The sequence below is a fragment of the Streptococcus sp. 17.1 genome (assembly GCF_016648655.1).
GTDB lineage: Bacteria > Bacillota > Bacilli > Lactobacillales > Streptococcaceae > Streptococcus > Streptococcus salivarius_E.
In genome coordinates this window covers 64444-160539 of record NZ_JACLQM010000003.1, presented here as the reverse complement: position 1 = coordinate 160539, position 96096 = coordinate 64444, and the positions used below count along the sequence as shown (strand labels likewise).

The window sequence follows — 96096 nt, the reverse complement described above, 5'->3', positions numbered from 1 at the left end:
GTTTAGCTTACAGAACTGCTTGTGAAGCTCTAGAGGATGAGTTCGAGTAAATGTTGCACTTATTCTTGCAATTTATCTTATAAAAAAAATTCTTTAAAAATAAATCCACAATATACAGCAAAACAAAAATGGGATACACATTACAACGCCATTTTAATTAGCGAAGATGGGAAGCTAAAACCCAAAAAATTACTTGAACACTTAATTGAACATAAAGTTTTAGATCCAAAGGAAAAAATTACTGAAAATAGTTGGGGTAATGAAAAATTTAGGAATTTTTGTATTGAAAATATGAATTTTATTTATCGGATAGTTAATTCAATTTCAGAAAGCTTAAAACAAGAAAGCTTAAAACAAAAAGATACCGTTATTGTAAAAAATAATGATGGAGATATTACTTATGCCTTGAATGGAAAACGCCTTTCAACATTAAATAAAACTATCTTAAATATGAATGGAAAAATGGAGTTAGTACAATTATTAGGTGATTTATGGGGCGATATAGATTTTCAAAATACTCAAAATGAAGGTGGTGTCAGTTTTCCAACAGGAAAAAAACCAGAAGCCTTGTTGCGCCGAATAATTGATATGACAACAAAAGAGGGTGACGTTGTCCTAGATTACCATTTAGGTAGCGGTACAACCGCTGCCGTTGCCCACAAAATGAATCGCCAATATATCGGTATTGAACAAATGAGTTATATTGAAACGCTCGCTGTTGAACGCTTAAAAAAAGTGATTGAAGGCGAGCGAGGTGGTATTTCCAAAGCTGTGAGTTGGACTGGTGGCGGTAGTTTTGTTTACGCTGAACTTAAAAATGACGCCCAAGACTTCAAAAATGCTATTTCCGAAGCGACAACAACAGAAGAACTTCTGGAGTTATTTGAAATGGCGAAAAAGTCATCCTTCTTGTCTTATCGTATTGACCCTAAAAAATTAAAACAGACTGACTTTGAACTACTTTCATTAGCAGAACAAAAGCAAATACTATCTGAAATTATAGATAACAATAATCTCTACGTGAATTACTCTGATATTGATGATAGGGACTATGGGATTTCAGATGAGGATAAAAAGCTCAATCACGCTTTCTACGGAAAGGAACAGTAAGCCATGCCTTTCATTTACGAAACCTATGACACCGTCAGTCGCTCTGGCTTCAAAAACTTTCGAGTAGATTTGCCAGATTACATTACTAATAACCTGAAGCACTCTTTACGTCCTTATCAAGAGGAAGCAATTGGACGGTATTTATATTATAAAACCGATGAAAATCGTGCTATTCCAGAGCAAGTTCTCTACAATATGGCGACTGGTTCTGGAAAGACACTTTTGATGGCAGCAGTCATTTTGGAAAAGTATCACCAAGGCGAGCGGAATTTCATCTTCTTTGTCAATAACGACAATATTCTGACGAAAACTAAGGATAATTTCTTGGAGAGTGCTTCTGGAAAGTATCTCTTTGCGGAGAAGATTGTCATGGACGGGCAAATCGTGACAGTTCGTGAAGTGACGGATCTTTCAGATAGCTGTGGCGACAGCATCAATATCGTTTTTACCACCATCCAAAAACTTCACCAAGATTTGAACACCCCTCGAGAAAATTGCCTTTCATATGAACAGTTCAAGGATATTTCCGTAGTTATGCTGGCAGATGAAGCCCATCACTTGAACGCTGGACTGAATACAAACGAGAAAAAAGACAACACTAGCTGGACGGCTACCATTGAAGCTATCCAGGAAACCGCTAAAAAATCCAGTATTTTTGAGTTTACGGCAACGATTGATCTAACCAATCCAACCCTAGCTCAAAAGTACGAAAAATCCTTGCTTTTCAAATATGATTTGAAGGAGTTTCGACTGGACAAGTATTCGAAAGACGTTCTCTTTCATCTGGTGGATGGCGAAGTCAAAAATCGCATGCTGCAGGCTATTATTATCAGCCAATACCGCAAGAAAATAGCGCTAAAAAATGGCATCAATCTGAAACCTTTGGTCATGTTCAAATCGCAGAAGATTGCTGAGAGCCAAGAAAATTTGGACGAATTTTTGAATTTGCTGGAAAATCTTGTACCTGCTGATATTCTAGCCCAGCGAAAACTAGTTTCAGAAATGGATGAAAAATCCAGTATCTTAAAAAAAGCGTTTGCTTTCTTCGAAACAGCTAGTATTTCTGATGCTGACTTGATTGCAGAGCTTCAGGAAGATTTTCGACAAGAACGCTTGCTATTAGTGGACGGAAAAAACAAGAACAAAGACAGCCTCACTCTCCTCAATACATTGGAACAACCGACAAATGAAATCCGTGCGATTTTTGCCGTGGATATGTTGAATGAAGGCTGGGACGTTCTCAATCTTTTCGATATTGTCCGACTTTATGACACCCGTGATGGAAAGACCACAAGAAACGGATTTATTGCTGGAAAAACCACCAATACCGAGAAGCAGTTGATTGGCCGTGGTGCCCGTTATTATCCTTTTGTGATTGGAGATAATTTTGATGAAAAATACACTCGAAAGTTTGATGAGAATGAAAACAACGAACTTCGAGTGATTGAACAACTTCATTATCATTCTGCGAACAACCCTCGCTATATTTCAGAACTCAAGCAAGTCTTGCGTGAATCTGGGATTTATGATGACCAAAATCTGGAAGAACGTGAGCTCAAGCTTAAGGACTCTTTCAAAAAAACTCGAACCTATACAGATGGCGTCGTTTGGATGAATAAACGCCTCTCTTATGAGCAACTACTTGAACAACGTCAAGGAAGTCTGTTTGATACAAATTTCATTCCTAAATCTTTCGAAGTTAAACTCCCAACCAACGGAGTGCGAGATATCGAGGCATTTGATGAAGGAAATTATGTTTCAGATTCATTAGAGGCAATTACCTTCAAATTTGGCAAAGTTATCAGCAACAATATTGTCAGAACGGCTATCAATCGCAATAGAAAGTTCTCGTTCGATAATCTACAGAAAGCTTTTGTAGGATTGCCAAATGTTGCTGGATTTATCGATATGCTTTCAGATATTGATATTCGAGTGGAGTCAAAGTATAAACGAGTGAATGATTTAACTCCAGACAACAAACTTTATATTACTGAAAAGCTTCTCCATTATATTGAAAAAGATTTGATTGCGACCGAGGAGCGTTTCTTTGGTTCAGAGAAATTTGAACAGTACAAAATTAAGGATCTCTTTGAAGATAATATTTTGCGGAAATATACTATTAATCACCAAAGTCAGGCAGAGTTCGGTTTGTCCCAGAAAAATTCAGCCGAGACACAATATTTCGAGGACTTGGATAATCTAAATTGGTATGCTTACAACGACAACTTTGGTACAAGCGAAGAAAAACTTCTCGTTCGCCTGGTTAAGGATTTAATGGTTGAACTTGAGGAAAAATGGACGGATATTTACTTGCTTCGAAACGAAAAAGCTGTGAGAATTTATAGTTTTGACAAAGGACAGGCTTTTGAACCAGATTTTCTCATGTTTGCTAACGACAAGAAAACGGGTAATGTTTCTTGGCAGATTTTCATTGAACCAAAAGGTAGTCAATTCTTGGATTCGAATAATACTTTCAAAAATAGTAAGGAAGGCTGGAAACAAGAGTTCTTGCGTCAAATCTCTGAGCGAGACGAGGCAAGAACCTTGGTTGATGATGACCGTTATCGCATTGTTGGCTTGCCGTTCTTTAATGATGCGGTAAGTAAGGATGAGGTTAAGGAAACTCTGAGAATCTTATAGAACTATGTATAGAGGTTATTATGACAGTTAATAGAGGTTCGGAATTTAGAAAATGGGACTTACATATACATTCACCATATACGATATTGAATAATAATTTTGAACATTTGGCAGATGGTAGTCCCGATATTAAACAGTTTATCAAGAAACTTAAGGATGAGGGGATTTCAGCAGTTGGTTTAACTAATTATTTCAATTTTAAAGATGAAGATTTTATATTGAAGGATAAGCTAAATTCTGAAGGTATTGTTACATTTTTAAACCTTGAGGTTAGACTCACTAATACGAATAATTCAAATCAGTTTTTTGATTATCATGTTATTTTTGACAATAGTATAGAAAATCAAATTATCAAAAATTTGTTAGCCAATTTAAAGGCAAAAATTGGTAACACTGATAAATCCTTTAATAGGTTGACCAAGAGTGAAATCGATAATTCGGCAAGTGTCCCTTTTAATAGCCTTATATCTACTCTGGAAGGTGATGAAGAATTAAATGGCAGATATTTAAAAGGATTTTTGTCGAGGGGACACGGGAATGCGAGAGTGAAACTTAGTTCTATCTATGAAGATGTTTGTCGAAATTCAGACTTCATACTTCATTCTAGCTGTGATAATCCTGACGACTGTCAAGATACTAATTGTTCTCATGATAATACTTTCAAAGATAGAAAGTACTGGCTGAATCATTCAAAATATGTTAAACCCTTACTCCAATCTTCAGACGCTCATTCATTAGAGCAAATAGGAACGAAATATTCTTGGATCAAGGCTGATTTAACCTTTGATGGATTAAGACAGATAAAATATGAACCTAAATATCGTATTAGTTTATCAAAAGAAAAGCCATTACTTGAAAAAGATGAGCTTGTGATTGATAGAATTGGTTATCCAGGAGAAGAAATTTATCTATCTGAAAATCTAAATGCTATTATCGGAGGTCGGTCTACGGGAAAATCAACATTATTAAATTCGATTGCTAAAAAATTAGGGAATAGTATAGATGAGGGAAGCTATTATTTTGAAGACTTAGCAAATTTTCATGTTGTTTGGAGAGATGGCAAAGAGGATGATTCTAGAAAAATTCATTACATACCTCAAGAGTTTATGTTTTCTCTAGCTAAAGATAATAGCAAACTGAAGGAGTTGGTTAGAGATATAATACAATCCAAGGGAATGGATTCGCCAATAAAAGAATATGACCAAAAGTGTAGTAACTTACAAAGTGAAATTCGACATTTATTCCATGAGTATAGGGAGACTAAGCGTTCACAGAATGAATTAGTTAAGCCTGAAGAAGAAAAACAGTCGACTTTAGATAGAATTAAAATCTACGAAGACAAAAAGCAAAAATTATTAAAAAATGGTTCTATAACCGATATTGAGCGAGAATCATTCGATAAAATGAATGAGGAGTTAAAAATAAATGTATTGAAAAAAACTTCTCATCAGTCTGATTTGAATTATATAGGTGAATTATTTATATCGGATGTAGAGCTTTGTTATGATAGATTTGATGAACCTTCTGAATTTCTCCAAAATGAGTTGGACATTATTGTTGAATCTTTGAATAAAAATATACAGAAAGAATTCAAAGATAAAATAGAAAAACTTAAGTCTAACGTAGCTGAAACAATTCATAGTATTGAGGAAAAGATAGATACTATAAAAAATGACAAGTTATTTCAGAAGTGTACTCAATATTTAGAGAGTAATAAGGAAGTTGTCAAGCTAGATGCGTCAATTAAGTCGGAAAATGAAATTCTATCTAAGATTGATAAATTTAATAGTAGATTAAAATCCCTTACTGATAAAGAAAATAGAATTAAAAATGATATTATCCTAAAGTATAAACAATATTCAATTTTTAGAACAGAACTGCAAGATTCTTTTGATATATCAGAGAAAGATGATTTAAAGATAACTATCAATTTTTCATTAAATGATTTACATTCTGAGTTTGATTATATCAATGCTAGAGGCCACGCTAAACAGGATTTTATTGATAATTTGGAAGAGAATTTTGATACCGTAGTTGATAAGATTTTTGAAGACGACACCTTAACTTTTAATGGTAATAGAGATAAGTTATCTCATATTGAGTATTTTTTCGGCAAAAATTTTTATTCTTATCGTTTTGACATAGAGTATCAGAAGGATAAATTTGAACAAATGTCACCCGGCAAGAAAGCATTTATTGTTCTGAAACTGATTTTAGATTTCTCAGATAGTAAAATTCCAGTCTTAATCGACCAGCCAGAAGATAGTTTGGATAACCGTGCTATTTATAATGAACTGACGGCATATATAAAAAAGACGAAATTAAATCGTCAGATTATTCTTGTTACTCATAATCCTAATATTGTTGTTGCAGGAGATTGTGAGAATGTTATTGTTGCAAATCAAGAATCGGATGTTTCCAAAAATAAAAACGGTAAAGTCTTCGATTATGTAAGTGGTGCCTTGGAAAGTATAGTCAAGGACGAGAAAAGCCAATTTTTACTGCAGAGATATAGCATCAAAGAACACGTTTGTGATATTCTCGAAGGAGGTCGAATAGCTTTCCTTAAAAGAGAAAGTAAATATGACTTACAAGAAGAGTTATAATCTATCAAAGTTAAAACGCCCTTTTATAGGGCGTTTTAATGAGTTATAGGTATAGTTTATAATGGTTATTTGGACTGCTGTCTGCTCTGTGATATAATGTTTCTATGGAAAAACGAATGAAAGAGCTGGTTGTTAAACTTAATCAGTATGCAAAAGAGTATTATACGGAAGATAATCCATCAGTGTCAGATGCCGAGTATGATAAACTTTATCGTGAGCTTGTAGCTTTGGAGGCTGAATATCCAGAACTTGTTCAAGCAGATAGTCCAACACATCGTGTGGGAGGGCTAGTACTTGATGGTTTTGAAAAATATCAATATGAGTATCCGCTTTATAGTTTGCAGGATGCTTTTTCACGAGAAGAGCTAGATGCCTTTGATAAGAGGGTTAAGGACGAATTTCCTAATGCTGATTATATGGCTGAACTCAAAATCGATGGGCTTTCTATCTCGTTGACCTATGTGGATGGTATTCTTCAGGTAGGTGCGACACGTGGTGATGGTTCTGTAGGTGAGAATATCACTGAAAATGTCAAGCGTATCTCAGATATTCCTTTGAAGTTGGACCAACCTCTTAATATTACGGTGCGTGGGGAGTGTTACCTGCCACGGGCTGAGTTTGAACGCATCAACATCCAACGCCAGGAAAATGGTGAGGCCGAATTTGCCAATCCACGTAATGCTGCAGCAGGAACTCTTCGTCAATTAGATACCAAAGTGGTTGCAGAGCGTCGTTTGGCGACTTTCCTTTATCAGGAAGCTAGTCCAACGGAGCGTCTAACACAAAATGATGTCTTAAATGAAGTGGCAGAACTCGGTTTCTCTGTTAATCCACGACGCATTGTCACATCATCGATGGATGAGATTTGGGACTTTATTCAAGCTGTTGGAGAAGATCGTGATCACTTGGCCTATGACATTGATGGTGTTGTCATCAAAGTCAATAGTTTGGCTATGCAAGAAGAACTCGGTTTTACAGTCAAGGCGCCACGTTGGGCTATTGCTTATAAATTCCCGGCTGAGGAAAAGGAAGCAGAGCTTCTCTCAGTGGACTGGCAGGTAGGTCGTACGGGTGTAGTAACGCCGACTGCTAATTTGACTCCAGTGCAATTAGCGGGGACAACGGTTAGTCGAGCTACCCTTCATAATGTGGATTATATTGCTGAAAAAGACATTCGTATCGGGGATACCGTTATTGTCTACAAAGCTGGTGATATTATCCCTGCAGTACTTCGTGTAGTAGAAAGCAAGCGTACAACGCAAGAACCGATGGAAGTACCGACGCAATGTCCATCTTGTGGCAGTGGTCTCTTACATTTTGAAGATGAAGTTGCCCTACGTTGTATTAATCCTTCTTGTCCTGCTCAGATTAAGGAAGGCCTCATCCATTTTGCCTCTCGTGATGCCATGAACATCGCAGGTATGGGACCTTCAGTGGTTGAAAAGCTCTTTAAAGCTGAATTGGTTAAAGATGTGGCTGATATCTATGGCTTGAACAGTCAGGATTTCCTTCAATTGGAAGGTTTCAAGGAAAAGTCGGCTGAAAAACTTTACGCAGCCATTCAAGCATCAAAAGAAAATTCTGCAGAGAAATTGCTCTATGGCTTGGGTATTCGTCATGTTGGCGCCAAAGTTAGTAAGCAGTTGCTAGAAGCTTTTAGCAGTATACAAGAGTTAGCCAGTGCAGATGTCGAGGCTATTGCTGCTGTAGATGGTTTAGGAGAGGTTATTGCCAAGTCCATCCAGCGCTATTTTGCTAAGGAGGAGGCTCAGGTTCTTATGAAAGAACTGGAATCCTATGGCGTTAATTTGTCCTATCTTGGACAAAAGGTGGCAGATGATGCTATCTTATCTGGTAAGACAGTTGTTTTGACAGGAAAATTGGAGCATCTTAAACGTAGTGAAGCAAAGGCAAAACTAGAAGCTCTGGGTGCTAAGGTGACAGGTTCTGTCTCTAAGAAAACAGATTTAGTAGTTGCTGGTAGTGATGCCGGAAGTAAGTTGGAAAAAGCACAAAGCCTAGGAATTGAAGTAAAAGATGAGGCTTGGTTGCTGGATTTATAGGAGTTCAATATGAAACAAAAACGTGCCCGCTTAATTTATAATCCAACATCTGGACAAGAAATTATGAAAAAAAATGTTGCCGAGGTCTTGGATATTCTGGAAGGTGCTGGCTTTGAAGCGTCAGCCTTTCAAACAACACCAGATGAGAACTCAGCAAAAAATGAGGCCACTCGTGCGGCCAAAGCAGGCTTTGACTTAGTTATTGCTGCTGGTGGCGATGGTACAATCAATGAGGTTGTTTCTGGGGTTGCCCCGCTTAAAAAACGCCCACAAATGGCGGTTATTCCAACGGGAACGACAAATGACTTTGCACGCGCCTTGAAGATTCCAAGAGGAAATCCTGTTGAAGCAGCCAAGGTTATCGCTAAAAATCAGACCCTTCAGATGGATATTGGCCGTGCCTATGATGACAAATACTTCATCAATATTGCGGCTGCTGGTTCCTTTACGGAACTAACCTATAGTGTACCTAGTCGCTTAAAGACAGTACTTGGTTATTTGGCCTACCTTGTTAAGGGGGCAGAGTTGCTACCACAAGTTAAGAAGGTTCCTGTTCGTATTACGCATGATGAGGGTGTCTTTGAAGGTGGTCTTTCCATGATTTTCGTTGCCTTGACCAATTCAGTTGGTGGCTTTGAAACGATTGCCCCAGATGCTAAACTGGATGATGGTAAATTTACTCTAATCATGGTTAAGACAGCTAACCTCTTTGAATTGGTTGACCTCATTCGTCAAATTCTCCAAGGTGGTAAACACATCTATGACAAGAGAATTTCCTATATCAAAACGAGCTCGCTGTATATTGAGCCTTTAAGTGATGATCGTATGATGATTAACCTCGATGGCGAATACGGTGGTGATGCACCAATTCATCTCCAAAATCTGAAGAATCATATTGAATTTTATGCAAATATTGATGAGATTTCTGATGATGCCATCACTCTTCCAGATACAGATGAATTAGCTCTTGAAGCAATCGCACAAAAATTCAGTACAGAAGCTGAAAAAATTGAGAATGACTAATGTTAAACCTTTAAGCAACCTAAGATAGGTTGCTTTTTTAGTATATTTGTAGAAAATGACGCTTTCATTTGTTACAATAGAAAAAACTGGGAAATTGTTATATAGAATATTTAGAGGAGTAGAGGTTTAATAAAGAGAATGAACATTATTTAAGTGATGATCATCTAAAGAATGGTGATCAGGCTTTCGAGTCGGCTTTTAGTAATAAAGGGCCAGAGTTTGAATCTGCTTTTCAGGAGGAAAAAGCTGAGAAGCGATATTTCTTTTTGACTCTTGCTCTACCACTGATACTCTTAAGTGTGAGCTGAGGCTCGGTCTTGTTATCTTGGAAGTATAAGCCTATAATTGTGTATCTGGCTGTAATTGTGGCATGTTTTGTCCTTGCTATCATTCTCTTTAGAATGGGACAGAAGCTGGGTAGATTTCTCTTCACCGCAATCGTGGTTGGCTTGATTGTGCTATCCTTCTTTGCTACTTTAGGTGGTTCTGTCTATTGAGAAGCTAAGAAGAAATATAGGATAATTCAGCAGGTGTCTCAGTCAGATCTTGATGAGGATAAACCTGATAGCGATGATCCCAAAGACTACGCAGATGAGTCTGCGATTTATAACTGGACGGAAGAAGATTTTGAAAATCTGAAACCCAAGGCGGATACCTTACGTTCGATTATTAAAAGTCATGGTAAGGGCAATTATGTCGAGATGGAGTCTAGTAGTCTCAAGGTGAGATATGACCGTGGAGATGGCAATGAGTATAGTGATCTCTCTTTTGTGAAGGACGAAAAGGGACGCTTTGTCTATGATGGTGGAATAGCGACTTATCCCCTTGATGGCGTCACTGAGGTTGATAATTATAGCAGTAATTGGACGGAAGAGCAGATAAATAGCTTACGTACTAAAGACCAAGACTATCTGGGTCCAGCAACATCCTTGTCTGAGGTAGTGAGGGAACATTCTCAGGCAAAAAGGGCCTGGAGAAGTATCAACGTCCATTCATCAGGAATCATACATAAGTCAGTTGATCTTGATTATACTGATCAGAATAGTCCTATTGAGAAAGCACAATTGTTAAGACTATCTTTTGAGTACAACGAAAAGAAAAAGGACTATTATTTGAGCTATAATTCTGTGGCTCGTCGCCATTGGTAATGGATCATCTATGATAATGAATAACTAGACAGCAATTTTTTAGTAATAAGAGGTTTGATTATAAAGGGGGATTTTATAATGACAGCATCAAAAACCAAACGTCTCTTGTACTTTATGTCCGAATTGGAAAAGGGAAATGACATTTCAAAAACGGATTACCTCGCTCGCTTTGGCATAAGTGAGCGTACGCTTAAAGAGGATGTGAGTGAGCTCAAGGAGAATTTGACTGAACTCCGGCCAAATATGAAGGTTAAGTATTCCAGAAAATACGGTTCCTACCATGCCCAGTATGAACAAGGCTATGGTAACCTTAAATACAATCAGGCAGTTATCCTATCTAAGATTCTTTTAGAGAGTCGAGCTCTTCGAAAGGATGAAGTAGCAGAGATAATCAACATCTTTGTTGAGAGGGCTGTAGACGACAAGGAGCGCAGACGTATCAAGCGATTGACTGAGCTAGAACTGGATAGTTATCAAGAACTTAAGATTTATCAGGAACAAGATAAGTCACTCTTACCAGCTATTTCAGCCATTTTCGATGCCATTGTGGACCAACGTCCATTGTCATTTAGTTACCGTAAGCCAGGAGAAAAAGTGGAGGAATATAAGGTCTTTCCAATTTCAGTCATTTTTGACAACCATTATTTCTACTGTATTTCTTACAAACTGGATGATAACTTTACTTGTGATTATCAGTTCTCTGAAATCCGTTATTTCCGTGTGGATCGTTTCCAGACCATTCATAAATCCGAAAATGATTTGGCTTTCACGCTCAGTCCAGAACAAAAAGACTGTCTTATTACAGATGAGCAGGTGCGTTATCAGGCTTTCTCAATGCTTTCTGGTAACGAGTGGGCTCGAATTACCTTTGAGTATAAAGGACTTTACCGTGATGTCTTGGAATCCGATATTCCAAAACTAAAATTGCTTGAGGAAAGCACTAGTGAGGGTATTGATCAGGTCCGCTATGAGATTGAAACTTTTAGTTTATTAGGTTTTCAAAAGTATATTCAACGCTTTGATGGGGATTTTGTGTTCCTCAAGATTGAAGCAATAGATAACAAATGAAAAAGGCCTTCGGTTATCCGAATGCCTTTTTAAATCTGACAAAAATAGTACAATTGTGTTAAAATAGGAGTACGGAAACGTTATCATTTCCATAAGGAGGGAAAATATGAAAGAAAAGAAAAAAGAAATGCAAAAACAAGTCTTAAGTCTTTTAGGAATCTTGATTTTTGCTTTTGTCAATGTGTTTATCTTTGATAATAAGATGGGCGCTGGTTTTTCTGCCTTCTCAACTATCACCCTGATGAGTATTGGACTTTTGTCTAAGCGCACCAGTCTGCGAGTTTTGGCCATTATTTCCTATCTCATCAATGTGGTAGCAGCCGTTTTTGGCTTCAACTACGTTGGTTTTCTAACAGCAGTTCAAGCCATTGAACTTATCTTCGTTATCTGGTATCTTTACCCACGTGACACGTTTTTGAGGCGAGATACAACTGATAAATACACTTACCGCTATCGTTGGATTCATTTGCTCTTGACGGTTTTAATCTCAATTGGAGGTTATATCGTTTTTACAGTTGTTTCTAGTATTTGGAATGGTTCCTTCCTAGAATATGGTGGGAACACAGCTCTCATCTTTGCCATGCAATATTTACTCTTTTTGAGTATTACCAAGTCAAGGGAAGATGAACCGACCAAGGTTGCTCATTTGTTCCAAAAGGAACGCCGTACTAAGGAAATGAAAGCGGCAATAGAGGCTGAACGCCAAGCCAAAGAAAGAGCACTTGCACAAGCCTTCGAGGTACCTTTAAAGGCACCTAGTCAAACGGCTGCAAAATTTGGTAACAATATGATCAAATTTGCATCTGTCTGGCTTTTGGTGATGGATATGTCCATCTTGGCTTATTTCTTCCGTCCAAATGATGTTGGTTTCGGTTTTGGCGCCTTCTTTGTACTCTTGACCATTGTCTTGTCCTTGATTTTCAAATCTGAGGAAGACAAGGAGGATGTTTTCTCTATCATCTATCACAAGGTCCGTCCGATCCAACCTATTTTCTTCATTTTACTTTTGATTGCCCATGCGCATAAGTTCAGCTACGGTGCTGCTTACGCTCTCTTGTTCTCAGCTGCTTATTTCTTCTGGGCTATTAACAAGATTAATATGAAGACCCTCTTGACCTTTACAGTCATCATTTATTTCTTCCCAGTCTTTGGTTACCTTTCTAACCCATACCGTCTGGGTGCTGAAAACCTTAAGATGGTGGGTGAACTGGTGACAGATCGTGAGAAGTCTAATACCTTCTATCTCGGTCATTATTGGTCACTTCTAGGTCTACAGAGTGATGGTGAATATGAAGGAGTCCCTGCTTCTTGGCAGGCTGCGAAGTTCGCTGATATTCAAACATTATCTGATGATAGTGACATCACTTCAGGTGTCTTCCAAGTGAATAGTCACAATGATTATGATTATGATTTACATTTAACAAATAATAAGGGCACCATTGAGGTCACAACTGGCTCTGGAAAAGATAAGAAAGAATACCAGTTCACTGACTTTGCCAGAACTTATTATCGATATGAAAAATTGAAAAAAACAGATAACCAAAAGCGTTATAAAGATTTTTACAAGGTAGGTACTGTTTCAACTGAGTTGGGAACTTATAATCTTTACCTCGAAATGAATCAAGATTGGGTTGATGAGTATCAAAAAGATCCTACTAATGTTGACTACCGTTTGCTTATCTCTGGTGACAAATTGACACCAAGAGAAGCTTACAAAAAAGCTTTTGATTACTAAAAAATATCTCTGCAATGTGCAGAGATATTTTTGTTTGTCAGTCTTTATATCCTCGTTTAGCCAATTCTCGTACAAGGACAGCTCCCAAAATCGCAGGAACTAATTGTCCCAGGAGAAGATTAATAACGAGAGCAAAATAAGGAAGTTTGAGCAAGGCACTAAGCCAGATTGGTACCACTAAAGCAGGAACGAGTAGGATTGGAAGGATGATGAACCAGCTAGATAACTTGGCTTTACGGATGAGGTAGATGCTATCAGTTGTTAAAAAGCTAGCACAGAAACCACCAACCACGTCAATCAATCCCAAACCTCCAAAAGAGTTTGCGATGGCATTAGCCAGACTAATTGGGAATACCAAAAATGGGAAGATGTAGGTTAATCCATATAAAGCGGTGGCCAGACGCATCTGAACCGCACCAAAGGAAATGGCTTGAGACACAAAGAGGATAGCGATGTAAAGAGCCATCATAATAGCTGACAGAACGAGCTTTTGAGTGGTATTAAGTTTGGTTTTCATAATTTCTCCTTAATTGGGCATAGTAAAAGAGTAGCAGTTCTACTCTTTTTGTGATTTAGGTCTAGAGTTATTTTATAAATCAATCTCTAAGACAATAGGTGTGTGGTCTTGGCGATCACCAGAGTCAATCATGTCTGATTTTGTGACCTTATCGGCAATACGGTTTGAAGTCAACCAGTAGTCGATTCTCCAGCCTGTATTGTTGATTTTAGATGTTTTACTACGTTGGGCCCACCATGTGTAGGCTCCTGTAACGTCGCCATTGAGGTGACGGTAGGTATCGGTGAAACCTTTTGCAAGGAGGTTAGTGAAACCAGCACGTTCTTCATCTGTAAATCCTGGTGAACGACGATTACTTGAAGGATTAGCCAAGTCGATTTCCTTGTGGGCAACATTGTAGTCACCAGTCGCAAGAACTGGTTTCTGAGCGTCCAATTCAGCTAGGTAATCCGCATATTTTTCGTCCCAGATTTGACGTTCAAGCAGACGTTTGAGGCCATCACCAGCATTTGGTGTGTAGACCTGTGTCACAAAGAAATTGTCAAATTCGAGAGTGATGATACGCCCTTCACAGTCCATGGTTGAAGGTGCTCCGATTTCAGGATAGGTAATGACTGGATTCAGTTCTTTTTTATACAAGAACATGGTTCCAGCATAACCTTTACGGGCAGGTTCAACAGATGAACGCCAAGTATTGTCATAGTCAGGGAAGTAGTCTTCCAAGATTTGCAAATGCTTTTTAGTCGGACCTTTAGCAGACAGTTTTGTCTCTTGAATAGCAATGATGTCTGCATTTTCAGCGACCAAGGTGTCGATAACAGCGCGTGATAATTGAGCGCGTGCAGAATCACTAGTAAGGGCGGCATTTAGGGAATCAATATTCCAAGAAATTAATTTCATGTGTACAGTTTCCTTTTTTGAATCTTTCCTTTCTATTGTAGCAGAAAATAAGGTGTCAGGCGAGTTATGGGTTTGATAAGGGAAGCTAGGAGGAGTATACTTATCTTAGATTGAGAGGTACATATTAATGAAAAAGCAATCCTACATTTATTACATGTTTTGGGCTCTCTTGTTGATACAAATCATGCTTACCATCATGACTAGTCTGTCACGGGGAATTATTCTTCCCCTTGCCATTCTTCCAGGGATGAGTCTCTTCTTTCTATTTTACTTAAGGTATCTCTTAGGCTACAACCTTAAGCAATCTCCCTCAGAACCTTTATTTGTTCTTCGTAGATTTGGTCTTGGAACTAGTTTAAATCCTCAAAATCCTCTGGGTTATAAGCTTAGTCTCCTAGTGGTCATGGGTGTTTTAGTTCTTCTTTTCTGCCTAACCCTATTAGCCTTTCTTGGAAAATAGAGTCTTAGGCTTTTTTATTTGTAATTATCACTAATTAGTGATATCGTTATTCTCATAACAAATAAAAGAATCACTGGAGGAATGATTTATGACGATTGAACTTGGCATTTCAACTTTTGGAGAAACAACCCTCCTAGAATCGACTGGAAAAGCTATCTCTCATGACCAACGTATTCGAGAACTCGTTGAAGAGATTGAATTGGCGGATCAAGTTGGACTAGACATTTATGCGATTGGAGAGCATCACCGTGAAGATTTTGCGGTATCGGCACCGGAAATTGTTCTTGCAGCAGGTGCTGTGAATACCAAGAAGATTCGTTTATCTAGTGCAGTAACCATTTTGTCATCTATTGACCCGGTTCGTGTCTATCAGCAGTATGCAACCATTGATGCTCTGTCAAATGGTCGTGCAGAAATCATGGCGGGTAGAGGTTCTTTTGTTGAGAGTTTTCCACTTTTTGGCTATGGTCTTTCAGACTATGATGAACTTTTCAATGAAAAACTAGATATGCTTCTGGAAGTGAAAAAACAAACGAATTTAACTTGGCAAGGTAAGCATACTCAATCTGTTGACAATCGTCCTGTGTATCCGCGAGCAGTCCAAGATGATTTTCCAATATGGGTAGCGACAGGTGGTCACATTGAGTCGACCATTCAAATTGCGGAAAAAGGTCTGCCAATTGCCTATGCTACAATTGGAGGAAATCCAAAGGCCTTTGCAAAATTAGTTGAGGTTTATAAGGAGATAGGTGCTCGAAATGGTTATTCGGATGAACAACTTAAGGTGGCTGCTCATTCTTGGGGTTGGATTGAAGAAAATAATTTCCAAGCGATAGAGAATTATTTTTATCCAACAAAACAAACAGTGGATAACATTGCTAAGGATCGCCCACACTGGTCTGAAATGACTAAAGAGCAGTACTATGCTAGTGTTGGACCAAACGGAGCCATGTTCGTTGGGGACCCTGCTCACGTTGCTCAAAAAATCATTCGTATTATTGAGGATTTACAGCTAAATCGCTTCATGCTTCATCTCCCAATTGGTTCTATGCCGCATGAAGACGTTCTAAAGGCTATTAAACTTTATGGTGAAGAAGTGGCGCCGATTGTTCGTCGTTATTTTGAAAATAAAGGATAATAGGTTGAAGGTAAACCTCAAGTTCTCTCTACTATTGTCATCATCACTGTTCTATGATAGGATGGAAGATAATTGATAAAGAGAAGAGGAAAATTATGCGAAAGCTGTCAGAAGCAGAATGGATAAGTCGTTTTGAGCAAGTTCAAGGGCGGAAACCCAAACCTGATGAACTGCAATTAGCTTATCAGTCTGGCCTTATTGGAATCTCGAAAAATTATAATTATATCTATATTCTTCTGGGAGCTCTAGTAGCAATCGTCGTTGGTATTGGCTTGACTCTAGTCTCTAGTTCAATGAAGAACGTCAAACAGACCAAGTCATCTGCCACAGTGGCTAGCTCGATATTTTCATCGACAGAGAAGGCTAGTGCCACATCAAGTACTTCATTGGCCGGAAATACGAAGACAAGTGAATCTAGCAGTGCAAGTATTGACACACCTGATGCTAACCATGCTAAGGAAGCCTATACTGAAAATCCACGTTGGACCAATGACAAAGCTAGTCAACTTGCTAGTTTGATGGTTTCTTGGGGTAATCAGATGAATCAGCCTGGATACAAAGAAATCACCAATGAGGCTTCTTCTTTGCCTATCCGTTGGATGTCGGACCATAACCAGACTGTGGATGCTACTTATGCTGCAAATGGTAATAGCAGTTCTGAGTATACTATTGTTTCCGTTTACGAGAGATGGGAAAATGTATCAGTTCACCGTTATTTCTTTACCATCAAAAAAGATGGGACTCCCTTTGTTCTTTATTCACCAACTACCAATGGTGGTGTCTATTATGTCAAAGAAACAGAAAATGCAGACCTTAAATCAGGATATGCAGATATTGTAAACAATTAAAAACTAGGAATCCGACTGGGTTCCTACTTTTTACTTTGAAGACAAGTCAAGCTGTGCTCAGCTTGTCTACAGTTATTCGCTCTTATTTAACCTTCTTAGCTAACATGGTTGCAAATTGAAGGGCGATGGGATTGCCATATTCATCCAAACGGTGAAGGTGACCAAGATTTTCATTATACTTGACTAACTCCCAGTCACTATAATAATTTTTCAACTCCCCCTCTTCAAATGTAAATGGGAAAGGCATGGTACAAGGGTGTTCCTCGGTATCCATGGCACAGACAATCAGATTGTAACCACCTACGACAGTACGCTCTTGCATATTCTTGATAATAGCCGGAATTTGATCCGGATCAAGGAACATAAAGACTACTGTTGAGAGGATGAAATCAAAGGTTTCAGACTCAGGAAGAGCAGCAGCATTGATATCGTAGTAGCCAGCTCTAACATTGTAATTTTCCTCATCTGCAATCATTTGGATGCGTTGTGTAGCTTCGTTATTAACATCAACGGCTGTAACATCATGCCCAAGAGATGCCAAATAAAGAGCGTTACGACCGTGACCACAGCCTAGGTCAAGGGTACGACCAGGTTTGATATGGCCAGATTGGACTGCTTCAAGAACCTCGGAGTGGGCCTTAGTATCATACTTTTTAGCCATGTAGTCTTCGGGTTTACAGTAAAAAGAAAGATAGCATTCCAAATCATCTGAAGCAGCAGCGATGCGATGCCAAGCTTGTGGTTCAACAAAAGGAATCTCTGTCTCGGAGGTAAAGAGGTGCTCTGCAGTAACCTCTCCCTCTTCGTCTAATTCGTAGAAGTGAAGAGATCCCGATAGAATGGTCAATTTAGCCCAAGTTCCCACCTTAGTATTGTGTTTTTGCGTCACCATTTCCGGAAGTGTTGTAGCTGTCCAGTTTGGTAAACGTTTGTAGCAAAGAAGTTGCTGATCTATAGTCATTTTATGAGTTCCTTTCAAACGGTATGGCTCTATTATAGCAAAAGTATGGAAAAAGAAAAAAGGCCTAGCCGGGTGAGCTAGACGCTTTTCTTGTGAGAGATCTGATAATCTAGGAATGGGGAAAAGTGTTTGGGGAAGATAGGTATAAATGCTAAGAAGGGTTCCTAGACTATTTAGAAAATGTTTATGAGAACAATAAGTTTTAAATGATAAAACATTTATCTATAACTCATTAGGTCTCTCTTTACATTATCTATTGTACCAAAAAAAATCAGAGAAAATTTACATATTTTTAAAATATGTAAGAAAAAATCATGAACAGTCATTTTCTGATCTTGAATGGTAATTTTGTGAGAATTATTTTGAACGATTACTAATCTACTAGGTTAATATCAAGGCCTATGTGCTTTAGATACAATAAAAAACGCCTAGCTGCTGTTGCTAGACGTTCTTTATTAGGAGAGATCTGGAAATCTAGGAATGGGGGAAAAGTGTTTGGGGAAGATAGGTATAAATGTTAAGAAGGGTTCCTAGACTATTTTTATTCTGTTTATGAGAATAATGAGCTAAAACTAACAAAGTTGAGTTTTCTAACTCATCCGGTCTCTCTTTACATTTTCTATTTTACCAAAAAAAATGGAGAAAACTTTACACATTTTTAAAATATGTAAGAAAAAATCATGAACAGTCATTTTCTGGTCTTGAATGGTCATCTCACTTGTATAAAAAAAACAGAACCTGATAGGTCTGCTTATAAATTATAGTGATGGTGTAAGAACTTAAATCTTGCTATAGAGCTTCTTAACATTGTTAATATCAACTGGTTGGATACTTGTCTTACCACCTTTAGGTTCCATTACAGAGGCAACAGCACTGTTGTGCTCAAGTCCAATTGAGTGGCCTAATTCGTGTTGCGCAGTGTTAAGGAGTTTTCCACCATTCTTTTGATAATAATTGTTTTGAACATGGAAGGTGTTCAAGTAAACAGTAGCATTACTATATTGCTTAGTTGGGAGGTAGTAAGTAGAGTAGGTAACCCCAAGAGGAGCTGCTACATTACCTTCATAACGTTCATCAGCAATGATGTTAGCTTTTTGTTTATCGTTAGTGAGCAAGAAATTAAAGGCACCAGTGTTATTCCAAGAAGTGATAGCTTGTTTGTAGGCATTCACGATTTCAGGATTTTTAGCATTGATGAAGACTGTTGCTTCCTTAGTTGACCAGTGAGGAGTGTCGTAATTCTCTTTTACCAGTTCGTTATTCTTTTGCCATACTTGAGCAATTCGGTCCACTGGTTTAGCAGGTTGGATAGGAGTAGCTTTAGGAGCTGTAGGTTTAGTGACAGTCGTTGTTGGCTTCTTAGGTTGTGTCGTTGTAGAAGGCACTGGCTTGTTTACAACAGTTGTTGGTTTCTTAGGTTGAGTTGTAGATGTTGTAGGTTTGTTAGCGACTGTGGCTGGTTTTTTAGGTTGACTAACAGCAGGAGTTGATTGTTTAGGTTTTGTTGTAGCTGTTGTCGTGGGCTTTGTAGAAGGTGTTAATGGTTTTGGAATATAAGTAGATAGAATCTTATGAACGTTACCATTATTAATTTCTGTTGACACCCATGTAGCACCATCTTTTGACCAGGTTTGTGCTTGAGCGACAGTTTCGGTTTTTGGTTCAGAGTGATTTTCTACAGCCTTATGATTGCTATCTGTATTTGTCGGAATTCTAGTCTCATAGGTTTTGCTACCAGTCTGGCTGTCGACAGTACTGCTAGCTGTTTGACTATCTTGTTTCAATTCCTCAAAAGTCGGAGTATTTGTGGGCGTTTGTTCATAGTCATTTTCATGTGTATGAAGATCATCTACAGAGGTATGTGACACAGTAGTCACAGTAGTAGGTGTTTCACTAGATACACCTGTTTGAGTGATGGTATTGGTATTTGTAGTTGTTTCAAGTTCAGAAAATGTCATAGCCTGGTTAGGATCTGAAACATAGGTTTGATCCGCAGAGGCATGCTGAGGATTTCCCACAAGAAAAGCACTAATGATACCGACAGTTGCAAGGGTTAAGATGGTCTTTGTCTTAGTCCCTTGCGTTTTAAAAGAACGTAACATAACTTTCTCCTTTTTAATATAAAACAAAAACAGTTCTCATGATAACATCTAAAAATGAAGACAAAGTGACAAGTAGATAACAATTGTTTTATAAATGAAATGAGGTGAGTTAAAAAGACTTTATGCTGTAAAAAAAGGAATAATATCCGATTAATTATGATAAAATGTTAAATAGGTATATTAAAGTATATTAGAAAGAAAGAGGGAAATAAGATGCTTTCTATTATCGTCCTTGAAGATGATGCCTTGCAGCGTCATCGTGTTAGCCGTTTATTGGACGAAGCAGTTGAGGAGTCGAAGGCCGTTGTTGATGGGATTACCTTTTATGAGCAGGGTCAGGAATTGTTAGATGCTGATAGAGGTTCGGGTAAATCCATGGTTTATCTTTTGGATATTGACCTTAAAAATCAAACGAAGCAGGGACTAGATATTGGGCTTGAAATCCGTAAGGAGGATTTGAAAGCACAAATCGCTTTTGTTACAGCCTACTCTGAGTTTATGCCCTTGACCTTCCGTTATAAGATTCAAGCTTTGGACTTTGTTGATAAGTCTATGGAAGATACAGATCTTAAGAGAGCCTTGGTAGAACTTTTAGATTTTGCGTATTCGCAGGTTGAGCAAGAAACCAAGGCACAGAGTCTGACGGTAAAAACGGATAAAAATGATGTTAACATTCCTTATGATGACATTTTATACATTGAAACAGCCCCTGTGCCACATAAGTTGATCGCTCACACCAAGTCAAACCTAGTAGAATTCTATGGAAAAATTGCAGAAGTAGCGAAATTGGATGATATTTTCTTCCAAACGCATCGCTCTTTTGTTGTCAATGTGAGTAATGTGACAAGTGTGGATCGTACGGCTAATATGGTCTTCTTTGAGGGAGACGAGTCCTGCCTCCTATCGCGGACACGTAAAAAAGAACTTTTGGAACGATTGAAAAATCGTTAAGGCTCAGATTTTCCCCTTCTTCTCTAATCATTATTGAAAGTTTTCTGAAAATCGAGATAATTATTTAATTTTATCTCATATAATAGCAGGAAGTGTGATAAAATAGTAATGTGGCTTTTTACTGCTTATTTAAGATTACTAGAAGGAGGTGGCTAACCATTAAATGATGCTCAATTTGCAAATTGCATTAGAATATCTTTTGCATTTCATCGTCATACAGTGGATTTACGAAAAGACCAGCTTGGTCAAGATACCACGTATGATTCTTCCTATTGCGTTCTTAGTTGAATGTATAGGGGGGATACTGGGGATGTCATATAATGTCGGTTTGTCCTTTATGACACCGTTCTACCTTCTTTTTTATGCATATTTCTATGGCAAGGAAAGAACCACCAATATGTTGGCATTTTATGCCTTCTATCCTCTTGTTCTTTATCTTTTGATTTTTAATGGTTATGCCTACTTTTTGATGCCGGGATTTGGTATCACATCGGATTTCCTTAATAAAAGTTATCTTTATTTCATTTTCTTTGACCTTTTAATTATTCCAACATTTGTCGCTCTTTCCAAACTTCTTAATATTGATTTTAAATATTTGAGGGTTTTGGAGCGAGATCGCAAATTTGGTCGGATAATGTTTTTCACTAACTTTGTTTTGATTAGTTATGTGATTATGAACTATTCCGTAGTTGTGGCTTCGCGTTTCTTTGATTTGTACTATGCTGGCCATATTATAACCTTGATTGGCTATATAGCGATTCTTTATGCTGTTTACAGTGTCAATAGATACGCAGATGAGTACTTTGAAAATGAGCGAAGAAAAGAAAATCGTCGTCACTTGGATGACCTAGAGAAGTATTCTGAACAAGTCGAAAGTCTTTACGAAACGTTACGCAGTTTCCGTCACGACTATACTAATGTTATGATTTCGCTTAATGAAGCCATTCAGATGAAAGACATCGACCAAATCAAGATGATTTATGATAGTGTCTTGAAAGATTCGGCATCAGATTTGAAGCAGCAAAAGTTTGATTTGGCAAAATTAACTCGTGTGACCAACATGCCGCTTAAGAGTCTGTTGTCATCTAAAGTAGCCGAAGCTTTTGATAAAGGTATTCAATGTCATGTTGAGGTTGAAGAGGGCGTCTTCTTCACAGATATGCGTCCACTCGACTTGATTACAATTATATCCATTCTTTGTGATAATGCTATAGAAGCTACTGTATTAGCAGATGAACCAAAATTATCTATCGCTATCTTTAAGATGGAAAATCAATCAGTTATTGTTGTTGAGAATTCAACTAAGGAAGCTTCTATTGATGTAGCTCCTTTGAAACAAAGAGGATTTTCAACAAAAGGAACAGGTCGTGGATTGGGCTTGGCAAATATCGAAGAGATTCTCTTTAGATACGATAATGTCACGCTTGAAACGGAATCAGCACAACACCGTTTTGTCCAATTATTGTCTATTACACCAAAAGAAGATTAATGGGGATTTAATAAGAATTTTTAGAATTCTTATTAATCCCTATTTTTATGTTAAAAAGTATGGTAAAATAGGGAAGTTAATCATGTGTTTTTTAATTCAGGGGGATTTATTATGTTGAAAGACGAATGGTTAGAGTACTTTGAGGCTGTGAATGGCCGAAAACCAAGACCAATCGACTTTAAAGAAGCCTTGGAACGAGGAGAGTTTGTTCTCTCTGAAGGTGCAGAGGCTCACCAAGTAGCTGATCAAGGAGAATCATCAGCTGACCAACAGTTTGAAGAAGGAACCGCAACTGCCAGAGCACTAGCCCAGTCTCAGAAAGAGCGTGACAACGCGCAAGAGGCTATGGCAAATGCGGCCCAAGAAAAGAGAAAGGCCCTATCTCAAGAGACTGTTGGTCAAGTAAGAACCATTCAGTCGGGCCGTCAGGCTGAGGATATTCAAAAAGAAGAGGAACAACGCAAACGCGTCGCAGAGGCTAAGGAGCGTTTGGCAAGCTATGCGCCAACCCGTCCAGATGCAGGAAATCATTCTGTTAATACCTCGAGTGAGCCTAATCAATCTATTCCAGTTTTCAGTAACCAAGCACAGCATCTTGGATTGTCTGAGGATTTGACAAAACTTGATCATAAGGAAGAAAAAGCAGCTAAGAAGCTTGCTCGTCAAGCTACTCGTGATAAGAAAAAGGCTGAAAAATTAGCTGCTAAAGCTAAATCTAAGGAAGAACAGACAGTTGCCAGACTAGAAAAGAGATTGGAAAGTCAGGTTCGTCTTCTAGAAACGATTCAAAACGCTAATCAAAAATCGCAAAAGGCCAAAAATTGGGGCAAAGGAGCCTTGATTTCTAGTCTTGTTGCTGTTGTTTTGATGTTGCTTGTTGGTGGTGTATACGGTTTTTGGCGTAATGCTTCGGGGAACATTGAGGGGACTTGGGAATTAAAATCGTCTAAGGTATTGGACGAAAATTCTGGAAAGTTAACCAATGCTCTGAAAGAACATGAAGATAAAGATGAAATTTACGTCTCTTTCCTTAAAGTTGATCAGTCTAATAATTTACAAACACATTCTTACTTTTATAAAAAAGGTGAGGAGGATCAGCCTACTTTTACAGCTTCAGATTATTTGAAGGAATATCAAGTTGTTGATCAGTGGAATAAATCGATTACCTATACTAAAGAAGTTTCAGAATTTAAGCGTGAGTTGACTAAAGTTGTCTCGCAACTTTATCCAAATGCAGATAAGAATCTAGTAGATTACTATATTTCGGATAATGTAGATAACTATCGACTCTACCGTAAAGGGAAACGCACCAAGTCTTATACTGTAAATAAAGATACCTTGGTTGTTTCTACCTACAACGAGGATGGCAAGTTGACCAGTCGTGATACTTACGAGAAAGTGTCGAAGGCAGCTGCTAAGGGTTTAGAAGCTGAATATGCTGAAGCAAAGGTAGCTTATGAAAAAAATCACAAGACTACAACTAAGAAATAGTCGAAAAGGAAGTTAGAGTTTGACTCTAACTTTTTTTGTAGAAATTTTAAGTCTGTCAAGTTTTTTTCTTGACACATAAAAATGATATGGTATACTAGTTAAGGTCGAGGGGCGATAAGTGCCCCCACCATAATAAAAAACTAAAGAAAAGAGATATTAAAAATGGCAGTAAAAATCCGTTTGACTCGTATGGGTTCTAAGAAAAAACCTTTCTACCGTATTAACGTTGCAGATTCACGTGCTCCACGTGATGGACGTTTCATCGAAACAGTTGGTACTTACAACCCACTCGTTGAAGAAAACCAAGTAACACTTAAAGAAGAACGTGTTCTTGAGTGGTTGTCTAAAGGTGCACAACCTTCAGATACAGTTCGTAACATCCTTTCAAAAGAAGGCGTTATGAAGAAATTCCACGAATCAAAATTCTCAAAATAATTTTTTAGCCTATGGATACCATTGAAAATCTTATTATCGCTATCGTTAAACCTTTAATTGCTTCACCAGATCAGTTGACCATCAAAATTATTGACGGTCCTGAGTTTTTGGAGTACCATCTTGACCTTGCCCCAGCCGATATTGGGCGCGTTATCGGGAAAAAAGGACGTACTATTACGGCGATAAGAGCGATTGTCTATTCGGTACCTACTCAAGGTAAAAAAGTTCGTCTTGTTATTGACGAAAAAGAGAAAGCTTAAGAGGTGACCCTAGGGTTGCCTTTTTTGCATATTTTGGTTATACCTAGGAGTCTTTGGTATAATAAGAGCGTCAAAGCATTAAGCTCAGGGAAAAACTAGAAATCTAGTTTAGAGGTCAGCTTAATGACTAAGTTGAAGCATTAGCCAAAAAAGGAGTAATTATGACTTATCAGGAAGCGTTGGATTGGATTCATGGACAATTAAAATTTGGCATCAAGCCTGGCTTGGAGCGTATGGCTTGGATGCTTAAAGAGTTGGGAAATCCACAAGATAATCTCAAGGCTGTGCATATCGTGGGAACAAACGGCAAAGGGTCTACAGTCAATGCCCTCCAAACCATTTTCACCCAAGCGGGTTATGAGGTTGGAACCTTTACTTCACCCTATATTATTGACTTCAAGGAACGAATTTCTCTTAACGGTCAGATGATTTCAGAAGAGGACTTACTTGACCTGGTTAATCGAGTGAAGCCTGTGGTTGAACGGCTGCCAAAAGAGACAGAGCATGAAAATGCGACAGAGTTTGAAATTATCACAGTTTTGATGTTCCTCTATTTTGGTCAGGTCCATCCTGTTGATATCGCATTCATTGAAGCTGGAATGGGTGGTCTTCATGATTCGACTAATCTCTTTAAGCCCTTGGCAGTCCTGTGTCCATCGATTGGTTTGGATCATCAGGCTATTTTGGGAAATACCCATGCTGAAATTGCTGCTGAGAAGGCTGGTGTTTTGAAGAATGAGGCTCCCTTTATTTATGCGACTGACCGTACTGATGTTCGAGATGTTTTCGAGAAGAAGGCGCGAGAAGAAGGTTCTAAGACCTATGAGCTGGGGAGAGATTTCACAGCTGAAGGGTCAAGCCTTTCCTTTGATTTTACCTATGGAGAGCAAAGGTTAGATGATATAGCCTTGGCTATGGCCGGTCAACACCAAGTAGCAAATGCTAGCTTGGCTATCATGGCTTCTTTATTGCTTCAAAAAGATTATCCTAAAGTAACGCCTGAACTCATAAAGGATGCACTGGCTCATGCCAATTGGCGAGGTCGAACAGAATTTTTAAGACCTAATCTCATGATTGATGGTGCTCATAATAATGAGAGTGTTAAAGTTTTGATTGACTTGTTGCAATCAGAATATGCAGATAAGGAGATTGAACTTCTCTTTGCGGCGATTGACACCAAGCCTATTGATGGCATGCTTGCCCAACTAAAATCGGTTGGTGACTTGACTGTAACGAGTTTTGACTATCCAAATAGTGTTAAATTAGATAAATACCCAGAGGCTTATAATCAGGTACCAGACTTCAAAACATGGATTAAAGGACATGTGACGACTGACAATAAGAAACTTTATGTGATTACGGGATCTCTATACTTCATTTCTCAGGTCAGAAAATGGGTTTTAGAGCAGGCAAGTGATGGTTAAGACTTGAAAGATGACATTTAGGGGCGTATAATAGCCCTCGTATGTTTTAAAAGTAAGGAGATCACAATGTTTCAACGTCTGAAAAACATTTTAATCGGTGAACCTTTAACTCATGATGATAGTGGTGATGAACACTTATTGTCCAAGATTCAGGCCTTGGCCATGTTGTCGAGTGATGCGCTATCATCTATCGCCTATGGTCCAGAGCAAGTCGTTTTGGTTCTGACAGCTGTATCTAGTGCGGCTATTTGGTGGTCAATCCCTATTGGACTTTTGGTTCTCGTTCTTTTGGCCAGTCTTACCATCTCTTATAGACAGGTTATCAAAGCCTATCCTCAAGGTGGTGGCGCCTATATGGTAACGACGGAAAATCTGTCTCCTAAGTTTGGCTTGATAGCTGGTGGTAGTCTTTTGGTCGATTACATGTTGACGGTTGCTGTTTCAGTGGCCTCAGGTGCAGATGCCATTACTTCAGCCCTTCCCTTCCTGCATCCTTTCAATCTTGAAATATCAATGATTTTGGTGCTTGTTTTGATGGTTATGAACCTTAGGGGAATGCGTGAATCGGCAAAATCTTTGATGATACCAGTTTATCTCTTCATTGTTTCGACGCTCTTCTTGTTGGGATTTGGTTTCTTTCAAATTTTAACGGGTCATATGCCTTACGCAGCCACAGCACATTTAGGACAACCAATTACAGGTGTATCATTGATTCTTATTTTAAGGGCCTTTACTTCAGGTTCTGCCTCATTGACAGGGGTAGAAGCTATCTCTAATGCGGTGCCTTTCTTTAAGAAACCTAAGGCCAAAAATGCAGCTTCAACCCTCTTTATTATGTCTAGCATTTTGGGGGCTATGTTTGCGGGAATCACCTTCCTCAACTGGTGGACTGGTATTACGCCTCATGCAGGAGTAACTATCTTGTCACAAATGGCTAGAGAAATTCTCGGTCAGTCATGGATTGGTAGTATTCTATTTTACGTTTTCCAATTCTCTACTGCCATGATTCTTGCAGTAGCGGCTAACACAGGTTTTTCAGCCTTTCCGATGTTGTCCTTTAATATGGCGAAAAATAAATACATGCCTCATATGTACCTTGAAAAAGGGGCACGTATGGGATACTCTAATGGGATCTTGACACTTGCAATTGGTGCCATTACCCTTTTGTTTATTTTCCGAGGAAATACGGAACGGTTGATTCCGCTTTATACCATCGGTGTATTCATTCCATTTGCTCTTTCTCAAACGGGGATGGTTATCCATTGGATTCGTGAATATGGTAAGGGATTCTGGAAACACTCTTTAGCTAATATCTTGGGTGCCCTCATTTGTTATGCTATCGTTCTCATTCTCTTCCTTTTCCGTTTAGGAGATATCTGGCCATTCTTCCCAATTATTGCAATCTTGATGTGGATGTTCCTTAAGATTAAAAAACACTATAATGGTGTTGCTCAACAGTTGCGTATTGATGGAGCGGTAGAAGAACACCATTATCAAGGAAATATTGTTCTTATCCTCGTTGGGAATGTTACCAAGGCTAATATCGGAGCTATTTCCTATGCGCGTTCTATTGGTGACAAGGTTATCGCCATGCATGTATCTACTAAGGATACTGAGAACAAGGACAAGGAAACTGAACAAGAGTTTAAAAAATATTTCCCTGAAATTGAGATGGTTCATATCCAATCACCGTACAGCTCAATCACTCAGTCAACCATTCAGTATGTGGACGAGGTCGCCACTCAAGCTGAGAAGGATAATGCGACTCTGACAGTCATGATTCCTCAGTTTGTACCTAAAAAATCATGGCAAACCATGCTTCACAACCAAATGAGTTTACGATTGAAATATTATCTCAAATGGCGTGAGAATATTGTGGTTTCATCCTATTCTTACCACTTGAAAGACTAAAAAATATAAGCGAAGACAACCTCTATATGAAAGGTGGTCTTCGCTTTTTTTGAGGTTTAGGTAGTTAGGAAATCTTATTTTTTGCAAGAAAAATCCAGCAAAATAAGGTATAATAGATAGTATTATAACGTTGCAAGAGGAAATTATGGCAAATCAAGAAAAAGTAGAACAAGCAGTCTATCAACTATTGGAAGCTCTAGGTGAAAATCCTGAGCGTGAGGGACTTTTGGACACACCAAAACGTGTGGCTAAGATGTATGCTGAAATGTTTTCAGGTCTAAATGAAGACCCTAAGGATCAATTTACAGCTGTCTTTTCAGAAGTCCATGACGAAGTTGTCCTTGTCAAGGATATTCCTTTTTACTCTATGTGTGAGCACCATTTGGTTCCATTTTATGGTAAGGCCCACGTGGCTTATTTGCCAAGTGGAGACAAGGTGACAGGACTTTCCAAATTAGCGCGTGCGGTTGAAGTAGCTGCTCGTCGTCCGCAGTTGCAAGAACGTCTTACAGATCAAGTTGCTACAGCACTTGAAGAAGCTCTCAATCCTCGAGGAGTTTTTGTCATGGTTGAAGCAGAGCACATGTGCATGACCATGCGAGGCATTAAGAAACCAGGAAGTAAGACAATCACAACTGTCGCTAAGGGCCTTTATAAAGAAGACCGTGAAGAACGCAAGGAAATTCTTTCATTGATGCGTGATTTTTAGGAGTTAAGATGTTTATTGGCAAACATGAGATTGCAGGTAAGGCCTGTATTATGGGAATCTTGAATGTCACCCCTGATTCTTTCTCAGATGGTGGCGATTTTGACACTGTAGAGGATGCGTTAGCTCAGGTTGAGCGTATGATTGCCCAGGGAGCAGCCGTTATCGATGTAGGTGGCGAATCTACAAGACCAGGAGCAGAATTTGTGACTGAGGAAGAAGAGATTGCTCGTATCGTGCCAGTTATTCAGGCTATCAAGGCAAAATATGATGTGCTCATCAGTATTGATACCTATAAGACAGCTACTGCCAGAGCTGCTCTTGAAGCAGGGGCAGATATTCTAAATGACGTCTGGGCTGGACTCTATGATGGTCAGATGCTAGCTTTAGCAGCTGAAAAGAATGTGCCGATTATTCTCATGCATAATCAAAAAGAAGAAGTATACAATGATGTCACAGAAGATGTCTGTACATTCCTCAGTCAACGTGCCCAGGCCGCCTTGGAAGCAGGTGTGGCCAAGGACAATATCTGGATTGATCCAGGCTTTGGCTTTGCGAAAAATGTCCAACACAATATTGACCTGCTAAAAGGCTTGGACAAGGTCGTTGCCTTGGGCTATCCTGTTCTTTTTGGGATTTCTCGTAAGCGTGTTGTGGACTACCTACTAGGTGGAAATACCCAAGCTAAGGACCGCGATCAGGGAACGGCTGCTCTATCTGGCTATGCTGTTAGCAAGGGCTGTCAGATTGTTCGTGTGCATAATGTTGATGTCAATCGTGATATTGTTAAGACCATTTCAGGGATTTTATGATACTAAAAAAAGCTCGATTGAGCTTTTTTTTCTTAGTCTTGAATTGTCCAAACGCTGACAGATTTTTCAGAAACTGGGAAGTCTCCCCATCCGTCTTCGTCAATGGTTACAGTATCAGAGCAGTTTCCAAGAATGTCATAGAAGGTTTGGCCGGCCCAATCACTACCAATTTCCATAGACTTGCTGTTAGCAGCATCATTAGAGATTGTTACAGCTAATGGAGTGCCATCTTCGTTGCCAGAGCGTGTCCATCCAATACAGTTTGGATCATCAAAGTAGTCTGTTTGCTCTCCGTAAGCTAGGTCTTTACGAGCGTAGAGCAAGGTATCTAGAATCTCTTGGAAATTTTCTTGGGCAAATTCACCTTCAATGCCATAGTAGTCACCATAAAATAGGCAAGGAAGACCGTCTTCACGGAGAAGAATGAGAGCATAAGCAGCTGGTTTAAACCATTCTTCAACAGTAGATTCTAGAGCTTGTCCGCGTTGAGTGTCGTGGTTGTCTACGAAGGTCACGGCATGTTCAGGATGATTTTTGACCAAAGAATGATCGAAAATTGTTGTTAAATCATAATCAGCTCCAGCTTTGCTAGCGTTGTGTAGATTGTTGTGAAGGGGAACATCAACGAGGTCAAAACGTTTTTCAATCTTTTCAAGATAGGTATTGTTATCCTCTTCGTTACCATTCCAAAATTCACCAAAGACATAGAAATCCTGCCCTTGTTTTTCTTTGACATCACGGATAAAGTTACGCATGAAGAATGAATCGATGTGCTTGATTGCATCCATGCGGAATCCTTGAACACCTGTTGTTTCAACGAACCAATCTGCCCATTCGTAAATGTTTTCAATAACTTCAGGGTGTTTATAGTCTAGGTTAGCATACATAAGGTAGTCAAAGTTACCATTCTCATTGTCAACCAAGTCGTTGTCTGCCCAACCTTTGTTGTCACCTTGGATAAGATAGATGCCACTTTTATTACGTTTGGCATCGAAGTCAGTTCCGTTAAAGTGGTACCAGTGCCATTCAAAATCGTTGTAGGCCTTATTGCGTCCGTCAAAGGTGAAGTGTGTCCAACCTTCGATCTCAAATGGTTCGCTGATCTCTTGGGTACGGTCCTCTGGGTCAACTTCGACCACTTCGAAGGTCTCGAGTTTATCAGCTGCTGCCTTGTGGTTAAGCACAACGTCGGCCATAGGTACGATACCAACTTCTTTGAGTTGGCTGATAGCATTGAGATACTCTTCTTTGAGGCCATATTTGGTGCGAACAGTTCCTTTTTGGTCGAACTCCCCAAGGTCAAAGAGGTCGTAGACACCGTAACCAACGTCATCTTTGTTTGTAGCCTTAAAAGCAGGTGGCATCCAAACGTGGCTGATGCCTAGGTCTGCCAAATGTTGGGCATCTTCAGCCAAATTGTTCCAGTGTTGACCGTCGCTTGGGAGATACCACTCAAAGTACTGCATTGCGGTTTGATTTGTCATAGTTTTTTTCCTTATTAGTTGAGATAGTCTTGCTTATAATTAGGAGTTTTTTAAACTCCTGTGCCTATATTTTACCAAATCAGAAGAATTACGCAACCGATTGCATAAGCGTAAACACAATAACTTCAGATCTGTCTAAAATATCATACTAATAAGAGTCCAACTTTTCAACTGTTTTGTGCTAGAATAAAGAGGAGTCTAGTCGTCTGAAGGAGAAATTATGGATAAAATTATTTTAAATGGTTGCCGTTTTTATGGCTATCACGGGGCTTTTGCTGAGGAACAGACCCTAGGGCAAATTTTTGTGGTAGATTTGGAATTGGCTGTCGATTTGACCAAGGCATCACAAAGTGACAATCTAGAAGATACGGTTCACTATGGTTTGGTTTTTGAAGCCGTGCAAAAACAAGTGGAAGATAAAAAGTATATTTTGATTGAGCGTTTGGCTGGTGTGATTTGTGAGGATTTATTTGCACAATTTCCACCAATTCAATCTATTAAAGTTCGAATTACCAAGGAAAATCCACCAATTAATGGGCATTATAAGAGTGTTGGTATCGAATTGGAGCGTAGCCGATGACAAGAGTTTATTTGAGTTTGGGATCTAATATGGGAGACCGTCAAGGCTATCTTCAAAAAGCTGTGAAGGCCTTGAATGACTTACCTGAGACGGAGGTTAAAGCGGTATCCTCTTATTATGAAACGGCTGCTTGGGGACTGACAGATCAGGCTGATTTTTTGAATCTTGCCTTGGCTTTAGAGACGAAGTTGCCAGCAGAGACCTTACTAAGGTCATGTCAGCAAATTGAAAAAGACCTTGATCGCGTTCGTCATGAACATTGGGGGCCTCGGACGGTAGATATAGATATTCTTCTATATGGGCAGGAAATCTGGGAGACTGAGCACCTTAAAGTGCCTCACCCATATATGAGTCAGAGAGCTTTTGTTCTGGTGCCCTTAGTAGAAATAGCAGATGATTTGGTTGATCCTAAAACTGGCCAAGCCTACAAAAATTATTTGAGTCAATTAAACACTAGTGATGTCCGTAAATTGGAGCTTATGGACTAGCTTTGCGTGAAATTCCTTGTCGTCAAGATGGGGAATTTTTGCTATAATTAAACTTGGCTTTTTGCTGTATTTTTCTTTTAATTTTTAGGGAAAAATACTAACTCATTTATAGGTAGTGATAGTAATATGGGGAAGTCTATCACGATACCTATAAAGGAATCAATGTATAGAAAAAGTATGGAAAATAACATGTTAGATAAACTTAAAGAAGATTTAGTGGGGATTGATATTCGTTTCGACGAACCCTTAAAACGTTATACATATACCAAGGTTGGTGGTCCAGCTGATTATTTGGCCTTTCCACGTAACCGCTATGAACTCTCTCGTATTGTCAAATTTGCTAATAAGCATGACATTCCTTGGATGGTGCTTGGTAATGCCAGTAACTTGATTGTTCGTGACGGTGGTATCAGAGGTTTTGTGATTATGTTTGACAGGCTCAATGGTATCGCAGTTAATGGTTATCAAATTGAAGCTGAAGCGGGAGCTAACTTGATTGCGACAACCAAGGTAGCCCGTTTCCAAAGTTTGACAGGTTTTGAATTTGCAGCGGGGATTCCAGGTAGTGTTGGTGGTGCCGTCTTTATGAATGCTGGTGCCTATGGTGGCGAGATTGCCCATATCTTGGTTTCTGCTCAGGTTCTTACAAAAGACGGTGATATTCGTACGATTGACGCAAGAGATATGCGCTTTGGTTATCGTCGTTCAGTGCTCCAAGAAACAGGAGAAGTGGTTATTTCAGCTAAATTTAACCTCAAACCAGGAGACTACGAGCAAATCAAGAATGAGATGAACCGTCTTAATCACTTGCGAGAGCTTAAACAACCTCTTGAATACCCTTCATGTGGTTCGGTCTTTAAACGCCCACCAGGTCACTTTGCAGGTCAGCTGATTATGGAAGCTAACCTCAAGGGACATCGTATCGGCGGCGTTGAGGTGTCAACTAAGCATGCTGGTTTCATGGTCAATGTTGATCACGGGACAGCTAAAGATTACGAAGACCTTATTGCAGATGTTATCGCCAAAGTTAAGGAAAATTCAGGTGTTACACTAGAGCCTGAAGTACGTATCATTGGCGACAAATTAAACTAATAAAACCCTATCCCTATATTTGCTATCCATGGAGGATTTATGACAATTGACTAATCCGATTATTGCCTTTCGAAACGTCTCAAAAGTGTTTGAAGACAGTGGCACACAAGTTTTAAAAGACATCAACTTTGAACTAGAAGAAGGTAAGTTCTATACCCTACTTGGGGCTTCTGGTTCTGGTAAATCAACAATTTTGAACATCATTGCAGGTCTCTTAGATGCGACCAGTGGTGACGTCCTTTTGGATGGAAAGCGTATCAATGATATTCCTATCAATAAAAGGGATGTCCACACCGTTTTCCAATCTTATGCCCTCTTTCCACATATGAATGTCTTTGACAATGTGGCTTTTGCCCTTGAATTGAAAAAGGTGCCTAAAAAGGAAATCGAAGAGCGTGTAGAAGAAGCCTTAAAGATGGTTCAACTCAATGGTTATCAAAAACGCTCAATTCAAAAATTATCAGGTGGTCAACGTCAACGTGTGGCCATTGCCCGTGCGATTATTAACCAACCACGTGTGGTCCTTTTGGATGAGCCCTTGTCAGCACTAGATTTGAAGCTACGTACTGAAATGCAATACGAGTTGCGCGAATTGCAGCAACGTCTAGGGATTACCTTTGTCTTTGTTACCCACGACCAAGAAGAAGCCTTGGCCATGTCGGATTGGATTTTTGTTATGAACGATGGTGAAATTGTTCAATCAGGAACTCCGGTTGATATCTATGACGAACCTATTAATCACTTTGTTGCAACCTTTATTGGAGAATCTAACATCCTCCCAGGTGTTATGATTGAGGACTATTTGGTTGAGTTCAATGGGAAACGTTTTGAATCTGTCGATGGAGGAATGCGTCCTAACGAACCTGTCGAAGTGGTTATTCGTCCTGAAGATTTGCAGATTACACTTCCTGAGGAAGGTAAATTGCAAGTTCGCGTGGAAACTCAGCTCTTCCGTGGGGTCCACTATGAAATCATTGCCTATGACAATCTTGGCAATGAATGGATGATTCATTCAACCCGTAAGGCGATTGAGGGTGAGATTATCGGTCTTGATTTTACGCCTGAGGATATTCATATCATGCGTCTTAATGAGACAGAAGAAGAGTTCGATGCACGTATTGAAGAATATGTGGAAGTGGAAGAACATGAAGATGGCTTGATTAATGCCATTGAGGAGGAGCGCTATGAAGAAAACAGCTAGCCTCTTCTCGGTACCTTACCTCCTTTGGCTCCTACTCTTCGTGGTTGCTCCAGTGCTCATGCTACTCTATCAGTCTTTCTTTGATATCAGTGGCAACTTTACATTGGATAATTATGGCACCTTCTTTTCCAGTTGGACTTACTTAAGGATGAGTTTTAACTCGGTTCTTTATGCAGCCATCATTACTCTAGTAACTCTCCTTATCTCTTATCCGACGGCATATCTCTTAACCAGACTGAAGCATAAGCAACTTTGGTTAATGTTGGTCATTTTGCCAACCTGGGTCAATCTCCTTCTGAAAGCCTATGCTTTTATGGGGATTTTTGGCCAACAAGGTGGTATCAATGCCTTTCTTGGTTTCTTTGGGATTGCACCCATGCAAATCCTCTTTACGGACTTCTCCTTTATTTTCGTAGCTAGCTACATTGAAATTCCTTTTATGATTCTACCGATTTTCAATGCACTGGATGATTTGGATGAAAATATTGTGAATGCAAGTAAAGATTTGGGAGCCAATGATTGGCAGACCTTTACCAAGGTTATTTTTCCCTTATCGCTTAATGGGGTACGCTCTGGTGTCCAGTCGGTCTTCATTCCTAGTCTCAGCCTCTTTATGCTGACACGCTTGATTGGTGGTAACCGAGTTATCACCCTAGGGACAGCTATCGAACAGCACTTCCTCACGACACAAAACTGGGGAATGGGGGCAACCATTGGTGTTGTTCTTATTGTTGCTATGATTGCGACAATGTGGTTAACAAAGGAGAGACGTCAATGAAAAAATTTGCAAATCTCTATTTAGCTCTTGTCTTTGTTATCCTTTACCTGCCAATCTTTTATTTAATCGCCTATTCTTTCAATAGTGGTGGCGATATGAATAGTTTCACAGGTTTTACTCTGGATAACTATCAGAGCATGTTTTCAGATAGCCGACTTATGTTAATCCTGGCTCAAACCTTCTTTTTAGCTTTCCTTAGCGCTCTTCTGGCAACGATTATTGGTACCTTTGGGTCTATCTTTATCTACGAGAGTAAACAAAAGCAACAGACTGGGATTTTATCTCTAAATAACGTGCTCATGGTTGCACCGGACGTCATGATTGGTGCTAGTTTCTTGATTCTCTTCACCTTGATTGGTTTCCAACTAGGCTTTGTATCTGTCTTATTGAGTCACATTGCCTTTTCAATCCCAATCGTGGTTCTCATGGTGTTGCCACGCCTTAAGGAAATGAATCGAGATATGGTGAATGCCGCTTATGACCTAGGTGCAACTCAATGGCAGATGTTACGAGAGGTTATGTTGCCATACTTGACACCTGGTATTATTGCTGGTTATTTCATGGCCTTTACCTATTCATTGGATGACTTTGCCGTAACCTTCTTTGTAACGGGGAATGGTTTTTCAACACTTGCTGTGGAAATTTACTCACGTGCACGTAAGGGGATTTCTCTGGAAATTAATGCCTTGTCAACTGTTGTTTTCCTATTCTCTATTCTTTTAGTTATAGGTTATTATGCGATTACCAAGGAGAAGGAGGAGCAGGATGCGTAGACTCTATCAATTTCTGGCAGGTATTTTAGCCATTATCTTCTTCCTTTGGGGCATCTCTGCCTACATGCAGAGTCGTACAGGAAATGTGTCGGACAAATTAGTTATCTATAACTGGGGTGATTATATTGACCCAGACCTCCTGACCAAGTTTACAAAAGAAACGGGCATCAAGGTTCAGTACGAAACCTTTGATTCCAATGAAGCCATGTATACCAAGATTAAGCAGGGCGGAACAACCTACGATATCGCTGTGCCGTCAGACTATACTATTGATAAAATGGTTAAGGAAGACCTTTTGGTGAAGTTGGATAAATCTAAAATCAAAGGTTTTGACCAGATTGGCTCAAGCTTTAAAGGACTTAGTTTTGACCCTCACAATGACTATTCCATCCCTTATTTCTGGGGAACTGTCGGCATTGTTTATAATACAAAATTGGTGAAAAAAGCACCACAGCACTGGGATGATCTTTGGTCACCAGATTACAAAAATCAGATTATGCTTGTGGATGGCGCGCGTGAAGTCCTTGGTTTCTCACTGAATAGCCTGGGATATAGCTTGAATACGAAGAACATGACTGAATTACGTTTGGCTGAAACTAAACTTAATAGTCTAACACCAAATATCAAGGCTATTGTTGGTGACGAGATGAAGGGCTACATGGTTCAAGGTGATGCGGCCATTGGAGTAACCTTCTCAGGGGAAGCTAGTGAGATGCTTGATAAAAATGAGGACCTACGTTATGTTGTCCCATCTGAAGGCTCAAATCTTTGGTTTGATAATCTGGTGATTCCTAAGACTGTAAAGCATGAAAAAGAGGCCTATGCCTTTATCAATTTCATGCTTAAACCAGAAAATGCAGCCAAAAATGCTGAATATATCGGTTATGCCACACCTAACCAAGCAGCTAAAGCCTTGCTTCCAAAGAGTATCACTGATGATAAAGCCTTTTATCCCTCAGAATCAACCATTAAAAACCTTGAAGTCTATAACAACTTGGGACAAAAATGGCTAGGAATCTATAACGATATTTACCTTCAAGTCAAGATGTATCGTAAATAAGTCTTTTGAGATTTGAGTTTTAGATGCCATCTAGAATGATTCTTCCAACGATTTTATTTTCGAAAATACTAAGAGGCTGAAACGCAATCGTTTCAGCCTTTTTCTTACATCGAAAAGTCTCGCCTATTGCGGACAAATTTCTCGACTAACAGGAGTTTCCAAGTTTTCAGGAGTGCTAACACATAAGCGATAAAGAAAGTGTCTCTTTTACACTATTTCAAATGAGCCATACTATTTTTCTTGAAAAATTGTATTGCTGTGCTATAATAAAGCAAAGAAATTTTTAATGTTTATTTTGGAGGACTTAACATGCAAGCAGCACTTCTCTTTTTACTGTTTTCCTTCCTGATTATTTTGGGAATTCTCATTAGTATGCTTTACGTTGTACGTCAACAGTCAGTGGCTATCGTTGAACGTTTTGGACGTTATCAAAAAATTGCAACGAGTGGGATTCATATGCGTTTACCATTTGGTATCGATAAAATTGCCGCTCGTATTCAATTACGTTTGCTTCAAAGTGAGATTGTGGTTGAGACTAAGACAAAGGATAATGTCTTTGTCATGATGAATGTGGCTACTCAATATCGTGTTAATGAGCAAAATGTTACAGATGCTTACTATAAACTCATGCGTCCAGAAGCTCAAATTAAATCATACATTGAGGATGCTCTCCGTTCATCAGTTCCTAAATTGACGCTCGATGAACTCTTTGAGAAGAAAGATGAAATTGCCCTTGAGGTTCAACACCAAGTGGCTGAAGAAATGACAACTTATGGGTATATCATTGTTAAGACTTTGATTACCAAAGTTGAACCAGATGCTGAAGTTAAACAGTCTATGAACGAAATCAATGCTGCCCAACGTAAGCGTGTCGCAGCTCAAGAATTGGCAGAAGCTGATAAGATCAAGATTGTTACAGCAGCTGAAGCCGAAGCTGAAAAAGATCGTCTTCACGGGGTCGGTATTGCCCAACAACGTAAGGCAATCGTTGATGGATTGGCTGAATCTATCGCAGAACTTAAAGAGGCCAATGTGGGTATGTCTGAAGAGCAGATTATGTCTATTCTCTTGACTAACCAATATCTAGATACCCTTAATACTTTTGCGGCTAAAGGCAATCAAACCTTATTCCTACCAAATAATCCAAACGGTGTGGATGATATTCGTACCCAAATTTTGTCAGCCTTAAAGACAGATAATAAAAATTAAGCACAAAAAGAAGCCAGATCTATACAATCTGACTTTTTTTGTTTTATTTTTCTAGGAATTGCGTCAAACGAATAACTTCAATCTTATAGCCATCTGGATCAGTGATAAAGTAGTACATTTTTGGTTTACCAGGAAGACCTGAGAGGTCTGTGACAGTATAGCCAGCCTCTTTGTGAGCTTGGTGTGTAGCTTCTAGGTCATCAACACCAACGGCGATATGCCCGTATCCATCTCCGAGATCATAAGCTTCATGGTCGTAGTTGTAGGTTAATTCCAACTCGTAATCAGGATCATCTTCGAGTTGCAAGTAGACAAGGGTGAACTTATATTCTGGAAAATCATTGCGACGAGCTTCTTTGAAACCAAGAGCTTCTTTATAGAATTTAAGTGAGGCTTCTAGGTCCTTGACACGGACACAAGTGTGTAGAAATTTAGTCATGTGAGATAACTCCTTTTATCTAATTCTGTAAGTTTATGATAGCATTTTGGAACCGTTTTTTCTAGTTTTTGCTCTTTTGTGTTATAATGACGAAAAACAATCTGTGGAGGATGCTTATGACGATTTTAGCGATTGATTTTGGGGGAACACAGGTGAAGTCAGCACTTGTTTCGGAGCAGTTCGCCATTGAAAAGAGTCTGCCGACGCAGTCATCCCCACAAAACTTAGAACAAGCTATTGACGTGATTGATCAGATAGTTACTTCAGTTGAAGTAGACTTATCAGGTATAGCAATTAGTGTTCCAGGGACGGTTGATACTGAGGAAGGTGTGATTTATCATGGTGGCTTATTGAGGTTCTTCCACGGCTTTCGTATTAAAGAGGTCCTCGAAGCCAAGTACCATCTGCCTGTGATGGCTCTTAATGATGGTAAAGCAGCGGCCTTGGCAGAGCTAGCTACAGGTCATTTGCAAGGAGTGGCCAATGGTGCAGCTCTTGTTTTGGGTTCAGGTCTAGGTGGTGGATTTATTATTAATGGTAAACTTTTTCAAGGAAGTCATTTTCAAGCGGGTGAGTTGACCTTTCTGTTACCAGTTCAAATGGAAAAAGTTGATCCTTCATTGATGCGAGGCATGACTTTGTCGGCTGTCGGTTTAATTACCAAGGTAAATGAAGTGCTAGGTAACTCAGATTTAAAGGATGGTTTAGCCGCATTTAAGGCCATAAATGAAGGAGATAAAACAGTCTATCCGCTTTTTGAAAGCTATTGCCGTAACCTAGCCATTACCATTTTGAATCTTCAAACTATCTTTGATATGGAAACCTTTGTTATTGGAGGTGGCATTTCAGCCCAGCCGATTCTTATCGAGGAGGTCAACCGCCAGTTTGATAAGGTTCACCATGAGATTGACTTTATCGGTAAAATTATTAAACGTCCCGAGATTGTTGCTTGTCATCATCATAATGGAGCTAATCTAATTGGGGCAGCCTATTTTCTTAAGCAAAAATAAACGGATACTAAAATCAATTACTGATGAAAATATACATAAAATACCTAACTTTTTTGAGGCGAGCGGTTAATCCCGTTCGTTTTTTACTGTTAACACTTTACAATATTCAGAAAATTCGCTATAATAGGACCATTAAAATTTTGGAGGTGTCTTTATGACAATTTATAATTTCTCAGCAGGACCTGCTACATTACCAAAACCAGTGCTTGAAAAAGCCCAAGCTGAATTGCTTAACTATCAAGATTCCGGTATGTCCGTGCTAGAAATGTCCCACCGTTCTCCAGAATTTGACAAAATCGTTAAAGATGCGGAAGCGACACTTCGTGAGCTTATGGCCATTCCTGATAACTATAAGGTTATTTTCTTGCAAGGTGGCGCTTCGACACAATTTACAATGGTCCCACTTAACCTCGCTCAAGGTAAGAAAGCTTACTACCTTGTAGGTGGTTCATGGGGTAAAAAAGCTTATACAGAAGCTGTTAAACTTTCAAAAACTATTCCTTTTGAACCAATTCTTTTGGCCTCTTCAGAAGAAACTGTTTACGATCACATCCCAAGCTTTGACCCAGCAACAATTGATCCAGAAGCTGCTTATGTTCACTTGACAACGAACAATACCATTGAAGGAACATCTATCTACGATTTGCCTGATACTAATGGTGTGCCAATTGTAGCTGATATGTCTTCAAATATTTTGGCTGCTCGTTACAATGTTGAGGACTTTGCCCTTATCTATGCTGGTGCTCAGAAAAATATTGGACCTGCTGGGGTGACAGTGGTTATCGTTCGTGAAGACTTCCTTAACGACCAACCACAATTGTCTGCCATGTTGGATTACCGTATTCAAGCTGAAGCAGGATCACTTTACAATACACCACCATGTTTCAACATCTATATTTCAAAACTCGTCTTTGACTGGGTTAAAAATGAAATTGGTGGCGTGGACAAGATGGCTGAAATTCAACGTGAGAAATCAGGTCTTCTCTACGATTATATTGAATCATCTGATTTCTACACAAATCCTGTCAAAGATGCCAAGAATCGTTCTGTCTGCAATATCCCATTTGTAACACCAAGTAAAGAGTTGGATGCTAAATTTGTAGCAGAAGCAGATGCTCTTGGTTTCAAGAATATCAAAGGACACCGTTCAGTAGGTGGTATGCGTGCTAGTGTTTATAATGCATTCCCACGTCAGGGTGTACTTGACTTGATTGACTTTATGAAGAAATTTGAAGCCGAAAATAAATGATTAGGTAAAGAGATGGAAATTAGACAAGCCTTCCCAAATGAAATTGGGGCTATCATGACTGTGATTGAGAGTGCTAGAACTGCTTTAGCAGAAGCGGGGAGTACCCAATGGCAAGGAGCTGATGGTTACCCTACTGAAGAAACTATCTTTGACGATGTCCTTAATGGGCAGGCCTATGTAGGAATTGTTGATGGTCAAATCGTTTCTTATGCTGCGGTGATTGTTGATGGAGACCCTGCTTACGACAAAATCTATGACGGGGACTGGAAACACCACAATAAGCGCTACATTACTTTTCATAGAATCGCCGTTTTAAGTGAATTTTCGGGCCAGGGTATTGCTCAAACCTTCATTCAAGGTCTTATTGAGGGGACTGATGCTCATGATTTCCGTTGCGATACGCATGAAAAGAATACTGTCATGCAGCATATTTTGGAGAAGCTTGGCTATGTCTATTGTGGCAAGGTTCCTATTGATGGTGAACGTCTTGCTTATCAGAAAATCAAAACTAAGCGAGAGAAGGCCTTTTATCAAGAACTTGATGAAGCAGCTCACCACGGGATACATTGATTTAAGAGGAATAAAATTATGGTATTTAGTGTAAAAACGTATAACAATATTAACCAGATTGGTTTGAAGGAACTTGGAAATCATTTCCAAATTGATGGTGATTTAGCGAAAAATCCGGATGCCTATATCATTCGTAGTCAAAATCTCCATGACACTGTTTTTCCTGACAACTTGAAAGCTATTGCGCGTGCTGGTGCAGGTACTAACAATATCCCAGTTGACGAAGCAACTGAAAAAGGAATTGTTGTCTTCAATACTCCAGGTGCCAATGCTAACGCTGTTAAAGAAGCTGTTTTGGCCTCTATCTTACTCTCAGCACGTGACTATATTGCGGCCAATGCTTGGGTTAACACACTTAGTGGTGATGATGTTCCTAAACAAATTGAAGCAGGTAAGAAACAGTTTGCAGGTAGCGAGATTACTGGTAAGACATTGGGTGTTATCGGGCTTGGTGCGATTGGTGCACGTATTGCCAATTATGCTTACCGTTTGGGAATGAAGGTCTATGGTTACGACCCATATGTTTCTATTGAAGCTGCCTGGAATATCTCTCACCATGTAAAACGTGTTTCTGATCTTAAAGAGATTTTTGAAAACTGTGACTACATCACTGTTCACGTCCCATTGACACCTGATACGAAGGGGACTTTCAATGCGGATGCCTTCAATCTCATGCAAAAAGGCACAACTATCATTAACTTTGCCCGTGCAGAGTTGGTAGATAATGATGCTCTCTTTGATGCTTTGGAAACAGGTGTGGTTAAACGTTATATCACTGACTTTGGTACAGAAGACCTACTTAACAAACCTAATGTAACAGTCTTCCCACACGTTGGTGGTTCAACAGGTGAAGCAGAACTTAACTGTGCGATTATGGCAGGTCAAACTATCCGTCGCTTTATGGAAACAGGTGAAATTGTTAACTCTGTTAACTTCCCACGTGTGCAACAGGCCTTGAGTGCTCCATACCGTATCACCTTGATTAATAAAAACGTGCCTAATATTGTGGCTCGTATCTCTACTGCGGTTTCTGATTTTAATATCAATATTGATAATATCATCAACCGTTCTAAGGGTGATTACGCCTACACGCTTCTTGACCTTGATGAAACCGATAAGGAAAAGATTGATGAATTGGTTGCTAAGTTTGAGGCTAGCGACAATATCGTACGTGTGCGTTTGATTAAAGGCAAAAAATAAGAGTTAAACTGGCAGGAACAAGAGATTCCTGTCTTTTTTGTTATAATAAAGACATGCTTTATCGTCAGTATTATTTATCTCCTATTGGACGCTTGTGCTTGGTGGCAAGTGACCAAGCGCTTTATGGTGTTTGGTTGGAAGGGCAAAAACATTTTCAGGCAGGGATCAAGGAAGAGGAGCTAGTAGACACCTCAAATTCTATCTTGAAAATAACCAAGAATTGGTTAGAGGCTTATTTTAAGGGGGATAATCCAAGTCCAGATATCCTCCCTCTAGCTGATAGGGGGACAGATTTTCAACAAAAAGTCTGGTCAGTTTTAGGGGAGATACCTTATGGACGGACTATTAGCTATGGACAGATTAGCCAGCAAATCTCCTGCAAATCCGCACAGGCTGTGGGAACCGCTGTTGGTAAAAATCCTTGGTTGATTCTGGTCCCTTGTCATCGTGTCTTACCTAGCAGTGGACAGATAGGTAATTATGCAGCAGGAGAAGAAGCCAAGTGTTTTCTATTGCGTTTAGAAGACATCAGGTTTGACAGTCCCAGAGAGATAGCTTATGCTAGAAAAAAGGAGAAAAACATGTACACTTTTTATGAATATCCCAAATGTAGCACTTGCCGTAAGGCGAAAGCAGAACTTAACCAGTTAGGTTTAGATGTTGAATCTATTAATATTAAGGAAAATCCACCTTCGGCTCAATTTTTAAAAGAGCTTTTGGTAGGGTCAGATTTAGAACTTAAGAAATTCTTCAATACGAGTGGTCAATCCTACCGCTCTCTAGGTCTAAAGGATAAGTTGCCAACCCTATCTCTTGATGAAGCTGTTGAATTCTTGGCTTCAGATGGTATGTTGATTAAACGTCCTATCTTGATTAAAGATGGTAAGGTTTTACAGGTTGGTTACCGTACCCCTTACCAAGACTTAAATTTATAAAAAATAAGCAAAAAATCTTGCCACAGTAAATAGAAGTATGGTAAGATTAAAACAGTTGCCGCTATAGTTAAATGGTATAATAGAGCAATGGTAATGCTCCGTTCCGAGTTCAATTCTCGGTGGTGGCATCTGTGATAAAGTCCAGCCTTAGGGTTGGATTTTTTTATGTTCAAAGAGGCTGATTTATACCTCTCAATTTTTCAAAAGAATTTACTGAAAACTCTTGAAATTCAAAAAAAAAGGAGTAGACTAATAGGTGATTAAACCTAGGAGGCAAGTCGTGAAATACTACGTTCAATTCATGTTGATTTGTTTGTTTGCCGTTATTGGTGAAGCTATTTCAACATTCTTCAAATTACCTATTCCTGGAAGCATTATTGGTTTATTCTTGCTTCTTATTGCTCTTCAGCTTAAGTGGATTCGTCTACGTCATATTCATGCAGTAGCAGAGTTTTTGATTGCCAATATGACTATTCTATTTTTGCCAGCAGGTGTCGGTATTATGGAACGATGGAATGCTATTTCAGCGAATATTGTCCCTATTATTTTGATTATTATGGGAGCCTTGGTTCTTAATATTGTAGTAATTGCAGTAGTTGTCGGTTTCATCAAAAAACATTTTGAAGGTGATTACGAGGAGGTTAAACGTGGCTAATTTTTTTAATACACCCTTGTTTGGGCTAACACTTTCTGTACTAGCTTACACAATAGGGCTTTTGATTTATCGCCGTTTTCCTAATCCTTTGACAACGCCTCTTCTTGTATCGACTGCCTTGATTATCGTCATTTTGCACTATACAGGTATTTCCTACAAGGATTACTATGTAGGTGGCTCTTATCTTAACAGTTTGATTATACCTTCAACAGTCGCGCTAGCAGTTCCTTTTTATAAAAATCTACACCTCATGCGCCATCACTATAAGAGTATTCTAATTGGATCAACTGTTGCCTGTGTTTTAAATACGAGTTATACGGCCTTGATTGCTAAGCTTTTTGGGATGGATTATTTCCTAGCCATCTCTCTCTTTCCTAAGTCTGTAACGACTGCCATGGCTGTAGGAATTTCGGAAAAAATGCAGGGGATTACGACAGTAACCTTGGTTGTCGTTGTTATTACGGGTATCTTAACCTCTGTCTTGGGTCCTGTCTTTTTAAAAATGATTGGCATTAAGGATCCAGTTGCTATCGGACTTTCACTCGGAGGGACCGGACACGCTGTAGGTACTGGAACTGCCTTCAGATATGGTCAGGTTGCAGGTGCTATGGGCGGACTTTCAATCGCTGTAACAGGGATTCTATATGTCTTTATTAGTCCTATTGTGGCAAGTTTGATTCTGAAATAAAAAATTAAGGTTTGGATAGGTTTTCCAAGCCTTTTTAGCTGTGAAAAACAAGCAAAATCTGACCTTTTATGTTATAATTAAGGTTATGAATTATGGAGATTATATCTGGGATTTGGGTGGTACCTTGTTGGATAATTACCAGGTATCAACCCAAGCCTTTCTAGCAACTTTAGAACAATTTGAGCGTACAGCAGAACCTCAAGCAGTCTATGATGCCCTTAAGGTATCAACGAGCACTGCCATTGCTATGTTTGCGCCTGATATAGCTGATTTTCGAACCCTATATAAGCAAGAGGAAGCCAAGCATTTACAGGAACCTGTTTTTTTTGAAGGTGCTAAGACTGTCCTAGCTAAGATTGTGGCTGAGGGTGGGCGTAATTTTTTGGTTAGCCACCGTAATCACTTGGTGCTAGAAATCCTTGATAAAGCAGAAATTGCCTCTTATTTTACAGAGGTTGTAACTTCTGAAAATGGCTTTGCTAGAAAGCCGAGTCCAGATAGTTTCCTTTATTTAATTAACAAATACGATATTAAACACGGCTTGGTCATTGGTGACCGCCAGATAGATATAGAGGCAGGAAAAGCAGCAGGTCTGGATACCTTGCTTGTTGATGGCCATAAATCATTATTGGAGATTGTGACATAAATGACTGATGAATTAAAAAATCTTGAAGAAAAAGCGCAAGAATATGATGCCAGCCAGATTCAAGTCCTAGAGGGGCTTGAAGCGGTACGTATGCGCCCAGGTATGTATATTGGATCAACCTCAAAAGAAGGGTTGCATCATTTGGTATGGGAGATTGTCGATAACTCAATTGATGAGGCCTTGGCTGGTTTCGCCACTCATATTCAGGTCTTTATTGAGCCGGACAATTCTATCACGGTTGTCGATGATGGTCGTGGTATTCCAGTCGATATCCAAGAGAAAACAGGCCGTCCTGCAGTTGAAACTGTCTTTACGGTACTTCACGCTGGTGGTAAATTTGGCGGAGGCGGTTATAAGGTCTCTGGTGGATTGCACGGGGTTGGTTCTTCGGTCGTTAATGCCCTCTCAACACAACTTGATGTTAAGGTTTATAAAAATGGCCATATCCACTTCCAAGAGTATAAACGTGGGGTCGTGGTGGCAGATCTAGCAGTAATTGGTGAAACAGAGAAACATGGTACGACTGTTCACTTTACGCCAGACCCAGAGATTTTCCAAGAGACAACCGAGTTTGATTTTGGAAAATTGGCTAAACGTATCCAAGAGCTAGCCTTTTTGAACAAGGGGCTCCGTATCTCTATCACAGATAAGCGTGAGGGTCTCGAACAAGAGAAACATTATCACTACGAAGGTGGTATCACATCTTATGTGAAATACATCAATGAAAACAAGGATGTTATCTTTGATGAACCTATCTACACTGATGGTGAGATGGATGGTATTTCGGTTGAAGTTGCTATGCAATACACGACTGGCTATCATGAAACGGTGATGAGTTTTGCTAACAACATTCACACCCATGAAGGTGGTACCCACGAACAAGGTTTCCGTACAGCCTTAACGCGTGTCATTAATGACTATGCGCGTCAGAATAAGATTCTCAAAGAAAAAGATGATAATTTGACTGGGGATGATGTTCGTGAAGGTTTGACTGCTATCATCTCTGTCAAGCATCCAAACCCTCAGTTTGAAGGTCAAACCAAGACCAAGCTTGGAAACTCTGAAGTGGTTAAGATTACCAATCGCCTCTTCAGTGAGGCTCTAAGTCGCTTCCTCTTGGAAAATCCTGCCATTGCTAAGAAGATTGTTGAAAAAGGGATTTTGGCTTCTAAGGCTCGTATCGCCGCTAAGCGTGCCCGTGAAGTGACACGTAAGAAGTCAGGTCTTGAAATTTCTAACCTTCCAGGGAAGTTGGCAGACTGTTCATCAAATAATGCTGAAATGAATGAACTTTTCATCGTCGAAGGGGACTCAGCCGGTGGTTCTGCTAAGTCAGGTCGTAACCGTGAATTCCAAGCTATTCTGCCAATTCGAGGTAAGATTTTGAACGTTGAAAAGGCTAGCATGGATAAGATTCTAGCCAATGAAGAAATTCGTTCTCTCTTCACAGCAATGGGAACAGGTTTTGGAGCTGAATTTGATGTCAGTAAGGCACGTTATCACAAGTTGGTCATCATGACCGATGCCGATGTCGATGGGGCTCACATCCGTACCTTGCTTCTGACTTTGATTTACCGCTTTATGCGTCCAGTCTTGGAAGCAGGCTATGTCTACATCGCTCAACCACCAATTTATGGGGTTAAGGTTGGTTCTGAGATTAAAGAATATATCCAACCTGGTGCCGATCAAGAAGACAAATTGCGTGCTGCTCTTGAAAAGTATAGTGTGGGACGTTCAAAACCTACGGTACAACGTTATAAAGGTTTGGGTGAAATGGATGACCACCAACTTTGGGAAACAACCATGGACCCTGAAAATCGTTTGATGGCACGTGTTTCTGTGGATGATGCTGCAGAAGCAGATAAGATTTTCGATATGTTGATGGGAGACAAGGTTGAACCTCGCCGCGAATTTATCGAAGAAAATGCCGTTTACAGTACTCTAGATATCTAATATTCTTTTAGAAAAGGGTGCAATGCTAGGATAACTATGATATAATCGTAATGTTATTCTACATTTATGAACATAATAGACGATTAAGGAGAAACTATGTCTAGCGGAATTGTTTTACTGATTGTAGTGGTAGTTATGCTCGTAATTATCGCTTACTTAGTCGGTATTCTTATTAGAAAACGAAATGATTCGCGGATTGCAGAGCTTGAAGAACGCAAGCAAAAATTGTTTGACTTGCCAGTTAATGAAGAGATTGAAGAAGTCAAAAAGCTTCACTTGATTGGACAAAGTCAAACAACCTTCCGTGAATGGAACCAGAAATGGATAGATATCTCAACAAATTCATTCGCAGATATTGAAAATCATATTTTTGAAGCTGAAAATATGAACGATACCTTCCATTTCTTCAAGGCTAGTGGTGAAATCAATAATATTGAGAGTCAGTTGGATCTTGTGGAAGAAGACATCAAGTCTATCCGCGAGGCGCTCTCAACCTTGAAAGAACAAGAAGAAAAGAATAGTGCTCGTGTTAAGCATGCACTAGACTTGTACGAAGAGTTGCAAAACTCAATCGAGGAAAACTCTGATAATTTCGGTTCTACCATGACCGAAATCAATAAACAGCTTAAAAACATTGAAGCTGAATTTGCAGAATTCGTGACGCTTAACTCATCAGGTGACCCTGTTGAGGCCTCAAGCATCTTGGATCGTGCAGAAGAGCACACCATCGCATTGGGTCAAATTTCAGAGAAGATTCCTGCTATTGTAGCTAAGTTGGAAGATGATTTCCCAGATCAGTTGGATGATTTGGAGTCTGGCTACCGCAAGTTGATTGAGCAAAATTATCACTTCCCTGAAAAAAATATCGAACGTCGCTTCCAAGAAATTCGCGAAGCTATCCGTTCAAACTCAAGTGAGTTGGTTTCTCTTGATTTGGACCGTGCGGAAGAAGAAAACGCTGAGATTCAAGAAAAAATTGACAACTTATATAGCATTTTCGAACGTGAAATTGCATCATACAAGGTTGTTATGCGTCAAAAGAAAATTTTGCCAGATTATCTTAAGCATGCTAAAGAAAACAACAAGAAACTTCAAGAAGAGCTTGAGCGTCTCATGTTGACTTATATCTTCGATGAAACCTATGCAGCAGATGTACGTAGCTTTGCATCTGATATCTCAGGTGTGGAGACAGCTGTGCTTCCAACCCTTGAAAACTTTGAAACTCAGGTGAAACCTTTCTCAGAACTTGAAAAGATCTTTGAAAAGAGTCTTAACACTTTGTCTGCTGTTGAAAACGGTCAGGTTGAGGTTTTTGAAAATCTTCAGGCTATTGAGAAAAACGAAGCTAAGGCACGTGAAGAACTTGATGTTTATGTTAATAAATTGCATGTTATCAAGCGTTACATGGAAAAACGTAACCTTCCAGGTATTCCTCAATCCTTCTTGAGTGTCTTCTTCTCAACAAGTGCTCAAATTGAGGCCCTTATGGATGAACTCAGCCGTGGACGTATCAATATCGATGCGGTAATGCGTTTGACAGAAACATCTAAAAATGCCATTGATCATTTGGAAGAGACTGCCTACTTGGTTGTTCAAAATGCAACCTTGACTGAGCAACTCTTGCAATACTCAAACCGCTACCGTTCGTTCGAACCTGCTGTTCAAAGTAGCTTTGAGCATGCGCTTAAATTGTTTGAAGTTGATCATGATTATGATGCATCTTTGGAAGAAATCTCTTACGCCTTGGAAACAGTTGAACCAGGTGTGACAGATCGTTTTGTATCATCTTACGAAAAGACTCGCGAACAAATTCGTATGTAAGTGAAAGATTCTGGGCTAAGGTCCAGAATTTTTTGTAAGATCCGTTTGTCATTTCATATTTTTAATAGATTTGGTAAAGTCTTATAAAGGTATCAAAGAATCGAGGTAATTATGTCAGAAGTTAAAGGTTTATTGGTTATGGACGTAGATTCAACCCTAGTCCAAGAAGAAGTTATCGATTTATTGGGAGAAGAAGCAGGCGTTGGTCAAGAAGTTGCTGAAATCACAGAGCGTGCCATGCGTGGAGAATTGGATTTTAGACAGGCCTTAAATGAGCGTGTAGCGACCCTCAAGGGATTGCCAGAGAGTATATTTGATAAGGTCTATGCTCGTATTCATTTCAACAAGGGAGCCAAGGAACTTGTGGATGAACTTCACGCCCGTGGCTTTAAGGTAGGCTTGGTTTCTGGAGGCTTCCATGAGACTGTGGATAGACTGGCAGCTGAAGCAGGGATCGATTATGTAAAGGCCAATCACCTAGAGGTAATTGATGGCGTCTTAACTGGTAAGGTTTATGGTGAGATTGTCACCAAAGATGTCAAGGTAGCTAAACTCAAAGATTGGGCAGCAGAAAATGGTCTCGAACTCTCGCAAACCATTGCTATGGGTGACGGTGCCAATGATTTGCCTATGATTAAGACAGCTGGCATTGGTATCGCCTTTTGTGCCAAACCAATTGTTCGTGAACAAGCTCCCTACCAAATCACAGAACCAGATTTGTATAAGGTAATCGAGATTTTGGATAAGGTTAAGAAATAGTAAATATAAAAAGAGTCCTTTGGATGATTCCAAGGGACTCTTTGTGCATCAAAAAAGCACCGAATCGGTGCCACTTTCTCAAGTTGAATACGGACCAAGCCTTATTTTAACTTTGCTGTATTGTTTCGAATGGTTTCGCTTCCCAATATATCGATTTTTGGTTGACTTCTTTTCCAACTCATCCTATCATAGAGGAGTCTAGTATTGAAATGAGGGAAGAGACATGTTATACGAATATCCGGCGATTTTTCACACGATTGAGGAAGGTTATCAAATTAGTTTTCCTGACTTTGGTCGTAGCATTAGGGCAGATTCTTTGCCTCTTGCCATGACGAAAGCATCTGTGTTTTTATCACATATTATAAAGGGCTATGGAGATAAGGATTTACCTGTGCCGACTGCGGTAAGTAGTATTCCTAATGAGGAAGAACTCGTCGTTTTGATTCAAACAGAGCTTGATTAAGACTAAAAAACTCTCGGAAGATTAATTCCCGAGAGTTTTAGGTTTTATTGGCCACATAGACGCCCAGGACGACTAAAATGCCTGCAAAAATTTGTAGCTGCGAGAAGGGTTCTCCTAAGACGACAACAGCAGCTAGAATTGAGATAATGGTCGAAATCCCAATAAAGGATGCTGTTCGGTTAACTCCGATATTTGCGATGGCAAAATTTGATAGCAGATAGCCCAGAACACTGCATCCCAAGCCTTGATAAAGGATGGTGATAGTGAATTTTGGATTGCTCACAGGGAGAAGTAAGAGCTCTTTCAAATCGCCTGCTAGAAAGCCTTGGCTGAGTGCGAAGAGTCCAAATGTCAGGCAACCACTGGCAAGCATAAAATAGGTAATCTCAAGGCTACTAAATTGACTGGCTCTTTCGACATCAACGCAATACAGGGAGTAGGAGACGACTGCTAGACCTAGAATCAAATAGCCTACAAGGGAGAAGTGGGTAGAACCGCCAGCAGCAAAGACAGCTATGATGATACCGATGAGGGTTGTGATGACACCGACCACCTGCCAACGGCTAGGCCATTCTTTTAAAATAAGGCTAGACATGATAAGGGCAACGACTGGGATACAGGCTAGGAAGGCTCCGCTTTCAGAAGCTGTCGTCATACGAATGCCAATCGTTTCGCAGATAAAATAGATAATCGGATTGAGAATGGCAATACGTGTCAGTGGTTTGAGATTTCTACCATTAATTTTTAGCCGACGTCGGCTGAATAGGAAATAGAGGTTGATAAAAAGGAAGGCGGTGACAAAGCGCCAAGAGATTAAAGCCAGGTCACTGACCTGTGCTGTAATAGATTTGGTAAAGATAAAACTGAGCCCAAAGAGAATCTCACAGGTCGCTGCAGCCAAGCATCCTAAGATAATTTTATTCTTCATTATCTCACCTCCTGAATTTGGATTTCCACGCCTATTATAGCACTTTCAGGAAGCGTTTACATCAATCTAAACCTAAAAAATAGACTAGCAGATTAGCTAGCCTATCTTATCTTATCTTATCTTATCTTATCTTATCTTATTAGTTACCAATTGAGACAGTTCCGTCTGAACCAACTTTGACATTTGTACCGTCTTGGCTATTAACTTCGACTGAGCCATCTTGACCAACTGTTGCGCTGTTACCTTCGCTATCGTTGGCTTCGACGGTATTATTGCCGTTTGTTTTTGCTGAGTTACCGTTTCCGTCGCTGACCTCAGTTGATCCGTCTTTGTTGACTTTTACTGAAGCACTTGAATCAGTTGAAGAAGATTTTTTGGTCACCTTACTTGATGATGGTGTTGAAGATGACGAGTCAGTTTTGTCTTTAGAGTTGCCACATGCTACTAAGGTCAACAAGGCAAGAACTGAGACAGAGGCTAAAGTTAATTTAGAAAATGTTTTCATAATAGTCTCCCTTTTTTCTTAGTAAATTCATTTTAAATGAATTACCATAATTTTAAAAGCGCTTCCAGTCGCTTTTACTCAACTGTAATCCCTTAGTAATGCCAGTGTTGTACAAGGCTAATCTATTGAAAAATAAGAGCTAAAAGCTCTTACGCTTTTTCTTCTTTTGATAGATATTTCAAAGCGTTCAGCTCGGTCCTTAAGGCTCTCTTTGTTATAATAATAAAAAAAGATTGAGGTGACATGATGTATCAAACAACAATTAAAGGTGACAAACGTTTCCATTCGCTTTCAGAGGGTTATGGAGCACCTGTGGAACTTTTTGGCTACACGGATGATGGGGAAACACCGATGAGCTTGGTGAATATTGCCTTGGCTTCCTGTGTGACCATGTGTCTACAGAGTTATTTTGCCAAGTATCAGGGAATCGAGGAGCTTGCTATTCAAGTTGATTCCAACTATGAAGAAGGGCATTTCACCCTTGCCATTCATTTACCTGAGAATCTGATTTTGGAAAATGAGCAAGAACTCTTGGCTTTTGTGGATAATTTTTGCCGAGTGAAGAAGCTTTTTCGTGAAGATATTCAGGTTGATATTAGCTTAGCCAAATAAGCTTATTATCCTTTATGAACTTCGTGTTATACTAGTAGATAAAGACGTATCATTTCACTAGGTGTGGAATGAGCAACAATAGGAGGGCTTGCTATGCAAGACAAACTACATGAAATCCGTGTGTTTGAGAATTTTCAAGAAGAACTATTTGAAACGGGACATGTCATCGTGACAACTAAGGTGGTTGAGAAGTCCCTGAATTATTTTGGTAATGCTCACGGAGGGTATTTGTTTACGCTTTGTGATCAGGTTGCAGGGCTTGTGGCCATTTCAACAGGCGACTATGCAGTGACGCTTCAGTCTAATATCAATTACCTCAAGGCAGGGCATTTGTCTGACCAACTCAAGATTGAAGGACTATGTGTTCATAATGGTAAGACGACTAAGGTGGTGGAAGTTGTTATTACTAATCAGGAAGAGAAAATTCTTACAAGGGCTACGTTTACCATGTATGTGACAGGCTCGGTCGAGGAATAGAAAAGGAGCGTTTATGTCAGATTTTCAAACCATGGATGACTTTGCGGTCTTTGTTAATGACTACCTGACACCAGACCAATTGAGCGTTCAAGCCTATTCTTATGCGTCAGACCAGCAGGAGCTCTCTCTTCTTGTGACCATTGATGATTACGAGATGATGTGTCGTTGGCATGCTGTCTGGACTTTTTCAGGGTTACACCAGGCCTTCTTTCAGTCTGTAATGGACTCGGCTAACAGCTTTTCTATTGATAGTGATAGCTTGGCTATGAAAGTGCGTTTAAGGGATCAAGAGCTCTTGTTTCAAGCAAAGGGGCTTGAAATGGTGGTTGTCGATTTGCCTGAGCCCCTTTTTCGTTTAGCTGATGTGTCTTTTAACGAAGGAGGAAAGCACTTTACCTACCTTTGTGAAGACCAAAGTGTTACAGCAGAAGATTGGGTTTTGGTTCCTATAGGTTCTGGTAATGCTGAAAAAGAAGCATTTGTAGAAAAGATTTCCTATGTCCTAGCGGATGAGGTTCCAGTTGAACTGACAAAACTGAAAAAGGTGATTCAAAAGCTAGATTTAGTAACCGTTCGTTATGATGTGAAGGTTGTTCGAAAGGGATTTTTGAGTTTTTCAGGGATGGTTTTTGAGGGCGAGGAACTAGGTAAGCCAACAGACTTTCTTTGGGTACCCTTTTTGGCAGAACAAGATGATTTGGCTGTTCCTACCTATGGTATTCGGATCAATGATGGCAGTCGCAAGACTTATGTAACGGCCTTGGCTGGTGAGGATGATAGTATGGAAATGATTGCTCTTGCACCAGCTACTTATGCGGTTTTTAAACTTAATGGGCCTGCAACAGCAGCTGTTTGGGAGAGTTTTCATTATGCTAAGAAACATTTTGAAATGATTAATCAGCCAACTGTAGAGGTTTATCCACCAGGGAATCGTCAGGCTGAAGATTATGAGATGGAAGTTTGGATTCCAATAAAGGAGGAAGTATAGATGCGTCTGGATAAGTTTTTGGTTGATTGTGGTGTTGGTAGTCGCAGTCAAGTCAAGACCTTTCTCAAAAAGAAGCAAGTGACCGTAAATGGTCAGGTGGAGACATCACCTAAGACTCAGATTGATGAGAATCAAGACCAGATTGCTTTTCAAGGTCAAGCATTAACACACGAGACCTTTGTTTACTATCTTTTAAATAAGCCTCAGGGTGTCATTTCAGCGACGGAGGATGCTCGTCACAAGACAGTGCTTGATTTACTGGATGATACAGCTAGACATAAGCAGGTCTTTCCTGTTGGACGTTTGGATATTGATACTCACGGTCTCCTGCTTTTGACCAATAATGGCGATTTAGCTCATGCAATGTTATCTCCCAAGAAACATGTTGATAAGATTTATCAGGCTAAGGTGGATGGTATCATGAATCAGGAGGATATCCTGGCTTTTGAAAAAGGGATTGAACTCAAAGACCATACTTGCCAACCGGCTAAACTAGAGATTCTATCAGTAGATAGGGCTACTGGGACTAGCCTGGTTCAGATTACCATTGCTGAAGGGAAATTCCATCAGGTTAAGCGTATGGTAGCTGCTTGTGGTAAGGAAGTGACAGAGTTACAACGCCTAAGTATGGGACCTTTATACCTGCCTAATGATTTAGAACTTGGTGCTTGGCGGCGTTTGACCGAGGAGGAGTTGGAAGCTTTAGCAGTTTTTGGAATTCCTTTGGCTTGAGCTAGTTAAGAGTTGCGAAATGGGCAGATTTTTGTTACTATTATTGTGAAATAATAGAAGAAAAAACGAGGTATATTCAAGTGGCATTTGGAGATAACGGACCACGTAAGAAATCATTTTTTGAACGTCTAACAGTATTGGTCGTTTTGATTATGCTATTAGTAACAGTTGGGGCATTGATTTTCCAAGCAGTCGCAGCTGTCCTTTAAGACGCTATCAAGCGTTTTTTTGTGTATGTCGGAAATTCTTTCGTTTGTGATTGAATTTGTACATGGCATACAAATCAGAAAGAGAGAAATAGAGATGAGTATGTTTTTAGATACAGCCAAGATTAGTGTCAAAGCTGGTCGTGGTGGTGACGGGATGGTTGCCTTCCGTCGTGAGAAATATGTACCCAATGGCGGTCCTTGGGGCGGTGACGGTGGTAAGGGTGGCTCAGTCATTTTCAAGGTTGACGAAGGTTTGCGTACCCTTATGGATTTTCGTTATAATCGTAAATTCAAGGCTAAGAATGGCGAAAAAGGGATGACCAAGGGAATGCACGGTCGAGGCGCTGAAGACCTCATCGTTAGCATCCCACCTGGTACAACGGTGCGTGATGCTGAGACAGGCAAGGTTATTACTGATATGGTTGAGGATGGCCAAGAGTTTGTCGTTGCTCACGGTGGACGTGGTGGACGTGGAAATATTCGTTTTGCGACACCTCGTAACCCTGCTCCCGAAATCGCTGAAAATGGTGAACCAGGTGAAGAACGTGAACTTCAATTGGAATTGAAGATTTTGGCTGATGTTGGTTTGGTTGGTTTCCCATCTGTTGGTAAATCAACAATCCTCAGTGTGGTAACCGCAGCAAAACCAAAGATTGGTGCCTATCACTTTACGACTATCGTTCCTAACTTGGGGATGGTTCGTACGAAGTCAGGTGAGAGCTTTGCCATGGCTGACCTTCCAGGATTGATTGAGGGGGCTAGCCAGGGTGTTGGTTTGGGAACACAGTTCCTTCGCCACATTGAGCGTACACGTGTTATCCTTCATGTGATTGATATGTCAGCGAGTGAAGGGCGTGATCCTTACGAGGATTATCTTCAAATTAACAAAGAGTTGGAAACTTACAACCTTCGCTTGATGGAACGTCCACAAATTATTGTGGCTAATAAGATGGACATGCCTGGGGCTGAGGAAAACTTGAAAGAGTTTAAGGAAAAATTGGCTGCTAACTATGATGAATTTGATGAGTTGCCACAAATTTTCCCAATTTCAAGTTTGGCTCACCAAGGTTTGGAAAATCTCTTGGAAGCTACTGCAGAATTGCTTGATGAGACAGATGAATTCTTGCTCTATAGCGAAGACGATATGGAACAAGAAGAAGTGTACTACGGCTTTAACGAGGATGAACGTCCATTTGAAATTAGCCGTGATGACGATGCTTCATGGGTACTTTCTGGTGAGAAACTTGAAAAACTCTTTGTCATGACTAACATGGAACGTGACGAATCTATCATGAAATTTGCACGTCAATTGCGTGGTATGGGAGTTGATGAAGCGCTTCGTGAACGTGGTGCTAAGGATGGCGATATCGTTCGTATTGGTAACTTCGAATTTGAGTTTGTGGATTGACGTTGAAAGACTCTCTAAGTGCCAAGCACTTGATAGTCTACGACAGCCGCTATGGCGGACTGCCTATCAACCTCACTAACTGCGCAAAGTCGGTATAATCGACCGACTTTCCTTCGTGTCGTGACCATGAAAGACTCTCTAAGTGCCAAGCACTTGCTAGTCTACGGCAGCCGCTATGGCGGACTGTCTATCAACCTCACTAACCGCGTAAAGTCGGTATAATCGACCGACTTTCCTTCGTGTCGTGACTATGAAAGACTCTCTAAGTGCCAAGCACTTGATAGTCTACGGCAGCCGCTATAGCGGACTGCCTATCAACCTCACTAACTACGTAAAGTCGGTATAATCGACCGACTTTCCTTCGTGTCGTAACCGAAGCAAGACTCTCTAAGTGCTGAAGCACAAGATAGTCTACGGCAGCCGCTATGGCGGACTGCCTATCAACCTTACTAACTGTGTGAAGTCGGCGAATTTAAAAATATTGAAATAAGAGGTTTACAATGGGAGATAAACCGATATCCTTTAGGGATAAAGATGGAAATTTTGTTTCTGCGGCCGATGTTTGGAATCCAAAGAAACTTGAAGAACTCTTTACGCGCTTAAATCCTAACCGAAAACTCCGTCTTGAGCGTGAACGCTTGGCAAGGGAAGAAGCAGCAAAACACCCTGAACTAAATGAAGAAACAGAGCAAGTCTAGCACTTGCTCTGTTTTTCTTATCCAAAATGGTAATCAAAAACAGCTACTCTAGCAAGAGTAACTGTTTTGATAATTAGGCGTTTAGAACCTTGTCCAAGAATTCTTTCAAACGTGGGTGTTGTGGGTTATCAAAGATTTGATCTGGAGTACCATCTTCGAGGAACTCACCGTCCGCAGTAAAGATTACTCGGTTGGCAACTTGACGAGCAAATCCCATTTCGTGAGTAACGATAATCATGGTCATACCTTGCTCTGCCAATTCTTTCATAACGTTAAGAACGTCTCCGACCATTTCAGGGTCAAGGGCAGAAGTCGGTTCGTCAAAGAGCATGATATCAGGATTCATTGCCAAACCACGTGCAATCGCCACACGTTGTTTTTGTCCACCTGACAAGCTATCTGGCATTGCATCTGCCTTGTCAGCAAGTCCAACACGATCAAGAAGATCCATAGCTAATTTATCAGCTTCTTCCTTGTTCATACGTCCGAGTTCAACAGGTGCAAATGTCACGTTTTCAAGGACTGTCATGTGTGGGAAGAGGTTGAAATGTTGGAAGACCATCCCGATATTTTCTCGGGCTTTGTCAAGGTCTGTCTTTGGATCTGATAATTCATAGCCATCAACGACTACTTTACCAGATGTCACTGTTTCAAGTAGGTTAAGCGTACGAAGGAAGGTTGATTTACCTGAACCTGAAGGACCGATGATACATACAACGTCACCTTCGTAGAATTTGGCGTCAATGCCTTTAAGGACTTCATTGTCGCCGTATGATTTGTGCAAGTCCTGCACATCGATTTTCAATTCAGCCATTATTTAAGTCTCTTTTCTAGTCGTTTAGCCAATTTCGTCAAGCATGTGATGATGACCAAGTAAAGGATGGCCAAGATCGCATACATACGGAATGATTGGTAGTTACGAGCAATGATGATTTTACCAGTTTGGAAGAGTTCAACCAAACCGATAGCTGATACGATAGTCGTATCTTTCAATGAGATAACAAATTGGTTGATGAAGTTTGGCAACATCAAGCGAACCGCTTGTGGCAAGATAACCTTACGCATTGTTGTATTGTAAGGGACACCCAAGCTTCGGCTAGCTTCCATCTGACCAATAGGAACAGCTTCGATACCACCACGTACAATTTCGGCAATATAAGCACCACCGTTAAGTGAGAGGGCAATTGTCGCTGCCACAAAGTCATTGATTGGTGATTGGTGACCAGTGATATTTTCAATTAAGTTAGGAATACCCCAGTAGATGAAGGCTGCAACGATCATCAATGGGATACCACGGACCACGTCAACAAAGACTTGAGAAATCACGCGGAGTGTCTTGTTTGGTGCAACTGCCATCATACCGAAGATAACACCGATAATCATGGCAATAGCAAATGAAAGAAGGGTCAATCCAAGGGTAATTCCAAGACCTTGGAGAAGTTGTTTGTAGTTGTTTTTAATCAAGCCTACGATGGTTGTTTCATCGGTAGCTTTTTTCGAGCTTCCTTCTTTTGATTTGTTGCTATCGAGGTATTTATTGATAATCCTATCGTAAGTACCATCTTTAACGATAGCAGCCAAACCATTGTTGAACATCTCAATCAACTCAGGATTAGCACCTTTTTTAACGGCAAAGCCGACTTCACCAGTGGCAATACCTTCGATTGGTGTTGTAAAGTTACGTCCCTGTTGGATAGCGTATAGAAGAACGGCTTCGTCATCCATAAGAGCATCGATTGAACCAGAGTTCAAGCTGTCGTACATAGTAGAAGCTTCATCGTAAGCACGAACAGTAAAGCCATACTCACCAGCGTGGTCTTCCAACCATGAGTATGATGATGTACCATTCTTAGCTCCTACAGTCTTACCTTTAAGATCCTTGTAAGATTTAACCTTACTTCCTTTAGCTACAGCCAAACGAATGTTTGATGTGTAGTAAGGATCAGAAAAGTCAAAGATTTGTTTACGAGCATCAGTGATGGTCATACCAGCCAATACGGCATCAGCTTGGCTAGATTGTACAGCATTAAGTGATGCATCGAAACCAGGGTTTGTCAATTTGACATTGAAACCTTGGTTTTTAGCAATGGCATTGATGATATCGACATCGATACCTACATATTTACCTGAACCATTTTGGTATTCAAATGGAGCAAAAGATGAGTCCATTGAGATAGTGTAGGTTTCCTTAACAGGAGTGGCTTTTGCGTTAGCATCACCAGTCAATTTAAGATCTGCTGAAGGTTTTGATGAAGAAGATTTTTCTGAGTCACCCAACCATTTGTTCATGATTTTGTCGTAGGTGCCGTCTTTCTTCATTTCCTTAAGAGCTTCGTTGAAGTCTTTGATAAGATTTTCGTGTTTTCCGCCTTTTTTAACAGCGAAAGCGAAGCTACCGATAGATTCAGGCTTAATGTTGATAGCGTAGTCTTTTCCTTGACCAATAGCGTATTTAACAACTGGTGTGTCGTCCATAGCTGCGTCAACAGAACCAGAATCCAAGCTATTGTTCATCAAGTCGCTAGTGTCAAAAGTTTTAACTGTAAAACCATATTTGCTAGCGTTTTTATCAAGCCAAGTTTGAGCAGCAGTACCGTTTTTAACACCGACTGTTTTACCCTTCAATTGTTTGTAGTCGCTGACTTTGTCGCTGCTACGTGTATAGATAACAATTGAAGTGTCGTAATAAGTGTCTGAGAAAGTGAAGACCTTCTTACGTGCGTCGGTAACAGTAGTACCGGCCATTAGGGCGTCTGCTTGGCCTGATTGAACAGCGTTAACAGCTGCATCGAAACCAGGGAAGGTTTGGTTAACATCCCAATTTTTACGTTTGGCAACTTCGTTGATGATATCAACGTCGATACCTTTGTAGGTCTGATCAGAATCTTTGAATTCAAATGGGGCATAGGCTGTGTCTGAAACGACTGAAATTGTTTCAGCAGATACCTTAACTCCGAAAACAAAGAAAACTGACATGGCACTCAAGAAGAGTGTCAGAAGTTTTTTCTTCATTATAAAAAGTCTCCTTTATAAAATACCTTCCTATTCTATCAAAAAAAGGTCTTGTTATCAAACTTCTTGGAGTTCGATGTTAGGAAATGTAACAAGGTTCGTTAGCTATGAGAGCTATCTGAGAAGAAGTTGACAAGCTTGTGTCAATTAGTTACACTGTAATCGAATACATGTAAGATTTGTTACAGGAGCTAAAAAATGAAGAAACGTATGCTTGAGAAATATACTAGCCGATATGATAAAGTTCCAAGTTGGCTGATGATTATGCTGTCCTGTTTTATTGCCTTTGGTTATGTCCTTGTAGGTGGATTTCTATCAGGGATTGTTGTGGGAATTCCAATGGCGATTGTTCTTTCTTTCTTAGTATTAAATGGTAACATTCAGTTCCAGGATATAAATACGATTTCCTATAAGATGTTTTCAAACATGTATTTTCAGTTGGGAACATTTGCCTTTACTGCCTTAGTTATCTTTTTCTGGGTTAAAGTTGTTGAAAAACGTCCCATTCGTACACTTGGATTTTTCAAGGGTCATATTTGGTTGAACTTGCTTAAGGGCTGGGGGCTTGGGACTCTACTCTTGTTAGTTAGTTTCTTTGGGACTTATTTACTTGGAGGGTTAGAATTTGTAAAAGTAGACTTTTCTCAGAGAACCCTCTTATATATATTATCCCTAATCCCCTTCTGGTTTATCCAAGGCGGAACCGAGGAACTGGTGACACGTGGTTGGTTACTTCAGACGGTGACTAATAAATTGAACCTTTCTTGGGGAATTGCTATTTCAAGTTCTTTCTTTTCAATATTACACCTAGGAAATCAAGGTGTTACCGCCTTGTCTCTAATCAGTATTGTTCTAGTAGGGGTTCTCATGGCTCTTTACATGCTCAAGACAGATAATATCTGGGGTGTCGCTGCCTTTCACGGTGCTTGGAACTTCGCGCAAGGGAATCTAGTTGGCGTGGCAGTTAGTGGGCAGAATGCAGGCGGTAGCTTATTGCACTTTCAGGCCAGGTCAGGCGTGCCTGATTGGTTATCAGGTGGAGCCTTTGGTCTGGAAGGGAATATCGTTACCTGTCTCGTTCTCTTGGTAGTGATTATTATCCTTCGTCTACAATTGAAAAAAGAAAACTTTTAAGGCTGAGTTCAAAGACTCGGTCTTTTTACTTCTGTGTTAAAATAGAAGAAAGTTTGGAAAAGGGGAAGAGATGAGAGTTAGACTTGAGCGAGGTATGATTTGTGTTCAAATTGTCTATGGACTTATATTTCTTGTCGCTTCCACCGGTCTATTCTGCTGGTTTCTTATAGATGATTATCGTTTTGGGAACTTTGTAGATAATTGTGTTGCCTTCTTCATTTTACTAATATTTCTTCATGCTCTGACTAATTTAGTTGACGGTATTGTGAGACTTAAGGGTCATAAAAAAATTTTGGAAATTAACAATGATACCTTTATTTATTATGGAAGGTTATGTGGACGAGTAACCTTTGAGATTCCGCTGTCTGAGATTGACTTGGTTATGAAGGATTGGTCAACGCCAATGGATGATGCCAAACACTCGTCGACTATATACTATATTCTAAAACGTATCGATGATTTCGGAAATATAAGGTCTTGGGAAAGGCAGAGATATAGAGTTTTATACATTTTTTTCAATGATAGTAAAACGGCCTTGAAATATGATAAAAAACTTGGTTTTCAGACAAGAAAAAAGCGAAAATACGTTGCTGAGACAAAAATGATTCACATTCCTATCGCAGAAGGAGAATTTTTCTCCGACCAAGAGATGAATGATTACATAAATGAAAGGAAAAACCATGATAGATAGAAAAGAAGACAACCAATTTCATTTGGTTTCTAAATATGAACCTTCTGGGGATCAACCTCAGGCCATCGAAGCCTTGGTGGACAATATTGAAGGTGGTGAGAAAGCTCAAATCCTAAAGGGGGCGACAGGGACAGGTAAGACCTATACCATGAGTCAGGTCATTCAGCGCGTCAATAAACCAACCTTGGTTATCGCCCACAATAAAACTTTGGCAGGTCAGCTTTATGGAGAGTTCAAGGAGTTTTTCCCAGACAATGCTGTAGAATACTTCGTTTCCTACTATGATTTCTATCAGCCAGAGGCCTATGTACCGTCATCGGATACCTATATCGAAAAAGATAGCTCTGTAAATGATGAAATTGATAAGCTACGACACTCAGCAACCTCGGCCCTCCTCGAACGTAATGATGTTATCGTTGTAGCTTCCGTTTCTTGTATTTATGGTTTGGGTTCGCCTAAGGAATATGCCGATTCAGCGGTTAGCCTTCGTCCAAGCCAAGAAATTTCTCGAGATAAGTTGCTCAATGACCTAGTTGATATCCAGTTTGAGCGAAATGACATTGATTTCCAACGTGGAAAATTCCGTGTACGCGGTGATGTGGTCGAGATTTTCCCTGCCAGCCGTGATGAGCACGCCTTTCGTGTCGAATTTTTCGGTGATGAGATTGACCGCATCTGTGAGATTGAGAGTTTGACAGGACGCAATCTCGGTGAGGTCGAGCACCTTGTTCTTTTCCCGGCGACTCACTTTATGACTAATGAAGAGCATATGGAAGAGGCCATCAAGAATATTATGGAAGAGATGGAAGCTCAAGTTAAACAATTTGAAGCTGAGGGTAAGCTCATCGAGGCTCAACGTATCCGCCAAAGGACAGAATACGATGTTGAAATGCTTCGTGAGATGGGCTACACAAATGGTGTTGAAAACTATTCACGACACATGGATGGGCGAAAAGAGGGCGAGCCACCGTTCACCTTGCTTGATTTCTTCCCAGAAGATTTCCTCATCATGATTGATGAAAGTCACATGACAATGGGTCAGATTAAGGGAATGTATAACGGGGACCAAGCTCGTAAGAAGATGTTGGTTGATTACGGTTTCCGTTTGCCATCGGCGCTTGATAACCGTCCCCTCCGACGCGAGGAGTTCGAGAGTCATGTGCATCAGATTGTCTATGTTTCTGCTACCCCAGGCGACTATGAGATGGAACAGACCGAGACTGTGGTTGAGCAAATCATCCGTCCGACAGGGCTTCTTGATCCAGAAGTCGAAGTTCGTCCAACTATGGGTCAAATGGATGACCTCCTTGGTGAAATTAATGCCCGTACTGAAAAAGGCGAGCGTGTCTTTGTAACAACTTTGACTAAGAAGATGGCTGAAGACTTGACTGACTATCTCAAGGAAATGGGTGTCAAGGTCAAATACATGCACTCTGACATTAAGACTCTAGAGCGTACTGAGATTATCCGTGACCTACGTTTGGGTGTCTTTGATGTTCTTATCGGTATTAACCTTCTTCGTGAGGGAATTGACGTTCCTGAAGTTAGTCTGGTTGCTATTTTGGATGCTGATAAGGAAGGCTTCCTTCGTAATGAACGTGGACTTATCCAAACAATCGGACGTGCTGCCCGAAATAGTGAGGGGCACGTTATCATGTATGCGGATAAGATTACAGAGTCTATGCAGAAGGCCATGGATGAAACAGCTCGTCGTCGTGAAATCCAGATAGCCTATAATAAGGAGCATGGCATTGTTCCACAAACGATTAAGAAAGAAATTCGTGACCTTATTTCTATTACCAAGGCTAATGAAGCAGAAGTGGCAGAGGATAGTGTGGACTACAGTGCCATGAACAAGAAAGAACGTCAAGAAGCCATCAAGAAACTCCAAAAACAAATGCATGAAGCAGCAGAACTGCTTGACTTTGAATTGGCAGCTCAAATTCGTGACATGGTGTTAGAACTGAAGAGTATGGATTAGAAGTCCTAAACGTTAGGTTAATGCTTTAGCAAGATGTGCTAGCAAAAAAGGAGGCAACATTGAATTTAAGTTGGTTTAAGACAATCTGTCTTTTTATACCAGGTTTGGGGATTTCTTTACTGGCTTATGTTTATTTCCCCACTTTGTATAGAAGTTGAATACTGTTTCCGTTTGAGTGTAACTTTCTTCTATGGCCCATCCTGTTTCTTATCCATAAGCACCAGAGAAAAATGACGGCTTTCTTGTGTTTAAATTTGAACCTCTTTGTGTTTCTAACGCATGCTATAGAAGGTATAAAAATTGAAACAGGGGGAGAGTGGGAGAATTATACGCAAATTATTTTTGAGCCCCTGTGGACGATAAGAAGAGAACTTGTTTGGATATCAATATTTGGTTATGTATTCTTTATAGTTTTGTATGCTGCTCTTTATCTTTATTTACGACAAAATGATTGATTGTCATGGTTTTATTTGATTACTTACTAGAAAGGAACTATATGTCACGTTCACAAGCAACTATTCTGACCAATATGTGTCTCATCGAAGATGGTCATGGACATATTGTCATGCAAATCCGCGATCCCAAGCGTTATTCTTGGTCGGGAGCTGCCTTGCCAGGTGGTCATATCGAAGCACACGAGGGGCTAGTTGAGTCAGTTATCCGTGAGGTCAAGGAAGAAACTGGCTTGACCATCAGAAATCCTAAGCTAGTTGGTATGAAACATTGGTACACGACAGATGACGAGCGTTATCTGGTGTTCCTCTATAGAACTTCAGACTTTGAAGGAGACATTCATTCGACAGTAGAGGGAGAAGTCCGTTGGGTTGCTCGAGAGGATGTACCTAACATGGATCTAGCCTATGATATGCTCAACCTCCTGCGAGTGTTTGAAGAGGATCAACTTTCCGAGCTTTTCTATCGTGAGCGTCTTGAAAATGACTTTATCCGAGAATTTTGGTAAAAAAATGAACTATTTATTCAAATGAATGAATAGTTTTTTTGTCTTTAAAAACAGATAGAAAGCTTAAAATAAACGATTTTCAGATTTTGTAGCGATAATAAAATTAATAAAAATGAAAATTTTAATCAATAAAAGTTCATTTTTCATTGACAAATGCATAATAATACATTATTATACTTATATAAGTTAATAAATATAGAAAAGAGATTGATTATGAAAACATGGAAAAAACTTTTGTTGGGATTTGCAGGGATCTTTGCTTTGACGACTTTAGCAGCTTGTTCTTCGTCGAAGGACACTTTGGAAAAGGTACAAGATAAAGGAACTTTGACAGTTGCTCTTAATCCACACTTTGCTCCTTTTGAATTCAAGACAATCCAAAATGGTAAGGATACGATTGTTGGGGCAGATGTCGAAATTGCTAAGGCTATTGCAGATGAGCTTGGTGTAAAAGTCAAATTTTCTGAAATGTCTTTTGATAATGTCTTAGCCAATGTTCAATCTGGTAAGGCAGACATCGCCATTTCCGGAATCTCAGCTACTGAAGAACGTCAGAAAATCTTTGATTTCTCAGATACCTACTATGAGTCTGAAACGGTTCTTGTTGTCAAAAAAGATGCGACAGGAACTTACAAACAAACAGGTGATTTTGCTAAAAAATCTGTAGCTGTTCAAAAAGGTTCTATTCAAGAAAACATCGCCAAAGCCAACTTGTCAGATGCTAATGTGGTATCCTTGGCACAGCCTGGTGAAGCTATCAATGAATTGAAATCTGGTCAAGTTGAAGGAGTAGTTCTTGAAAAAGCCATTGCACAAGGTTATGTAGACCAAAATAGTGACTTAGCTGTGTCAGACATTGCGCTCAAGTCTGATTCAAAAGATGCCTATGCTGTCGCAATGCCTAAAGGAAGCGATAAGCTAAAAGCAAAGGTTAATAAGGTTATCGCTAAACTCAAAAAAGAAGGTAAGATTGACAGCTATGTTAAAGATGCCTATGCTCTTTCACTTAAGAGTTCTACTAAATAAGGGGTTATTATATGAAGAAATTTTGGTTTATCCTTACAGCTCTAGTCGCCACGTGCTTTCTAGTTGCTTGTAGTGGAAGTCAGGGAGTAAGTCCCAAAACGATTAAGGAAAAGAAAAAAATTGTCGTGGCAACAGAATCTGAATTTGCGCCTTTTGAGTTTAAATCATTGGTTAACGGCAAAGATACGCTGGTTGGAGCAGATATCGAATTGGCCAAAGCTATCGGTGAAAAACTCGGTGTAAAGGTTGAATTTTCCGTGATGTCTTTTGATAATGTTCTTGCTAACGTACAAAGTGGTAAAGCCGATATCGCCATTGCAGGGATTTCGGTGACTGACGAACGTAAGAAAGTTTATGATTTTTCAGACAGCTACTATACGTCAGAAAATGTAGTGATTGTCAAAAAAGACAAGGTAAATGACTACACAAGCACTGATAGTCTCGCAAAACAAACGGTCGGTACGCAAAAAGGGTCTGTCCAAGAAACCGTTGCTAAGAAACAAATCCCTAAGGCAAGTGTCGTATCACTAACTTCAAATGGTGAAATGATTAACGAACTCAAGTCAGGTCAGCTTCAAGCAGTTGTACTTGAGAAGGCGATTGCAGAAGGTTATATCGCTCAAAATGATGATTTAACCCTTGCCAACTTTAACCTCAAGTCAGATGGCACAGATGCTTATGCCGTCGCAACACGTAAGGGTTCAGATGACTTGCTTAAAGAAATCAATGCCGTCATCAAAGAGACTAAGGACTCTGGAAAATTTGACCAATGGTTGAAAGAAGCATCAACCTACAAACAAAGTAAGTAAATTTAAAACTCCCGAGCACCTGAAACGAGTACAATTTAGGTGCTTTCATCAACAGTGAAAAGTCTCGTTTGGTTCTCGCTTTACTCACTTAAGGGGAGCCTCTAAAAATTCTTAAATCTAAATGGGGCAATACCCCATTTTTTATTGAATTCTCTGCTAAAAACAGTTATTATCAAAGTAGGTAAGTCTGTTCAAATAGACAAATGACATCGTATAGAGTGCTTAAGAAAAGCAAGGAGAAACTATGAAGCTACCACGTTTTGGTGTTGAAGAATGGCTTAATGTCCATGAGAAATCTGCCATTTATGATATCGCAGGAGTTTCAATTAAGGCCCTCACAATGGGAGAATTGTTTGACCTATCAGGTCTTGATAAGGACGCCTTTTTTGCCCAATTACTAAAGAAAAAGATGGATTACGGCTGGATTGAAGGTTCACCAGAGTTCAAAACTCAGGTAGCTAGCTTATACAAGAACATGCCAGTTGATAACATCCTCCAAACCAACGGAGCTACAGGAGCTACTATGTTGGCACTCTATGCTCTCGTTGAGCCTGAGGACCATGTCATCTCCATGTATCCAACCTATCAACAGCTCTATGACATTCCTAAGTCACTAGGAGCAGAAGTGGATCTCTGGGAAGTTGAGGAGGACAAGGGCTGGTTGCCTGATTTGGAGCAACTACGTCGTCTGATTCGTCCCAATACCAAGATGATTTGCATTAACAATGCTAATAATCCGACCGGTGCCCTTATGGATGCTGCTTACCTTGAGGACCTAGTGGCTATCGCCAAAGAAGTGGGTGCCTATATCTTCTCAGATGAGGTCTATCGCAGTTTTGACCAGCCTGCACCTTCTATTGTTGATTTATATGAAAAGGGAATTGCGGTCAACAGTCTTTCAAAGACCTATTCGATTCCTGGTATTCGAGTTGGTTGGGTAGCTTCTAATACTGAGGTGGCAGACATTCTGCGGGACTACCGCGATTACACAATGATTTGTGCCGGTGTCTTCGACGATATGGTGGCTACCCTTGTCCTGGAAAATAAAGAAGCTATCCTAGAACGTAATCGTCAGATTGTAGAGGAAAATCTAGCCATCATGGATGCTTGGATTGTCAAAGAACCTAAGGCGTCATGGATTAGACCTGCCAGTGTTTCCACCTCTTTCGTCAAATTAGATGTCAATCGTCCTATCGAAGATTTTGCCTTAGAGCTTCTTCAAGACTATGGTGTTCTTGTGGTTCCGGGTAACCGTTTTGACAAGGAGTCACATGTCCGCATCGGTTATTGCTGTGACAAGGAAGTTCTTCAAAAAGGCTTGGAAAAACTGTCGCAATTTCTTAATAAATGTTGACAATACCACTAATTTTAAGTAAAATAAACGAGCAAAAATTATATTTATACAGGAGTTTCTTATGAAAAAACTATTCCTTGGAGCTATGGCTCTCCTTGCTGCTGTTACTTTGGTAGCTTGTGGGTCAAAAAAAGATGCTTACGAATCTATTAAAGAAAATAAAAAACTTGTCGTAGCAGTTAGCCCAGACTATGCACCGTTTGAGTTCAAAACTTTGGTCGACGGTAAAGACCAAGTTGTTGGTTCAGACATCAAGTTGGCACAAGCTATCGCTGATGAACTTGGGGTAAAACTCGAAGTAACAACAATGAGCTTCGATAATGTCCTTTCAAGTCTTCAATCAGGTAAAGCTGATCTCGCTATCTCAGGTATCTCAGTAACAGCTGAACGTAAGAAAACTTTCGATTTCTCAGATCCTTACTACGAAACACAAAATGCTATCATCGTTCGTAAAGATCAAGAATCAACTTACTCAAGCCTAGATGCTTTCAAAGGTAAAAAAGTTGCTGTTCAAAAAGGTACCATTGAAGAAGGTCTTGCTAAGAAACAATTGAAAGATTCAACAGTCGTATCACTTACAGCAATGGGTGAAGCCATTAACGAAGTTAAATCTGGCCAAGTTGATGCTGTTGACCTTGAAAAACCAGTAGCAGAAGGTTACGTGGCACAAAATCCAGATTTGGCTTTGGCAAGTGTTGCCCTCAAAGTTGACGATGGTGATGCTAAAGCTGTCGCTATGGCTAAAGGTAATGACAAATTGAAAGAAGCAGTAAACAAGGTTATCAAGAAATTGAAAGATAATGGTACTTATGACGAGTACATCAAGGATGCTTCTAAATACACAGCAGTTGAATAAAAGAGTAACTAGAGGGTGTTCCCTCTAGTTTTTTTGTATGGCAAATCATCTGATGAATCATTATGAAATATAGAAAATAGGGATGATGTCAAAAATTCTCAAACTTAAAAGATATTTCTTGACAGAAAAAGACGAGTCTTGTATACTTGAATAGAACGTGTAAAATGTTACATTATCTTGAGGAGGTGAATTCAATGTCAAAAACAGTAGTACGTAAAAACGAATCACTTGACGACGCTCTTCGTCGTTTCAAACGTTCTGTGACTAAAGCTGGTACTCTTCAAGAGGCTCGTAAACGTGAACATTACGAAAAACCTTCTGTAAAACGTAAACGTAAATCAGAGGCAGCTCGCAAACGTAAAAAATTCTAATTAAGAATGAAATTAACAGAGAAAAGCTTGAGTTTACTCAAGTTTTTTCTTTTTCCTAGTATAGATAAACAGTTGGTATTCGCGAGATATAAAAAATAAGACGTCTGATAGTTCAGGCGTCTTAAGTTTCATATGTCTTTAGTTGAACAAATAAAAATTATTTGTTTGCAAGAAGATCGCGGATTTCAGCAAGCAATTCTTCTTGTGATGGACCTGCTGCTTCAGCAGCATCCTCAGCTTCTTTTTTGCTAAGAGCTGTTGCTTTGCTAGCAGCTTTAACAACGAAGAAGAGAGTAGTACCAACGATGATGAAGTTGATAACTGCGCTCAAGAAGCTACCGTATGCGATACCGTTCCATGACAATTTAGAAAGGTTCTCAACGTTAGCGGCCTTAACAACTGGGTTAAGGATAAGTGGTGTGATGATATCACCAACAAGTGAAGTGATAATAGCGTTGAAAGCAGCCCCCATAACAACGGCTACAGCAAGATCAAGGACGTTACCCTTGAACAAAAAGTCTTTAAGTTCTTTAATCATTTTGACAATAAATCCTTTCTTTTATTTACTTTTAATAGTTTATCCGATTTTGTAAATCTTGACAAGAGATTTGCTCATGAAAAATTGATTTTATTTTACTTTCATTTTTCATCGTGTTATAATTAGGGGTAATGCAATTATGGTAAGATAGGGGGCGATTAGATGGTGATTGATAAAGCTTTAATAGAAGATATTAAGAGCAGTACCAACATCGTCGACGTGATTGGCGAAGTTGTCAGTCTTAATCGTGCAGGTCGCAATTACCTAGGTCTCTGCCCCTTCCATAAGGAGAAAACCCCCTCATTTAATGTTATTGAGGACAGACAGTTTTACCATTGTTTTGGTTGCGGAAAGTCTGGGGATGTCTTTAAATTTTTAGAGGAATACCGTCAGATTTCTTTCCAAGAAAGTGTCAAGGTTCTGGCAGACCGCTTAGGTATTGCAGTTACGATAGACGCACCAAGACAGGCTCAGCAGCAGAATTCTCCTAATCAAGCTTTCTATGATCTTCATGAGGATGCGCTGAAGTTTTATCACGCTGTTCTGATGACGACCAAGATAGGAGAAGCAGCGCGTGCCTACCTCTATGAGCGTGGTATGACTGACGATTTACTTAAGACCTTCCAGATTGGTCTAGCCCCTGACGAACCAGATTATCTCTATCAGTCTGTATCAAAAAAATATGACGAAGAGGTGCTGACAGAATCAGGTCTTTTTAATCTTTCTGAAAGTAATCGTCTTTTCGATACTTTTAAAAATCGAATTATGTTTCCACTCAAAAATGAGTTTGGAAAGACCATCGGTTTTTCAGGGCGTGTTTGGACTAAGCGAGATATTGAAAAAGGACAAGCCAAGTACAAAAATACAAGGGCTACCCGTATTTTCAATAAATCCTATGAACTCTACCACCTCGATCAGGCTAAGCCAGTCATTCAGAAGACCCATGAGGTCTATCTGATGGAGGGGTTCATGGATGTCATTGCTGCCTATAGGGCTGGGCATATTAATGCTGTGGCTTCTATGGGGACGGCCTTGACCCCTGAACATGTCAATCGTCTGCGTAAACTCACCAAGAAAATTGTTCTGACCTATGATGGTGATAAGGCTGGGCAAAATGCGATTGCCAAGTCTCTTGAGCTTTTATCGGATTTTCAAGTCGATATTGTTAAAATTCCAGACAATATGGACCCTGATGAATATCTACAGAAAACATCCGAAGAGGCTTTGGGGAAACTCTTGGTCGAGTCCCGCATTTCAGATGTGGAATTTTGGATTGGACAGCTCAAGCCTGCTAATGTAGACAATCTTCAAGCAGAGATTGCCTATGTAGAGCAGATTGCTAAGATTATTGCCAAGTCACCTTCTGTGACGGCACAAAATTCTTACATTTCTAAGGTGGCTGACCTTTTGCCTGACTTTGATTTTTTCCAAGTCGAGCAAGCGGTCAATAATGAACGATTGACCATTAGGAATCAGCAGACGGCTCAATTATCGGCTGCTAGTAATAGTGCTTATGAGTCTTCAGCGTCAGGATTCAGAGGGACGGTCAAACTACCTTCTACACCTAAGATTACAGGTCTTCGTCGGGCGGAAAATCAACTCTTCCATCGTATGCTTAATCATCCTATGATTTTGAATGACTATCGCATGAGAGAGGAGTTTTTCTTCCAAACGCCTGAGTTAGAGGAGCTTTATCATATTCTGAAACAAGATGGTCAGATTGATACCGTAGCTTTATCTCTACTTTCTCAAGAGGTGCAAACAGCCTATTATCAGGTTTTAGAGGAGATTTTACCACCTGAAACAAGTCTTGAAGAAGTTCAGGCTATCGAAGAGCGTAGAAATCATTTTTTGAGGGAACAGGACTTTCGTAAGCAAAGTAAACAAATAAGAGAATCAAGTAACCACGGTGATGTGGATGCAGCGGTGGAAGCCCTGCAGATGCTCATCGCCCAAAAACGAGATATGGAGTAACACATGGCAAAGAAAAAACAAAATACAGCATTTAACGTTCAAGTCGCTGATTTCATTCGTAACCACAAAAAAGCTGGTACAGCAATTGATGATGAAGTCACAGAAAAACTAGTTATCCCATTTGTTCTTGATGCTGATGGAATTGATGACCTTTTGGAACGTTTGACAGACGGTGGTATCTCTATCACTGATAAGGACGGAAATCCTTCATCTAAATATGTTGTTGAAGCCCCAAAACCAGAAGAGTTGACAGACGAGGAGCTTCTTGGTTCAAACTCAGCTAAGGTCAATGACCCTGTTCGTATGTACCTCAAAGAGATTGGGGTAGTTCCTCTCTTGAGTAATGAAGAGGAAAAAGAATTGGCTATCGCTGTTGAAAATGGTGACTTGGAAGCTAAACAACGTTTGGCAGAAGCCAACCTTCGTTTGGTAGTCTCAATCGCTAAACGCTATGTGGGACGTGGTATGCAGTTCTTGGACTTGATTCAAGAAGGTAACATGGGGCTTATGAAAGCCGTTGATAAATTTGACTACTCTAAGGGTTTCAAATTCTCAACTTATGCGACATGGTGGATCCGTCAAGCAATCACTCGTGCCATCGCAGACCAAGCACGTACCATCCGTATCCCAGTTCACATGGTTGAAACTATTAATAAATTGGTGCGTGAGCAACGTAACCTCTTGCAAGAGTTGGGACAAGACCCAACACCTGAGCAAATCGCTGAACGTATGGATATGACTCCGGATAAGGTTCGTGAGATCCTTAAGATTGCTCAAGAGCCAGTTTCTCTAGAAACACCTATCGGTGAAGAAGATGATAGCCATTTGGGTGACTTTATCGAGGATGAAGTTATTGAAAATCCAGTAGATTACACAACTCGTGTGGTTCTTCGTGAACAATTAGATGAAGTGCTTGATACTCTTACAGACCGTGAAGAGAATGTTCTTCGTCTCCGTTTCGGTCTTGATGATGGGAAGATGCGTACTTTGGAAGATGTTGGTAAAGTCTTCAACGTCACTCGCGAACGTATTCGTCAGATTGAAGCTAAAGCCCTTCGTAAATTGCGCCACCCAAGCCGTAGTAAACAACTTAAAGACTTTATTGAAGACTAAGATAGTAAATGGAAGGGGCCTGATTATTAGGCCCTGATTTTGGAGGAAAAGCTATGTCTGAAGTAAAATACACTGAAGCAGAAATTGAAAAAATCAAGGATCGTATCTTGGAAGCTTTAGAAATGGTTATTGACCCTGAGTTGGGAATTGATATTGTCAACCTTGGCCTTATTTACGATATCCGTTTCCAGCAAGATGGCTATACTGAAATCGATATGACCTTGACGACTATGGGATGCCCACTGGCAGACCTTTTGACAGACCAAATTTATGACGCTATGAAAGAAGTACCAGAAGTCACTAAGACAGAGGTTAAGCTGGTCTGGACACCAGCGTGGACTATCGAAAAGATGAGCCGTTATGCTCGTATCGCCCTAGGTATTCGTTAGGAGAAATCTTATGAAAACAAGTTGTTACTTTATACTAACGAACTTTTAGCCGAGACAATCGCATTTAACTTTCGGATGTTAATTGTGATTGTCTTTTTGTTTGAGAAATTATAATCTCTTTGAAACATATCAATTTAGATGTTAAAAAAATCAGTAATCAGCAATTTGATACTCACAGAAAACTTCCTATCATTCTATACTATAGTTAGTTTTGTTCTATTCGTTAGTTGAGGAGGAAGAAATTTATGATACTTTTTTAGATTACTTTGAAAAAGAATTATAAATGTGAGATAATCTATACATATTATTACTCTAGTTATGATTGCTAATTTATATCGAATAATTAAGTTTAAGATTATGAAAGGATAGAAATGATTCGAAAGATATATAAATTTTTAAACATTGATAATAGTAAATATAGGAAATTATATTTATTTCAAATCTCATTGATATTTTTTGTAGGAATTTTATCAGTTTTTTTCAGATATCCAATGTCTTGGTATGATGAACAAGTCCATTATGCACGTGTTATAACGTATTCTAATGATTTAGATTCTAAAAGTGAAGGTTATATAGAAAAAGGTGAACAAGAACTAATAAATCAATCAATGAGAACAATCTCAAAATCATTAGGTGAATCTACTTCAGAGGTTATTAGCTTTCGTTGGAGTAATAGTTTTAAGAATGTTTCAGACAGTCGAATTGTTAAGACAAAAGATGGCTCAGCTGCCTCCGTTTATTCACCTTTAGTTTATTCCCCATATATAGTAGCAGCCTGGATTGCTAAGGTAATTGGTCTTCATACAATTACGACCTTCTTATTTTTACGTTTGATTGGCTTTTTGACAGTATTTGCACTCTTTTTATTTTCTATACGGAAAATTCCGTTTGGTAAAGCGTCGCTCATTGTCATTGCTTTAGTTCCAACAGTTACAATATCTTTCACGGCTATATCGGCTGATACTCTTACTTATGGACTTTTATTCTTAGTTATCTCACAATTAATGAGTATCTACCAGAAGGTATCTTTATCCTCAAAAGTTAAAAGTAAGGAGATTATCTCATTAATTATTTGTTCATTGTTTTTGACTTTAGCAAAGATGCCTGCTTTCACAGTACTTGCTTTATATATCCCACTAATTTATATTGGCTTCAAAAAAGGTAAGTTATCTAAGCAACAAAATATAATTTTAGGTATGAGTTTTATAGTGTGTATTATATCAGCACTTACTTGGTATATGAGCATCAAAAATATAAATGGTAATGTAACTTATTATGGAGCTGTTAATATAGATCAATCTAAACAATTAGAGGTGTTGCTAACTCATCCGCTTAGAACACTTAGAGTATTCTTTGAAAATATCATAAATTTTCCATTTTTTGATTTTCAATTAGGATATTCTGATAATTTAAAGTGGACTCATGTTCCGGTTTTGATTTCGTTATTCTCGGTTTTTGGCTTTATTAGTAGCTTAAAGATTTGGGATGGTAAGCTATCAATTATTAACCGTGAAGATCGTATAATTTATAACTCATTATCTAAATTAATATTTTTGGGTATTATGTTACTGATTTTCCTAATATTTCTTCTTCAATCTACAGAGGTAGGTTCTGAAGCAATTGTAGGAATTCAGGGACGATATTTCTTTGCATTTTTGCCGTTGTTAATTCCATTTTCTAACGGTAAGTATATGTTAGATCAAAGTCAGTCAGTAAAAGTATTGTTCTTATCTACAATACCTCTAATATATTATTTAACATTACTTTTAGTCCAATTAAAAAATTGATTATTATACTATGAGTACTTTAGTTACTTTGTTTAAAATATTATGCTGGGGAGAAAAAGATGACCATATCAGTTGTAGTCCCATGTTTTAACGAAGAAGAATCGATTCCATTGTTTTATCGAGAAATGGAACGTGTTCGGATGGATATGGGAGAAAAGTTTGAATATATTTTTATAAATGATGGCTCTTCAGATGGTACGCTATCAGTTCTTCGAAAGCTACATGTTACAGATTCAAATGTGCATTACCTTTCTTTTTCTCGAAATTTCGGAAAAGAGGCAGCACTGTATGCTGGACTTGAGAGTGCTAGTGGTGAATACGTGACCGTCATGGATGTGGATCTGCAGGATCCTCCAGAGTTATTGATTGAAATGAAGCAGAGGTTGGAGGAACAGCCAGATTTAGACTGTGTTGGAACCCGACGCGTAACTCGGGATGGGGAGCCACCGATTCGCTCTTTCTTTGCACGGATGTTTTATAAATTGATCAATCATATTAGTCAAGTGGAAATGGTTGATGGGGCGCGTGATTTCCGTTTGATGCGCCGTCCTATGGTTGATGCTATTATGGAGTTATCGGAGTACAATCGTTTTTCAAAAGGGATTTTTGCTTGGGTAGGATTTGAGACAGAATACCTCGAATATAAAAATGTAGAGCGAGTGGCAGGAGTGACGTCTTGGAATTTTTGGTCCCTCTTTAAGTACTCGATTGAAGGAATTGTCAATTTCTCGGATGCTCCTCTAAACATTGCTTTTGTTGGTGGACTTTTATCTTGGATGTTGGCTTTTATCATAGTTATTCTAATCGTAATTCGCACCTTAGTCTTTGGTGATCCCACTTCTGGATGGCCATCCCTTATGACAGTGATTCTTTTCCTAGGAGGTTTCCAATTACTAACTATCGGGATTTTAGGGAAATATATCGGTAAGATCTTCATGGAAACAAAGAAACGTCCTATTTATGTTGTAAAAGAGAAAAGTAGATAAAAAGCAGAAAACTTCTGCTTTTTTTGCTATAATGAAAGAAAAAAATATTTGAAGGTATTTTATTATGATTCTAGTAACAGGTGCAAATGGCCAACTCGGAACTGAGCTTCGTCACCTTCTTGACGAACGTAACGAAGAATATGTAGCGGTAGATGTGGCAGAAATGGACATAACAGATGCTGAAAAAGTAGACGAAGTTTTTGCGGAAGTAAAACCAACCTTGGTTTATCACTGTGCTGCTTACACAGCTGTTGATGCTGCTGAAGATGAAGGTAAAGAGCTTGACTATGCTATCAACGTGACAGGTACTGAAAATGTCGCTAAGGCTGCTGAAAAACATGGTGTAACGCTAGTTTATATTTCAACAGACTACGTTTTCGATGGTGAAAAACCAGTCGGTCAAGAGTGGGAAGTTGATGACAAACCAGATCCACAGACAGAGTATGGTCGTACAAAACGCATGGGTGAAGAGTTAGTCGAAAAACATGTGACTAACTACTACATTATCCGTACTGCGTGGGTATTCGGTAACTATGGTAAGAACTTTGTCTTCACTATGCAAAACCTTGCTAAAACTCACAAAACACTTACAGTTGTTAATGACCAACATGGTCGCCCGACTTGGACACGTACTTTGGCAGAGTTCATGACTTATTTGGCTGAAAACCGTAAGGAATATGGTTACTATCACTTGTCAAATGATGCAGCAGAAGATACAACTTGGTATGACTTTGCGGTTGAAATCCTCAAAGATACTGATGTTGAAGTGAAACCTGTTGATTCAAGTCAATTCCCAGCTAAAGCTAAACGCCCACTTAACTCAACAATGAGTTTGGCTAAGGCTAAGGCTACAGGATTTGTCATTCCAACATGGCAAGATGCTTTGAAAGAGTTTTACAAACAAGAAGTGAAATAAAGATCAAGGTCAGTTAAATAGATTTGAATGTATTTGACTGACCTTTTTAATAGGGTTTTCAGGAGAAACTACGTATAAAGATGTCAGATTTACTCATTATTATCCCAGCCTATAACGAAGAAGGCTCAATTGAAAATGTTGTTAACAACATCATTCAAAATTATCCTCAATATGACTACGTTATTATAAATGACGGTTCACGTGACAAGACTTCACAAATTTGCCATCACAATCATTACAATATAGTCGATTTGCCAGTGAATCTCGGTCTTGCTGGGGCTTTTCAAACAGGTTTAAGATATGCATATGAGCATGGTTATAAAAAAGCGGTTCAATTTGATGCAGATGGTCAACATTTACCTGAATATATTCAAAGTTTGGAAGAGAAAATCAATGATGGCTTTGATCTAGTTATTGGTTCTCGATTTGTTACAGAGAAACGACCAAATTCTTTACGAATGTTAGGTAATATCTTAATTAGTTCAGCTATCAAACTTACCACAGGTAAGACAATTAAGGACCCAACTTCAGGAATGAGAATGTTCTCAGAAGATTTAATTAAAGAGTTTGCACTCAATATTAACTATGGTCCAGAGCCAGATACCGTTTCTTATCTCATCCGTAATGGTGTAAAAGTTGCGGAAGCGCAAGTTAGAATGGAAGATAGACAAGCGGGAGAAAGTTATTTGACCCTTTCTCGTTCTATCAAATATATGACACACATGTTTGTGTCAATCCTACTCATTCAAAACTTTAGAAAGCGAGGCTAGATGCCATGACTATTTGGTTTCAAATTGTTCTAATTTTTGTATCTCTAGCGACAGTTACCTTCATTCTTAGAGGGATTCGAAAATCTCAAGTACAAATCAACGATTCACTATTTTGGATTTTCTTCTCACTGGTATTACTTGTATTTAGTGTCTTTCCAAAATTAGCTGAGATCATTGCGAGAGCATTAGGAATTGTTTCGGCGGTAAACTTTATTTTCCTTTTTATCATTTTCCTTCTACTGATTAATCAATATCAATTAACAGTTCGCTTGTCTAAACTTGATACAAAGTTTAAAAACTTAGTTCAAACAATTGCCTTGAGAGGGAAAGATGAGTAAAAAAAGTCAGCTTCCAGATGCAAAAACGATATATTTTTGGAATTTGCTTGGAAATTTAGCAGCATCAGGTGTATCGGTTTTATATCTTTTAATCGTTACTCGATTGACTTCGGCGTCTCTGGCTGACCAATTTAGTTTGGTATGGTCTATCGGGACTCTCTGGGTAGTTATCGGTCTTTTTCAAGTTCGAAATTATCATGGAACAGATGTAAGGCAGAAGCATTCGTTTAGAGCGTACTTTCAAGCCCGTATTCTGACGATACTTGCAATGATAGTAACACTATTACCTTATTTAAAGATAATAGGAGGAAATAGATATACCTCGTCTGTTATTTTAATGGCGTTTCTGATGATTTTATATCGAGCTTGGGATTCAGTTTCTGATCTTTTTCAGGGGTTGTTTCAACAACGTGAGCGTATGGATATTGCAGGGAAGACCATGTTCTATCGTTATTCGACTAGTACGGTGGTCTTGTTTCTTGCTTTACTTATTTCAAAATCTCTTATTACATCCTTGCTAGCCTTGACCATTTGGAATGGACTTTTTATTTTATTATATGAGTTTAGGTTTGTTCATCACTTCGAATCAATTAATTGGAGAGGAGTATTTGACCTAAGGAAGATTCATGAGTCTCTGGATATCCTTAAGGAGTGTTTCCCACTTTTCTTGAACGGTTTCATACTACTTTATGTTTTGAATGAGCCTAAATTAATCATTGAGCGAGGTTTATCTGAGGGAGTATTAAAAACAGGAATGCAAAGAGATTTCAATATTCTCTTCATGCCTGTCTTTTTCATGAGCCTTATTATTCTAATGGTTCGTCCTTTGATTACACAACTTGCTTTTTTGTATGTGGACAAAGAATACGAGAAGTTTGATTCGATTATCAAAAAACTTTTGCTTTATATCATAGGTGGTGGGTTACTAGTAGTTTGTTTAGCTTATTTACTAGGAGTCCAAGTATTAGGACTGGTCTTTGGATTAGATTTAGCATCTTATCAGGTACCATTTGCAATTTTGATTTTAGCTGGAGTTTTATACGCTGTCGCGATTATTTTTGAAAATATCCTTACTATTATGCGAAAGCAACATCTACTGATTGCTATTTATGTTGCTATGTTGGTTGTTACTTTATTAATTACTAAGATGTTTATCTATTCGTGGGGAATGCTTGGTGCTTCGTTAGCATTTTTAGTAGTTATGATTGTGTATGTGTTTGGTATTTCAATTATCTATTTTAGAGAAAGAATTAAAGAGAGAAGACAATGACTTACGATTTGACTGTAATTATTCCAGTATATAATACTGAAAAATATCTACGAAGATGTTTAGAAAGCATTGTAAATCAAGATGATATTGAAAAGTGTTCCCTTAAGGTAATTTGTATAAATGATGGGAGTACTGATGGATCTCAAAAAATAATAGAGGAATTTGTTGAGAAATATCCTTATATAGAGATTTTTAATAAAGAAAATGGTGGGTTAGCTGATGTCAGAAATACTGGCTTACAGTTTATCCACGATAGTCTTTATACTGTGTCCCTTGATTCAGATGATTTTTGGGATAGATCTTTTTTAACAGAGTTTAACAAATATAAATCAAGTAACTATGATTTAATATTTTTCGATATTAATTTAGTCGACTATGAAGGAAATCTGGTAAAAGAATTAATTGTTAATCCTAAATTTGATAAATATGATAAGAAAAAAGATTTCATGGTTGTTAAACATGCTGCATGGTCGAAGATTTGTAGGACCGACCTATACGATAACATTACTTTTCCCAAAGGTAAGTTATACGAGGACCTTGCAGTTATGCCTTATTTAACTAGTAGAGCTGAGAAAATCCATTATATTCAGAAACCACTTATTAATTATGTTATTAATACTCCAGGGTCAATTATGAATTCAAGTAAATCTAATATCTTTGATATTTATGACTCGTTAACTCATCTGTTTAATTTATTTGGAAATCATTTTGAGGAGTATAAGAATGAACTACAATATTTAGCAATTGAGCATTTATGTGTTGGTCATACGTATCGTTTGTTGAATTACCCTGAGGCTACAAAACAAGATTTTAAAGATATTGTTATCTTTATGGAAAAATATTTTGGAAAACATTGGGATAAAAATAAGTATGTTAAACGTGGTGTTCAAAAAGTAAATATCAATTCATCCTTATCCTACGTTGTTCCATTCTTTTTGAAGTTTTTGAAATACGGTGAGGGAGTTAATCTTTATGCTGTAAAAAGAGTTCTATCTTTCAAAAAATAAATAGTTTTTTAAGCAGTCCTTAGTGGCTGCTTTTCTGTTTGCATTAGGCAAAAGCCTTGTAAAATGGTATAATTGATTAGATTATAGACTTGTTAGAAAGGGGATTTATGCAACACGTATTCATTATCGGAAGTCGTGGACTTCCAGCAAAATACGGTGGTTTTGAGACATTTGTAGATCAATTAGTCTCCAACCAAGTTTCATCCCAGATTAAATACCATGTTGCCTGCCTTTCTGATCAAAAGGCCTATGAGCATTTCGAATATAAGGGTGTAGATTGTTTCACGATTAAGGCTCCGAAATTAGGACCGGCTCGCGTTATTGCCTATGATATGATGGCTATTAATTACGCTTTGAAGATAATCCATGGGGAAAATATAGAAGAACCGATTTTCTATGTTCTAGGAAATACTATAGGTGCTTTTGTGGCTCCCTTTGCTACTAAGATTCATAAAATTGGTGGTAAATTCTACATTAATCCAGATGGTTTGGAGTGGAAACGAGCTAAGTGGCCCAAACCAGTACAAGCTTATCTAAAGTACTCTGAGAAAGTAATGACAAGACATGCTGACTTAGTTATCTCGGATAATCCAGGAATTGAAACCTATATTCAAGGAGCCTATCCGTGGTCTAAGACGACTTACATTGCCTATGGAACCGATTTATCACCGACAACACTGACACGTCAGGATGCCAAAGTAAGAGATATTTACAAGATGTGGAATACTTACGAGAAAAACTATTATTTGATTCTTGGTCGTTTTGTTCCAGAAAATAACTATGAAACGGCCATTCGTGAGTTTATGAGTTCCTCAACAAAACGTGATTTAATTATTATTTGTAATCATGAGGGCAATGCTTATTTCGAGGAATTACGTTCCAAGACACAGTTTGATACGGATCCACGTGTGAAGTTTGTTGGAACAGTTTATGATCAAAACCTATTAAAATATATTCGCAAAGAAGCTTTTGCCTATATTCATGGTCATGAAGTTGGAGGAACCAACCCTGGCCTACTGGAAGCTATGGCACAAACTGATTTGAATTTAGTATTAGGAGTCTCATTTAACCAGTCAGTAGCTAAAGATACAGCTCGTTACTGGAAAAAGGATGAGGGCAATCTGTCGCATTTGATTGATCAAGTAGATGGTGTTTTAGATTACTCTGAACTAGGTAAGTTAGCTAAGGAGAACATGGAACAGAACTTTACTTGGGAAAAAATTGTAGGTGAGTACGAGGAGCTATTTTTATCATGAAAGTAAATATCTTACTGTCAACCTACAATGGTGAGCAGTATTTAGCAGAACAAGTGAAGAGTATCCAAGAGCAAACCTATCAGGAGTGGGAACTTCTCATACGTGACGATGGTTCATCTGATGGCACAGTTGAAATTATTAAACAACTGGCTGCACGAGATTCACGTATTAACTTTATCAATGAGAATCATGTTGAAAACGTTGGTGTAATCAAAAGTTTCCATGCCCTACTTAAGCATGGGGAGGCAGACCTATACTGTTTCAGTGACCAGGATGATTTTTGGCTTCCTGAAAAAATCTCACTTCAAGTGGCAGAAGCCAAAAAGTATTCTCAGGATAAACCTTTACTCATTTACACAGATTTAAAGGTAGTAGATGAAAATTTATCTGTCCTGCATGAGAGTATGATTCGTACTCAGTCTGACCATGCGAATACTGAGCTGATTCAAGAGTTGACTGAAAATACAGTGACTGGTGGCGTTGCTATGATTAACCATGCTTTAGCAGAACTATGGACTGGTGAGGAAAAGCATGATTTGCTGATGCATGACTGGTATCTGGGTTTGTTAGCTTCAGCCTTTGGTAACTTAGTCTATATTGATGAACCAACTGAGCTTTATCGTCAGCATAGCAGTAATGTCCTTGGAGCACGAACTTTGCGAAAGCGGATGAAAAATTGGATTAGACCCCATGTCCTTTTTGCCAAATATTGGAGTCTTATTAAAGCTAGCCAAGACCAGGCTAGAAATTTGCTAGAACTCCCGTTAAGTTCACAGAATAAGGAAATCATTGAAAACTTTGTAACAATTATGGATGCTCCATTTAGAGAACGTTTAGCACGTATCCGAAAATACGGTTATCGAAAAAATAGAGCTTTTCACACAACTGTGTTTACGACATTGATTCTTACAAAGTTTGCATATAGAGGAGAGAAAGATGTTAGACTTTTTTAGTCAGAAAAATCGTATTTTGTTACGAGAAATGGTTAAAACCGATTTCAAATTGCGCTATCAAGGTAGTTTAATCGGTCATTTGTGGTCTATTTTGAAACCACTTATGCTCTTTACAATTATGTACCTGGTATTTGTTCGCTTCTTACGTTTTGATGATGGAACACCACACTATGCCATTGGCCTCTTAATCGGTATGGTTACATGGAGTTTCTTTTCAGAAGCGACGAGTATGGGGATGATGTCAATTGTATCAAGGGGTGACTTGTTACGAAAATTGAATTTTTCGAAAGAGATTATCGTCATTTCATCTGTTGTTGGGGCTTCAATTAACTATATTATCAACCTACTTGTTGTCTTTGTTTTTGCCTTGGTAAACGGTGTTAATTTTTCAGTTGGATGGTTGACAGTTATTCCATTATTTGCGGAACTTTTCCTTTTCTCAGCTGGTATTGCCTTTGTTTTAGCAACACTCTTTGTTAAGTACCGTGATATTGGTCCGATTTGGGAAGTAGTTATGCAAGCTGGTATGTATGCGACACCCATTATCTATTCGTTGACATTTATTTTGCAACGTGGACAAGTTAAGATTGCAAAACTGATGATGTTGAATCCTTTAGCACAAATTATTCAGGACTTGCGACACTTTATTGTCTTCTCAGGTAGCTTACGTGGTTGGGATTTAATTGGTCATAAGGCTATTGCTATTATTCCGTATTTCTTACCACTTGTTATCTTTGCTATTGGTTACTACATTTTCCATCATCAAGCTAAAAAATTCGCGGAGATTCTCTAATGACAGAAAAGAAAATTGCAGTTAAAGTGGACCATGTAAGTAAGTTTTTCAAATTACCGGTTGAGTCTACTCAAAGTCTTAGAACTGCCTTAGTAAATAGATTTAAAGGAATCAAAGGCTATAAAGAACAACATGTCTTGAAAGACATTGACTTCGAAGTTGAGGAAGGTGATTTCTTCGGAATCGTGGGACGAAATGGTTCAGGGAAATCAACATTATTGAAGATTATTTCTCAAATTTATGTTCCTGAACAAGGGACGGTTACCGTAAATGGCAAAATGGTTTCATTTATTGAACTTGGTGTCGGTTTCAACCCTGAATTAACTGGACGAGAGAATGTTTATATGAATGGAGCCATGCTTGGCTTTACGACGGCAGAAGTTGATGCCATGTATGATGAGATTGTTGAGTTCGCAGAGCTTGAAGATTTTATGAACCAGAAACTCAAGAACTACTCGTCTGGTATGCAGGTCCGTTTGGCTTTCTCTGTGGCTATCAAGGCACAGGGTGATGTTCTTATCCTTGACGAGGTTCTTGCAGTAGGTGATGAAGCCTTCCAACGTAAGTGTAATGACTACTTTATGGAACGTAAGAAATCAGGGAAAACAACAATTCTTGTAACCCATGATATGGGGGCTGTTAAGAAGTACTGTAACAAGGCTATTTTGATTGAGGACGGGTACATTAAAGCAAAAGGCGAGCCTAGAGACGTTGCCAATCAATATAGTTTTGACAATACAGAGCAAGTAATCACTTCAGAGCAATCAGGAATTGAAAGAAGTGGTTCAGTTGTGGAAAATCTGAAGTTATCACTATTGTCTTCTAAGAGAGCGACACCCAATGAACCAATTTCATTTGATTTGACGTATACTCTGCTAGAAGATGTGCCTACTTATATTGCTATCTCATTTACAGATATTGATCGTAATATTTGGATTTATAATGATAATACGATGGACAATTTAACAAGTGGCAAGGGTGATGTTAAAGTAAACTATCAGTGTTCACTAGCAGGATTAAACGATATTAAGTTAAAACTTGAAATTACTGTAAGGGATGCGAATAACCAAGTTCTAGCCTTTCTTCCGGCTGATGAGATTCCAGTTATTGTTCTAAATAGGGATGATATTGATGAAGATGACGAGTCAGCCAAAGATTCTGCAACTGGTATTATTCAAAGAAATGGGAAGTGGAGTTTTTCTTAAGAGAAAAAGGGAAGTTTGAATGAAAGTATCGATTATTTGTACCAATTATAATAAGGGGGATTGGGTACGAGAGGCTATGGATAGCTTTCTCAATCAGAAAACAAATTTTGATTTCGAGATTATTATCATTGATGATGCTTCAACAGATCATTCGTATGAGATTATTCAAGAGTATCAAAATAAGTTTCCTGAAAAAGTTAGAACTTTTCGTAATGAAGTGAATCTTGGCATTACTAGAACTTGGAAAAAAGTTTGCCAAGAAGCTAAGGGTCAATACATCGCGAGATGTGATAGTGATGATTTTTGGACGGACCCATTTAAACTTCAAAAGCAAGTTGATTTGCTAGATGCTTCAACGGATTCACTATGGTCAAATACCGAATTTGACATGGTAGACCTAGACGGAAATCTTATCCAAAAAGATGCCTTTGCAAATAAGGCACTCCCTTTGATTGATTCTTACGAAGAGATGCTTGTCATGAAAGGAATGACAATGGCTTCAACCTGGTTGGTTGATACCGCTCTTATGCAAGATGTATCTGCTCAAATTAGCGATACAGCTGCAGACGATACATTTGAGTTGCAACTTGAATTATTCAAACGCACTAAAATTTCTTTTTTGAGTGATTCCACTACTGTATATCGTATGAATTTGGGATCTGATTCAAAACCTATGACATTGGAGACTGCTGAAAGGCGGTTCACTGGTATCTTAGATTCTCAAATTAAATATCTCAACAAGTATCCAGATCAGGATATTCAAAGAATTTCACACTTGGCTCTTGTTAAGGATCGTGATTTGGATATCTTAGTTTTTAAAAAAGACCGTCAGATAGAAGACTTGAATTTGAAACTAAATCAGGTATCACAGATTTCTCATGACCAAAACGAATATATTGAAGTTTTGAAAAAAGAGAAAGAAGAGTTACGTTCTGATCTGACTAGTGAGTTGAATCGTATACAGAGTTTATATGATGACTTACAAATCCAATATAACAGTGTTGTTACTTCGAGAAGATGGACAATACCAACTAAAATTATTAATTTCTTTAGGAGAAGTAAATGAAACGTCTATTGTTTTATGTTCATTTCAATAAATATGATCATATTAGTCGACATGTATTTTATCAACTTGAACATATGAGACCCTTGTTTGATAAATTGGTTTTTATTTCAAACAGTCGTCTTAGTGAAAGTGAAGTACAAAAGCTTCGTGATAAACACTTGATTGATGATTTTATCCAACGTGAGAATAAAGGTTACGATTTTGCTGCTTGGCATGATGGTATGGAATTTGTTGGATTTGATAACTTGAAACAGTATGATTCTGTCACTGTTATGAATGATACCTGTTTTGGTCCTCTATGGGATATGGCACCAATCTATGATAAATATGAATCAAACTCAAATGTAGATTTTTGGGGTATGACTAATCATCAAGGAATCAAAGCTGGTGATATTTATATTCATGAACATTTGCAATCTTACTTTATTTCATTTAAAAAACGTTTAGTTGAATCTAGTGTTTTCCAAAAGTTTTGGAAATCAGTTGAGAGTTTCGAAGATGTTCAAAAGGTAATCGATAATTATGAAACTCTTTATACCAAGAAGTTTATGGATGCTGGATTTAAGTATGAATCGATTCTTAATACGATTCCACTAAATGATAAGTTTTTCCATAGTAATTTTACAATTCATTATCCTCATGTTTTGCTTGATGCAGGGGTTCCATTTATTAAGGTTAAGACATTTGATTTAACCCAGCACCTTGCACCTTATTTGCTTAAGGAAATTGAGAATAGAACGGACTATCCGGTAGAATTCATTTTGTCACACATGTCGGATATGAGTTTACCGACTCCACCTTATTTACTTGATCGCAAAGTCATTGAGGAAAGCTCAGAGACATATTCAGACACTAAAAAAATTGCTGTACATCTTCACACCTACTATGTCGACTTACTCGAAGACTTTTTGAAGCAATTTGAGAATTTTCACTTTACTTATGACCTCTTCTTAACAACGGATTCTGAAGAGAAGAAGGAAGAGATTCAGTCTATCCTTGATAAGAATGGAAAAGTAGCTCGAATCTTTATTACTGGGAATCGTGGACGTGATGTTATTCCAATGCTTAAGTTGAAAGATGAACTTTCTGCTTATGATTATATTGGACATTTCCATACGAAAAAATCACCAGAATACCCTTATTGGGTTGGAGATTCATGGCGAAATGAACTTTTCTCAATGTTAATTCAACCTGCTGATAATATTATTGCAAATCTAGAACGTGATGATAGGTTAGGGCTTGTAATTGCTGATATTCCAACTTTCTTCCGTTATACTAAAATTGTGGATCCTTGGAATGAGAATCGTTTTGCCGAAGGAATGAATGATTTATGGGAGCGTATGAATCTTGGTCGAGAAATTGACTTTGATAAGATGAATACTTTTATCATGAGTTATGGAACATTTATTTGGTTTAAATATGATGCTTTGAAACCGTTGTTTGACCTTGATTTGCAAGATGAAGAAATCCCAGCAGAACCAATTCCTCAACATACCATTTTGCATTCAATTGAGCGTATTCTAGTTTACCTCGCATGGGCAAGACGTTATGATTATGCGATTGCAAAAAACGATATCTATATTACGCCTTTTGTAGATAATGTTGTGTTAAATATCCGACCTGATACTTTACCAAATACCTATATTAATTTTGATAATATCGGTGGTATAAAAGGTGCTCTCAAATATATTATTGTAGGTCCAGGAACTGCTGTGAAGTATATTTTGAGAAGAATAAAACGTAGATTTACATCCAAGAGTAGTAAAAATACTATGAAATAGTAATTATCCCCCTCCCACTTACGAATAGGTAAGTAGGAGGTTTTTTCTTATGTATAGTATTGTATCTGAGGAGTCGGGACTTTTGCCTCGTGAGCGACTCTTACAGAAGGGTGCAGAGGTTTTATCGGACCAGGAGTTGTTGGCGATAGTGCTGCGAACAGGGACCAAGTCTGAGTCGGTCTTATCTATGGCTAATCGTATTTTGAAAGGGATGACGAGTTTGGCGGATTTGTCTCGCTTGTCCCTGAATGAGCTTCAGGAGATTCCTGGTATTGGGCGTGTGAAGTCTATTGAGCTGAAGGCTATGGTGGAGTTGGCTAAGCGGATTGAGAAGGCTGAGTTGGCTCGTTCCGAGCAGATTATGTCCAGTCAGCAGGTGGCCCGTCGTATGATGTTGGATATTGGGGACAAGCCTCAGGAGCATCTGGTGGCTATCTATTTGGATACGCAGAATCGTATTATTCAGCAAAAGACGGTCTTTATTGGTGGTGTTCGACGTTCGATTGCTGAGCCACGTGAGATTTTGCATTATGCCTGTCATCTGATGGCAACGTCTTTGATTGTGGTTCACAATCATCCGTCAGGTGAGGCCTATCCTAGTCGTAATGATATTGATTTTACTCAAAAGATTAAGCGGTCCTGTGACGACTTAGGGATTTGTCTGCTTGATCATCTGATTGTTGGCAAATCGACCTATTATTCTTTTCGTGAGGAGAGGGAGGATTTTGAGCTTTAGATTGAGCCGATGGAAAAAAGACAAGAGAAAAGCAACTGAGTGCAGTCTCAGTTGCTTTTAAAGTTCGTTAACGACGTATTCAAAGAGTTTGAGGTCTTCTTCACGTTTGTCTAGGAGAAGCTCTGGGTGCCACTGTACACCAAGAAAGCGAAGGTCTGGACTATTTGACTCAACAGCTTCGACTGTGTTGTCCTCAGGATCACGCGCAATGACACGAAGGTCAGAGGCCAAGTGTTTGATACTTTGATGGTGGAAGGAGTTGATAGAGGTTTCACTTCCGTAGATTTCTGCCAACTTACTGTTCTCATCAACAATCATCTCATGGTAGAGGTAATCAGACGGCTTGTCCTGCCAGTGATGCTCAATATCTTGATGGAGGCTACCACCTAGTGCGACGTTCATGAGTTGGGTTCCACGACAGATTGAAAAGATGGGTTTCTTCTGCTTAGTGGCTTCCTCGATGAGTGCCATTTCAAAGATATCCCGTTCGAGGAAGAAGTCATCTTCACTGGCATGGTTCTCTTCGTTGTAGAATTTAGGGTCAACGTTTTGCCCACCGATCAGGATAAGCTTATCAATCATGGAGATGTAGGTCTTGGCTTCCGAAGGATCGGATACTGGTAGTAGGATTGCTAGGCCACCGGCTCTTTGAACTCCTTCTACAAAGCCAGATGGGGCATAGGACCAGTTGATGTCTTCATGGGCTGGATTAGGCCTTACATTGGCAGTGATTCCGATAATTGGTTTAGTCATTGTTTCTCCTTGATTTTTCTTCTTCTTTCATGAAATAGAGTAGGGTTTGTAGTTCGCTAGTCAAGTCTACATATTGGACCACCACATGGCGTGGAAGATTGAGGTTAACTGGAGAGAAGCAGAGAATGCCTTCAATTCCGGCATCAACCAAAAGATCAGCCACCTCCTGAGCCTTAACTGATGGCACTGTCAGGATGGCTGTTTTGATATCTTCTTGAGCGATTTTCTCCTTGATTTGAGAGATACCATAGATAGGGATCTTATCTTCGGTTTGTGTCCCTACTAATTCATTATCATCTGTATCAAAAGCCATGACCAGCTGCATGCGATTGCGCTCTTGAAAACGGTAGTGGAGGAGGGCACGCCCGACATTCCCAACACCTACGAGGAGTACCTTGGTAGTCGCATTGTCATTAAGGAGTTCAGCGAAAAATGTCATTAGCTTATTCACATCATAACCAAAGCCACGACGACCTAGCTCACCAAAGTAGGAGAAGTCTCGACGAACAGTGGCAGGGTCAATCCCAATAGCTTCAGCAATTTGTTTAGAGCTTGCTTTGTCGATATTTTCACGATGGAATCGCTTGAAAATACGATAGTAGAGAGAGAGACGTTTGGCAGTGGCGTTTGGGATGTTTTTCTCAAATGTCATTGATCGCTTTCCTTTCTTCAATTAGTATGATTCTCTTATATTTTAAGAAAAGTTTGTGAAGATTGCAACAAAATAGTGTAGATGAGGCGATATAAAAAACCTATCACAAGGATAGGCTATTTCTATGTATTAAGAAAGAAGTTTAGACTTCTTCTTGCTCGAAAACGTTACGATCAACCAAACTCTGCATCAAGAAATAGAATTTCTCTTGCAAGATGTGATGATCTTCATTTTTAAAGATATTAACGTTACGAAGGCCAGATTTGTCTGTAATCGACAATTTGAAACCAGTCAAGTCTTTGTTAATAGTGATTTTGAGTGGGAAACCTTCGCCTGAGTTAGGCACTTTTTCGAGAAGGCGGTGCAACTCGTAGTTTCCGATTTTATTTTGCACAAAAGTCGTATCACGTAGGGTGAATTTTTTGACATTAGGACTGATGGTGTAACGGTATTTACAGTCAGTCAAATGAATGCTTTTTTCAAATGCCATGTTAGTCTCCTATGATTTGATTAAGTTTTTCTGCTAGAGCTTGGAGTTCTTCAGCGGTATTTTCCTCTGATAAACTAATGCGAATAGCTGTTTTTAACTTGTCAGAATCCTTGCCATAGAGGGCTTGGATGACGTGGCTAGGGTCAACAGTTCCAGCAGTACAAGCAGAACCTGTTGAGACGGCAAAGCCAGCTAGGTCTAACAAGGTTAAGAGAGGGCCATTTTCCTTACCAGGAAAACTTATGTTGATGACGTGAGGTAGGCTAGATTCTCCACCATTAATTTCATAAGGAACGGTAAGGGTATCTAGAAAGGCCTGACGAATCTTTTCAACATGCTGGTAATTGTCTTGGTAGTGGTCGCTAGCATGTTTGTAAGCAGCGGTCATACCTGCAATGCCGACCAGATTTTCAGTGCTGGCACGACGTTTTTCCTCTTGTTCACCACCATGGAGTAGGTTGTCAAAATGCAAATCGTTATGATAGAGCAAGCCAACACCTTTAGGTCCGTGGAATTTATGGGCACTAATAGAGAGAAAATCAGCTCCAAGTTGCTCTGGATGAATAGGAAGTTTTCCTGCTACCTGAACGGCATCGACGTGGAAGGCAGCTTGGTGATTGGCAAGCAAGTCACCAATTTCCTTGATAGGAAGCAATTGGCCGGTCTCGTTATTGGCATACATAACAGAAACCAGAATGGTATCGTCACGTAAGGCATCAGCGATTTGTTGGGCAGTAATGACTTGATTTTCTGGTTGAATATAGGTTATTTCAAAACCAAAACGCTCTTCCAAGTAGGCCATGGTGTGAAGGACAGAGTGGTGTTCAATAGCAGTTGTAATCAGGTGTTTGCCTTTAGCTTGATTGGCTAGGGCATAACCTTTGATAGCTGTATTGTTTCCTTCAGTCCCACCAGAAGTGAAAATGAGTTTACGAGCAGGGACTTCAAATTGGTTGGCCATTTCTTCACGGGCTTCACGAAGTTCCTTGGAAGCTTGACGACCATAAGCATGGAGGCTGGATGGATTTCCAAAGGTTTCAGTCATGACATGTGTCATAGCTGAGATAGCAGCAGTATTTAAAGGAGTTGTTGCTGCATTGTCCAAATAAACCATAGCTTAGTCCTCGTTTGCAGTGTAAGCAAAGAGTGGGCTAAGTGGTTGACGTTCGAAAATACGAGTAGTAGCGTTAGCGATTAGCTCACTTGCTGAAATGTATTTAACGTTTGTTGGAACTTTTTCTTTAGTCGCAACTGAATCTGTCACCAAGATTTCTTTAATTGGAGCAGCGTTGAGGACTTCAGCAGCACCTCCTGCAAAGAGACCGTGACTAGCAACTGCATAGATGTCTTTAACGCCACCACGTTCAAGGATTTTAGCAGCTTCTGCAAATGTTTTACCAGTATTAAGGATATCATCAACCAAGATTGCTGTTTTTCCTTCAACCTCACCGATGATGTAGCCTTCTTCACGTTCTGAATCATCTTGAGCGTAGTCAATGATAGCGATTGGTGCATCAAGGTATTCCGCCAAGCTACGAGCACGTTTAACACCTGAGTTTTTAGGGCTAACAACGACAACATCACTTCCTGTGAATCCTTTTTCGTTGTAGTATTCAGCAAACAATGGCATTGTGAAGAGGTTATCTACTGGGATGTCGAAGAAACCTTGAACTTGGACAGCGTGAAGGTCAAGTGTCAAGAGACGATTGACACCAGCTTTAACCAGCATATTGGCAATCAATTTAGCAGTGATTGGTTCACGTGAAGCAGCGATACGGTCTTGACGTGCATAACCAAAGTAAGGCATAACCACGTTGACAGAGTTAGCACTGGCACGTTTGCAGGCATCAATCATGATGAGCAATTCCCAAAGGTGGTCGTTAACAGGGTTGCTTGTAGATTGGATGATATAAATATCGTCCCCACGAACAGACTCTTCGATATTGATCATGATTTCACCGTCAGAAAATTGACGTGAAGATACTTTACCAAGTGGCAATCCGGTAGCCTCAGCAATTTTTTCAGCAATTTCTGGGTTTGAGCTGAGCGAGAACAATTTCAATTGTGGGTTTGCTTTTTGATGTACCATGACGATGGTGACTCCTTTAAAAAAATAAGATGCTAAGCCCAGTTAGGGCTATTGTAATAAAACTACAGATAGTTCTATTTTAGCAAAAAGAAGCAGAAATTTCAGCCATCAAAGTATGATATTAGTGAAAAATACCGAACCTTTGTTAGATAAAATTCCTTTGTATGCGTTTTTAGACCTCTGGAAGTCATTTATGAGATAAAATGCTTGTATTATTTAACGCTGCATGTGTTTAAACATAAAAAGACAAGGAGCTAACTCCTTGTCTAACTTTTAGTCTTTGTCTCGTTTGAGGGTAGCTACAAAGCGTGCAACCTTACTCTTGGCATACTTAAAGTCAATGTTATTTTCGTTAAGGAAAGCATCAAAGTCGTTTTTACCTTTCTCGGCATCCGAAACTTCTAGTTCAAGCTCGTAGTCTTTCTTATCGGCATAGACATTGACATCGAGGGCCATGAGGCCGATGTTGGTCTGATACTCGCGACGGGTAGTGGTCAAATGTCCGAGGATGGTTAGGTCCTCAAGTTTAACCCCACGTTCCAGAAGAATGGATTTGATCTGACAATCAGGAAAGTCCAGTGACTTAGTCAAAGCCTTAGCGTCCGCACAATCCATGGTAAGGTTGTACTCCATGTTCCCGACTTTTTCAGGGATCTTCAAGGTCAGCTCACCATGAGTGGGAAGCGTCCTGATACGCAAGGAGAGTTTTTTATTTCTCATGTCACTCTGAGGAGTGTCGATGTAGTAGTTGGTTTGCGTAACAGGTGTCACATGGGAGAAAAGCATCGCTAAACGATTGTACTCGTCTTTGGTGAGTAGAGTCTTGTACTCTATCTCTAAATGGTTCATGTGTGTCCTCCCTTGTGCTTTCAAATGTGGTATAATATAACAGATTGTATTTATTTTATAAAAAACTAAAGCTTTTGACAAGGAGGAGTCCTATCTTGACCATGGATTGGGAACAATTTTTAGACCCCTATATTCAGGCCGTAGGTGAGCTCAAAATCAAGCTCCGAGGCATTCGTAAACAATTTCGTAAGCAAAATCGTCACTCGCCCATTGAGTTTGTGACGGGACGTGTGAAGTCAGTGGCTTCCATTGAAGAGAAGATCGCCCTTCGTGGCCTTTCGATTGAAAATTTGGCTCAAGATATGCAGGATATCGCTGGTCTCCGAGTCATGGTCCAATTTGTCGATGATGTGGATGAGGTTTTGGCTTTGCTTCGTCATCGTAGTGATATGACTATTGTTTCAGAGCGAGACTATATCAGAAACCGTAAAAATTCGGGTTATCGCTCTTATCATGTTATTATCTCTTATCCCGTTGATACCATTGATGGTCGTAAGGAGATTCTTGCAGAGATTCAGATTAGGACTTTGGCCATGAACTTTTGGGCCACCATTGAACATTCCCTTAATTACAAGTATCAGGGAAACTTTCCAGAGGAAATTAAGCTTCGCTTGGAAACTACGGCCCGCATGGCTTATGAACTTGATGAAGAAATGCGTAAGATACGTGATGATATTAGAGAAGCCCAGTTGCTCTTTGATCCAATTAACAGAACTTTGAAGGATAGTGTAGGAAATAGTGATGACACAGATGAAGACCTCTTCGGATGAGATGAAGGTAGCTATTATTGCCAATGGCAAACCCCAAAGTAGGCGTGTGGCCTCAAAACTTTTTAATGCCTTTCGAGATGATCCAGATTTTTATTTGACCAAGAAAAATCCAGATGTGGTCATCTCAATTGGTGGTGATGGTATGTTGCTATCGGCCTTTCATATGTATGAAAAAGAGCTTGCGCGTGTGCGTTTTGTAGGGATTCACACGGGTCACTTAGGCTTTTATACGGATTATTTGGACAGTGAAGTGGATCAATTAATCGAGACGCTTCGAAAAGATAGTGGTGCTAAGATCTCTTACCCTCTTTTGAATGTCAAATTGACCCTGGCTGATGGGCGTTCTTTTACGTCGATTGCCCTCAATGAAGCAGCCATCAAGCGTAATGAGAAAACTATGGCGGCAGATGTTTGCCTTAATGATGTCTTGTTTGAGAGCTTCCGTGGTGATGGACTGTCGGTGTCAACGCCTACAGGATCAACGGCCTACAATAAATCTTTGGGTGGTGCGGTCCTTCATCCTACCATTGAAGCCTTGCAACTGACAGAGATTGCTAGTCTTAATAATCGTGTGTATCGTACCTTAGGTAGTCCCCTTATTGTGCCTAAGCATGAGAAGATTACGGTTTATCCTACCCGAATGGGAAGCTACACTCTATCCGTTGATAATAAAACCTATACCAACCGTAATGTGAAAAAGGTAGAATTCTCAATTGACCAACGTAAGATTTCCTTTGTGGCTAGTGCCAGTCATACAAGTTTCTGGGAACGTGTACGTGATTCCTTTATTGGAGACATGGAAGAATGAGATATGAGTTTACAGTAGGGCGTTCTTGTCGGGTCAAGACCTTTTTGAAGGAGCACGATATTTCTAAAGGGCTACTGGCCAAGATTAAGTTTGAAGGCGGTCATATCTGGGTTAATGGTGAGGAGCAGTTTGCGACTTATCCTGTCCATGAAGGAGATGTGGTTACTATTGAAATTCCTGATGAGGCGCCGCATGAGACCTTGAAACCCATTCCTTTTGACCTGGATATCGTCTATGAAGATGATAACTTCTTGGTCGTTAATAAACCTTATGGTTATGCCAGTATTCCAAGTGTTAACCATGACAATACCATGGCTAACTTTGTTAAATATCATTTTGTTAGCAATAATTATCCTAACCAGCGCGTGCATATCGTGACACGTCTGGATAAGGACACGTCTGGTCTCATGCTGTTTGCTAAGCATGGCTATGCCCACGCGCGTATGGATAAACAGTTGCAGCAGAAGTCTATTAAGAAGCATTACTATGCCTTGGTTGAAGGTGATACCAAACTTGAGGAGCAGGGCGAAATCATTGCACCGATTGCGCGTGATGTGGATTCAATTATTACACGTCGGGTTCATAAATCAGGGAAATATGCCCATACGAGCTATCGCTTGGTAGCTGATTATGGTCGAGTGAAGTTGGTGGATATCAATCTTCATACTGGACGTACGCACCAGATTCGTGTGCACTTTGCCCATCTAGGTTTGCCTCTTCTGGGAGATGACCTTTATGGTGGTTCTCTAGATTATGGTATTAAGCGCCAGGCCTTGCATTGTCATCGCCTTGCCTTTATCGATCCGTTTACCAAAAAAGAGATGGTCCATGCATCTTCCTTGACAGATGATTTTGAAACCGTTATCATGAACTTACAAACTAAAAAAGATTGATTGAGGATTTTTTATGCGTAGTCTATTTGGTGAACTTCGTGAACGTATTGCAGGGAAAGGTGTTAAAATTGTCTTCCCTGAGGGTAACGACGACCGTGTGGTTCGTGCTGCTGCCCGTTTGAAATTTGAAGGATTGGTGGATCCTATTATTTTGGGAGACCCAGCTGAGGTTCACAAAATCTTGAACGATCTTGGCTTTGCAGACTTTAACTATACGATTATTAATCCTGAAACCTATGAAGGTTTTGAGGAAATGAAGGAAAAATTTCTTGAAATCCGTAAAGGAAAAGCAACAGTCGAAGATGCAGAGA

Annotated in this window: 93 protein-coding genes, 1 tRNA gene and 1 pseudogene (1 of these 95 only partly in view); 78 read left to right on the top strand and 17 right to left on the bottom strand. The window is 39.4% G+C overall.

Annotated elements, in window-relative coordinates:
* Positions 1-36 precede the first annotated feature (36 nt).
* The 8 genes from H7T99_RS03430 (at position 37) to H7T99_RS03395 (ending at position 13393) form a co-directional block, all read left to right on the top strand.
* Complete coding sequence (locus H7T99_RS03430; protein ID WP_260313869.1) at positions 37-1110, top strand: DNA methyltransferase; 1074 nt, start codon at positions 37-39, stop codon at positions 1108-1110.
* 3 nt (positions 1111-1113) lie between these two features.
* Entirely contained in the window at positions 1114-3750 is a 2637-nt protein-coding gene (locus tag H7T99_RS03425) for a DEAD/DEAH box helicase family protein (RefSeq protein WP_201035949.1), read from the top strand.
* Between the two features lie 20 nt (positions 3751-3770).
* Positions 3771-6356, top strand: a complete 2586-nt coding sequence (locus tag H7T99_RS03420) for a TrlF family AAA-like ATPase (RefSeq protein ID WP_201035948.1) — start codon at positions 3771-3773, stop codon at positions 6354-6356.
* A 104-nt stretch (positions 6357-6460) separates the two neighbouring features.
* The gene (ligA, locus tag H7T99_RS03415) at positions 6461-8419 is read left to right on the top strand and encodes an NAD-dependent DNA ligase LigA (RefSeq protein ID WP_201035947.1); all 1959 of its coding nucleotides are present in this window, start codon (positions 6461-6463) and stop codon (positions 8417-8419) included.
* A gap of 9 nt (positions 8420-8428) precedes the next feature.
* Positions 8429-9442, top strand: a complete 1014-nt coding sequence (locus H7T99_RS03410; protein ID WP_037602836.1) for a diacylglycerol kinase — start codon at positions 8429-8431, stop codon at positions 9440-9442.
* Between the two features lie 530 nt (positions 9443-9972).
* Positions 9973-10590: a hypothetical protein gene (locus H7T99_RS10555; protein ID WP_229103926.1), complete on the top strand. Its 618-nt coding sequence runs from the start codon at positions 9973-9975 to the stop codon at positions 10588-10590.
* Between the two features lie 78 nt (positions 10591-10668).
* Positions 10669-11658, top strand: a complete 990-nt coding sequence (locus H7T99_RS03400; RefSeq protein ID WP_037602839.1) for a helix-turn-helix transcriptional regulator — start codon at positions 10669-10671, stop codon at positions 11656-11658.
* A gap of 106 nt (positions 11659-11764) precedes the next feature.
* A complete protein-coding gene (locus H7T99_RS03395) occupies positions 11765-13393 on the top strand; it encodes a hypothetical protein (RefSeq protein ID WP_037602841.1) in 1629 nt (542 codons plus the stop codon).
* A 37-nt stretch (positions 13394-13430) separates the two neighbouring features.
* On the opposite strand, the gene H7T99_RS03390 is transcribed toward H7T99_RS03395, so the two are convergent.
* Complete coding sequence (locus H7T99_RS03390) at positions 13431-13910, bottom strand: QueT transporter family protein (RefSeq protein WP_037602844.1); 480 nt, start codon at positions 13908-13910, stop codon at positions 13431-13433.
* 72 nt (positions 13911-13982) lie between these two features.
* A complete protein-coding gene (locus H7T99_RS03385; protein WP_002884246.1) occupies positions 13983-14810 on the bottom strand; it encodes an exodeoxyribonuclease III in 828 nt (275 codons plus the stop codon).
* A gap of 548 nt (positions 14811-15358) precedes the next feature.
* Between H7T99_RS03385 and H7T99_RS03380 the strand changes: the two genes are divergently transcribed.
* Positions 15359-16408: an LLM class flavin-dependent oxidoreductase gene (locus H7T99_RS03380; protein WP_002884530.1), complete on the top strand. Its 1050-nt coding sequence runs from the start codon at positions 15359-15361 to the stop codon at positions 16406-16408.
* 95 nt (positions 16409-16503) lie between these two features.
* Positions 16504-17256, top strand: a complete 753-nt coding sequence (locus H7T99_RS03375) for a DUF4767 domain-containing protein (protein WP_002884666.1) — start codon at positions 16504-16506, stop codon at positions 17254-17256.
* A gap of 82 nt (positions 17257-17338) precedes the next feature.
* Here H7T99_RS03375 and tehB read toward each other — a convergent pair whose 3' ends face one another.
* Together tehB and H7T99_RS03365 are read right to left on the bottom strand one after the other, a co-directional pair.
* Positions 17339-18217, bottom strand: a complete 879-nt coding sequence (gene tehB / locus H7T99_RS03370) for an SAM-dependent methyltransferase TehB (RefSeq protein ID WP_002884191.1) — start codon at positions 18215-18217, stop codon at positions 17339-17341.
* Positions 18218-18996: 779 nt separating this feature from the next.
* Complete coding sequence (locus H7T99_RS03365) at positions 18997-20319, bottom strand: matrixin family metalloprotease (protein WP_037602846.1); 1323 nt, start codon at positions 20317-20319, stop codon at positions 18997-18999.
* A gap of 213 nt (positions 20320-20532) precedes the next feature.
* Here H7T99_RS03365 and H7T99_RS03360 point away from each other — a divergent pair, with 213 nt between their 5' ends.
* From H7T99_RS03360 to folP, 9 genes are all read left to right on the top strand, one after another.
* Positions 20533-21270 carry a LytR/AlgR family response regulator transcription factor gene (locus tag H7T99_RS03360; protein WP_002884816.1) on the top strand — a complete coding sequence of 246 codons (738 nt, stop codon included), beginning with the start codon at positions 20533-20535 and terminating at the stop codon, positions 21268-21270.
* Between the two features lie 310 nt (positions 21271-21580).
* Positions 21581-22759 (top strand): sensor histidine kinase, encoded by a 1179-nt coding sequence (locus tag H7T99_RS03355; protein ID WP_002884300.1) that lies wholly within the window; start codon positions 21581-21583, stop codon positions 22757-22759.
* 111 nt (positions 22760-22870) lie between these two features.
* Entirely contained in the window at positions 22871-24250 is a 1380-nt protein-coding gene (locus tag H7T99_RS03350; protein ID WP_037602849.1) for a hypothetical protein, read from the top strand.
* 162 nt (positions 24251-24412) lie between these two features.
* Entirely contained in the window at positions 24413-24685 is a 273-nt protein-coding gene (gene rpsP, locus H7T99_RS03345) for a 30S ribosomal protein S16 (protein ID WP_002884675.1), read from the top strand.
* 11 nt (positions 24686-24696) lie between these two features.
* A complete protein-coding gene (locus H7T99_RS03340; RefSeq protein ID WP_002884680.1) occupies positions 24697-24945 on the top strand; it encodes a KH domain-containing protein in 249 nt (82 codons plus the stop codon).
* A gap of 161 nt (positions 24946-25106) precedes the next feature.
* Positions 25107-26369, top strand: coding sequence for a bifunctional folylpolyglutamate synthase/dihydrofolate synthase (locus H7T99_RS03335; protein WP_070476700.1), 1263 nt, complete (start codon positions 25107-25109; stop codon positions 26367-26369).
* Positions 26370-26435: 66 nt separating this feature from the next.
* A complete protein-coding gene (locus tag H7T99_RS03330) occupies positions 26436-28280 on the top strand; it encodes an APC family permease (RefSeq protein ID WP_004183113.1) in 1845 nt (614 codons plus the stop codon).
* 145 nt (positions 28281-28425) lie between these two features.
* On the top strand, positions 28426-28989 hold the full coding sequence (folE, locus tag H7T99_RS03325; RefSeq protein ID WP_002884345.1) for a GTP cyclohydrolase I FolE: 564 nt from the start codon (positions 28426-28428) through the stop codon (positions 28987-28989).
* An 8-nt stretch (positions 28990-28997) separates the two neighbouring features.
* Entirely contained in the window at positions 28998-29798 is an 801-nt protein-coding gene (folP, locus tag H7T99_RS03320) for a dihydropteroate synthase (RefSeq protein WP_037602858.1), read from the top strand.
* A gap of 32 nt (positions 29799-29830) precedes the next feature.
* Here folP and H7T99_RS03315 read toward each other — a convergent pair whose 3' ends face one another.
* Positions 29831-31282: an alpha-amylase gene (locus H7T99_RS03315; RefSeq protein ID WP_022496809.1), complete on the bottom strand. Its 1452-nt coding sequence runs from the start codon at positions 31280-31282 to the stop codon at positions 29831-29833.
* 220 nt (positions 31283-31502) lie between these two features.
* Between H7T99_RS03315 and folB the strand changes: the two genes are divergently transcribed.
* The 8 genes from folB to H7T99_RS03275 all read left to right on the top strand — a co-directional run bounded on the left by folB (position 31503) and on the right by H7T99_RS03275 (position 38463).
* Positions 31503-31862, top strand: a complete 360-nt coding sequence (folB, locus tag H7T99_RS03310) for a dihydroneopterin aldolase (RefSeq protein WP_002884716.1) — start codon at positions 31503-31505, stop codon at positions 31860-31862.
* The gene (folK, locus tag H7T99_RS03305) at positions 31859-32350 is read left to right on the top strand and encodes a 2-amino-4-hydroxy-6-hydroxymethyldihydropteridine diphosphokinase (protein ID WP_002884240.1); all 492 of its coding nucleotides are present in this window, start codon (positions 31859-31861) and stop codon (positions 32348-32350) included. Before folB ends, folK begins: the two co-directional genes overlap by 4 nt.
* 189 nt (positions 32351-32539) lie before the next feature.
* The gene (gene murB, locus H7T99_RS03300) at positions 32540-33442 is read left to right on the top strand and encodes a UDP-N-acetylmuramate dehydrogenase (protein WP_037602862.1); all 903 of its coding nucleotides are present in this window, start codon (positions 32540-32542) and stop codon (positions 33440-33442) included.
* 46 nt (positions 33443-33488) lie between these two features.
* Positions 33489-34643: an ABC transporter ATP-binding protein gene (locus H7T99_RS03295; protein ID WP_037602864.1), complete on the top strand. Its 1155-nt coding sequence runs from the start codon at positions 33489-33491 to the stop codon at positions 34641-34643.
* Positions 34627-35421, top strand: a complete 795-nt coding sequence (locus H7T99_RS03290; RefSeq protein WP_002884253.1) for an ABC transporter permease — start codon at positions 34627-34629, stop codon at positions 35419-35421. Before H7T99_RS03295 ends, H7T99_RS03290 begins: the two co-directional genes overlap by 17 nt.
* Positions 35418-36194 carry an ABC transporter permease gene (locus tag H7T99_RS03285; RefSeq protein WP_002884421.1) on the top strand — a complete coding sequence of 259 codons (777 nt, stop codon included), beginning with the start codon at positions 35418-35420 and terminating at the stop codon, positions 36192-36194. Before H7T99_RS03290 ends, H7T99_RS03285 begins: the two co-directional genes overlap by 4 nt.
* The gene (locus tag H7T99_RS03280) at positions 36187-37254 is read left to right on the top strand and encodes an ABC transporter substrate-binding protein (RefSeq protein WP_037602867.1); all 1068 of its coding nucleotides are present in this window, start codon (positions 36187-36189) and stop codon (positions 37252-37254) included. The genes H7T99_RS03285 and H7T99_RS03280 overlap by 8 nt, the downstream gene beginning before the upstream one ends.
* Before the next feature lie 309 nt (positions 37255-37563).
* The gene (locus H7T99_RS03275; protein WP_004183097.1) at positions 37564-38463 is read left to right on the top strand and encodes an SPFH domain-containing protein; all 900 of its coding nucleotides are present in this window, start codon (positions 37564-37566) and stop codon (positions 38461-38463) included.
* Positions 38464-38506: 43 nt separating this feature from the next.
* Here H7T99_RS03275 and H7T99_RS03270 read toward each other — a convergent pair whose 3' ends face one another.
* Complete coding sequence (locus H7T99_RS03270) at positions 38507-38902, bottom strand: VOC family protein (protein ID WP_002884456.1); 396 nt, start codon at positions 38900-38902, stop codon at positions 38507-38509.
* 116 nt (positions 38903-39018) lie between these two features.
* Between H7T99_RS03270 and H7T99_RS03265 the strand changes: the two genes are divergently transcribed.
* The 14 genes and pseudogenes from H7T99_RS03265 (at position 39019) to H7T99_RS03200 (ending at position 50851) form a co-directional block, all read left to right on the top strand.
* Entirely contained in the window at positions 39019-39912 is an 894-nt protein-coding gene (locus tag H7T99_RS03265) for an ROK family protein (protein WP_022496813.1), read from the top strand.
* Between the two features lie 154 nt (positions 39913-40066).
* Positions 40067-41161: a 3-phosphoserine/phosphohydroxythreonine transaminase gene (gene serC, locus H7T99_RS03260; RefSeq protein ID WP_002884688.1), complete on the top strand. Its 1095-nt coding sequence runs from the start codon at positions 40067-40069 to the stop codon at positions 41159-41161.
* A 12-nt stretch (positions 41162-41173) separates the two neighbouring features.
* Positions 41174-41731 (top strand): GNAT family N-acetyltransferase, encoded by a 558-nt coding sequence (locus tag H7T99_RS03255; protein ID WP_037602870.1) that lies wholly within the window; start codon positions 41174-41176, stop codon positions 41729-41731.
* Positions 41732-41749: 18 nt separating this feature from the next.
* The gene (locus H7T99_RS03250) at positions 41750-42931 is read left to right on the top strand and encodes a 3-phosphoglycerate dehydrogenase family protein (RefSeq protein ID WP_037602873.1); all 1182 of its coding nucleotides are present in this window, start codon (positions 41750-41752) and stop codon (positions 42929-42931) included.
* A 53-nt stretch (positions 42932-42984) separates the two neighbouring features.
* Positions 42985-43470: pseudogene (locus tag H7T99_RS03245) on the top strand (methylated-DNA--[protein]-cysteine S-methyltransferase); the annotation flags it as partial.
* A 42-nt stretch (positions 43471-43512) separates the two neighbouring features.
* Positions 43513-43866 carry an arsenate reductase family protein gene (locus H7T99_RS03240; protein WP_037602940.1) on the top strand — a complete coding sequence of 118 codons (354 nt, stop codon included), beginning with the start codon at positions 43513-43515 and terminating at the stop codon, positions 43864-43866.
* Positions 43867-43923: 57 nt separating this feature from the next.
* A tRNA-Thr gene (locus tag H7T99_RS03235) sits at positions 43924-43994 on the top strand.
* A 152-nt stretch (positions 43995-44146) separates the two neighbouring features.
* Positions 44147-44521 carry a CidA/LrgA family protein gene (locus tag H7T99_RS03230; RefSeq protein WP_002884266.1) on the top strand — a complete coding sequence of 125 codons (375 nt, stop codon included), beginning with the start codon at positions 44147-44149 and terminating at the stop codon, positions 44519-44521.
* On the top strand, positions 44514-45209 hold the full coding sequence (locus H7T99_RS03225) for an LrgB family protein (protein WP_002884772.1): 696 nt from the start codon (positions 44514-44516) through the stop codon (positions 45207-45209). The genes H7T99_RS03230 and H7T99_RS03225 overlap by 8 nt, the downstream gene beginning before the upstream one ends.
* Positions 45210-45294: 85 nt before the next feature.
* Entirely contained in the window at positions 45295-45855 is a 561-nt protein-coding gene (locus tag H7T99_RS03220) for an HAD-IA family hydrolase (RefSeq protein WP_037602875.1), read from the top strand.
* A complete protein-coding gene (gene gyrB / locus H7T99_RS03215) occupies positions 45856-47808 on the top strand; it encodes a DNA topoisomerase (ATP-hydrolyzing) subunit B (RefSeq protein ID WP_037601635.1) in 1953 nt (650 codons plus the stop codon).
* Between the two features lie 96 nt (positions 47809-47904).
* Positions 47905-49629, top strand: coding sequence for a septation ring formation regulator EzrA (ezrA, locus tag H7T99_RS03210; RefSeq protein WP_037602878.1), 1725 nt, complete (start codon positions 47905-47907; stop codon positions 49627-49629).
* Positions 49630-49740: 111 nt separating this feature from the next.
* Positions 49741-50388, top strand: a complete 648-nt coding sequence (serB, locus tag H7T99_RS03205) for a phosphoserine phosphatase SerB (protein ID WP_037602880.1) — start codon at positions 49741-49743, stop codon at positions 50386-50388.
* 223 nt (positions 50389-50611) lie between these two features.
* On the top strand, positions 50612-50851 hold the full coding sequence (locus tag H7T99_RS03200) for a hypothetical protein (RefSeq protein ID WP_037602882.1): 240 nt from the start codon (positions 50612-50614) through the stop codon (positions 50849-50851).
* A 37-nt stretch (positions 50852-50888) separates the two neighbouring features.
* Here H7T99_RS03200 and H7T99_RS03195 read toward each other — a convergent pair whose 3' ends face one another.
* The gene (locus tag H7T99_RS03195) at positions 50889-51779 is read right to left on the bottom strand and encodes a DMT family transporter (protein WP_037602885.1); all 891 of its coding nucleotides are present in this window, start codon (positions 51777-51779) and stop codon (positions 50889-50891) included.
* 139 nt (positions 51780-51918) lie between these two features.
* Positions 51919-52284, bottom strand: coding sequence for a hypothetical protein (locus H7T99_RS03190; RefSeq protein WP_037602887.1), 366 nt, complete (start codon positions 52282-52284; stop codon positions 51919-51921).
* 246 nt (positions 52285-52530) lie between these two features.
* Between H7T99_RS03190 and H7T99_RS03185 the strand changes: the two genes are divergently transcribed.
* The 7 genes from H7T99_RS03185 to H7T99_RS03155 all read left to right on the top strand — a co-directional run bounded on the left by H7T99_RS03185 (position 52531) and on the right by H7T99_RS03155 (position 57408).
* Positions 52531-52896 carry an OsmC family protein gene (locus H7T99_RS03185; RefSeq protein ID WP_002884719.1) on the top strand — a complete coding sequence of 122 codons (366 nt, stop codon included), beginning with the start codon at positions 52531-52533 and terminating at the stop codon, positions 52894-52896.
* 93 nt (positions 52897-52989) lie between these two features.
* Positions 52990-53373: a PaaI family thioesterase gene (locus H7T99_RS03180; protein WP_021143776.1), complete on the top strand. Its 384-nt coding sequence runs from the start codon at positions 52990-52992 to the stop codon at positions 53371-53373.
* A 13-nt stretch (positions 53374-53386) separates the two neighbouring features.
* Positions 53387-54361 carry a GyrI-like domain-containing protein gene (locus H7T99_RS03175; protein WP_037602890.1) on the top strand — a complete coding sequence of 325 codons (975 nt, stop codon included), beginning with the start codon at positions 53387-53389 and terminating at the stop codon, positions 54359-54361.
* Positions 54362-55093 carry a pseudouridine synthase gene (locus H7T99_RS03170; RefSeq protein ID WP_037602892.1) on the top strand — a complete coding sequence of 244 codons (732 nt, stop codon included), beginning with the start codon at positions 54362-54364 and terminating at the stop codon, positions 55091-55093.
* A gap of 80 nt (positions 55094-55173) precedes the next feature.
* Complete coding sequence (locus tag H7T99_RS03165) at positions 55174-55302, top strand: DUF4044 domain-containing protein (protein ID WP_002884629.1); 129 nt, start codon at positions 55174-55176, stop codon at positions 55300-55302.
* A 94-nt stretch (positions 55303-55396) separates the two neighbouring features.
* Positions 55397-56710, top strand: a complete 1314-nt coding sequence (gene obgE / locus H7T99_RS03160) for a GTPase ObgE (RefSeq protein WP_022496325.1) — start codon at positions 55397-55399, stop codon at positions 56708-56710.
* Between the two features lie 500 nt (positions 56711-57210).
* Complete coding sequence (locus H7T99_RS03155) at positions 57211-57408, top strand: hypothetical protein (RefSeq protein ID WP_002884415.1); 198 nt, start codon at positions 57211-57213, stop codon at positions 57406-57408.
* A 73-nt stretch (positions 57409-57481) separates the two neighbouring features.
* On the opposite strand, the gene H7T99_RS03150 is transcribed toward H7T99_RS03155, so the two are convergent.
* Entirely contained in the window at positions 57482-58222 is a 741-nt protein-coding gene (locus tag H7T99_RS03150) for an amino acid ABC transporter ATP-binding protein (protein ID WP_002884797.1), read from the bottom strand.
* The gene (locus tag H7T99_RS03145) at positions 58222-60420 is read right to left on the bottom strand and encodes an ABC transporter substrate-binding protein/permease (protein ID WP_037602894.1); all 2199 of its coding nucleotides are present in this window, start codon (positions 60418-60420) and stop codon (positions 58222-58224) included. The genes H7T99_RS03150 and H7T99_RS03145 overlap by 1 nt, the downstream gene beginning before the upstream one ends.
* A gap of 198 nt (positions 60421-60618) precedes the next feature.
* On the opposite strand from H7T99_RS03145, the gene H7T99_RS03140 reads away from it, so the two are divergent.
* The 9 genes from H7T99_RS03140 (at position 60619) to rpsU (ending at position 69603) form a co-directional block, all read left to right on the top strand.
* Positions 60619-61554: a CPBP family intramembrane glutamic endopeptidase gene (locus H7T99_RS03140; RefSeq protein ID WP_037602895.1), complete on the top strand. Its 936-nt coding sequence runs from the start codon at positions 60619-60621 to the stop codon at positions 61552-61554.
* A gap of 70 nt (positions 61555-61624) precedes the next feature.
* Positions 61625-62245 carry a hypothetical protein gene (locus tag H7T99_RS03135; protein ID WP_037602896.1) on the top strand — a complete coding sequence of 207 codons (621 nt, stop codon included), beginning with the start codon at positions 61625-61627 and terminating at the stop codon, positions 62243-62245.
* A complete protein-coding gene (gene uvrB / locus H7T99_RS03130) occupies positions 62235-64226 on the top strand; it encodes an excinuclease ABC subunit UvrB (protein WP_037602897.1) in 1992 nt (663 codons plus the stop codon). Before H7T99_RS03135 ends, uvrB begins: the two co-directional genes overlap by 11 nt.
* A gap of 496 nt (positions 64227-64722) precedes the next feature.
* The gene (locus tag H7T99_RS03125) at positions 64723-65187 is read left to right on the top strand and encodes an 8-oxo-dGTP diphosphatase (RefSeq protein WP_037602904.1); all 465 of its coding nucleotides are present in this window, start codon (positions 64723-64725) and stop codon (positions 65185-65187) included.
* A gap of 213 nt (positions 65188-65400) precedes the next feature.
* Complete coding sequence (locus H7T99_RS03120) at positions 65401-66213, top strand: transporter substrate-binding domain-containing protein (protein WP_037602907.1); 813 nt, start codon at positions 65401-65403, stop codon at positions 66211-66213.
* An 11-nt stretch (positions 66214-66224) separates the two neighbouring features.
* The gene (locus H7T99_RS03115; protein WP_037602910.1) at positions 66225-67022 is read left to right on the top strand and encodes a transporter substrate-binding domain-containing protein; all 798 of its coding nucleotides are present in this window, start codon (positions 66225-66227) and stop codon (positions 67020-67022) included.
* A 244-nt stretch (positions 67023-67266) separates the two neighbouring features.
* Positions 67267-68376, top strand: a complete 1110-nt coding sequence (locus H7T99_RS03110) for an aminotransferase (RefSeq protein WP_037602912.1) — start codon at positions 67267-67269, stop codon at positions 68374-68376.
* 61 nt (positions 68377-68437) lie between these two features.
* A complete protein-coding gene (locus H7T99_RS03105; RefSeq protein WP_037602915.1) occupies positions 68438-69232 on the top strand; it encodes an ABC transporter substrate-binding protein in 795 nt (264 codons plus the stop codon).
* A gap of 194 nt (positions 69233-69426) precedes the next feature.
* A complete protein-coding gene (rpsU, locus tag H7T99_RS03100) occupies positions 69427-69603 on the top strand; it encodes a 30S ribosomal protein S21 (protein WP_002884573.1) in 177 nt (58 codons plus the stop codon).
* A 157-nt stretch (positions 69604-69760) separates the two neighbouring features.
* Here the strand turns inward: rpsU and mscL are convergent, their stop codons facing one another.
* Complete coding sequence (gene mscL, locus H7T99_RS03095; RefSeq protein WP_002884705.1) at positions 69761-70141, bottom strand: large conductance mechanosensitive channel protein MscL; 381 nt, start codon at positions 70139-70141, stop codon at positions 69761-69763.
* A gap of 162 nt (positions 70142-70303) precedes the next feature.
* Here mscL and dnaG point away from each other — a divergent pair, with 162 nt between their 5' ends.
* From dnaG to radC, 17 genes are all read left to right on the top strand, one after another.
* Entirely contained in the window at positions 70304-72115 is a 1812-nt protein-coding gene (gene dnaG / locus H7T99_RS03090; RefSeq protein ID WP_201035946.1) for a DNA primase, read from the top strand.
* Between the two features lie 3 nt (positions 72116-72118).
* On the top strand, positions 72119-73228 hold the full coding sequence (gene rpoD / locus H7T99_RS03085; protein WP_002884252.1) for an RNA polymerase sigma factor RpoD: 1110 nt from the start codon (positions 72119-72121) through the stop codon (positions 73226-73228).
* A gap of 53 nt (positions 73229-73281) precedes the next feature.
* Positions 73282-73617 carry a metal-sulfur cluster assembly factor gene (locus H7T99_RS03080; RefSeq protein WP_002884757.1) on the top strand — a complete coding sequence of 112 codons (336 nt, stop codon included), beginning with the start codon at positions 73282-73284 and terminating at the stop codon, positions 73615-73617.
* A 371-nt stretch (positions 73618-73988) separates the two neighbouring features.
* Positions 73989-75404, top strand: coding sequence for a DUF2142 domain-containing protein (locus H7T99_RS03075; RefSeq protein WP_175063029.1), 1416 nt, complete (start codon positions 73989-73991; stop codon positions 75402-75404).
* A 59-nt stretch (positions 75405-75463) separates the two neighbouring features.
* Entirely contained in the window at positions 75464-76390 is a 927-nt protein-coding gene (locus H7T99_RS03070) for a glycosyltransferase family 2 protein (protein ID WP_175063028.1), read from the top strand.
* Between the two features lie 64 nt (positions 76391-76454).
* On the top strand, positions 76455-77306 hold the full coding sequence (gene rfbD / locus H7T99_RS03065; RefSeq protein ID WP_175063027.1) for a dTDP-4-dehydrorhamnose reductase: 852 nt from the start codon (positions 76455-76457) through the stop codon (positions 77304-77306).
* A gap of 74 nt (positions 77307-77380) precedes the next feature.
* A complete protein-coding gene (locus H7T99_RS03060) occupies positions 77381-78076 on the top strand; it encodes a glycosyltransferase family 2 protein (protein ID WP_175063106.1) in 696 nt (231 codons plus the stop codon).
* A 5-nt stretch (positions 78077-78081) separates the two neighbouring features.
* The gene (locus H7T99_RS03055; protein ID WP_011226332.1) at positions 78082-78414 is read left to right on the top strand and encodes a DUF2304 domain-containing protein; all 333 of its coding nucleotides are present in this window, start codon (positions 78082-78084) and stop codon (positions 78412-78414) included.
* A complete protein-coding gene (locus H7T99_RS03050) occupies positions 78407-79684 on the top strand; it encodes a lipopolysaccharide biosynthesis protein (RefSeq protein WP_175063026.1) in 1278 nt (425 codons plus the stop codon). The genes H7T99_RS03055 and H7T99_RS03050 overlap by 8 nt, the downstream gene beginning before the upstream one ends.
* Positions 79681-80691 carry a glycosyltransferase family 2 protein gene (locus tag H7T99_RS03045; RefSeq protein WP_175063025.1) on the top strand — a complete coding sequence of 337 codons (1011 nt, stop codon included), beginning with the start codon at positions 79681-79683 and terminating at the stop codon, positions 80689-80691. Before H7T99_RS03050 ends, H7T99_RS03045 begins: the two co-directional genes overlap by 4 nt.
* Before the next feature lie 107 nt (positions 80692-80798).
* On the top strand, positions 80799-81947 hold the full coding sequence (cps2T, locus tag H7T99_RS03040) for a beta 1-4 rhamnosyltransferase Cps2T (protein WP_195950524.1): 1149 nt from the start codon (positions 80799-80801) through the stop codon (positions 81945-81947).
* A complete protein-coding gene (locus H7T99_RS03035) occupies positions 81944-82900 on the top strand; it encodes a glycosyltransferase family 2 protein (protein WP_195950525.1) in 957 nt (318 codons plus the stop codon). Before cps2T ends, H7T99_RS03035 begins: the two co-directional genes overlap by 4 nt.
* Positions 82884-83693, top strand: a complete 810-nt coding sequence (locus H7T99_RS03030; RefSeq protein WP_037611841.1) for an ABC transporter permease — start codon at positions 82884-82886, stop codon at positions 83691-83693. Before H7T99_RS03035 ends, H7T99_RS03030 begins: the two co-directional genes overlap by 17 nt.
* Complete coding sequence (locus H7T99_RS03025; RefSeq protein WP_048673726.1) at positions 83693-84898, top strand: ABC transporter ATP-binding protein; 1206 nt, start codon at positions 83693-83695, stop codon at positions 84896-84898. The genes H7T99_RS03030 and H7T99_RS03025 overlap by 1 nt, the downstream gene beginning before the upstream one ends.
* Before the next feature lie 19 nt (positions 84899-84917).
* Complete coding sequence (locus H7T99_RS03020; protein ID WP_195950526.1) at positions 84918-85964, top strand: glycosyltransferase family 2 protein; 1047 nt, start codon at positions 84918-84920, stop codon at positions 85962-85964.
* Positions 85961-87745 (top strand): rhamnan synthesis F family protein, encoded by a 1785-nt coding sequence (locus tag H7T99_RS03015; protein ID WP_195950527.1) that lies wholly within the window; start codon positions 85961-85963, stop codon positions 87743-87745. Before H7T99_RS03020 ends, H7T99_RS03015 begins: the two co-directional genes overlap by 4 nt.
* A 49-nt stretch (positions 87746-87794) precedes the next feature.
* Positions 87795-88481 (top strand): RadC family protein, encoded by a 687-nt coding sequence (gene radC, locus H7T99_RS03010; RefSeq protein WP_049545259.1) that lies wholly within the window; start codon positions 87795-87797, stop codon positions 88479-88481.
* A gap of 57 nt (positions 88482-88538) precedes the next feature.
* On the opposite strand, the gene H7T99_RS03005 is transcribed toward radC, so the two are convergent.
* The 6 genes from H7T99_RS03005 to H7T99_RS02980 form a co-directional block, all read right to left on the bottom strand.
* Positions 88539-89234, bottom strand: coding sequence for a gamma-glutamyl-gamma-aminobutyrate hydrolase family protein (locus tag H7T99_RS03005; protein WP_014634832.1), 696 nt, complete (start codon positions 89232-89234; stop codon positions 88539-88541).
* Positions 89227-89886 (bottom strand): redox-sensing transcriptional repressor Rex, encoded by a 660-nt coding sequence (locus H7T99_RS03000; RefSeq protein ID WP_049545260.1) that lies wholly within the window; start codon positions 89884-89886, stop codon positions 89227-89229. The genes H7T99_RS03005 and H7T99_RS03000 overlap by 8 nt, the downstream gene beginning before the upstream one ends.
* A gap of 142 nt (positions 89887-90028) precedes the next feature.
* Complete coding sequence (locus H7T99_RS02995; RefSeq protein ID WP_002884733.1) at positions 90029-90376, bottom strand: DUF1831 domain-containing protein; 348 nt, start codon at positions 90374-90376, stop codon at positions 90029-90031.
* Position 90377: 1 nt separating this feature from the next.
* A complete protein-coding gene (locus H7T99_RS02990; protein ID WP_049545261.1) occupies positions 90378-91490 on the bottom strand; it encodes a cysteine desulfurase family protein in 1113 nt (370 codons plus the stop codon).
* Between the two features lie 3 nt (positions 91491-91493).
* Entirely contained in the window at positions 91494-92465 is a 972-nt protein-coding gene (locus H7T99_RS02985; protein ID WP_049545262.1) for a ribose-phosphate diphosphokinase, read from the bottom strand.
* A gap of 273 nt (positions 92466-92738) precedes the next feature.
* Positions 92739-93314, bottom strand: coding sequence for a CYTH domain-containing protein (locus H7T99_RS02980; protein WP_049554139.1), 576 nt, complete (start codon positions 93312-93314; stop codon positions 92739-92741).
* A 95-nt stretch (positions 93315-93409) separates the two neighbouring features.
* Between H7T99_RS02980 and H7T99_RS02975 the strand changes: the two genes are divergently transcribed.
* The 4 genes in view from H7T99_RS02975 to pta are tightly spaced (at most 13 nt apart) and all read left to right on the top strand, a layout consistent with a single transcriptional unit that may run on beyond the window.
* A complete protein-coding gene (locus H7T99_RS02975) occupies positions 93410-94084 on the top strand; it encodes a GTP pyrophosphokinase family protein (protein ID WP_049554140.1) in 675 nt (224 codons plus the stop codon).
* Positions 94056-94892 carry an NAD kinase gene (locus H7T99_RS02970; protein ID WP_002884507.1) on the top strand — a complete coding sequence of 279 codons (837 nt, stop codon included), beginning with the start codon at positions 94056-94058 and terminating at the stop codon, positions 94890-94892. The genes H7T99_RS02975 and H7T99_RS02970 overlap by 29 nt, the downstream gene beginning before the upstream one ends.
* The gene (locus H7T99_RS02965; RefSeq protein WP_049554141.1) at positions 94889-95785 is read left to right on the top strand and encodes an RluA family pseudouridine synthase; all 897 of its coding nucleotides are present in this window, start codon (positions 94889-94891) and stop codon (positions 95783-95785) included. Before H7T99_RS02970 ends, H7T99_RS02965 begins: the two co-directional genes overlap by 4 nt.
* Positions 95786-95798: 13 nt before the next feature.
* Positions 95799-96096, top strand: the 5' portion of a protein-coding gene (pta, locus tag H7T99_RS02960; RefSeq protein ID WP_049554142.1) for a phosphate acetyltransferase. It continues 686 nt past the right edge of the window; the window shows 298 of its 984 coding nt (coding positions 1-298); the start codon lies at positions 95799-95801; its stop codon lies off the right edge, out of view.

What these genes read in the sequence shown, in the direction of transcription:
- H7T99_RS03070 (WP_175063028.1), top strand. Translation starts at nt 75,464, where the DNA reads ATGACCATATCAGTTGTAGTCCCATGTTTTAACGAAGAAGAATCGATT.
- dnaG (WP_201035946.1), top strand. Translation starts at nt 70,304, where the DNA reads ATGGTGATTGATAAAGCTTTAATAGAAGATATTAAGAGCAGTACCAAC.
- radC (WP_049545259.1), top strand. Translation starts at nt 87,795, where the DNA reads ATGTATAGTATTGTATCTGAGGAGTCGGGACTTTTGCCTCGTGAGCGA.
- H7T99_RS03420 (WP_201035948.1), top strand. Translation starts at nt 3,771, where the DNA reads ATGACAGTTAATAGAGGTTCGGAATTTAGAAAATGGGACTTACATATA.
- ezrA (WP_037602878.1), top strand. Translation starts at nt 47,905, where the DNA reads ATGTCTAGCGGAATTGTTTTACTGATTGTAGTGGTAGTTATGCTCGTA.
- H7T99_RS03355 (WP_002884300.1), top strand. Translation starts at nt 21,581, where the DNA reads ATGTCATATAATGTCGGTTTGTCCTTTATGACACCGTTCTACCTTCTT.
- H7T99_RS02995 (WP_002884733.1), bottom strand. Translation starts at nt 90,376, where the DNA reads ATGGCATTTGAAAAAAGCATTCATTTGACTGACTGTAAATACCGTTAC.
- rpoD (WP_002884252.1), top strand. Translation starts at nt 72,119, where the DNA reads ATGGCAAAGAAAAAACAAAATACAGCATTTAACGTTCAAGTCGCTGAT.
- folB (WP_002884716.1), top strand. Translation starts at nt 31,503, where the DNA reads ATGGATAAAATTATTTTAAATGGTTGCCGTTTTTATGGCTATCACGGG.
- H7T99_RS03185 (WP_002884719.1), top strand. Translation starts at nt 52,531, where the DNA reads ATGTATCAAACAACAATTAAAGGTGACAAACGTTTCCATTCGCTTTCA.
- H7T99_RS03285 (WP_002884421.1), top strand. Translation starts at nt 35,418, where the DNA reads ATGAAAAAATTTGCAAATCTCTATTTAGCTCTTGTCTTTGTTATCCTT.
- H7T99_RS03020 (WP_195950526.1), top strand. Translation starts at nt 84,918, where the DNA reads ATGAAAGTATCGATTATTTGTACCAATTATAATAAGGGGGATTGGGTA.
- H7T99_RS03255 (WP_037602870.1), top strand. Translation starts at nt 41,174, where the DNA reads ATGGAAATTAGACAAGCCTTCCCAAATGAAATTGGGGCTATCATGACT.
- H7T99_RS03190 (WP_037602887.1), bottom strand. Translation starts at nt 52,284, where the DNA reads ATGAAAACATTTTCTAAATTAACTTTAGCCTCTGTCTCAGTTCTTGCC.
- H7T99_RS03135 (WP_037602896.1), top strand. Translation starts at nt 61,625, where the DNA reads ATGAGAGTTAGACTTGAGCGAGGTATGATTTGTGTTCAAATTGTCTAT.
- H7T99_RS03000 (WP_049545260.1), bottom strand. Translation starts at nt 89,886, where the DNA reads ATGACATTTGAGAAAAACATCCCAAACGCCACTGCCAAACGTCTCTCT.
- folK (WP_002884240.1), top strand. Translation starts at nt 31,859, where the DNA reads ATGACAAGAGTTTATTTGAGTTTGGGATCTAATATGGGAGACCGTCAA.
- H7T99_RS03195 (WP_037602885.1), bottom strand. Translation starts at nt 51,779, where the DNA reads ATGAAGAATAAAATTATCTTAGGATGCTTGGCTGCAGCGACCTGTGAG.
- H7T99_RS02970 (WP_002884507.1), top strand. Translation starts at nt 94,056, where the DNA reads ATGACACAGATGAAGACCTCTTCGGATGAGATGAAGGTAGCTATTATT.
- H7T99_RS03335 (WP_070476700.1), top strand. Translation starts at nt 25,107, where the DNA reads ATGACTTATCAGGAAGCGTTGGATTGGATTCATGGACAATTAAAATTT.
- uvrB (WP_037602897.1), top strand. Translation starts at nt 62,235, where the DNA reads ATGATAGATAGAAAAGAAGACAACCAATTTCATTTGGTTTCTAAATAT.
- folP (WP_037602858.1), top strand. Translation starts at nt 28,998, where the DNA reads ATGTTTATTGGCAAACATGAGATTGCAGGTAAGGCCTGTATTATGGGA.
- H7T99_RS03220 (WP_037602875.1), top strand. Translation starts at nt 45,295, where the DNA reads ATGAATTATGGAGATTATATCTGGGATTTGGGTGGTACCTTGTTGGAT.
- rpsU (WP_002884573.1), top strand. Translation starts at nt 69,427, where the DNA reads ATGTCAAAAACAGTAGTACGTAAAAACGAATCACTTGACGACGCTCTT.
- H7T99_RS03180 (WP_021143776.1), top strand. Translation starts at nt 52,990, where the DNA reads ATGCAAGACAAACTACATGAAATCCGTGTGTTTGAGAATTTTCAAGAA.
- H7T99_RS03395 (WP_037602841.1), top strand. Translation starts at nt 11,765, where the DNA reads ATGAAAGAAAAGAAAAAAGAAATGCAAAAACAAGTCTTAAGTCTTTTA.
- H7T99_RS03115 (WP_037602910.1), top strand. Translation starts at nt 66,225, where the DNA reads ATGAAGAAATTTTGGTTTATCCTTACAGCTCTAGTCGCCACGTGCTTT.
- H7T99_RS03110 (WP_037602912.1), top strand. Translation starts at nt 67,267, where the DNA reads ATGAAGCTACCACGTTTTGGTGTTGAAGAATGGCTTAATGTCCATGAG.
- H7T99_RS03125 (WP_037602904.1), top strand. Translation starts at nt 64,723, where the DNA reads ATGTCACGTTCACAAGCAACTATTCTGACCAATATGTGTCTCATCGAA.
- H7T99_RS03360 (WP_002884816.1), top strand. Translation starts at nt 20,533, where the DNA reads ATGCTTTCTATTATCGTCCTTGAAGATGATGCCTTGCAGCGTCATCGT.
- H7T99_RS02985 (WP_049545262.1), bottom strand. Translation starts at nt 92,465, where the DNA reads ATGGTACATCAAAAAGCAAACCCACAATTGAAATTGTTCTCGCTCAGC.
- obgE (WP_022496325.1), top strand. Translation starts at nt 55,397, where the DNA reads ATGAGTATGTTTTTAGATACAGCCAAGATTAGTGTCAAAGCTGGTCGT.
- H7T99_RS03055 (WP_011226332.1), top strand. Translation starts at nt 78,082, where the DNA reads ATGACTATTTGGTTTCAAATTGTTCTAATTTTTGTATCTCTAGCGACA.
- H7T99_RS02980 (WP_049554139.1), bottom strand. Translation starts at nt 93,314, where the DNA reads ATGAACCATTTAGAGATAGAGTACAAGACTCTACTCACCAAAGACGAG.
- H7T99_RS03375 (WP_002884666.1), top strand. Translation starts at nt 16,504, where the DNA reads ATGCGAAAGCTGTCAGAAGCAGAATGGATAAGTCGTTTTGAGCAAGTT.
- H7T99_RS03170 (WP_037602892.1), top strand. Translation starts at nt 54,362, where the DNA reads ATGCGTCTGGATAAGTTTTTGGTTGATTGTGGTGTTGGTAGTCGCAGT.
- H7T99_RS03200 (WP_037602882.1), top strand. Translation starts at nt 50,612, where the DNA reads ATGTTATACGAATATCCGGCGATTTTTCACACGATTGAGGAAGGTTAT.
- H7T99_RS03315 (WP_022496809.1), bottom strand. Translation starts at nt 31,282, where the DNA reads ATGACAAATCAAACCGCAATGCAGTACTTTGAGTGGTATCTCCCAAGC.
- H7T99_RS03120 (WP_037602907.1), top strand. Translation starts at nt 65,401, where the DNA reads ATGAAAACATGGAAAAAACTTTTGTTGGGATTTGCAGGGATCTTTGCT.
- folE (WP_002884345.1), top strand. Translation starts at nt 28,426, where the DNA reads ATGGCAAATCAAGAAAAAGTAGAACAAGCAGTCTATCAACTATTGGAA.
- H7T99_RS03330 (WP_004183113.1), top strand. Translation starts at nt 26,436, where the DNA reads ATGTTTCAACGTCTGAAAAACATTTTAATCGGTGAACCTTTAACTCAT.
- H7T99_RS03175 (WP_037602890.1), top strand. Translation starts at nt 53,387, where the DNA reads ATGTCAGATTTTCAAACCATGGATGACTTTGCGGTCTTTGTTAATGAC.
- H7T99_RS03410 (WP_037602836.1), top strand. Translation starts at nt 8,429, where the DNA reads ATGAAACAAAAACGTGCCCGCTTAATTTATAATCCAACATCTGGACAA.
- rfbD (WP_175063027.1), top strand. Translation starts at nt 76,455, where the DNA reads ATGATTCTAGTAACAGGTGCAAATGGCCAACTCGGAACTGAGCTTCGT.
- H7T99_RS03270 (WP_002884456.1), bottom strand. Translation starts at nt 38,902, where the DNA reads ATGACTAAATTTCTACACACTTGTGTCCGTGTCAAGGACCTAGAAGCC.
- H7T99_RS03275 (WP_004183097.1), top strand. Translation starts at nt 37,564, where the DNA reads ATGCAAGCAGCACTTCTCTTTTTACTGTTTTCCTTCCTGATTATTTTG.
- H7T99_RS03430 (WP_260313869.1), top strand. Translation starts at nt 37, where the DNA reads ATGAGTTCGAGTAAATGTTGCACTTATTCTTGCAATTTATCTTATAAA.
- H7T99_RS03045 (WP_175063025.1), top strand. Translation starts at nt 79,681, where the DNA reads ATGACTTACGATTTGACTGTAATTATTCCAGTATATAATACTGAAAAA.
- H7T99_RS02965 (WP_049554141.1), top strand. Translation starts at nt 94,889, where the DNA reads ATGAGATATGAGTTTACAGTAGGGCGTTCTTGTCGGGTCAAGACCTTT.
- H7T99_RS03140 (WP_037602895.1), top strand. Translation starts at nt 60,619, where the DNA reads ATGAAGAAACGTATGCTTGAGAAATATACTAGCCGATATGATAAAGTT.
- H7T99_RS03385 (WP_002884246.1), bottom strand. Translation starts at nt 14,810, where the DNA reads ATGAAATTAATTTCTTGGAATATTGATTCCCTAAATGCCGCCCTTACT.
- H7T99_RS03240 (WP_037602940.1), top strand. Translation starts at nt 43,513, where the DNA reads ATGTACACTTTTTATGAATATCCCAAATGTAGCACTTGCCGTAAGGCG.
- H7T99_RS03380 (WP_002884530.1), top strand. Translation starts at nt 15,359, where the DNA reads ATGACGATTGAACTTGGCATTTCAACTTTTGGAGAAACAACCCTCCTA.
- murB (WP_037602862.1), top strand. Translation starts at nt 32,540, where the DNA reads ATGTTAGATAAACTTAAAGAAGATTTAGTGGGGATTGATATTCGTTTC.
- rpsP (WP_002884675.1), top strand. Translation starts at nt 24,413, where the DNA reads ATGGCAGTAAAAATCCGTTTGACTCGTATGGGTTCTAAGAAAAAACCT.
- H7T99_RS03155 (WP_002884415.1), top strand. Translation starts at nt 57,211, where the DNA reads ATGGGAGATAAACCGATATCCTTTAGGGATAAAGATGGAAATTTTGTT.
- H7T99_RS03050 (WP_175063026.1), top strand. Translation starts at nt 78,407, where the DNA reads ATGAGTAAAAAAAGTCAGCTTCCAGATGCAAAAACGATATATTTTTGG.
- H7T99_RS03005 (WP_014634832.1), bottom strand. Translation starts at nt 89,234, where the DNA reads ATGACTAAACCAATTATCGGAATCACTGCCAATGTAAGGCCTAATCCA.
- tehB (WP_002884191.1), bottom strand. Translation starts at nt 18,217, where the DNA reads ATGACTATAGATCAGCAACTTCTTTGCTACAAACGTTTACCAAACTGG.
- H7T99_RS03250 (WP_037602873.1), top strand. Translation starts at nt 41,750, where the DNA reads ATGGTATTTAGTGTAAAAACGTATAACAATATTAACCAGATTGGTTTG.
- H7T99_RS03350 (WP_037602849.1), top strand. Translation starts at nt 22,871, where the DNA reads ATGTTGAAAGACGAATGGTTAGAGTACTTTGAGGCTGTGAATGGCCGA.
- H7T99_RS03340 (WP_002884680.1), top strand. Translation starts at nt 24,697, where the DNA reads ATGGATACCATTGAAAATCTTATTATCGCTATCGTTAAACCTTTAATT.
- H7T99_RS02990 (WP_049545261.1), bottom strand. Translation starts at nt 91,490, where the DNA reads ATGGTTTATTTGGACAATGCAGCAACAACTCCTTTAAATACTGCTGCT.
- mscL (WP_002884705.1), bottom strand. Translation starts at nt 70,141, where the DNA reads ATGATTAAAGAACTTAAAGACTTTTTGTTCAAGGGTAACGTCCTTGAT.
- H7T99_RS03080 (WP_002884757.1), top strand. Translation starts at nt 73,282, where the DNA reads ATGTCTGAAGTAAAATACACTGAAGCAGAAATTGAAAAAATCAAGGAT.
- H7T99_RS03075 (WP_175063029.1), top strand. Translation starts at nt 73,989, where the DNA reads ATGATTCGAAAGATATATAAATTTTTAAACATTGATAATAGTAAATAT.
- H7T99_RS03025 (WP_048673726.1), top strand. Translation starts at nt 83,693, where the DNA reads ATGACAGAAAAGAAAATTGCAGTTAAAGTGGACCATGTAAGTAAGTTT.
- H7T99_RS03425 (WP_201035949.1), top strand. Translation starts at nt 1,114, where the DNA reads ATGCCTTTCATTTACGAAACCTATGACACCGTCAGTCGCTCTGGCTTC.
- gyrB (WP_037601635.1), top strand. Translation starts at nt 45,856, where the DNA reads ATGACTGATGAATTAAAAAATCTTGAAGAAAAAGCGCAAGAATATGAT.
- H7T99_RS03105 (WP_037602915.1), top strand. Translation starts at nt 68,438, where the DNA reads ATGAAAAAACTATTCCTTGGAGCTATGGCTCTCCTTGCTGCTGTTACT.
- cps2T (WP_195950524.1), top strand. Translation starts at nt 80,799, where the DNA reads ATGCAACACGTATTCATTATCGGAAGTCGTGGACTTCCAGCAAAATAC.
- H7T99_RS03145 (WP_037602894.1), bottom strand. Translation starts at nt 60,420, where the DNA reads ATGAAGAAAAAACTTCTGACACTCTTCTTGAGTGCCATGTCAGTTTTC.
- H7T99_RS03030 (WP_037611841.1), top strand. Translation starts at nt 82,884, where the DNA reads ATGTTAGACTTTTTTAGTCAGAAAAATCGTATTTTGTTACGAGAAATG.
- H7T99_RS03390 (WP_037602844.1), bottom strand. Translation starts at nt 13,910, where the DNA reads ATGAAAACCAAACTTAATACCACTCAAAAGCTCGTTCTGTCAGCTATT.
- H7T99_RS03280 (WP_037602867.1), top strand. Translation starts at nt 36,187, where the DNA reads ATGCGTAGACTCTATCAATTTCTGGCAGGTATTTTAGCCATTATCTTC.
- H7T99_RS03150 (WP_002884797.1), bottom strand. Translation starts at nt 58,222, where the DNA reads ATGGCTGAATTGAAAATCGATGTGCAGGACTTGCACAAATCATACGGC.
- H7T99_RS03290 (WP_002884253.1), top strand. Translation starts at nt 34,627, where the DNA reads ATGAAGAAAACAGCTAGCCTCTTCTCGGTACCTTACCTCCTTTGGCTC.
- serB (WP_037602880.1), top strand. Translation starts at nt 49,741, where the DNA reads ATGTCAGAAGTTAAAGGTTTATTGGTTATGGACGTAGATTCAACCCTA.
- H7T99_RS03015 (WP_195950527.1), top strand. Translation starts at nt 85,961, where the DNA reads ATGAAACGTCTATTGTTTTATGTTCATTTCAATAAATATGATCATATT.
- H7T99_RS03035 (WP_195950525.1), top strand. Translation starts at nt 81,944, where the DNA reads ATGAAAGTAAATATCTTACTGTCAACCTACAATGGTGAGCAGTATTTA.
- ligA (WP_201035947.1), top strand. Translation starts at nt 6,461, where the DNA reads ATGGAAAAACGAATGAAAGAGCTGGTTGTTAAACTTAATCAGTATGCA.
- H7T99_RS03400 (WP_037602839.1), top strand. Translation starts at nt 10,669, where the DNA reads ATGACAGCATCAAAAACCAAACGTCTCTTGTACTTTATGTCCGAATTG.
- H7T99_RS03265 (WP_022496813.1), top strand. Translation starts at nt 39,019, where the DNA reads ATGACGATTTTAGCGATTGATTTTGGGGGAACACAGGTGAAGTCAGCA.
- serC (WP_002884688.1), top strand. Translation starts at nt 40,067, where the DNA reads ATGACAATTTATAATTTCTCAGCAGGACCTGCTACATTACCAAAACCA.
- H7T99_RS03365 (WP_037602846.1), bottom strand. Translation starts at nt 20,319, where the DNA reads ATGTTACGTTCTTTTAAAACGCAAGGGACTAAGACAAAGACCATCTTA.